A 115,343-nucleotide genomic window follows, 5' to 3' on the forward strand; every position below is an offset into this window, starting at 1 on the left:
GGTGCGGTTGTCGGGTTTGGCTAAGTTTTGTGTAAACGTGGCTAAGGTCAAAACACCTGAAGTAGAAGCTAGAAATGCTAATTCCGCGAGGTATTCTGCCGTTTGCTCGGCCGTTTGCTTTTGAGAAGTGACGGCTACTAAGACAGCGGTTTCTTGCTCCTCATCCGTGCTGTGAATTACGTTATTTTTCATTTTAGCTAAAAAAAGCCTTTCTGCAAAGAAAGGCTTTCTTGTTAGGTAAGCTGTTATACTTATGCGTTTAGCGCCTCTGCACCCCCTACGATCTCTAAGATTTCCTTCGTAATGGCTGCTTGACGTGAACGGTTGTACTCTAATTTCAATGCTTTAATTAATTCACCTGCGTTATCAGTCGCTTTATCCATCGCTGTCATACGCGCACCGTGTTCAGAAGAATTTGATTCTAATAGGGCACGGAAGATCGATAATTTGATTGACTTTGGAATTAATTCAGAGATGATTTCTTCCTCAGACGGTTCAAAAATGTAATCCACTGAACTTGCCTTTTCGCCTGATTCTGAGGCTACTAAAGGAAGTAATTGCTCTGTTTGGATGATTTGAGTTGCTACGTTTTTCGAATAGTTGAAAAGAACTTCTACTACATCGAATTGCTTCTCTATGAAGGAGTTTAAAACCACTTCACCGATTTCGCGTACATTCGTAAAATTCAACCGAGTGAAAATGTCAGCGTGAGCCTCATTCACTTTAAATCCACGACGAGAAAGGTATTCTCCTCCTTTTTTTCCTAGTGCCAAAACCTCTACGTTTCCAGCCGCGTTCAAGTCTGCATATTTCTCTTGTACTAAAGCCATCGTCGCTTTTCCTACGTTCGCATTGAATGCGCCGCAAAGTCCACGATCAGACGTTACTACAATGATTAATGCCCGCTTAATCTCACGCACTTCTGTGAAAGGATTCTCTGCGCCTGCCTCTGTTTGAGCAGAAACCGTTGCAATCATTTCCGCTAATTTCTGAGCGTAAGGGCGCATTTGGTGGATTGCATCCTGAGCACGACGCAACTTCGCAGCGGAAACCATTTTCATAGCTTTCGTGATTTGTTGCGTCGAGTTAACGGATACAATTCTATTTCTTACTTCTTTTAAGGAAGCCATAGTATTCTAATTTTATGCTTTGTACTTAGCTGCTACTTCATTACCCACACGCTTCAAGGTAGCGGTTAAGGCATCATCGTATTTCCCTTGACCTAATGCTACTAACGTATCATTTTCTGTCGCACGTAATACTTGAATGAAATCTTGTTCGAATTCACGAACTTTTTCTACTGGCACATTATCTAAGTTACCAGTTGTAGCTAAATAAATCATCGCAACTTGTTCCTCTACACGTTGTGGTGCGAATTGAGGTTGCTTTAACATTTCTAAGTTACGGCGACCACGATCGATCGTTAATTTAGTCGAAGCATCTAAGTCAGATCCGAATTTAGAGAAGGCCTCTAATTCACGGAATTGAGCTTGATCTAATTTTAATGTACCCGCTACTTTCTTCATTGACTTGATCTGAGCGTTACCACCCACACGAGATACCGAGATACCTACGTTAATCGCTGGACGAATACCTGCGTTGAACAAGTTTGTTTCTAAGAAGATTTGACCATCGGTGATCGAAATTACGTTCGTAGGAATGTAAGCCGAAACGTCACCTGCTTGTGTTTCGATGATCGGAAGAGCTGTTAAGCTACCGCCACCTTTCACTAAGTGTTTGATCGATTCTGGTAAGTCGTTCATATTACGAGCAATCTCATCCGAGTTGTTGATTTTCGCTGCACGCTCTAATAAACGAGAGTGTAGGTAGAAAACGTCACCTGGATACGCCTCACGTCCTGGTGGACGACGTAATAAAAGGGAAACTTCACGGTAAGCTACCGCTTGCTTCGATAAGTCATCATAAACGACTAAAGCTGGACGACCTGTATCACGGAAGAATTCACCGATCGCTGCACCTGTAAAGGGAGCGTAGAATTGCATCGGAGCTGGATCACCTGCTGAAGCAGAAACAACAACGGTGTAATCCATCGCACCTGCTTTACGCAAAGTTTGCTCAATTTGCTTCACAGTAGAAGCTTTTTGACCAATCGCTACGTAGATACAGAAAACGGGTTCTCCTTTATCGTAAAATTCTTTTTGATTAATGATTGTATCGATACAAACCGCTGTTTTACCTGTTTGACGGTCACCGATTACTAGCTCACGTTGTCCGCGACCTACTGGGATCATTGCATCAATCGCTTTGATACCTGATTGTAATGGTTCTGTAACGGGTTGACGGAAGATTACTCCGGGTGCTTTACGTTCTAAAGGCATCTCGTATAAATCACCTGTAATAGGACCGTTTCCGTCGATAGGCTCACCCAAGGTGTTTACCACACGACCTAAAATACCATCACCTACTTTAACTGAGGCGATTAGGTTTGTTCTTTTTACAGTATCACCCTCCTTAACTGAGCTAGAGTCGCCTAATAATACAGCACCTACGTTATCCTCTTCTAAGTTCAAGGCTAACGCTTTTAGACCGTTTTCAAAAACGATCAACTCACCTGCTTGCACGTTAGATAGGCCGTAAATACGTGCCACACCATCACCCACTTGGAGTACGGTACCTACTTCTTCTAGTTCTGCGACAGTTTTAGCTTGGGATAATTGTTCCCTTAAAATTGCTGAAACTTCATCTGGTCTTACTGATGCCATATAAAATGGAGGGGTTTAATAATTTTAAACTGATTTTTAAACTATTTATTTTGAATCAAATTTCGGGTGCAAAATTAGCTAGGAAATTTCAATATTCCCATAATTTTTACAAAAAAAGACGTTAATCATAAGACTTTTTAAAGATGAACTTTTTGATAACAAAATCCCAACAGTTAAATGCCGTTAAAATTCTTGAAAAAGAGGCATTTTTGCTTATCTTCGAACCTTTGTTTTTAAATCAATTCTCTATTTTATGAAAATTAAATTATTAGCCATTTTTGCTTGTCTTGTTTCGTTGAGTTCTGTAGCACAGACTAAAAAGAAGCCCACAACTAAACCTAAGTTGACTATTTCGGTAACGAAAGTACCCGTGAAAGAATTCGCAAATCAAGTGGATTCTGTTTCTTATGCCGTGGGCGTGCTTGTGGCTCAGAATTTTAAGTCTCAAAAAGTGACCTTAAATCCAGCGATGGTGGCCAAAGGCTTCGAGGCAGCTACCCAAGGTGGCGCTTTGAAAATGACAGAACAAGAATGTCAAAATGTGGTTTCGGCTTACATGATGAAAAATCAAGAGGCGCTTGCCTTAGAAAAATCGAAAGAGTTTTTACCTAACAAGGAGGCTGGAGAGAAGTTTTTGGCAGAAAATAAAAAGAAAGACTCCATCGTGGTGACTTCTTCTGGCTTACAATATAAAATCATCAAATTAGGATCAGGTCCTAAGCCGGTTTCAACTGATAAAGTGAAAACCCATTACCATGGTACTTTGATCGATGGAACGGTATTTGATTCCTCAGTTCAACGTGGCGAACCTATTTCATTTCCGGTGACAGGAGTTATTCCTGGCTGGGTTGAGGCTTTGCAATTAATGCCGGTAGGGTCTAAATTTAAATTATTTGTACCTGAATATCTCGCTTACGGCGTTCGTGGTGGTGGTCAAACCATCAAACCTTATTCTGCTTTAGTTTTTGAAGTGGAATTATTAGAGATTGAAAAATAAATCTATGAAGAAGATACTTCCTATTTTCATCCCGCTTTCCTTATTGGTTGTTTGGTTTATGCACGGTTCAGACCTGCAAAATCAGATCAATTACCAAGAAGGTGATTTGCAACCCTCTGCTTTGCAACGCAAGGTAGAGAGTAAGGTATTTGAGATTTTGAGCAATTACCATTACCGCAAAGTGCCGGTAAATGATTCCTTGTCCTCGAAGATTTTCGATTCGTATATCAAGCAATTGGATCCGAATAAGGTGTTCTTCTTGGCATCGGATATAGATGAATTAGAAAAGTATCGTTTTACGATTGATGAGGCCCTAAACTTAGGGGATTTAACTTCAGCCTTTCAGATTTATAATGTGTACCAAAGTCGCATGAAAGCACGTTACGCTTTCATTACGGCACAATTGGATAAGCCAACGGATTTTACCGTTGATGAAACCTACCAGCCAAACCGAGAGAAAGCGACATGGGCGAAATCGGAGTCGGAGTTGGATGATTTTTGGCGTAAGGATTTAAAACGTCAATTATTAGACTGGAAAATCGGTGGTAAAGCGGATACAACTTCTGTGCGCGAATTAAAAGAGCGTTACAAGCGGACGGAAAAGTACATGGCGAAAACGAAGTCAGAAGACGTTTTCCAAGTCTTTATGAACGCCTACACGGAAAGCATTGATCCGCACACAACCTACATGATTCCCAAGGCGGCGGAAGAATTCAATAAGGATATGTCCCAAAGTTTCGAAGGAATCGGTGCTACACTTCGTCTAGAAGGCGATTACGTAAGTATTGTAGACTTAGTTCCGGGTGGCCCCGCATATCGCAGCAAGCAAGTGAACCCGAAAGACCGAATCGTGGGAGTAGCACAGGGAGAGGATGGAAAATTCGTCGACATCATCGGTTGGTTTACGGATGATGCGGTGAAATTAATCCGTGGTCCTAAAGGAACCGTCGTTCGCTTAAAGATTTTACCTGCCTCGGGAGTGACGGGTTCGCCGACCACAGAGGTGCGTATCGTTCGCGAAAAGATTAAACTAGAAGAGCAGACGGCGAAGAAAGAGATTTTGTTCCAAAAGCAAGGAGACAAAACCATCAAAATTGGTTTAATCACGATACCCATGTTCTACCGTGACTTCGAAGGTGCTCGCAATAATGAGGCAGGCTTTAAATCTACCTCAGCAGATGTGCGCAAGTTTCTTTTGGAGTTCAAGAAAGAAGGAATCGATGCCTTGTTAATTGATTTGCGCAATAATGGTGGTGGATCCTTAATCGAGGCGGTTGATTTAACAGGCTTGTTTATTACCTCTGGACCGGTGGTGCAGCGTAAAGAATCAACTGGCCAAATCACACAGGAAAATGATGAGAATCCAGAATTAGTCTACGATGGTCCCATGGCTGTATTGATTAACCGTTTCTCTGCTTCCGCTTCGGAGATTTTTGCCGGTGCTATTCAAGATTACCAACGAGGAATTATCGTAGGGGAGCAATCCTACGGTAAAGGGACCGTTCAAAGCGTGTTAGATTTAAGTCGTTTCGTTCGTTCGGAGAAGGAAAATCCAGGTGTATTGAAGATTACTTTGGAAAAATTCTACCGCATCACAGGAAGTTCTACACAACATAAAGGGGTGAGTCCTGATTTCGCTTTACCATCGGCTTTCTCTGCGGAGGAATTTGGTGAAAGTTCTCAGCCAAGTGCGTTACCTTGGGATATGATTCGTTCGACTACGTTTACGAAGACAGGAAAAGTGAATCCTGCTACGGTGAAGCAATTACAGGTGGCTTTCCAAAATCGCTTGAAAACGAAGCCTGAGCTATTGAAATTGAAAGAGGATTTAGAGCGTTGGAAGAAATTAAAGGAAACGAATTCGATTGCATTGCAATATGATAAGCGCAAGAAAGAACTAGATGACCAAAAGAAAAAGCCAGATGAGGCTGCGGCTGTGATGGAAGTGTTGGCAGGTGCTGAAGCGGAAGACACGAAGTTGGTTTCTAAAGAAAAAGACAAGCATGCGAAAGATACGTATTTGAAAGAGACGCAACAGATTATTGCGGATTGGTTGAAAGGACCTTTGGCAAGCGTAAAACCTGTGGCTAAAAAATAATGAAAGCGTTAACCGATGTATTGAAAGAATCTTCGAAACTGGTTCGGGAGACCGGCCAATGGATTCTTGCGCAATCATCGCAGTTTACGAGTTCGGATATTATCTATAAAGGAACGAATGATTTAGTTTCCTTTGTGGATCAGCAGGCCGAAGCGAAATTAAAACAAGGACTTTCAGCTATTTTTCCAGAGGCGGCCTTTATCGCGGAGGAAACTTCGTCGAATTACGAGGAAGTAGGGGAGGGTTATTATTGGGTGATTGATCCTCTAGATGGAACCACGAATTTCCTGCACAAGCTGCCGGTATTCGCCGTTTCGGTGGGTTTGATCCTGAATAAACAGCCCATTCTAGGTTTGATTTATGAGCCTAATCGCGATGAATTATTTACCGCGGTGAAGGGACACGGAGCGCATTTGAATGGCAAACCCATTCAGGTTTCTCCTGAAAATTCCTTGTCTAAGTCTTTATTAGCCACCGGATTTCCCTATTACGATTTCTCCTACCAAGACCGGTATTTAGATTTATTGAAGGAACTAATGCGTTCTTCGCACGGTTTAAGACGCATGGGTGCGGCGGCCATTGATTTAGCTTATACGGCCTGCGGTCGTTTTGAAGGCTTTTTTGAGGCTAATCTGAAGCCCTGGGATGTCGCTGCAGGTAAAATCATTATTGAAGAAGCGGGAGGAATGGTGACCAATTTTTCGGGTGGCCAGGACGTTATTTTTACGGGTGAAATTATTGGTGCAGGTCCCATATTCTCGGAATTTTTAGGAACTTTGCAATCTAAGTGGTTTGATTAATATGGAAAACGGGATCATCTTTTTGGTATTTGCTGCGGCGCTCGTTTATTTAGTTCGCCTGGTATACAATCAGTTTTGGGGTAAGAATGCAGGGAGCTGTGCCAAAGGCTGTGGTACCTGCGCGGCTTCTTCCTCCATCGAAAAAATGAACAGTGAAAGAAGCTAATTCCGGTAAAACATTCGATTTTCAGATCATTAAACGGTTGTATGGCTTTATTCAGCCCTACCGTTTTCGCTTTTGGTTTCTGGTCTTTTTGATTCTTTGTATGGCAGGGATTTCCCCTGTTGTCCCCCTTTTAATTCGCTATACTTTAGATAATTACCTAGGCTTGACTTTTGCCTCCGATTTAGTTCGTATGCTGGGTTGGATGCTGGGGGCCCTCTTATTGCAAACAGGTTTGCAGTTTTCTACTTCGTATTTAGCCGGTTATTTAGGCCAAACCGTCATCCGCGACATTCGCATTCAATTGTATGAGAAGATTGTTCATCTGCGATTAGCTTTCTTTGACGCGACACCTATCGGGCGTTTAGTAACGCGGACGGTGTCGGATATCGAAACATTGAATGACGTTTTTTCAGAAGGACTAGCCTCTATCGCGGGCGATCTTTTGCAATTATTCCTGATTTTAGGGGTGATGTTTTATGCGGATTGGCGCTTGACCCTGATTATTATTGCGACAGTCCCTTTTATGATTTTTTCGACTTATGTGTTCAAAGAATACATCAAGAAATCATTCAATGAGGTTCGAACGGCGGTCGCAAATCTAAATTCCTTTGTGCAGGAACATATTTCTGGGATGTTGATTGTCCAAATGTTCCACGCCGAAAAGCAAGAATTAGCGAAATTCAACCGCATTAACGAGGAACATCGTGACGCTAATATTCGTGGTATTTTGGCCTATTCGGTCTTTTTTCCTGTGGCGGACGTCATTGCGGCGATTGGTACGGGGCTAGTTGTCTGGGCAGCATCCACCTACATTGTGAAGGAAGAGATGGGAGTGGGGACCTTGACCGCATTCATCATGTTTATTAACTTGTTTTATCGTCCCATTCGGATGTTAGCGGATCGTTTCAATACACTACAAATGGGGATAGTGTCGACGGAGCGCATTTTAACGCTCTTAGATTCGACGGATTATATCCAAAACAACGGAACCATTCAGGCGGATCACATCGAAGGAAAAATTGAATTTTCAGATGTCACTTTCGCTTACCAAGAGCCAGAGTGGGTCGTTAAAAACGTGAGTTTTACGGTAGAAGCGGGAAAAACCTGTGCGATTGTGGGAGCGACTGGAGCTGGAAAATCATCCATTATTGGTTTATTAGGTCGTTTATATGATTGCCAAAGTGGTGAGATCAACATCGATGGCGTTCCTTTGACCTCTTACGAAATAGGCTCTTTGCGCAAAAACATCGCGGTGGTATTACAAGATGTGTTCTTGTTTAGCTCCTCGATTGCCTATAATATTCATCTAGGTGATGAGTCGATCACTCAGGATAAAATGGTAGAAGCCGCGAAAGCAGTGGGTGTCCATGATTTTATTCTTTCACTTCCAGGTGGCTATGATTATGAGGTAAAAGAACGTGGAGCTACCTTGAGTGTTGGGCAAAGGCAGTTGATTTCGTTTGTGCGTGCTTTGGTCCATAATCCGAAGATTATTGTACTGGATGAAGCCACCTCTTCCGTGGATTCTGAGACAGAAGTGTTGATTCAGCAGGCGATTTCTACCTTGATGAAAGGGCGTACAGCAGTTGTGATTGCCCATCGCTTGTCTACCATTCGGAATTCAGATCAAATTTTAGTGATGGATAAAGGGGAAATTAAAGAGCGCGGGACGCAAGATGAATTATTGGCTTTAGATGGTTTATATGCGCAACTCTATCACCTACAATTCAGAAAATAAACGTATCTTTGCGGGCTTATGAATTTGAAAAATAAAATACTAGTTTGTTTAATCGCCTTAATCGGTTTAAGTGCGTGTGGGAAGTTCGAGAAGTTCAGAAAGAGCGCGAGCGTTACGACTAAGTACAAAGCCGCGGTTGATTATTATAAGAAGAAAGAGTTTGATAAGGCTGGGATTCTTTTTGATGAGGTTTTGCCGCTATTAACGGGTGATTCTACGCAGGAAATGGCCACTTTTTACCAGGCCAAATGTGATTTTGAATTAGCAAACTATACCGTTGCTAATACGCACTTTAAGCGTTTCTCTGAAGTGTTTTCTCGTTCAGAATATGCAGAAGAGTCGATTTACATGGCTGCCTTTTCGCTTTACAAGGATTCCCCTAATTTCAATTTAGATCAAACGGGTACTTTAGCGGCTATCAATGAATTGCAGAGCTATTTGAATAATTACCCAGATTCTAAATACCGGGAAGATTGCAGTTTGATGATCAAGGATTTGCGGAAGAAACTGGAGAAGAAAGCTTATGAAAAGGCTAAATTGTATTACAAAACCTCTCCCTTTAACATCGCTTCTTTGAAGTCTGCTGTGATTGAGATTACGAATTTCCAACGTGACTTCCCTGATTCTGATTACAATGAGGAGATGGCTTATTTCAAGGTAGTTTCCCAGTTTGATTTGGCAAAAAGTACAGTCGAATTCAAACAAAAGGAGCGCTACGAAGACGTATTGAAGTTCTATTTAGAATTCATCGATAAGTATCCACAGAGTTCGTTACTGAAAACAGCTGAAAAATGGTACACGGAGAGCCAAAATGAGGTCACCCGAATCGCCAAATTAGAAGCAGAATACAAGGTATTGCAGGAAAAAGAGAAGTCGAATACTTCGAAAATTGCTACGAGCCCTCAATAGTATTTCTTAAAAATTAACGTTAAATTTGCAATCTTAAATTATATAGAGATGTCTAAGACTCCAACAAATCCATCCATCATTACACGTGATGTAGATAAGATCGCTGCTAAAACTGGTAACGTATACGAATCGATTTCGATCGTAGGACAACGTGCACGTCAGATTTCAAGCAAGATGAAAGAAGAATTATCAGGTAAATTATCTGAGTTCGCTTCTTCTGTAGATAATTTAGAAGAGATTTTTGAGAACCGCGAGCAAATCGAAATCTCTAAATACTACGAGCGTATGCCTAAGCCTTCCGCTTTAGCTATCGATGATTTTTTAGCTGATAAAGTAGATTTCAGAAACCGCGAAGAAGGTACAACTGAAAACTAGTCACCTGTGATTTTAATAGATCGATCATGAAATCAATGCGATTTCTGTTGATATTCCTTTTAAGTTCTTGGGCTGTTCAAGCTCAAGAACTTTTAACTTCTATTAGTATCAGTACAGAGCAATTACAGCTCGACCAGCAGCGAGGCGGTTCTCAAGTCTATGCTGAATTACAACGAACAATGCAGGAATTTATGAATGGCCGAAGGTGGTCATCAGATAATTTTGCACCCGAAGAAAAAATCAAATTAACGATTAATTTACTGTTAACGAAGTCCTCCGCCCAGGGAGACATCGAGGCAACAGCGCGTGTACAAGTTTTGCGTCCCATTTACGGTACCTCCTATGAAACGGTTTTATTGAATTTAGTGGACAAGAATTTCAATTTCAAGTACCAATTAGGTACGCCTATTACCTACAATGACAATAGCTTTTCGGATAACTTGAGTTCGATGATGGCATTTTATGCTTATTTGGGACTAAGCTATTCATATGATTCTTTTGCCCCAAAAGGAGGAGAACCTTTCGTTCAGAAACTAAATAATCTAACGAATCTAGCCCAAAACGCTGGTTCTGGCTGGGGCGTCATCTCTGATGTTCGCAGCAGAATGGGTGTATCGGAGAACTTAATTAACCAAAATTTGCAGGGCATGCGAGAGGTGAACTACCAGTACCATCGCCTCTATTTGGATAAAATGTCAGAGAATCCGGATGCAGCCAGAAAGGGAATTCTTGATCTATTGAAGTCGATTAGGGAGATGAATACCTTGCGCCCAGGTGCGGCTAGTATTCGCGTCTTTTTTGATGCCAAATCAGAAGAAATCATTTCCCTTCTGGACGAAGCCCTTCCGGCTGAACGTCAGCAAGCTTTTACATACCTGAGTACGTTGGATCCGATTAGGACGGAGGCGTATCGCAGATTATTAAAATAATAAAGGGCTCACCTGAGCCCTTTATTATTTTAATAATCTGCTCTCAAAGTTCAAAGAGCAAAGTTCAAAGTTCAAATAGATTTTTTTTCCAATACTATCCCCGCAGGGGATTCCAACATTGATATTTGGTCTTTGCTCTTTAGTATTTGATTTGAACTAAAAAGCTGTGCTTTTTAGTTCAAACACCGCTACCAACTCCGTCTTATCCGTCACCTTATTCCGATTATCAATTCGCTGCCCTAGGATCCAGGCAACAGAACCTTTGCTTAAAAGGATTTGAGTATTCTTTTTGATAGCCAAGGGCACTTTCTTATCCGTTAGGAAGTCCGAGATAAGCTTCTTTTGGTTCATCCCTAAAGGACAAAACCAATCGCCCTCTTGTGCTTTACGTATTTCAAGAGGAAAATCAAGTGTGTCTGCATCAAGACAAGCCACATTCGGATCCGTGATTGCTTTCCAGTCAGCCGTTCTTTCTTCGATGAAAATATGTAATTCTTGATTTCCCAGTTGAATGACTTCATCTTCCTCCGAGATGACGATGGGTTTGTAATCCGCTTGACTTTTCTGTGATATGATCCATTGGCCGCGATCGATATTCAAACTATGGCTAGGAGATTCAAAAATGGCACCTACTTTATCCGACTGTAAGATGGCTTCGATGGAGGTCGAATTGAAGTGGTAGCTGAGTAATAGTTCAGTGAGTAAAACGGTGCTTTTTGGCGTTAATGAAGGTATTTTGACCGTTATATTCCCAGCTGCATCAATTGAGCTGTTTTCGCTGATAAAAGCTTGCAATTCTTCTTGCATCCAGGCTTCTATCCCTTTGATTTTTGAACTAGTGGCTGCGAGGGTTTGCTCGAAATGGGCGTTCAGTTCTTGGAACTTGGGCATTATTTCGTGGCGAATGAAATTGCGTTGGTATTTGGTCGATTCATTCGAAGAATCTTCACGCCAAGCCAATTTGTGAGCGACTACAAAGTCGAAAATAGCGTCTTGGCTGGCAAATGATAAGGGACGGATTAAATTTCCTGATTTAATGGGAATACCATGAAAACCGGCGATTCCAGTGCCTCGAACTAGATTAATGAGCATCGTTTCCGCGCTGTCTAATTGGTGGTGACCGGTCGCAATAAAATCATAACCTTCTTTTACACGGATTTCCTCAAACCATTGGTAGCGCAAAATGCGAGCGGCCATTTGGGTGGAGATCTTTTCCTGTGTGGCGTATGCGTTTGTGTCGAAGCAGATCGTGTGGTAGGGGACTTTGAGGGTTTTGGCGAATTTCTTCACGAAAACCTCGTCCGCAAGCGATTCTTCACCGCGAAGGCTGAAGTTGACGTGGGCGATTCCAAATTTATATTTGGCCAAAGAAAACAGTTTACTCAACACAACAGAATCAATTCCGCCACTCACGGCGACTAGAATTTTCTGGTCGGGTTGGAATAAATTCTCTTTTTGGACAAAATGGATAAAATCTTCCAGCATAAAAATGGTAAATTGCGTGTTCAATGGAGCTACGAAATTAGCGATTCAATTTCAAGATGCGTTACAAAGGTTGGATTTTCCTGGTATTTCTTCTGAGTTTGTCGTTTTTAACACAAGCGCAGGGGCAACTTTTGCAAGTCATTCGAGCGGACAGTTTGAATGGAATGCAACAGGATTTAATCATGCGCAAAACCCTGGTAGGTCGCGTATTATTGCAACAAGGAACGACGACACTTTACTGTGATCAGGCCGTTTTGAACTCTACCACGAATAACGTGGAAGCTTACGGCCACGTGCGCATCATTCAAGCCGATACGGTAACCATTACGGGTGATACGGCTTTATACAATGGCAATATGCGCCAGGCCTATATCAGCGGCCGGGTGAAATTAGATGATCATACGATTATCTTGAATACGCCCAAATTAGACTATGATTTAAACTCCAAAATGGCCATCTATCATTCAGGAGCTAAGATCATCGATAAAAAATCTACCCTGACGAGTCGCGAAGGTTTTTACAATACCACGACTAAGAATTTTTTATTTAAAGAGAAGGTTCGCGTCATCGATAAAGAAGGAGGCTCCGTAAAAGCAGATTCACTGAAATACAACACGCTCTCCAAGGAAGCCTTTTTCATTGCACCCACGGAAATTGTGACGAAAAAAGATACCGTCATTACCAGTCGCGGTTTCTACAATACGATCACGAAGGTGTCGAATTTTACAGGTCGTTCGACGGCAAAAACCGACGAATATATTCTGACAGCAGATACCTTATTTTACGATTCTCCTACCCAAATTGGGGTGGCAAAAGGGAAGGTTGAATTCGTTAGCCAAAAAGAAAAAGTAATCCTGAAAGGGGATAATGGCCGTTATGCGGGTAAAACGGGTATCACTCGGGTTTATGGCCACGCGTGGATGCAAAACATCATGGAGAAAGACACGCTGTATTTGACGGCGGATACTCTCGTTTCTGTTAACATTAAAAAGGATTCGATTCGAAAGTTATTTGCCTACAAAAATGTCCTCATTTACAAGTCAGATTTATCTGGTAGATGCGATTCGCTAGGGTATAATGTGCAGGATTCGATTATTCATTTCTACCAAAAACCGATTCTCTGGACCCAGGATTCGCAATCTCAAGCGGATTCCATTTCCTTATTTATGGGAAATCAGAAGCTAAAGGAAATGCGTTTGCGCGGCAAATCATTCGTTATTTCTATCGATTCTGCGAATCATTATAATCAAATCAAAGGCAGAAAAGTGTGGGTTCATTTCAAAGAGGATTCTAAGCTGAACCGGGTGAATGTAGAGGGGAATGGGGAGAGTATCTATTATGTCATCGATGATAAGAGAGTAACTACTGGTTTAAATCGAGTTGAATGTAGTCGAATGAACTTATTTTTTGAAGATAATAAGGTGAAGAAGATTGCTTTTATCACGAAGCCAGAGGCTAAGTTCGTGCCTCCCAAAGAATGGAAAGGTGATCTGCAAGAATTAGATGGATTCCGCTGGAGAATCTCCGAAAAGCCATCCCTCCAAACCATTCTGAAACGGGTGGAATACCAAGTCCTTGTTAAAAAACCTTAAAAAGGACAGAGCCATCAGAAAATGTACTAATTTCGTCTCAACGATTTGAGAATGAAAATAGTATTGCGACATATCACTTTAATTTTAGTCCTAGTAGCTCTGCTAGGATTCAAAAATGACCCCTATTTATTTCAGGCGGATCGTATTTTCGTTTCCCATTTATATCCTAATCCGGCTGCCGATTATGCTTTGGTCGATTACCAATTTTCGGGTAATAACCAAGAGGTCAAAATAGCGATTTATAATGTGTTAGGATTAGTGGTAAAGGAAGTCGAACTGGATAAAGAGGATCGCAGCGCTAAAATATCCTTGCGTGAATTGAATAGTGGACTGTATATGTACCAGCTGCTCGTAGATGGTAAACCTGTCGCCACAAAGAAGTTGATGGTGCGTAAGCAATAAAAAAAAGAGCCGCATAATTAGCGGCTCTTTTTATTTGTCTTAAGGAGATTTCTTAAAAACCTCCCACTGTTCTCTTAATGAAGGCTGTCAAATCAGCCCCCGTTAATAGATTTTGCGATAGTAAAGCTAGGTCTGAGATTTGTTTCGCTAGCGCTTTTTGTTCGCTCTCGTCTTTCAAATCAGCTAGTTTACTAATCAATGGGTGGTTCGCGTTGATGGTGATGTTATAGGTGTTTGGCATAGCTCCAAACATGCCCATACCGCCACCGCCGGTCTTCGACATGTCACTCATTCTGCGCATGAACTCGTTTTGAGTCACGATGGCAGGTAATTCATCCGGTGACATTGCCTCTACGGCCACTACTTTTTGTTTGTCATTTAGGGTTTCTTCGAAGACTTTCTTCACGCTCTCTTTTTGAGCATCCGATAAAATCGCTTCCAAAGTAATCCCCGTATCAATTAATTTGTCGACTGCATCAGCATCTACACGCTTCCATTGCGTCTTTTCTAATTTAGACTCCATCGTGTTAATGAAGTGGCTGTCGATCAGGGTATCCAATTTAATGACTGAGTAACCTTTGTTTTGGGCGGATTGAATAAAGGCATCTTGTTGCTCGACGTCGGTGGTATACAAGTACACCTTGTTTCCGTCCTTGTCTGTTTGGGCAGCTTGCACCTCTTCACTGTATTCGTCTAACGTGAAATACTTGTTATTTGTATCTTGAACTAGACAAAAATCTTTTGCTTTCTCTAAGAATTTCTCGTCCGAAATCATTCCGTACTTGATGAATAAGCCGATATTTGCGAATTTTTCTTCGAATCCAGGGCGATCCGATTTGAATAATTCAGCTAATTTATCCGCTACTTTCTTCGTGATATACGAATTGATTTTCTTCACGTTCGAATCTGCTTGTAAGAACGAGCGAGAGACGTTTAATGGAATATCGGGTGAGTCGATGACCCCGTGCAATAACATCAAGAATTCAGGAACGATGTCTTTTACCTCATCGGTGATGAATACCTGGCGGCTGTAAAGGGAGATTTTTTCGCGTTGCAATTGCATCTCGTTTTTCACTTTTGGGAAATATAAAATACCCGTTAGATTAAACGGATAGTCCACATTTAAGTGAATCCAGAACAAAGGTTTCTCTTGGAAAGGGTATAATTCCTCGTAGAACTTCAAGTAATCCTCGTCTGTTAAATCAGATGGAGATTTAGTCCAAATCGGGTTCGGATTATTGATTACCTTATCGCCAAACTCAATCTCAATCGGCAAGAATTTGCCGTATTTCTCCAAGATCGACTTTAATTTGAACTCCTCTAAAAACTCTTCTGAATCTTCTGCGATATGCAAGATGATATCTGTTCCGCGCGTTTTCTTTTTGGCTGATCCAATCGTGTATTCGGTAGAACCGTCGCACTTCCAAGTAGCGGCCTCGGAACCCTCTTGGTAGGATTTAGAGATGATCTCGACCTCTTTCGCCACCATAAAGGCCGAATAGAAACCCAGACCAAAATGTCCGATAATACCTTTGTCATCTCCTTGGTCCTTGTATTTTTCTACGAATTCCGTAGCTCCAGAGAAGGCGATTTGGTTGATGTATTTCTTGATTTCTTCTGCGGTCATACCGATACCGTTGTCAGAAATCGTGATGGTCTTTTTGTCTTTGTCAAAACTAACTTTCACCTTTAGTTCCCCTAATTCACCGTTAAATTCACCAATGGAACTTAAGCGCTTGATTTTTTGGGACGCATCTACGGCGTTTGAAACTAGCTCACGAAGGAAAATCTCGTGATCCGAATAGAGAAATTTCTTGATGATGGGAAAAATGTTCTCGGTGTGAATGGAGATGTTACCTGTTTCTTTCATATTTTTTAAAATTAATAATCCTACATTTGGGCATTCTTTTGCAATTTTAATTCCAAGACAGCGAGAGGTGTCACATTGTCAGTTTTTATGAGAAAACTTGCCTTGCTTTTATTCCTTTCATTCGCAGTTCACGCCCAGCAAGAATCTTTGCGGATGGCTTATCCATTTCTCCCATTAGCTATTAATCCAGCGGATGCAGGAGCGCAGAAGATTTTTTCTGCCAAAGGGATCTTTCGCAAAAAACCTCTCTTTCAGACGATAGGCGGTGCCTCGTCTTCTCAACAATTGATGAGCATCGATATGCCTTTGCAAAAGGGGAGCTGGGGCTTGGGGTTTTTGGGATACAATACGGATCAATCCTATGCAACTCCTTCAGGACTGATATCTTCTAACTTAGGATTAGCGGTAGTCGCTTCTAAGCATGAGCATTGGGGGAGAGGGAATCAATTGAGCTATGGAATTAATGTAGGGGTGAATCAATATCCCATTTTAGGCAAATCGGGTTCTAGTGAGCTTTTAGGAAGTATCGGGATAGGGGTGACCTATCGAAAAGAAGCCTTGATGGTGGGAATTTCGAAGCCTACTAATCGATTTGATGGCTTGGGTGATGCGCCTCTATATTTGCAAGCGTCCTATTATTTCCCCGTGGGTGATTTGCATACACTAAAAGTGGGAACCGTTTTACGAAAGGATCTGCAGACGAAAGTGGATTTAAATGCTGTTTTTTGGTACCAAGAAAAACTTGGTATTGGGTTGTGGTACCAGCAGACGGGCTCGGAGTTTGGTGATCCAGCTTTATTAGGTTCGTTGGAGGTGCCGCTAGGTATGAATTTTAGAGTAGGTTATTCGTATGATTTTCTGGGTAAAAATGTATCGACACTTGGTTCGACTACTTCGAGTGAAGCGTCTGGTTTTCATCAAATTTTCCTCCGTTATGACCTCGATTTTGGCTTGGGGAAATTAGGTCAATTTAGACCTTAAAAGAACAGGCTAATTATTGGTGATTTTAGAGGAAAAAATTGAAATTATTAAAGAAATTTTAGAGGGCTTTTACAATGGATAAAATTCCTCAGAAATTTGTGCACTTATAGCTAAAAAACCCAAGAATAAGTAGGGGTATTTTGCGGAGCAAATAGTAAATTGCGTAGATTTTAGCATTTATAGATTGTTAAGATTGTACTAAACCAAAACATTGAAACATTTCTTTGGCCTAAAGCCTAGAAAATTAACTTATGGATCCATTTTCCTACGTAGCCAATGCCGACACGCAAGTCATAGCTGACTTGTATGAGGCGTACAAACAAGATCCCAATTCAGTAGATAGCTCTTGGAGAGATTTCTTCAAAGGTTTCGACTTTTCTCAAACCTGGTTAGGCGAGGGAGCTCCTGCGGGCGCTGTTTCTGCTGATTCAAGCCACGTTCAGAAAGAAATGGCGGTTATCTCCTTGATTAAGGCATTCCGTTCAAGAGGCCACTTATTATCTAAAACTAACCCGGTGCGTGAGCGCAAGGATCGTAAGCCACGTTTAGATTTGGCGGATTATTCTTTGTCTGATGCGGATTTAGATACCGTTTTCCAAGCGGGATCTTTCATGGGTTTAGGTGCAGTGACTTTGCGCACGATTCAAGCAGCTTTACATAAAATCTATGCAGGTTCAGTGGGTTTCGAATATTCGTATATCCGCGACGTACAGCAAAAAGAGTGGTTACGTAATAAAATCGAGAAGGAAGCACTTTCATTCAAGCCTACGTTTGAGGAGAAAAAGCACATTCTTCAGAAGATGAACGAGGCCGTTGTTTTTGAGAACTTCTTAGGTACAAAATATTTAGGCCAAAAGCGTTTCGGCTTAGAAGGTGGAGAATCCACTATCGCCGGTTTAGATGCGATTATCAATGTAGCAGCTGATGCGGGTGTGAAGGAGGCGATGATCGGGATGGCGCACAGAGGGCGTTTGAACGTTTTGGCAAACATCATGCACAAATCATACGAAGCAATCTTTGATGGTTTCGAAGGAAATGTTCCTAATGAAATTCACGGAGATGGTGATGTAAAATACCACTTAGGTTATTCAAGCAAGCATATTTCACCTAAAGGAAGCGAGATTTCGTTGAAATTAGCTCCTAATCCATCACACTTAGAAGCGGTGAATCCCTTAGTAGAAGGTTTCTGCCGGGCTAGTGCAGATGCGCATTATGCAGGAGATTACGATAAAGTATTACCTATTTTAATTCACGGAGATGCGGCGGTAGCTGGTCAAGGTATCGTGTATGAGGTAACTCAGATGGCGAAATTAAAGGGTTACGGTACAGGTGGAACCATCCACTTTGTGATCAATAACCAAGTAGGTTTTACGACTGACTTTGAAGATGCTCGTTCGGCGATTTATTGCACGGATGTGGCTAAAATCATCGATGCACCGGTATTCCACGTGAATGGAGATGATCCAGAAGCAGTGGTATTTGTGTCTCGTATGGCGGCAGAATACCGTCAAGAATTTAACCGCGATGTATTTGTGGATATGGTTTGTTACCGTCGTAATGGCCACAACGAATCAGATGAGCCTCGTTTTACGCAGCCTACGTTGTATGCGAACATCACGAATCACCCAAACCCACGCGAGGTTTACACACAACAATTAATCAAGAACGGCGAGATCGAGGCTAAATTAGCCGAAGAAATGGATTCCGCTTTCAAAGCTGAATTACAGGCTCGTTTAGATATGGTGAAGCAAAAAGTAAGCCCACCGTATGTTCCTTTGAAATTAGATAACCGCTGGTCAGCGCTTCGTTTCTCCAACGAAACGGATTTTGATTCGTCTCCTAAAACGGCGATCTCGAAAGAGGTGATTGATTCAGTAGCGAAAGCGTTGACTTCTTTGCCAAAAGGTTTTACTGCCTTAAAGCAAATCGAAAAAGTAATCGCAGATCGCAAAGGATATTTCGAAAAAGGCCAATTAAACTGGGCTACGGCTGAATTATTAGCGTATGGTTCACTTCTTTTAGAAGGCAAACCTGTTCGTTTATCCGGCCAAGATGTCCAACGCGGTACGTTCTCTCACCGTCACGTCGTATTACACGATGCGAACACGAATGAGAACTACAATTCGTTAAACCACATTAAAGAGGGTCAAGAGCAAGCGCAGATTTATAACTCCTTACTTTCTGAGTACGGCGTATTAGGTTTCGAATTTGGTTATGCCTTAGCGAATCCAGATGCCTTAGTTATTTGGGAAGCACAGTTTGGTGACTTCGCCAATGGCGCTCAAACCATGATTGACCAATTCGTTTCATCTCATGAATCGAAGTGGGGTACTCAGAATGGTTTGGTGATGTTATTGCCGCACGGTTATGAGGGGCAAGGTCCAGAGCACTCGAATGCACGTCCAGAGCGTTTCTTGCAGTTAGCTGCCGAAAACAACATGATCGTGGCGAACTTAACGACGCCAGCGAATATTTTCCACGCTTTACGTCGTCAATTGACTTGGGATTTCCGCAAGCCATTAGTCGTGATGTCGCCTAAGTCCATCTTCCGTCACCCGAAAGTGGTTTCGCCTATCGAAGAGTTTACGAAGGGTAAATTCCAAGAGGTGATCGGTGATAGCTATGCAGATAAGGCCAAAGTGAAGAAGGTATTACTTTGCTCTGGTAAAGTATACTTCGATCTATTGGATCGCCAAGAAAAAGATAAGCGCAAGGATGTGGCGATTGTACGTTTGGAACAATTACACCCATTCCCTACGAAGCAAGTAGACGTAGAATTAGCGAAATACAAAGGCGCAGATGTATTCTTCGTGCAAGAAGAACCGGAAAACATGGGCTACTGGTCGTATGTGATCCGTGAATTTGGCTGGTCTAAATTCAAAGGTTTAGTCGCGCGTAAAAAATCCGCTTCTCCTGCGACTGGATTCTTGAAAGTTCACGGCGTAGAGCAAGTAAACCTAATTAACAAAGCATTCGAATAATAGAATTATTATGGCTATAGAAATGAAAGTGCCCGCTGTGGGCGAGTCGATTACGGAAGTGACCGTTGCTACTTGGAACAAGAAGGAAGGCGATCACGTGAAATTAGACGAGGTTTTGTGCGAATTAGAATCGGACAAAGCGACCTTTGAATTGCCTGCAGAGGCGGAAGGTGTGTTGCATATTGTGGCGAAAGAAGGCGATGTTCTTCCGATCGGCGCAATCATCTGTACGATTGAGGCAGGTGGAGCAACCGCATCAGTGAAAGTGGCAGATGCTCCTGTTGTAGCAGCTGTGGCTGCTCCGGCACCTGCACCTGTTGCAGCACCTGCGGCGGGTCCTACGTCTGTTTTAGAAGTAAAAGTTCCTGCAGTAGGGGAGTCGATCACGGAAGTGACGGTTTCTGTTTGGAATAAGAAAACGGGGGATAGCGTTTCTTTAGACGAAGTACTTTGCGAATTGGAATCAGATAAAGCGACGTTCGAATTGCCAGCTGAATCAGCGGGTGTATTAGAAATTGTGGCTGAATCAGGAACGATAGTTCCGATTGGAGGAATTTTGGCAAGAATCACTGTAGGTGGTTCTGTAGCTGTGGCAGCTCCTGCCCCAGCAGCAGCGCCATCTGCTCCAGCAGCTCCAGCTTCTTCTGTGGATGCGACATATGCAGCGGGTCACCCATCTCCAGCAGCAGCAAAAATATTAGATGAAAAAGGAATCTCCGCTGCTTCGGTAGCAGGTTCAGGCGTAGGTGGTCGCATCACTAAAGAGGATGCGGTTGCTGCAGTTAAACCAGCTTCGGCATCGGCTCCAGCCGCTTCTGCTCCGGCAGCAGCGACATCAGATCGTACACGTCGCGAAAAAATGAGCTCATTGCGTAAGACAGTGGCTCGTCGTTTAGTGGCAGTGAAGAATGAAACAGCGATGTTGACGACGTTTAACGAAGTCGATATGAAGCCAGTGATGGATCTTCGCGGTAAATACAAAGATAAATTCAAGGAGAAACACGGTGTAGGCTTAGGCTTCATGTCGTTCTTCACTAAAGCAGTTTGCGTGGCTCTAAAAGAGTTTCCATCTGTGAATGCAAAAATCGATGGAGACGAAATTGTATTCCACGACTATTGCGATATTTCTATTGCGGTATCTGCTCCAAAAGGCTTAGTGGTTCCCGTGATTCGTTCAGCGGAAAACTTATCTTTAGCAGGAATCGAATCAGAAGTGGTTCGTTTAGCAGGTAAGGCACGTGAGAACAAATTGAGCTTAGAGGAAATGAGTGGCGGTACGTTCACCATTACGAATGGGGGAGTATTTGGTTCGATGTTATCGACTCCGATTATCAACGCACCACAAGTGGCGATCCTAGGTATGCACAATATCGTAGAGCGTCCAGTGGTGGTAGATGGCCAAATCGTCATCCGTCCTATTATGTACTTAGCTTTATCCTACGATCACCGTATTATTGATGGTCGTGAGTCGGTTAGCTTCTTAGTTCGCTTAAAGCAACTTTTAGAGGATCCAGCTCGTTTATTATTAGATATTTAATCAATTGGATAGGCCTTTAGGGGCCTATTCGCTTTCAATCGCCTATATGCAAGATTTTGATGTAGTAGTTATTGGTTCTGGCCCTGGTGGATACGTTTCGGCGATCCGTTCGGCTCAATTAGGTTTCAAAGTAGCCATCATTGAGAAATACGCCGTGATGGGTGGAACTTGTTTAAATGTGGGATGTATTCCTTCCAAAGCGCTTTTGGACTCGTCTGAGCATTATTACAATGCCGTTCATAGCTTCGAAGAGCATGGAATCGATATCGCGAAGCCGAAGGTGAACATGGGCCAAATGATCAAGCGTAAAGCGGGGGTGGTTTCGAATTTGAATGCAGGTATCTCGTATTTGATGAAGAAAAATAAGATCACCACTTTCCATGGTTTGGGTTCATTTGATTCCGCTAAAACGGTGAAAGTGACCAAAGAAGATGGTTCTTCCGAAGTGATCTCTGCTAAAAATATCATCATCGCGACAGGTTCTAAGCCGACGATCTTGCCTTTTATTCCGGTGGATAAAGAGCGTATCATCACTTCGACGGAGGCCTTAAAGATGAAAGAAGTTCCGAAACACTTAATCGTGATCGGTGCGGGAGTAATTGGTGCTGAATTAGGATCAGTTTATGCCCGTTTAGGTTCCAAAGTTTCATTCATCGAATTTGCGGATAGCATGATTCCTACGATGGACAAGACGATGGGAAAAGAATTACAGAAGTCGATTGCCAAAATGGGCGCCGATTTCTACCTTTCACACAAAGTGACTTCTGCAGCCGTTAAAGGCAAAGAAGTAACGGTGAAAGCACAAGATTCCGCTGGAAAAGAAGTCGAAATCAAAGGTGACTATTGCCTAGTTTGTATCGGTCGTCGTCCTTATACAGATGGTTTAAACTTAGCTGCGGCTGGTTTAACAGCTGATGAGCGCGGTCGTGTTGCCGTAGATGAGCACACGCTTCAAACTTCGGTTCCAGGCATTTATGCGATTGGTGACGTAGTTCGTGGTGCGATGTTAGCGCACAAAGCGGAGGAAGAAGGAACCTTTGTAGCGGAAGTCATTGCGGGTCAAAAACCACACATTAACTACAATTTAATTCCAGGTGTTGTCTACACTTGGCCAGAAGTGGCTGCTGTAGGAAAGACAGAACAAGAATTAAAAGCGGCTGGTATCGCCTACAAAGAGGGTTCATTCCCATTCAAAGCCTTAGGTCGTGCGATTGCATCAGGAGATGTGGATGGCGTGTGTAAAGTGTTAGCAGATGCAACGACAGACGAGATCTTAGGTGTTCACATCATCGGAGCTCGTGCTGCTGATATGATTGCGGAAGCAGTCGTTGCGATGGAATACCGTGCTTCAGCTGAAGATGTAGCTCGCATGTCTCACGCGCACCCGACGTATACGGAGGCGATGAAAGAGGCTTGTTTAGCGGCTACGGCGAAGAGGTCGATTCATTCGTAAGCAAAGAGCAAAGAGCAAAGTTCAAAGAGCAAAGTTCAAAGTTCAAATAAGGTATCAAAAAAGGCGCAAATTGCGCCTTTTTTGATTTTTTAGATTTAATTGATTACTTAAAATCCTAATTGTTGCTATTTTTCTAATTTTAAATTTTTATAAATTAATAGAGTAATTTGAATTTTAGCGAATAATAAATTTTGTAATTATTCGCTAAAATAATATAATTATTTGTGTTTATTTTTTTAAATTGAAGGAATGTAATCATATTTTAAACGATTTAAGGTTGTATGAAAATAGTAAATTTTCTTCTTTTGATTTTATTTACTTGCCTTGGATGTAGAAAAGGGATATCCTCTTTTGATGAAAGTTTAAATGATTCGTTAAGTGTCTTTCAAAATTTAAAAATTGTAGGAGATTCCTTAAATCTTGAACTTAAAGTAGGGGAAAAAATAAATATACCTTTAAATGATGATTTTCTTGAAATTGAAGTAGTCAGAATTAGTCGTGGTTGCTATTTGGGTGAAACTTCATGTGATATGTCCTCTGATGTTTTACTTAGATTAAGTAGAAATGATATAAAGTATACATTACCTTTATTTGATTTAGGTTTAGGCTATGGATATAAAAAATTTCAATTCCCCTCAGTGAATTGTTTGGTCGAAGGCTATGGCCATTGGTATTATTCATTTAACAATTTAATTTTTGTAATACGAGAGATTACACCTTATCCAACTTCTAGACAGGAGGTATTAAACTTTTACAATCAGAAGCTTTATAATGTCAGGTTTTCAATTTTAAATAAATGTTCAAAATGAAAATAGTTAAGATTCTATTACTTTTTTCTACCTTATTAGGGAATTCAGTTTTTATTTTTGGCCAAAGTTTTTGTTACACCCCTTCACCTTTAAAGGCAATTAATTTAAAATCATTAATATTGTCTCCCACACCTCAACCTTGTAAAATCTATTTTGTGAATGTTTATATACACAGGATAGATGGAAATTCAGGAAATGGGTATTCTAATTCAATCGATAATACCATAATTTCAAATCTCAATAGTTCATTTAATTCGTATGGTATATTTTTTAGTCTTTCTGGTTCAAGAAGATGGGCAGATGATTATTTAAGTAATTCAAGCACGCCTAAAGAGGCAATCGCTTCTAATATAATTACAAATTCATTAAACTCATTTCAAAACAATTGTATTAATATTTATGTATTGCCATCTAATAGCCAAATGACTGCAGGATTTGTGCCTTCTGAAAATAAAAAAATGTTAATAATAGGAGGAATTCGGGCGATTACTCATTGTGATCCTAACTCGACAATAAATTATGAATTAGCGTCTGGTAAAGTTGTTGCTCATGAAATGGGTCATTGTTTTGGGTTAATTCATACATTTCAGAATAATGGAGATGATGGCCTTTCTGATACTTCAATTGATAATGTACAGAATCAATCATGTATAAATCCTATTTCCTGTATTTTTACTTCTTGTTCTTCATGCGGAATTAGTTCTAATCCCACATCACAAATGACAAATTTTATGTCTTATACTACTCCGAATTGTATGTCTATTTTTTCTCCAATGCAAGTTGATTTAATGAGATATAATTTAAATACTAGTCAAATTGATGTAGTTTACCAAACGCAAACAACTCCTAATTTGCAAAGTATGACAAGGGATGGAAGTGTAGTTGTTAATACTTTCAATAGTATTCCTTCGGGATATCATACCATTAATACAAATTTATTTCCAAATCTGTTGACAACTAACGTGAGCTGGGTGCCAAATACATCAAGTGTTTGGTGGGGAATTAGTGGTGTCAAAAATATTAATGCATGGATTCAACCAAGCTCTGGACAAAATATGATGTTTACAGTTTCGGCGTCAAATATTTGTGGTTCTTCTACCAGGAATATTACTTTTGCAACGCAATCTGGTTATATGATATATTCAACTGCAAGTATTCAAAATCAAATGATTATTGAATTTGACAATACAATAAATGTGGATGTTTTGCCCCAAACCATTTCAATTGTTGATGAAAAAGATTTTGATATTGAAAAGTCTATTGATGTTAAAACAAGTTTTAAAAATAAACAATTTATAAATGGTAATAAGTTATTTATAGACGTTAAAGGACTAAAGCGAGGTGTTAAAATTATTCGATTCGAATTTATGAAAGATGGTAAACTTTTAGATTTTAAAACAGAAAGAGTATTTTTTATTGACTAAAAAGCCTTAATTAAATGTTAAAGTATTTTCAGAATATTAGTATTGTTTGAAGAAATAATTCTGCGTATTTATTTTAAATACTAAATCCATCGCCGGAGGCGATACCATCTTTGAACTTTGAACTTTGCTCTTTGAATTTTATTCTACCTCCAACTCTTCAAAATTAACTTTCTTCGCCCTCGCATAAAAGCGCCATGATAGCAGGGCAGAGGAACAAACTAAACTAGCTGTTAATCCTACCCAGATGCCCACGGCACCTACTTTCTCGTAAATTCCAATGTAATAACAAAGTGGAATTCCGACTCCCCAATAGGAAATAACGGTAATGGCAGTGGGGATTTTATAATCTTGTAGTCCACGTAATAATCCAAGTGAAACGGCCTGAATGCCATCAAATAGTTGAAATATGGCGCCCCAAACGACCAACGTAACTGCAATCGCTATCACCGGTAATTCTTGTGTATAACCCCGGACCAGGTATTCGCGGCCAAAGAAAAACAAAAGTGCACAGGCACCCATAAATAAGAGGGAAAGGATTAAGGCAGCTTTGCCAGACTCGATGATTCCTGCGCGGTTTCGTTCGCCAATGGCAGTTCCCACATTAATTCCGCCTGCCACGGCAATTCCGGTGGCCATCATGTACGTTATCGAGGCCATATTAATAGCCACAATATGAGCTGCTTGAGCCGTAACTGAAATCCAACCCATCATAACAACGGCCATTCCAAAAGTCGCAATCTCAAAGAAACCTTGCATTCCCGATGGAATTCCGATGCGAAGAATGTTTTTCTCTAAGACATTCTTGACCACATGTACATGTCCTTTACGCAGGTAAGGTTTGAACTCTTCTCTTGTAAATACATAAATAGCTAATGTTCCGGCCATGAATAAACGGGAGAGCAAGGTAGAAATGCCAGATCCGAATAAACCTAAGGCTGGTAGTCCCCACAGACCATTGATCAATAAATGGTTGCCAAATACATTTAAAGCCAATGCGATGATGGTAATTGTCATACCAACGGTAGTCCGTTGCAATCCATCCATAAAGCTTTTCAAAGCGATGAACCAGAATATGGGTAAAACGGATACCGAAATTAAACTTAAGAAGGGTAGGGTCAATGCTTTGTTAGCCGATGTTTGACCAAATAGATCGTAGTTTAAACTTACGATGTAGGTGATTAGGATGGTGATTAAGCCTAAAAAAGTAGCTACCCGCAGGTTTGCCCGCAATAGATTCCCACATTCCGTTTTGTCACCCTCAGCTACGGCTTTCGAGATCATGGGTGATACAATTTGTATGCAAATGATCCCAATGATGGCAATAGTAAAAAATATGGACTGCGCCATGCCGGATGCACCGAGGCTTTCGGCGGCACCGGTGGACATTTGGCCTACCTGAATTGTATCTGCAAGGCCCATTAGCATCACGCCCAATTCGCCTACCACGATAGGTAAGGCCAATTGGACGGTCTGTTTGATTTTAGGAAAAAGGGACATTAGATACGGACGATTTCTGCGCCGATGGCATTTAGACGTGTATCAATGTTTTGGTAACCACGATCTATTTGTTCAATGTTATCGATGATCGAAGTCCCGTTCGCTGACATCGCTGCGATTAAAAGGGAAACACCCGCACGGATGTCTGGTGACGACATGCGGATTCCTTTTAATGTTTGCTTGCGGTCGAATCCGACCACCGTAGCACGGTGTGGATCGCAAAGGATGATTTGGGCACCCATTTCGATCAAACGGTCGACGAAGAATAGACGGGATTCGAACATTTTTTGGTGGATTAAGACCGTTCCTTTGGCTTGAATCGCAGTCACTAAAATGATCGATAATAAGTCAGGTGTGAATCCTGGCCACGGGTGGTCTGAGATCGTTAACATCGACCCATCGATGAAGTTTTCTAATTCGTAATGCTCTTGAGAGGGGATGAAAATGTCATCGCCACGGAATTCCATTTTGATTCCTAGTTTTTTGAAAACCTCAGGAATGATGCCTAATTCAGGAATTTGGCAGTTTTTGATCGTGATTTCTGATTGTGTCATCACCGCTAAACCGATGAATGAACCGATCTCGATCATATCTGGAAGCATCGTGTGCTCTGTTCCGTGTAATTCATCTACACCTTCGATGATCAACATGTTCGAACCGATACCAGAGATTTTCGCTCCCATGCGGTTCAACATCTTGCTCAATTGTTGCAAATAAGGTTCGCAAGCGGCGTTGTAGATGGTTGTTTTTCCTTTGGCTAAAACGGCAGCCATCAAAATATTCGCTGTACCCGTTACCGACGCTTCGTCTAATAACATGTACGCACCTTGCAATTGTGACGCATCCACCTCGTAGATTCCGCCATCTTCTGGGCTATAGTTAAACTTAGCACCTAATTTCATAAAGCCAAAGAAGTGGGTATCCAATCTTCTGCGGCCGATTTTGTCTCCACCTGGAGAAGGAATACGTCCTTTTTTGAAGCGGGCTAACGTAGGTCCTAAAAGCATCACTGAGCCACGAAGCGCAGCCGCTTTCTTCTTGTAGGTATCTGAATCTAAGTAATCAATGTTGACTTGTGAGGCATCGAATTCAATGCTGGATTCCGATAAACGACGCATGCTCACACCCATATCGCCTAATAAATCAATTAATTGATTGACGTCGCGAATGTTCGGGATATTGTGGATGGTTACAGGCTCTGCTGTTAAAACCACGGCACACAAGATCTGTAATGCTTCGTTTTTTGCTCCTTGAGGAGTAATTTCTCCTTTTAAACGGCGGCCACCGGTTACTTTAAATGATGCCATAAATGATTACTTATTTTTACGGAAATTGTTATTTCGGTTGTTGTTATTGTTGCTTCTGAAGTTATTCTTCCGGTAGTTATTGTTTCGGTTATTGTTATTGCTGTTCGGGTATTCTGGTGCGTTATAGGCGTTTCTAGCGTTATTTGCCACCTTAGCGTGGCCTAATCCCTCTTGCGAAAGCTCGTCCACGATAGTGCCTAACAGGTTTTCTGACATCTCTTTGATGTTTTGCCAAATCACCGCATCGTCCACCGATTCCTTGTTCCAGGTTACATAAAAACCTTTCATTAGGCGGGCGATGTACGCCACTAAAATCTTCTTGTCTTCTACTTTTTCTTCAGCGATGGCACGAAGAATTAATAATTCGACGTTGCGGCCATAATGCTTGAAGCGCAAGTTGTGCTGGTTATAAGCCACTTTACGCGGTGCTTTTCCTAGCGATTCTGGAGATGGAGAAGGGAAGGGGCCTTGAACATTCAATTCGAAATTCGACATGATGTACAAATCATCCCACAATTTCTTCGTGTAGTCTTGGGTATTGTCCTTCATATTCGGGTGAATTTGTTTCATCACCTCTACCATCAAAAATGCGTATTTTGTCCGTTGCTCTTCATCGGCAATGGTCAAAATATAATTCACTAATTTTTGAACACTTGATCCGTATTCTTTCATATTTCTGTGCTCTTAAAGCATTAAACTCAGTATAATACGTGGAACAGCGACGAGTAAAAAGACGATGACCGCCCAAATAGCCATCACAAGAACCGCTCCAGCGGCATAATCTTTGGCCTTCTTCGCTAATTCACTCTGCTGCGGTGAAACTAAATCGGTGATACGCTCTAATGAGGTATTCAACAATTCTGCCACCCAAACGCCCGCCACCGCTAAGGAAATCCATAGCCATTCCGACGCCTCAAAGCCTACCTTCCAGCCCACATAAATCACGACAGCTGTGCTCACCAAATGAAAACGCGCATTGCGTTCATTCTTGATGAGTTCCACTAGTCCATTGATCGCGTGCTTTAAACCAAACATCTTAGAATTCAGCCGTTTTAGGGGTACGTGGGAAAGGGATCACGTCACGGATATTGCTCATACCCGTCACAAACAGCACTAAACGTTCGAATCCAAGTCCAAAACCAGCGTGTGGTGCAGAACCGAATTGACGCGTTTCTAAATACCACCAGATGGATTCTTCTTCGATACCCACCTCTTTTGTGCGTTGCAATAATTTCGCATAATCATCTTCACGCTGCGATCCACCAATGATTTCACCAATGCCTGGGAACAAAACGTCCATCGCACGTACCGTTTTTCCATCCTCATCTAGCTTCATGTAGAAGGCTTTGATGTCTTTAGGATAGTTCGTTAAGATCACCGGTTTTTTGAAGTGTTTCTCCACTAAATAACGCTCGTGCTCTGATTGAAGGTCGATTCCCCATTCAACTGGATAAACGAATTTGCCATTCTTATGCGCTTTCGAATTCAATAAGATGTCGATCGCTTCTGTGTAGGTCAAGCGTTCGAATTCGTTTTCTGTCACGAATCGTAATTTCTCTGACAGGCTTAATTCTGATTGCTCTTCTTTCTTTTTGTTCTTTTCCTCTTCGATTAAGCGCTTTTCTAAGAACGCAATATCATCAGCGCAGTGATCTAAGGCATATTTGATACAGAATTTAGTGAAGTCTTCCGCTAAATCCATGTTGTCCACTAATTCATTAAAAGCAACCTCAGGCTCGATCATCCAGAACTCCGCTAAGTGGCGGGTTGTGTTTGAATTTTCCGCTCGGAAGGTAGGTCCGAAGGTATAGACTTTGGACAAAGCCATCGCTCCTAATTCTCCCTCTAATTGCCCTGAAACCGTTAAATTCGTCTCTTTCCCGAAGAAATCTTCTTTGTAATCCACTTTTCCTTCTTCCGTTAATGGAGGATTAATAGGGTCCAAAGTCGTCACGCGGAACATCTCGCCAGCGCCCTCTGCATCCGATCCCGTAATGATAGGCGTATGTAAATAGAAGAAACCGTTGTTATTGAAATACGTGTGAATCGCGTAGGCCAAAGCATGGCGAACACGCAATATCGCAGAGAAAGTGTTCGTCCGAGGACGCAAGTGCGCAATCTCGCGCAAGAACTCTAAGGAGTGTTTCTTAGGCTGTAAAGGGTATTTTTCTGGATCTGCCGTTCCATACACCTCGATGGAAACGACTTCCACCTCTACGTTTTGGCCTTGTCCTTGTGAGGCAATTAACTTACCCGTAACGGCGATACAAGATCCCGTAGTCACTAATTTCAACGTTTCTTCTGAAACAGTTCCCTCGGATACCACCGCTTGAATATTATGGATGGTCGACCCATCATTCATCGCAATAAACGCGACAGAAGAGGAAACTCTTTTCGTACGAACCCATCCTTTCACGACGATGCTTTGCTGCGTGGGTGTTAAACCTAGTATTTCTTTGATTTGCATAAATGACTTGGGCATTATTAATAAAAAGGCCTCAATAGAGGCAATAACCCTCAAAAATACGGATAAAAAACCGATTTATTTTATTTATTTGTAATTAAAAATCGGCTTATCTTTGGTGTAGATTATTTAGACAATGCAGGGATTATCTTTAAAACAGAATCAACAACAGAACCTCTCGCCGCAACAGATACAGTATATCAAGTTGTTGCAGATTCCTACCGCAGAATTAGCGGCTAGGATTGAGGAGGAATTAGAGGATAATCCGGCCTTAGAAGAGGGCTTAGATCATAATGAGGAGCAAGAACCACGTGAAACACTGGATGATCTGGAGCGCGAGGAGATGGAAGTGGGTGATTACCTGCAAGATGACTATGCTGGTTATAAGATGGCCGGGGATTCCTATGATCCCAATGAGGAGACGCGCGAACGCCCTTTGGCCACTGAATCTAGCACCCAGGAATATTTATTAAACCAAATCCGTTACGTCGTTCGTTCCGAGCGAGAAGAAATTCTTGCCCAGCAAATCATCGGTTCTCTAGAAGAGGACGGTTATTTGCGCCGAAACATTGAAAGCATTGTGAACGACCTTGCCTTCACCCAAGGCTTTGAAACGGATTACGACGAAGTGGAGCAGGTATTGTTCAAAGTGCAGTCCTTAGATCCGGCCGGAATCGCCGCTCGTTCCTTGCAAGAATGCCTTTCCTTGCAATTACACCGCAAAGAGTCAGACGCGCCGGCTCATCTAATCGCTATACGTTTAGTGGATGATTTTTTTGAAGAGTTTTCCAAAAAGCACTTCAGCATTTTATTGGCCAAACTAGCCATCACAGAAGAGGAGCTCAAAAAGGCGATGCAAGTCATCACTCATTTGAATCCCAAACCAGGTGGTGGCGATGACGCGTCCATCGCCCCTTACTTACAGCCGGATTTCATCATCACGAATCAAAACGGCAAGATTGAGATCAAAATCAACGGCAAAAACGCCCCCGAACTTCGGGTTTCCCGCGCTTTCCAAGAGATGTTGCAGACCTACGACAAAGGCGACAAACATCAAAAGGATATCAAAGAGGCTGTTACGTTTATCAAGCATAAATTAGACTCCGCTTCTTGGTTTATTTCTGCCATTCAGCAACGCCAAGGCACCTTGATGAAAACCATGGAGAGTATCGTAGCGAAGCAATATGATTTCTTTTTAACGGGAGATGAATCCGTTTTAAAGCCAATGAAAATGAAGGAAATCGCCGCGATGATCGAAATGGATATTTCCACGGTCTCTCGAGTGGTCTCGGCGAAGTCGGTGCAAGCAGATTTTGGCATCTATCCGCTAAAATACTTCTTCTCTGAAGGTATCACCCACGAATCTGGCGAGGATTTCTCTACCCGGGAAGTGAAGAACATCTTACGCGAGATCATCGAACAAGAACCTAGCTCAGAACCGCATTCAGATGAGGATTTAGAGCAATTATTACTCGAACGCGGTTTCGTCGTGAAGCGCAGAACCGTGGCTAAATACCGCGATCAGCTGGGGATACCGGTGGCGAGGTTGCGGAAACACCTTTAAAATGGTTAATGGTAAATGGTGAATGGTAAATGAATGGTAAGTGGTAAATGGTAAATGGTGAACGAATGCTAAGTGGTAAATGGTGAATGGTGAACGAATGCTAAGTGGTAAATGGTGAGTGAGGGGCGGTTTTTTTATCATTTTGTTGATATGAATTGGACCTTAATTTCTCTATTTTTCGTCCAAAAAAAATGGCCACTAATCTTATTCAAACAAAATCGTTTGCCTACTCTCTACAAATTATAAACGTTTATAAAATCCTACAACTAGAAAGGGAATACGTCTTATCTAAACAACTATTGAGGTGTTCAACCGCTGTGGGAGCCATGGTGATGGAGGCTAATCACGCAGAATCGAGAGCAGATTTTAAACACAAAATGAGTATCGCCCAAAAAGAAATTAATGAATCAATCTATTGGCTAAAGCTATTAGGAGCAGCGAAATATCTTTCGGCAGAACAAATATTTCTACCATTGAAAGAGGCAAACGATATTTTGCATATCATTACAAGAATTTTAATTACAGTAAAGCAAAACATGAAATTGAACACGTAATAGATTCTTTCATTTACCATTCACCATTTTAATGCCATTCATTCACCATTTACCATTCACCATTCACCATTTTAAGGCCATTCACCATGAAATTTTTAAAACTTCACCGCAACGGTCCCATCTGGACCTTGACTTTACACCGTCCTGAGGTTTATAATGCCTTAAATGCAGGTTTAATTCACGAAATTAGGGAAGTAGCCGAAGCCGCGCAAATTGATGACGAGGTGCGCGTTTTAGTGATCACGGGAGAGGGAAAAGCCTTTTGTTCTGGGGCAGACTTGAAGTCTGGTGTGAGTGATCCGAATCTGGGAAATGTGTTGCGATCCACCTACAACCCAATGATTACTTCCTTGCGTGGTTTAAACAAACCCGTTATTGGTGCTATTAATGGGGTCGCAGCGGGTGCTGGCTGTAGTTTAGCCTTAGCCTGTGATTATATCATTGCGCACGAGGATGCGTATTTTTCTGAATTATTTGTCCAGATAGGTTTAGCCATGGATGCAGGCTCTACGGCCTTTTTAATGCAGTCTGTGGGTTATCACCGGGCTTTTGATTTAGCGACTACAGGAAGAAAGGTAGGAGCAAATGAAGCGAAAGAAATAGGTTTAGTCGCTGAAGTCGTTTCAGGGGCAAAGTGGGAAGGGAAGGTGCATGAGGTGGCTTTGGCCTTTTCGAAAAAAGCGACCTTAGCGATTTCGTTGATGAAACGTAGTTTACAACGCGCTTATAATCAGGATTTAGCAGCGACACTTGCCTCAGAAGCCGAAGAGCAAACGATTCTAGGACAAAGCGAAGATTTCGCGGAGGGGGTGATGGCTTTTATGCAGAAAAGGGCTCCTCACTTTAAAGGGAAATAATTTTTAGAAAATTTTAGAGGATAGTTTTTCATTTTGCTAAAGAAATTCTACCTTTGCAATCCCGAATGGGCAATGGTTGCGTAGCTCAATTGGATAGAGCATCTCACTACGGATGAGAAGGTTTGGGGTTCGAATCCCTACGCGACCACGGAAATGAAAAGACCTACATAAATGTGTAGGTCTTTTTCGTTTTAAAAAGTAGCGCTAAATTTTGTTCGTGTGTAATACCACGTATTCCGTTACTGACATTCCCATGAACTTTTTGAAATTCTTTGAAAAGGTAAATCTTGACTTAAATAAACAGTGGTCTCCTAAATGTGCAATCGTATAATTGTTCAAAAATTCTGAATTAATTAAGGAGATAGCATATTTAACTTTTATCAGATTTATATAATCGTTTACGGAATAAAGGCAGTAATATTTGAACAAGATAGCGATATGACTTTTAGGGATTTTTAACTCTTTTGCTATCGTTTCGACTGTTAAATTTTTTGTTTTTAAAACGTCCGGCGTATCCTGCAGTTGTTGAATTTTTAGCAATGTCGCGTCTATTGAAGGTAGCATTTGAGCATGAAGTACCTTGTCTTTTTCCTGAATTTTGACCGTGGGTTTAACACTCCAAATCAAAAAGTCTTGTGTTTGACTTACCGAAATTTGTTTAATCAAGTTGTTTTCTCCAAAAACGATCACCGGATTTTGTAGCAGATACAAAAGGGCAACTAGCCAGAGAAAGGAAGAGTAGCCATAAAAATCCACTAAAGTTATTTTTACAGTAGTTGCACTAAACAAAAAATAATTCGACGATACAACTAACATGAAGGAGATAATCGTCATGATGGTAGCCCAATTTCTGACAGCTTTATTCGTTTTCATTTCCAGCATATTTCGGGTTCTTTTTCTGAATAATCCCCTCATAAGCCCTAGGATACCTAGAAAATAGGCACTTGAAAAAAATAAAAACACGATGTAGCTTACCGAATACTGTTTAAAAAACAAATCAAAAAATAAGAAGAGTGAAGGGGCAATAAAATGGATGACTTCTTTTTTTACTTCTACTTTATTTAAAATTAGCCTTCTGAAAAACAGGTAATAAACTGGAATAATAAATAGTCCAATGATGGGTCTGATTTTTAAAGGGCTGTAGGTTAAATAGGTTAGTTCTAATGCTTCGAAAGCATGAATAAAACGTTGTGCACCTACGATAAATAAGATAATGATTAGGTAAATGTTTTTCTGCTGATTAAATCGGACATTCGCTAGCATGAGGAGTACTAGCAAAAGACACAAGAACCCAACAAGTAAAGATGTTATGTGTAAAAACATGTGTCAAATATACACAATGTGACACGATAATTGATTCCCGGTTTGTAGGGTATTTCATCCTCTTTTAAAAGTTTTGAATTTGTAGTGGATCTCAATTTAAACTACAATTCATGAAAAAATCCCTTTCCCTCTTTTTGGTCTTATTGTGCTTTTTAAGCACCCATTTTCTGAATGCTCAAACGAGTGTCACATCCTCTGGAATGTCCATTCAAGGAATCGCTAGAGATGTCAATAATGAGGCTTTAGCGAATTTTGATCAGTTGAATTTAAAGTTTGAAGTATACTATTTACTGGGATCTTCTACGACACCTACCGTTTTTATAACGGCGATAGCTACGGTCAAAACGGATAATTTTGGCGTTTTCTCCTACGTTTTAGATATCGATCAAAATCAATATAACCTAATTAGCAACAACGCATCGTATTTGAAAGTGAGTGCTAGTAATGTTGTTTTCTCCGATGAAAAATTAAGAAGCGTTCCCTATGCCGTATTCGCGCAAAACGGCGTTCCCACGGGCTCAATCATGCCATTTATTGGCACAAATGCCCCGTCTGGTTGGTTGTTGTGTGATGGATCTGCGATTCCGAGCGGATCTTATTATGATAATTTAAAGGCCTTAGCTGGTGCCAATACGCCTAATTTGAAAGGCTTGTTTTTACGTGGAGCAGGTGGTCAAACTGCCTATCCAGGTAAAGAGGGGCCTGCTTTGAAAGTAGTTCAACAAGATGATGTGAAAGCGCATTCTCATGCTATTGCCTTGACATCGAGCAGTAATGGAGCTCACAATCATACAGTCGATTTTGGAAATGATGATTTTAATAGTAATGGTGGTAGTAATTCGAATGGATTGGTTAGAGATACGACGGGGCCTAACAATAGATCTTTAATTACAAACACGGCTGCTAGTCATGCCCACAGTGTGAATGGGGTATCTGCAACTAATGGAGATGCATTGGAAACTCGCCCTATCAACTTTGGGGTAAACTATATTATCAAAATATAATTTTTCTTTTTGATCCGCTTCCATTTATTCTACCTAATAATAACCTGATGAAGTTTTATCTTTCGCTCCTTCTTTTACTAGTCAGTATTCCTCTTCTGGTTGCCCAAGAGAGATCGACTATAAAAACGTTTATAGGTGCGACTGCGTCTAGAAAGGATAATATAACGGTCCCTATTTCGAAAGTAGTGAATGGGCGAGATTCCACTTATTACATTAAGAGTGTCGCTTTACTGTCTGGTATGCCTTATGTAGGCTTAACAAAAGGAGCTAATTCCGCTTTGCCATCCACCCAAAATTATGTGAAGGATTTAGGTTTTCCCTGGGGCGTGCGGTATCGGTATACTACGTTTTCTGAAGATGCATTTAGTGTGTCTAAGGGATATTTTAGTGATCGTATTGAAATCAATTGGGACATCAAGAAAAATCAAGAAAGAATTATCAATATTACGGTTTACCGGACAGAGGATGTAACGAATGAAAACCCAGATTGGGGTAGACCCTTAAAAACCTTAGCAGGTGATGTAGGGACATTTTCTGATATGAATGTGGAGGGGGGCAAGTTATACCGGTATAAGATTTTTGCCAAAGGGGTTGAGGTAGAAGGTTTGGAAATTATCTATTCTAATTTCATAACGGGTATTGGATACCGTAATCCTACGGGAGTTATTACCGGAAATATCGCTTATGCAGGTGGTAACCCTGTAAAAGATGTGCTAGTATCTGCTACGCCTACGGGTAGTAATACCTTGTATGGTAGTTCCTTAAAAGTGCCATCAAACAGTTATATTTCTATACCCAATTTATACCGTGGATTACAAGATTCTGTTACACTTCAAGCTTGGATAAAGCCCACCGCTTCCTTTGCTGGTGATGAGTTAAAGCTGTTTGAATTATACATGGATAATGGAGATGTCTATCCTACTAAATTGAGAATTGTTAACGATGTCCTCTATGTAGATGCCTTTCATACGAACCTAAGTATAAGTCATTATATTCCAAGTGGTGAAATTGACAATAAAGGGGATGATAGGTTAATCCCCATCAGTTCTCTACTTTCCTCTTTTACGCAGATCAGCTTTGTTATTCGGGATAATAAAATACCGGAAGTCTATATTAATGGACGTTTAATTAATGCGGCCTATGTGGCTAAAATGAATGCAATTTTAGATTTGAACTCGGCCACGGCTTCAGTTAATGTCGCTTATTCGAATAATAATTATGCAGACAAATTCACGTATGTCTTGGGTAGACCTACTTGGACCAGTGTTAAAATAGGGGGTGGTAAAGAGGCTTATTTTGATGAATTGCGAATCTGGGAAACGGCTTTAACACCCGCCCAAATTCAGCGCGATTTTCGTCGCTATTTGAAAGGAAATGAGGCTCATTTTAATACCTACATCCGAGCAAATGAAAGATCAGGGGATTATGCCTATGACTTAGCTCAAACCGGACTGATTTTTCATGGGAATAATGCTAAATTAAGTCATTCCCCGGTTGCTCCTTCTTGGGCGAATAGTGAGGATCAAATCACGAATATTCCATCCAGTACGCAACTGGGAGTTTTAGGGGTGACAGACGAATTTGGTAATTATGTGATTTCTTCAGTACCCTACAGTGGTCTGGGCGACACTTATACCATTGTTCCTACTTTAGGGAGGCATGAATTTAATCCTAAACAAGAGTTGTCATTTTTAGGTTCTGGGTCTACCGTAGTGAATAATGTCGATTTTATTGATCAATCTTCCTTTACCTTTAAAGGACAAGTGGTGTACGATAGTCGCGGGGTTTTTCCGTCTACTTTAGATGCCGCAATTACCGGAGATATTAAAGACGATGAAGCCTATAATGCCTATGTAAAAGGCAATTTGACCTATCAAAAAGGAGAATATTGGGCAGTGAAAAATTCGGGGGGTACTATTCAAGAACTTCATAGGTATGCAAAAATTCCTGTGCCTGGAGCCTATGTTAATATCGACAATACACCGGCAATCGATGCGAATAATGTTCCTATTCAAACGGATATTAATGGACAATTTACAATTGAAGTTCCCATCGGAAAGCATGCAATTAGTGTGGTAAAAAGTGGTCATACCTTTGACCTAGAAGGCCGGTATCCGGCCAGGACAAGATCAGTCGTGAATCAAGATACGACCTATATCAATACCTATCAGGATTTTTTCGAGGATAGGGATGAGCCTATCACTTTTATCGATACGACTAAAGTGACCGTTGTGGGTCGAGTAGTAGGTGGATTAAAGCAAGCGGGAATGCCGCTTGGTTTTGGGGAGAATGGAAGAAAAATACATGATTACACGGATGAAAATCAAGTTTCTCAATCTGAAGTGTACACTTCCTTCAATAATATTGGTAGAGCGAGTATTAAGTTAGGTCATCTCCCAGCTGGAGCCACAAGTGTTACGCGAGACTATCAAACTACTTTTTTTACCAATAGCGAAACGGGTGAATTTAGGGTTAAATTGTTACCCTTGAGTTACCAGCTCTCAAAAGATGATCTAACATTTTTAAGTGGTAGAAGTCCTAATAATGCCTTACTGCTTAGTCAAGATAGGACATTGAATTATACCACCATTAAACCACTACAATACCCTACCTATACCGCTAAAGACACCAGTATTACAGGCGAGCCCTACCATGAAGTGTTAAAATTTACTCATATAGCCACGCCTATACACAATGTCATTAGTCAGACTGCCGACTCTGAAATTAAAGTAGGTTCGACTACCTATACACTTCAGCCATTAGTCCCTTATTCGGCTTCAATAGTGCCCATTTACACACAATTCGCTGATTATTCCATTCGGATTCAAGGGCTTGAAAATTACTATAACTATGATCAGAGTGTAGCAAATCCTCAGGTAAGTTCTGTTCCTGTGGAGGGTGGAAGTATAGTCGCTACGAATAATTTGGCATTAGCTAATAGTGAACGATTTGAAGTTTTGGCTTCTGATCCGAGTATAACCATTTATCGTTTTAAAGGGGGGAATCCGAATACCAATTCCAGTACGTTGTATAAAAGAACGCTCCAGTTAAATTATTCGTTGAATGGGGTAGAGAAACCTATCGACAATGCGTATTACCAGCAAGGAATTGTGTTAGGCGGTGTGGCAGATGGCTCCCAAACATTTGTAACGGCTGGTCCAGAATTGCCAGATTTTGTGTTACGTGATCCACCAGGTTCGAATAGTTCGGCAACCATTGAAAAAGGATCCACTTTTAGTTTTACGAAAGAGAACTCGTCTAGCTCGAATAATGCCAATGAATTAAATGCCACCATCTCTTTAGGTTTTAAATTAAGCGTTGGAGGAGGTTTATTGGGTCCCGTTATGGAAACGCAAATAACGAACGATATTTCCTCAGGAGTTTCCATGGCTCAAACCTCGACGGATGGAAATAGCGTTACGAACACGTATTCCTTTAACCAATCCATTTCTACCAGTGATGATCCCGATTGGGTGGGTAGCGATGCCGATTTGTATATTGGCTCATCTGCCAATCAATTTTATGGCACTTATGATCAATTAACCTTAGCTACCACCTATAATGCGGCGCTAGCAATTCCCGTGAAAAATGGTAGCGTTTCGGCCGTCTTGTACCCTAACGTAAATAAGGCGATGTATTTTAATGAGGCGCCTGAAAAAACGATGTTTGTCTATTCTCAACGAACTATTTTAACGGATTTAATTCCTAAATACGAAAGTATTATCACCCAAATAGACAATGGGACGTTGACTGAAAATGCCGGCGGAGTATTGTCTAGAAATGCCTATAATTCCTCCATTAACCTGTGGCGAAAAATCATATTAAATAATGAGTTAGCTAAATACCAGGCATTTAAGTCCAAAGATTCGTTACGGTTGTCCTTAGATGCAATCATTGAAACTTTAAAAGATCCTGTTACCTCAAAATTGTCTGCCACAGGCAAAAAATTGAAAGATTTATTAAATAGTACTTTTTATGAAAATATCTCTTTGGATGCTGGCGTAGGAGGAATTACGAAGGGTACTCAAATTGAACAATTAACCTCCAATACGCTTTCGTATCAAGTGCAATTGGATGAATCTGTTGCATTAGCCTTTGGTGCCGCTTTTAATGAAACTGGATTTGAAATGAATACGGTGAATTCATCTGGCTCCGGAAATAGTAGTTCGTCTGAAGACGTAAATAATGAATCAACGACGATTAACTATACACTCCGAGATATCGATAGAGGAAACTTGTTAAGTGTGGATGTGATCAATGCGTTTGATGGGAATGGACCTTTATTTATTACAAAAGGAGGCGAAACTTCTTGTCCATTTGAAGGGGCAGAATTGTCTCATTTTTATAAGCCAAATCACCCTAATGTAACCAACTTGGCGACTAATATAGTTCCTCTTAGCGCCTCAGAAAGTGTCGCGCTTTCTGTTGCGACTATGCCCTTGGAACGGCCGGATATTACGGTGCTAAATCGCTCCGTTTCTGGAATGTATGAAGGTCGTAATGCGGAATTTGTACTTCAACTTAGTAATGCAAGTACGGTCAAAAAAGACGCTGTTTTTAAACTGATGGTGGATCAAAGTTCAAATCCTGATAACGCCCTCATCAATGTCGAACCGAATGGTACCTTAATTAACATTCCTGCGGGAAGAACCGTTACCTACACCTTGACCCTGAAAAAAGTAAAGCAAGATCAATTTAGGTACGATAACATTCGTGTTTTACTTGAATCCACCTGTGATGAGCAGGCAGTCGATACGGTACTCTTGTCAGCCAATTTCGTTCCAGCTTGTACCCCTGTTCGAATTTTAAGTCCTGATATGAATTGGTTACTCAATAAAAATAATTCGGTTGAGAATTTAGTGAGTAATCAAACGAAGCCTGTTTACATTAAGATTGGGGACTATAATCGCGATTTTTCTAATTTCAAGCAAATTAATGTGGATTATCGATTGAAAGGTACTTCTAATTGGCAAGGATTAAGGACCTATTATAAAAATCAGTCCGAAGCGAATGCCGCTATGGCTGGAGGGGAAGATGATGTGGAATGGCTTAATGGCCCTGAGATGACTTTTGGTTGGGATATTGTAAGTAAAGGTTTAGCCAATGGAACTTATGAAATAAGGGCTCACTCTAGTTGCACGAATCAAACGACTTTTGAGTCTGAGGTAATAGAGGGTAAAGTAGATTTAACTTCTCCCGTTTTATTTAGTACGCCTACCCCTAAGAATGGCATATTGAACATAGGGGATGATATCACGCTTCGTTTTAATGAGCCAGTAAAGAAAAATGGGACGGTTACTAATTTTGAATTTTTAGTCCAAACAAATCAATTGCCTGTCGCTCATGAAGTTTCTCTAGCATTTAACGGAGAGAGTAATGTGGCCACTATCCAGAAACCTGCCCTCACAACAGGTGATTTTAGTATCGAGTTTTGGTTAAATAATAGAAGTCCGATGGGTACTTCTACTTTATTAAGTCAAGAAGGAGGGATTAAAATTGAATTGATTAATAGTGATCTACATTATACGATTGGTGGTCAATCTTTGAGAACGCCCATCGCAAAGGATAGCACCTTTAATTTCTACGCACTTTCTTATGAGGCAGCTACTAAAAAGCTAAGTATTATTGAAAATAGCACACTTAAAACATGGAATGTTTTTGTTAATCCGTTGAATTTTACGAACCCTAACCCCATTTCCCTAGGGGGAAGTTCATTCAAAGGGAATTTGCACGATTTGCGGTTTTGGAAAAAAGCCATCTCCAGAGAGCAAGCAGCGATAAACATGAATGCTACCTTCAGTGGCAATGAGCCAGGATTAATTGGTTATTGGCCTCTAAATGAAGGCAATGGAACGCTTGCAAATGATTTAGCTAGGTATAAGCATCTGACTTTAGAAAACGTGAATTGGGATATTTTCCCTAAAGGCACTGCTTACAATTTTGATGGTTTGTCCTATTTAAAGTTAGATTCTGTCTCTAGAGTTGTGATCACAAAAGAAATGGATGCAACCCTTTCTTTATGGATGAAAACAAATCAAACGACTTTGGGTACTTTGTTATCGAATGGTTTTGAGGATACTTCTGATGCCATCGAGAGTAATGGATATCGAAATAAATGGTCATTAGTCCTCAATTCAACGGGTGGACTAGACTTGAAAGCAGAATCTAAAACGTATTCCTTCGGTTCTATCCCGGTGAATAATGACACCTGGCACCATATTGCCCTGAGTTTAACAAGAAATGGGACACTCAGGATGTATATAGATGGTAAAGAGACCGCCACCTATCCAAGTAACGAACTCGGTGGCTTTAATGGAAGTACAATACAGCTAGGTGCGCAAGCTATAAAAAGGATAGATGGATCTACGGATTATACGCGTTTTTTTAGTGGACAGTTAGATGAACTTTCCTTTTGGAAATCAGCTCGTACTGCGGAACAAATTAAAGCCGATCGTTACCATGAAGTAAATGTTTCTAGTACGGGTTTACTTCTATACGCTACCTTTAATAAACCTGCCACGTATCTAGATAAAGGCCCTAAATACTTTTATCCGTTCAATGCATTTAGCCAAACAAGTACCTATGCTAAATTGAACAGCGCACAGAGTTACACGGATGTGGCTCCTGGTATAAAGCAATATAGGCTAACCGAATCGGTGTTTGTGGACGCTGTGATTAATACGGATGAGATTATTCTTAAACCCAGTATCACTAATTGGGCCAGTGTGGAAGGCAAGGTCGCTACGATCACCGTTTCGAATGTAAATGATTTAGCGGATAATAGTCAAGCTTCCCCTATCACTTGGACTGCTTATATTGCGAAGAATCCCATTAAATGGTTCATCGAAGGACAAAGTGAAGTCGTCAACCTAATGAAAAGAACGAATGAACCGTTGACTTTTGATATTACGGTCATTAATCAAGGGGGAGTAGACCAAACCTACAGCCTAGATGTTCCCAGCTGGTTGACTGTTTTACCAAGGTCTGGAACTTTAGCGCCTAATACATCACAGACTTTTAAAGCAACGGTGGATCCTAATTTAGCTGTGGGAGACTACAATACGGTGTTAGAATTGATTTCAAATTCAGGTTATTACAATAAGATCCAACTAGATCTAAGAGTGTTAGCGAAAGAGCCTGTACTTAAATTAGACCCGAGCAAATACACCCAATCGATGAATGTCATCGGTCGTATAAAGCTGGATAGTGTATTTACGGACGATATTTACGATAAAATAGTCGCTATTGTCAATGGGGAAGTGCGTGGGATGGCTAATGTACAATTTGATCCTAGTTTTAATGAATACGTAGTCTACTTGACAGTCTATAGTAATGTGGTAATTCCTGAATCTGTGGTGTTTTATATTTGGGATGCCTCGGATGGTAAGTTAAAAGAAGCCACGATCAATAACCAAAACGTACTGGCTTTCACCCAAGACGGAATAGTAGGGACCTATTCATCCCCTGTTATTTTTAGAAATACAGCCGTTACGGGACAGCAAATAGCCTTTAATCAAGGTTGGACCTGGACATCATTTAATGTCAACGACCTACGATTTAGTAATTTAAACAGGCTAACCCAAACATTGAAATTAGCGACCTCCGATTTAATTCAGTCGAATTCGCCTGCCTTATTTGATGCGTATGAATTGAATACCCTCGATTCTACAGCCAGCGGCTGGACAGGTGGAATAAGCGCTAGTGGAGGCATTAAGCTGGACAAAATGTATAAAGTGAAATTAGCTAACTCTCAAAATTTAAATATCAAAGGTATCCCTGTGGATTTAGCTACTTGGAATTTTAATTTAACTCCGAATTGGAATTGGTTACCGTATGTTGTTTCCAAAAATGTCCCTGTAGGGGAAGCTTTAGCAAATTTTACACCTGTAGAAGGGGATTTGATAAAGTCTCAATCTGAGTTTGCCATCTACACGAATCCCATAGGTTGGAAAGGAACGTTAACCTATATGAAAGCGGGAGTGGGTTATATGTTTAAGTCTGCTGAGGCAAAATCAGTTAGCTATCCTAGTTATTTGAATGTAGATAATGCCAAAAATTCGAAGGGTGTCGCCTTTCAGGATAATCAGTCAATACGTAAAACGGTGGGCGGGCTTTCTCTACCGCAAGTCGATTTTACTCGCTTTGAAAACTCTATGAGCTTGATCGCAAAACTTCCCCCAGGATTCCAAACGGTATCCTTTCTGACTAAAAACGGTGAACTAAGGGGGAACGGCCTTGTCCAAAACATCAATGGAGAAGATGTAGCGTTTATTTCCATTTATGGAGATACCACTGAATTATTGACGGCTTTTATTGGAACTGGAATAGAGCAACAAGCCACTTCAAAAGAAATTCAATTTGTCCCTAATGCTATATTGGGTAGTTTGTCTAGACCTATTCTTATTGAATTAGCTGCTTCCCGTTTTAGTTTAAGCCCTAATCCGTTTACGGCTCAACTGAAATTGACTTACCTAGGAAACAAGAGCGAACGAGCTAAAATAACAATCTATGATTCCATGGGATTAACGGTATATGATAGGATTGTAGAGCTTAATGAAGGTTTTAATCAAATGGAAATACAACCTGTTGTTCCGAGTGGTGTCTATATTGTAGAATTTAAGGTAGGCACGGAAATTCAATACCAAAAGGTCATAAAACGTTAATGATGTATAAAAAGAAATTGCCTTTTCTGATTTTCTTTCTGAGCATCAACTCGCTATTTGTTAGTTCACCTGATTGGGTTGTGAACGAAAATGAGTTTCAGCATACGATGACTTTAGTAGCGAAATTGAATTTAGATGGAACTCAATTAATAGGCCCAGAAGATAAAGTAGGGGCTTTTGTGGGGGAGGAGTGCCGTGGAGTTAGCGGATTAACCTATGTTCAGAGTAAAAACAGCTACTATGCCTATTTAACGATTTTTTCAAATACACAAGGCGAAAAAATTACGTTCAAACTGTATGATAAAGCCAAAAACAAAATTACCGTTGTCTCTAAATCAATCCCATTTACGATTAATGAACACAAAGGTAATCTCACGCAATCGTACAGTATTGCTGAACCTGCCTTAAGTAAGGTAGCCGAACTAGTTTCATTCCATTTCTCACAAGTGCCTTCCATTTCAACGGTGACTTCAGGCGAAAAAATTCAAATCGCTATATCTGAAAATTTCACTAAATCTGCTTTAAAGCCCGTTTTTACGTTAAGTAAAGGAGCTAAAATTTTCGAAAAAGGAATCGAGCAAAAATCGGGCGAAATGACTAAGGATTTCTCTACTGTCGTTTCCTATGTTGTCCTTTCGGAAGATGAGTCTGAAATGAAAAACTATCAAATTCAAGTTAATTTGATTTCAAATGCCGCATTGTTTTATAAGAAAGATGCAGTTTGCTCTGCACCAGGAGCTATAAAAGTGGTTTCAAAACAAGAAGGAATGGCAGTCCAATTATGGGAGAACGGGAAAGAAGTCTCGAATAAAATTGTTTCTAACGGCATAGCGCTCTTTCCTGAGGTAGGAGTAGGTACTTATATCGCTTCTATTGGAAACGAACGCAAAGTCATCGAGATTAAACTGAAAGAAAAATAAGTTAGTGTATGGAAAAAATTAAAAGATATCTGAAGATTGCTATTTTCATTTCTCCTCTACTGTTGTTTCTGGGATGTGAGAAGGAAATCCCCTGTACCAGCGTAGAACAGGGTGATTTCGAATTAGTGCCTTGAAATGAAAACGATTTTTTGAAATAAATAAGTATATTTCGAGATGGTACGCTACAATACAAAAGACTGGATCACCTTTATTTTTAGATTTCATCAGTCCGATACATTTCGAAAACTATTGCCTCTCATGTTTTTTATTGGAGGATATTCTGGCCTGATCTGTTACTTAGAGATGGAATATTTTCACCTAGGGGAGGAGAGTAAGTTAAAGAATATATCCATAATGCATGGTATGCTTGGATTTGTTATCTCCTTACTATTAGCGTATCGAACGAATACCGCATACGATCGTTGGTGGGAAGGACGAAAATTGTGGGGAACCTTAGTGAATAATAGTCGGAATTTCTCGTTAAAACTGGCTGCTATTTTAGAGAACGAGATTGATCGCCATTTTTTCCAAAAAGTAATTCCGCTCTATGCCCACATACTTCAAAAGCATTTGACCTCCGAAGAATCCGGTTTAGTGCTGTATGATGATTTGGATTTAGCGATAGATCATGCGAAGCACAAGCCGAATCAAGTGGCTAAAATGATGACAAATAAGATCCATGAACTATATAAGGAGGGGAAAATTAGCGGACATCAATTATTGTTTTTAAATACAGAACTCCAGTCATTTACTGACGTCTGTGGAGCCTGTGAACGAATCAAAAACACCCCAATTCCTTATTCCTACAGTGCGTTCATTAAGAAATTTATCTTTATTTATGTGATGACATTACCTTTTAGTTATGTATTTACACTAGGGTTTTATGTCATTCCTGTTGTTGTATTTATCTTTTATGTCCTTGCGAGTTTAGAACTAATTGCGGAGGAGATAGAAGATCCTTTTGGGAATGATGCCAATGATTTGCCTACAGAGAAAATTGCTTCCAACATTAAGAAGCATGTGGAGGAGATTTTTGGGTAATAGAGCTTATTTCAAGGCTTTTTGAAGTACGGTGATCTTCCCATCAATCGCCTGGGGGTCATAGGTTAATCCTAAGATTTTGGCTATCAAAGGATAAACGTTTACATTCTCGAATCCATCTAATTGAAGACCAGATTTAAAAGAAGGGCCCCAGGCTTGGAAACTAGCGCGCATTTCGGGTAAAGCAGTGTCAAAACCGTGTTTCCCTTTCGAGGTTTTGCGGGTAGAGAGGTTGAATACTTGCGGCAGTTTGGGCACTAATAAAAGATCCCCTAAACGGTTATAGCGATCATCCGATTTACGGTAATGCCAATGTGCTGGTGTTTCATCAAGCCGAAATGTCGTAAAACGCGTATCCTTTTTCAATTCCTGGTAGGTAGAATCGATTTTCGATGGGTCTTTAGCATACACATGTAACAAAGCATCGCCCCAAGGCACCTGAAATGCCGCGGTTTTCAATGGCGCAGGTTTGCCTATCGTATTTACATTGTCCACCTCCTTCATGCCGTGATCGGAGACAAAAACGAAGTTGATGGGCAGGCCTAAGGGAGCAAGCGCAGCCTCTAAATCAGCGATGGCCTGATCGACAAATTGCACAGAATTCTTAACGCGTGGGTCTTCTGGGCCAAATTCGTGAGCGTCGTGATCCACTTCCGGAAAGTAGAAAGTGATTAAATGCGGACGCTTATCGGCTGGTAAGGAAAGCCAATTTTTGACCTGTGCAATACGTGTTTTGATGTCGATGACTTCATTGTATACGTAATAATAGGAGGGGTAGGTGTCTTGAATGTTTGCATCTGAGGCCACCCAGTAAAAGCTAGCAGCCATCATTTGCTGTTTTTCAGCCAATACCCAAAGCGGCGTTCCCCCATACCATTTTCCCTCGCCCACCATTTTCTTATTGGACATGCGGTACTCTTGGCCCGAATGAACGTCTAGATAGGTGTTATCCACTAAGCCGTGGTGCGCCGGGTATAAACCCGTGGCGATGCTGTAGTGATTTGGGAAGGTTAACGACGGATAAGAGGGCTGCATATAGCTCGCCTTTACGCCGGACGTTTCTTTCGATTGCAGAAATTTCGCCTCGTATTTATGCGAAAAATCGGATCGAAATCCATCCGCAGAAATGAGTATAACGTAGGGCTTTTCTTGTTGGATCTTCGCATTGGATCTACCCGCAATGATGTGTTGGGTGGTATCTTGCGCCCAGCCTGAAAGGCTAAAAAACAATAATAAAGCCAGTATTCTCATTTACTTCTTTTTCCAGAATTTACCACCAGATTTTCCTCCACCGGACTTTCCTCCGCCAGATTTGCCCCCGCCCTTATAGCCTCCGAAAGAACTTTTTTGCGCAGCTGGATTGTATTCAGGTGTCTCCCCAAACTCCTCCGGTACCGCCGCTTTCGTTACTTCTTTTTCTAACAGATCTTCGATCGTCTTAAACTTGCGTTGTTCAGATTCTGTAATGAACGTATACGCCGTTCCTTTCGTCTGTGCACGTGCGGTACGACCGATGCGGTGAATGTAATCCTCGCCGTCGTTTGGCACGTCGTAATTAATGACTAATTCGATTTCGTCGATGTCGATACCGCGGCTTAAGATGTCAGTAGCCACTAAAATCTTCGTCTTCTTGTTTCTGAAATCTTGCAATACTTGCTCGCGAACGTCTTGCTCTAAATCCGAGTGAATTTCCTCTACAGAGAAACGCGCGCGTTTTAGATCAGCCGTCAGGGATTTAACGTTTTGCTTTTTGGAACAGAAAACGATCACGCGGGTATAATCCTGTAACTTCAACAGGTGCTTCACGAGCGGACTCTTTTGCTTCTCGTAGACCACGAAAGCCTCCTGAACGATTTGCTCTGGGGGTTTCGAAACGGCGATGTTGATTTCGACCGGATTTTGCAATAGTTTTTGGGCCAAGGTCCGCATCTTCGGCGCAAAGGTCGCGGAGAATAAGAGGTTCTGGCGCTTTTCAGGCAAGAACGAAATGATCTTCATTAAATCATCAGAGAATCCCATGTCTAGCATGCGATCCGCCTCGTCGAGCACTAAATAACTACAGTGCTTTAGGTTTACATAGCCCATATTTAAGTGGGCAATCATGCGACCCGGGGTACATACCACGATATCAACGCCGCTTGTTAAAGCGGTTTTCTCCGTCGTAAAGGAATTTCCATCTCCCCCACCATAAATGGCGATCGAGCTCACATTCGTGAAATAACCTAAACCTTCCATGTTTCCGGCGATTTGAATGGCTAGTTCACGGGTAGGAACAATGATTAGGGCATTAATGTGGTCCTCGGGATGAGGTTCGGTAATTAATTTGTGGATGATGGGCAAAAGGAAAGCGGCGGTTTTGCCGGTTCCGGTTTGGGCTGAGGCTAAAATGTCGCGGCCCGCTAAAATGGGTTGTATAACTTGGGATTGAACCGGCGTTGCGGTCTTGTATCCCATGGAACTAATACCGTCTAAAATTTGTGGGCTGAGCCCTAGTTCTTCAAATGTCAAAGTATGTGTGTTTATTTTACCTTCTGATAGGTGGACAATCAATGCTTCGATCTAGATGGAAGATTAACTGAAATTGGGTAACAAAATAGTGATCGACTAAGTTCGTCGCGTATTCGGAGGGAATTAAAAGTTTCGTCGTCAACTCTGTCTGAGCCGGTTGGTTTTTAGGTGCTGAAAAAAGATTACCTAATTGCGTACGTAAGCTAGCTTCAAAGCCAAAATCCATAAAGTCATTCAACCGATAACGGAAACCTACCCCTACAGGAATAGAAAAACCGATGGATGGAATGGTCTCATCAAAATTGCGAATCGGATTCGTGGGGTAATCACTTGCGATCACGTCAGCATAATTCCGCCAAGACGCGTTTGGTAAACCAGCTCCCCCCAATGAATCTAATTGATAGAGTTCTGTGTTCGTAGAAACCAAGGCAATTCCTGCAGATAAATACGGAGAGAAACGGTTGCGCTTCAGATAATTTTGTTGATTCCCATTTAATTCCAAAAGCCCAGAAAGACCAAATTCCACGACGTCATTTCTGAAACGGAAACGCAAATCGGGTGTAGTCGGAAGCAGTGCGGAATTGTCAAAGGTATAATCATTACCCGCTAAGCGGATATAATTCAAATTTCCTTTAATCGAAAAATGTTTGCTGACATGGCGGGTCAAATGTGCACCTACATTGAAACGGCTTTGGTCATTTACCAGGCGATTAAACATGCCTAATTCATCCGTTAAGCTATAGTAATGGGAGCTACCCGCCCCAAAACCAAGAGAAGTATGCGGATTAAAAGTAGATCTTTTGAAGCCGGTTCCTCCTTTTTTACCAATTTTCCAAAATTGAGCTTGCGTAGTTGAACTGAAAGCCAACAGAAATAGCAGGAGTAAGGAATTTATTCGAAGCATAGGATGCAGCATTTTAAAAACAAATATAGGCATTATTCGATAAACGTTAGGGACCTAATTTGGAATATTTCTAACTTGCTTCTGTCGGGAAGCTTCGCTAATTTTAACTATAATTCTGTAACCATGAAAAAAATTGTACTCCTTTTGTCATTGGCCGTTCTGGCTTCTTGTGGATCTAACGCTGAAGTCAGCGTTCCCACAGAGAACTTAAATGAAGTGTTGGCTTGCCTAGATGCGAAAGGCCTAATCGTCAAGTACGGTGCCAAATCAGTTATTTTGGATACCGCCATTATTACAGGAGATGATACATTAAGAGGCGCCATTATTTTTCCTGGTACGGCTAAGCAAGCCAATGTATTCTTTCATGAGGGTAAAATTTCCGATGTAAGTATTCAGGGCGAAAGTTCTGCTTGGAAAACGGCTTCTGGCTTGTATTTAGGTTTACCTCTTCAAGAGGTGGAGAAGTTGAATTCGAAAAACTTTACGATCTCAGGCTTTGGCTGGGCACACGGTGGTTCAGTCGTTTCTTGGGAGGGAGGGAAATTAGCAGGAGACAGCACCCTGACTCATCTGGTTTCATTTCGAAACAAACGCCAAATTATCTCCGTAGAAGAATTCAATAAAGTGTCTGGCGAGGCTGAATTTGATGTGCGTCATCCAGCTATTCAGCAAATGAATCCAGTCCTAGAGCAAATCACGATTTTGAAGCCTTACATTCCGTCAAAAGAAGAGGGGAAAGGTATCGCAAAGAAGATCGAATCCAGTCAAATGCCGGTTCACTAAGCTAATTTAGGGTTATTCTTGTGGCGGTCCGCATCACGTTCCGTCTTCTTTAAGAGGTTCTGTTTCAGAGCCTCTTCTAGGTTAATACCGGTTTGGTTTGCCAGACAAATTAATACGAAAAGCACATCAGCCATCTCATCACCTAAGTCCTTATTTTTATCTGATTCTTTCTCCGATTGTTCCCCGTAGCGACGCGCGATAATCCGAGCGACTTCGCCCACTTCCTCCGTTAACATCGCCATATTGGTTAGCTCGCTGAAATAGCGAACTCCAATGGTCTTAATCCACTCGTCTACTTGTTGTTGCGCGTTTGAAATCGTCATAATTAGGGGTTTTTAGAGTCGATGATGATAGTTACAGGTCCGTCGTTTGTCAAGTTGATTTGCATATCGGCACCGAAGACGCCGGTTTGTATGTTTTGGCCTAGTTTGTCTGACAAGGTTTTAATCATCAGCTCATATAGCGGAATGGCTTGTTCAGGTTTGGCGGATTCCAAAAAGCTAGGGCGATTCCCCTTGCGAGTCGCCGCATAAAGCGTAAATTGACTCACTAATAAGAGCTCGCCTTGAATGGCCTGTAAATCCAAATTCATTTTTCCCTCTTCATCGGAGAATATACGTAATCCTGCGATTTTGCCCGCTAAATAAGCCACATCTTCCGGCGTGTCATCCACGTGGATGCCTAGTAAAACGACAAAACCCTGTTGAATAGAGGCCTGCAATGCATTATCGATTTGCAAAGTAGCTTGACTTACGCGTTGAATAACGGCAATCATAATTACAAGAGTAGGTAGACGATCATGAAATAGACCCCATAGCCTAGAATGTCGTTCGTCGTCGTGATAAAGGGACCACTCGCCACTGCTGGATTAATCTTTAATTGATTTAATACCAAGGGGGTTATGGTACCCATTAGACTAGCCAGCATTACCACCGCGAAAAGTGAGATGGAAACGGTCATGGATAACATGATTTGGCCTGAATCCACCAATAAAGAACAACCGAAAGCAAATATCGCCGCGATTAATGCATTAATGAGGGCGACTAATAACACTTTCTGAAGACGTTTCCATAACGTAGTATCTAAACCGCTTTTGTCTGCTAATGACTGAACGATTAAGGAAGAAGATTGAATTCCTACATTACCACCGGTCGAACCAATCAAGGGAATGAAGGCAGAAATGGCAGGTAAAACGGAGATGGTATCGTCGAAACGATCAATGATTTTGGCAGCCAAAAAACTACCCACCATACCACCAATCAACCAAGGCAGACGAGAACGCACTAATAACCACACGGAGTCATCTTCTTCCACGTCTTCCGAGATACCGGCCATGACCTGAATATCTTCTTGTGCGGATTCTGTGATGAAATCGACCACGTCATCGATGGTGATGCGACCTAATAATCGGCCTTGAATATTAACCACCGGAATGGCCTCTAAGTCGTATTTCTGCATTAAATCGGCTACTTCCTCGCCGGAGGCATAGGTCTGAACCGAAACAATTTCATCATCCTCATACACGTCCGCGATCTTAGAACCACGCTTCGCTAAAATGATTTTCTTTAAGGAAACGGTGCCTAATAACTTCCCATCGTCGTCGATCACGTATACCGAATAGACTTTCTCCACGTCTTCCGCCTGTTTGCGGATCTCTTCGACACATTCGGTCACGGTTTGAGAGATGTTGATCTTGATTAACTCTTTCTGCATTAGACCACCTGCGCAGTCTTCGTCGTAATGCATTAAATCGATGATGAAACGTGCCTGTTCGCGGTCTTTCAGGAGTGCGATCACTTCCTCACGTACTTTGACAGGTTGTTCATTCAGGATATCTACTGCGTCATCGGAATCGATTACGTTGATATAGGCGGCAATTTCCTTAGAGGTAAAGTGCTTTAAGAATTTTTTGCGGTCATCTGCGTCTAGGGTTGAGATGATTTCGGCGGCGATTTTCGTGTCAATTAATAGCACCAAATATTTTGCCTCTTCCGTCGTTAACTCGATTAAAATGCTGGTGATGTCCGCTGGGAAAAGCTCATCTAGTTTCAATAAAATCTCCTCATTCGCCTGATTTTCGATTAACAAGCGAATGTCCTCTATGAACTCTTTGGTTAGTTCAAACGGAAGGTGATTTGGGTTAACTTCTTCCATGATGTGAGGGATTTTAGATGAAACAGCGCAAATTAGTAAAAATAGATCGATTAAGCGCCTAGGTAGCCATTATCTTTCCATAAAATCGTTAACTCGGTGAACTCCGCTACGCCTAGTTGTTCTGCGCGTTTGCTGAGTAAGGGATGTTCAGGTAATTGCAAGGCTCTGAGGGCATTACGCAAAGTCTTGCGACGTTGGTTAAAGGCCATCTTTACTAAAGACTTGAATTTAGCTGGATCGCATTCTAGTTTTTTGTCCCAGTTCCGTACGAGTCGAATGACGCCGGAGTTAACTTTAGGGGGTGGAGTAAAAACCTCGGGTCCTAAACTGAACAAGTACTCAATATCGTAGAAGGCCTGTAATAAGACACTCAAAATCCCGTAATCCTTGTTGCCTGGTTTTGCCGCGAGGCGCACCGCCACTTCTTTTTGGAGCATGCCTACCACCTCGATGCATTGGTCTTTGTATTCCAAAATGCGGAAGAAGATCTGCGTCGAAATGAAATAGGGGAAGTTGCCTACGATGGCGAATTTTTCATCGCCGAAAATGTTCTCTAACGGATAACGCAAGAAATCGCCGTCGATTAAGCGCGGCCCGGTAAATTCTAAATAGTTCTTACGTAAGTAGTCCACAGACTCTTTGTCGATTTCGATGAGGGAGGTTTCGTATTCGGTTTTTTTGACCAAAAACTGTGTCAACACACCCATCCCCGGCCCAATCTCCAATACTTTCGTATAGGCTCCAGCAGGCTGCAAGCCATCTACGATGCGCTTTGCCGCGTCTAAATCATTTAAAAAATGTTGTCCTAAACTCTTTTTTGCTCTTACTTGCACCGGGTCTCTGGGGTTTAAGGAGTAAAATTAAGCCCTTTTTTGTACATTTAAACAAAATTTTCGATTTAAGGCATGGAGGACAAGCAGGCCCTGATTAAAACATTGGATTCCCTGAAGCTTTTTGGCATCGTTATGGCGCTCGATGGCACCATCTCGCATGCGAATGCCTACACGCATCAATTGCTAGGCTACAAGCCGGGGGAATTAAATGGAATGGACTTCTTTTCTACCCTTGTTCCAGATGGCGAAAGTGAAATACGAAGAACCTCTTTTGACAAAGCGATCCAGACCGGTGGTCTATTCGAAGAACGCGAACGGAATTACAAAACGAAATCAGGGGCCATCAAATGGGTAGAAGTGGCTTCTACCGTCGTGAGCGATAATTTCCTGAGTATCATAGGGGAGGACGTTAGCGAGAAGAAGAAAGTGTCCGAGGCCCTTTCTCGCTCGAATGCCCAATTACAAGACTTAATTAACAATACGACTGACCTGATCCAAATCACCGGGGTGACCGGTCGATTCCTGTTCGTAAACCGTGCCTGGTTAGAAACCATGGGGTATACCGAGGAGGAAGCTAAAGATTTAAAGATTCAGGATGTACTGCATCCCGAGTTTGCACACCAGACACAAGCGCAATTCGATGCGTTATCGAAAGGGGAGGACATTCCAGAATTTACGGCCGTTTTTAGACGAAAAGACGGGCGTCGTCTGTACGTTTCTGGTTCAGTGACTTGCCGTTTCGAAAGAGGCGTGCCTACTGCTTATCGCTGTATTTTGCACAATTCTACGGCAAAAGTACGTGCCGAGCGCGCGAATAAATTATTCTCTTCTATTTCTCAGGTAGCCATTAACTCCTCGAATCTGGATGATCTCTTTGTGAACATACACAAACAATTAGGCGAGGTGATCGACGTGAAGAACTTCTTCATCGCGCAATACGATCCGGGGAAGAGCTATATTTATTTCCCTTACTACATCGATGAGTACTTTAATTCCCGTGTGCACTTTACGAAGCGCCGACTTGGGAATGGCTTGACGGAATATGCCTTGATGGCGAATAAGCCTTTGATCTTGCACGATGATGAGATCCATCAGTTAGCGGCAGAGAAGAAGATTTACTTGTATGGGGTGGTTCCCAAAGTTATGCTCTGTGTTCCCCTCCGCATCGGTGATCGGGTGACGGGTATCATTGGAGTAAAGTCCTATGAGCGGGCGAACAAGTACGAGAACCGAGATTTAGAGTTATTGGACTTTATTTCGGGGCAAGTGGCGATTGCGATTTCGAGGAAGCAGGCGGAAGAGGCTTTGGCCAGAGAAACCGCACGTTTGAATTCCATCTTCGAAAGTTCGTCTCACCTCATGTGGTCTGTGAATAAACGCTTACTATTGATGAGCTTTAACCACGACTATGCGGACTTATTGCAACAAGAACTGGGGATTACGCCACAATTGAATTTCAGCTCGGAGACGATGGGATTCAAGATGATGGCGCCGGAGGAGCGCAAAGCGATGGAGGAGCATTATAAACAAGCGTTTAGAGGCACGAAACAGCACTTTGAGCTTTGTCTGAAGAAGAAAGACGGGACGGATCGCTGGTTAGAGATTTATTTGAATCCCATTTTAGATCAGGGCATTATTTCCGAAGTTTCGGGTATCGCTCGGGATATCACGGATATCAAGAAGTACCAAACCGAACTGGTGGAAGCCCGCGAACAAGCGGAGCACTCGCTTAAAGTGAAGGAACAGTTTTTAGCGAATATGTCGCACGAAATCCGGACACCTATGAATGGGGTGATTGGGATGGTGGATTTGTTGTGTGATACACCATTAGAGGAAGAACAACGGGATTATTTACAAACGATTCGTAAGTCATCGGAGACGCTGTTACATATTTTGAATGATATTTTGGATTTGGCCAAAATCGAAGCTGGTAAAATGGTCTTACATCCAACGGATATTCTGTTAGAGGATGTTTTTGATCGCTTGATGGCTTTATTTACGCCATTAGCACATCAGAAAGGGAATAAAGTCTCGTATAAACTAGATGATAAAGTGCCCGCTTATGTGAAGGCTGATGAGACGCGCCTATTACAGATTCTTTCGAATCTTACATCGAATGCCCTGAAGTTTACAGAGAATGGTTCCGTTTTCATTACGGTAAAGCCGCTTTCCGTGACTCCTGAATGGGCAGAATTAGAAGTCCGAGTTTCGGATACGGGGATTGGTATCAGTCCTACGAATTTAGAAAAACTCTTTAACGCTTTCCAGCAAGTCGATAATTCCACTTCCAAGAACTACGGCGGCACCGGATTAGGTTTAGCGATTTCGCGTGAATTCTGTAAGATGATGGACGGTGATATCGGGGTGGAGTCAGTGGAGGGAAAGGGAAGTACGTTCTGGTTTACGATTAAACTCGCGATAGGGGATTCTTCTCTAGCGGCCAAAACGAAGAAAGACGAGAATCTTTCCATTTCAGGGACTTTGCATTCTGTACATGCGCGGGTCTTGTTAGTGGACGATAATGCCACGAATCGCAAGGTGGCAAGTCAGATTTTGATGAAGGCGGGTTGTGAGGTTTTAATGGCCTCCAGCGGCCAGGAAGCCATTGATATTTTGCAAAAAGACGCGAATTTTGATTTGGTCTTGATGGATATCCAAATGCCAGAGATGGATGGGATGGAAACAACGCGTCGCCTGAAAGCATTGAATCTAGCCGCTTTACCACCTATCGTGGCGATGACGGCCTATGCGATGAAAGAAGATCGAGAGCGCTTCTTGGCAGCAGGCATGGATGATTATTTGGCCAAACCGATACGCGCGCAGCAAATCATTGCCATGGTGTCGCGCTGGGTGTCCGAGGGACATGGCGTCATTCAGGAGGCTTTATTGAACACCGATTTTGTGGTCGACGAAGAAGTTTTAGCCTCGCTTTCGGATGCAGTAGGTGGAGATCCGGCTTTCGTGCAAAGTATGTTAGAAGAGTTTATTGTGGAGGCCAAAGAGCAGATTACGGCTGCTATTTCTGCCCACGCTTCCGGTAGTTGCAAAGGAGTCCAATCCGAACTGCATACCTTGAAAGGAAATTCAGGAACTTTAGGTGCCGCACAAGTGCATTCGATCTGTGAAAAGATCGAGTTGAAGGCCAAAGTCTGTGATTTCACCCAATTCGCCACCGAGATCGTCGATCTGCAAATTGCTTTAAAGAATTTTGAAGACGCGATAAAAACCAAATTTGCCTAATATGCGCCATTTTGGCGTATTTTTCTTTTTCGTTTCGCGAAATGTTTGCCATTTTTTCCGATTTTATCGATTGGGTTTTGATTTGCTAGATAGGGGCAAAACCTAGCCGATATGAACCCCAATAATTACACCTCACAAGCTGGACTTATTATTCAAAACGCGATGGAAATCGCGAGCCAGAATGGTCAGCAAGCTATTGAAACGGGGCATCTTTTGCAAGCCATCTTGCAAGACGACACCCAAACATCCGCCTTTCTTTTAAAGAAGAATGGCGTGTCTGTTCCACAGATTCAAGATAAATTACAAAGCATCCTTTCTTCTTACCCGAAAGTATCAGGCGCTCAACCCTACGCGAGCAATGCCTTGCAGCAGGTTTTGACGAAAGCGGAGGCTTTGAAAACTGAATTTGGCGATTCGTATGTCAGCGTAGAGATTTTATTTCTCGCTCTAATTGAATCCAAAGATGCCGTTTCGGACCTATTAAAGTCCTTGGGCATCAACAAAGTAAATTTTAAGAAATCCATCACAGAATTAAGAGGAAATAGAAAAGTGAACGATCCACATGCAGAAGGTACTTACCAGTCTTTGGAAAAATACGGTAAGAATTTAAATGAATTAGCTAAGGCCGGAAAAATCGATCCGGTCATCGGACGTGACGAAGAAATTCGCCGAGTCTTGCAGATATTATCCCGCAGAACGAAAAACAATCCCATACTTTTAGGGGAACCGGGCGTAGGTAAAACCGCTATTGTAGAAGGTCTAGCCCAACGTATCGTCTCTGGAGACGTGCCTGAAAACTTGAAATCCAAGATCGTGATGTCGCTCGATATGGGACTTTTAGTCGCGGGGGCCAAGTACAAAGGGGAATTTGAGGAGCGTTTAAAGGCGGTCATCAAAGAAGTAACGGACTCCGACGGAGAAATCGTTTTATTCATCGATGAGATCCACACCTTGATCGGTGCAGGCGGCGGAGGCGAAGGAGCGATGGATGCGGCGAACTTATTAAAACCAGCCTTAGCGCGTGGGGAACTGCATGCGATCGGTGCTACGACATTGAAAGAGTACCAAAAGTACATCGAGAAAGACAAAGCCCTCGAGCGTCGTTTCCAATCCGTTTTAGTGGAAGAACCGGATGTGGCAGATGCGATCTCCATTCTTCGCGGGATCAAGGATAAATATGAATTGCACCACGGGGTTCGAATCCAAGATGACGCGGTGATCGCGGCAGTAGAATTATCTAACCGCTACATCTCAGATCGTTTCTTGCCGGATAAGGCGATCGATTTGATGGATGAAGCGGCTGCCAAAATGCGCCTCGAAATCGACTCCGTACCGGAGGAAATCGATGACATCCAGCGCAAGATTATGCAGCTGGAGATCGAGCGCGAAGCGATTCGCCGCGAGAATAACAAAGAGAAGGAAACGATTTTATCACGCGATTTAGCGGATTTATCAGAGAAAAGAGATGCCTTGAAGGCCAAATGGCAGTCAGAGAAATCGGTGCTCGATGCGGTTCGTGCCGAAAAAGAGACGATTGATCGTTTAAAACTAGAGGCAGAACAAGCAGAACGCCAAGGCGATTACGGCAAGGTTGCCGAGATTCGCTACGGTCGTTTAGTCGAGTCAGAGCAGAAGTTAAAAGATATGCAGGCGCAGCCAGCGGGGGAGAACTCGATGTTGCAAGAGGAGGTGACGGCCGAAAACGTTGCCGAGGTGGTGGCGAAATGGACTGGAATTCCAGTGAGCCGCATGTTGCAAACGGAAGTGGAGAAATTATTGCATTTGGAAGATGAGCTGCACAAACGTGTGGCAGGTCAAGACCAAGCCATCGAAATGGTTTCTGATGCGGTGCGTCGTTCTCGTGCGGGATTACAAGATCCTAAGCGTCCAATCGGTTCGTTCATCTTCTTAGGTACGACGGGGGTGGGGAAGACGGAATTAGCCAAGACTTTGGCCTCCTACCTATTCAATGACGAGAACGCGATGATCCGCATCGACATGTCAGAATACCAAGAACGCCACGCGGTAAGCCGCTTAGTGGGAGCGCCTCCGGGATACGTGGGCTACGATGAGGGCGGACAGTTAACGGAAGCCGTACGTCGCAAACCTTACTCGGTTGTGTTGTTGGATGAGATCGAAAAGGCGCATCCAGACGTTTGGAACATCTTATTACAAGTATTAGACGAGGGTCGATTAACAGATAACAAGGGTCGCACCGCGAACTTTAAGAACACGATCATCATTATGACGTCTAACATCGGTAGCCACTTAATTCAAGAGAAAATGGCTCAGATGGAAGGCTGGAATAATGCCTTGATTTTAGAGGAGACCAAAGAAGAAGTAATGACATTACTGAAACAAGTAGTCCGTCCTGAATTCTTAAACCGTGTGGATGAGGTGGTGTTGTTCGAACCATTAACCTTAGAACATGCACGTAAAATTTTAGCGATCCAGTTTAAAGAGGTTCAAAAGCGTTTAGCAGAACAAAACATAACCTTGGAAGCATCAGAAGAAGCCTTGAATAAACTCGCAACTGATGGATATGATCCAAATTACGGTGGTCGTCCGATGAAACGTGTGCTTCAAAAAGCGGTGCTGAATGAATTGTCGAAGGCTATATTATCTGGCAAGATTCAGAAAGATTCAGCGGTGATGATGGAGTTGGATGCGAAGGGGGAGCTGAGTTTTGAAAACGTGGAGGTGGAAATTTAAGAGTAGAGAGAGGAGAGTAGAGAGTATAGATTTGGAATCAAAAAAGCGGCAATTGCCGCTTTTTTGATGTTTAGGATGTTGGCTGCTTCGCAGCTGAAACTGATAAATATTTCTGAATTTATCCCCGCAGGGGATTCCAACTTTATTCTTTGTGCTCTATGCTTTATAATCTGTTTTGCAAGCAAACCGTCCTCATAAACCGATAAATCGCCTGCGTTCCCACGCTCGTACTCCTCGAGTCTGTAGTAGCAGGATAAGGTCCTCCATGGACCATTGCGCCAGAAACTTCCACGCCTGTAGGGAAACCGTTGAATAATAGGCGGCCTACTTTTTGTAGTAAGGCATCGACTAATTCTTCTGAAATTTCAGCTTTGGTTCCGTGAATGGTGCCTGTTAACTGTCCGTCTATTGATTCAATAAACGTCAACATTTCTGCTTCATCTTCTACTAAAATTGCGACCGTGCATGGTCCAAAAACTTCTTCCAAAATAGCGTGATTGGCAGTAGCAGCCTCAGCCACAAATAAGGCAGGAGAAGGTAGCTCGCGCGAGGTTAATTGCTTAGCATGTTTTGCAAGGTTAGCAACGCCGGAAGCGTAGGCAGATGCAATTCCAGGCGTTAAGAAAGTGCCCAATGGTAATTTATCTAATTCAGTTGCTAGCAAATCAAGGAAAGATGCATCCTGCTTTTGAAGGATGATGAGGCCCGGATTTGTGCAGAATTGTCCCACGCCTAAGCAAACTGAACCAGCCAGTCCTGCTGCTAGGGCTGCTGGATTTTCGGCGATTTTGTTCGATAATAAAATCACAGGATTCACGCTACCCATTTCCGCATAAACAGGAATGGGATGAGGTCTGCGAACGGCTAAATCATATAATGCTTTCCCCCCTCGATAAGACCCTGTGAAACCTATTGCTTGTATTTCTGGGTGCTGCACTAAATGAGATCCTACCTCGTTCGAAGAGCCGTGAATCAAGGCGAAAACGCCAGCAGGTAAACCACAAGATGCGACTGCTTTAGAAATCGCTGAGCCTACTAATTCCCCTGTTTTGGGATGAGCTGGGTGTGCTTTGAAAACGACTGGGCATCCCGCAGCTAGGGCGGAAATCGTATCTCCACCTGCTACTGAAAAGGCTAATGGGAAGTTGCTTGCCCCGAAAACGGCCACAGGACCTAGCGGGATTTGGGTTTGAAATAGGTCCGGTTTAGGTAGCGGTGCACGATCTGGCTGAGCGGGATCATGGATTTCTTTTTTCCAAGCAGGATTAGAGATGAAGTCAGCGAAGGCTTGAATTTGGCCTGTGGTGCGACCTCTTTCTCCCGTAATGCGCGCTTCTGGGAGGTTAGATTCTGCGCAGGCGCTTTGGATTAATTCATCACCTAAGGCCATGATTTCGCGGGATATGGTTTCTAAGAAGGCAGCACGATTAACATCTGAAATCCGGCGATAAATAGGAAATGCGGCTTTTGCAGCGGCAATGGCTGAGTCGATTTCTGCAATCGAAGCGTCTGTATAATTCATTAGGCAACAGTTTGTATAAGGGTTCCAATAGGTTCAATGGTGATGTGGATGCTATCTCCGGATTGCAAGGTAAACGGCGGATCTGGGACGATGCAAGTACCTGTCATCAAATAGACGCCTGATGGAAAGGACATTTCGCGGGTTAAATAATCGACTAATTCAGCGTGTGAACGCTTCATTTGGGAGATTTCGGTGTCGCCCTGGAAAACGCTTTCGCCGTTTCGGATGATTTCCATCGCGATGATGGTTGTGGGTTCCAAAGGCTTTTCAGTCACTAACAAGCAAGGTCCTAGACCGGCGGCGGCGTCATAGACTTTGGCCTGTGGCAAATACAAAGGATTTTCCCCCTCGATATCCCTAGAACTCATGTCATTTCCGATACTGTAGCCGGCTAATTCTCCATGTTTATTGACAAAAAGTGTCAATTCCGGTTCTGGCACATTCCAAAAAGAATCCTTTCGAATCCGCACCTTTCCACCCGGCCCTACGGAACGCAAGCGATTACCTTTGTAGAATATTTCAGGCCTTTCGGCGTCATACACCTTGTCGTAAAAGGTATCTCCACCGGATTCTTTAGACTCTTCCATTCGTGCGACTTTGCTGCGCAAATAAGTCACGCCAGCCGCCCAAATTTCTTGCGAATCGATAGGGCAAAGTGGCGTTTCGGTTTTGGCCTCCTGAAAATCCAGAGAAGCGCAAAGTTGAAATAGCTGGGACTGGTTAATAAAGTCATCCCAATTTCCCGGAACCGAGCAAACCAGCCCTTGCTGATCCTGCACCTGAATTCCAGCCGAGGTTAAATAAATTTTATACGATTTCATAGGTTATCATAGGTTATCAAGCGAGGCATCAATCTCTGCCGCGTGGCGAGATGCATACGTCAATTCATAGGTACAAAGATTATCAATTTCCTGATTTACTATCGTAATCGGGTGTTTTTTACAAATTTTCATCACTTCATTCATCTGCGCATAGGTGAACTGAATGCTACGTATTTTCATCGGCTCTTTCTCATAAATCTCCGCCTGATCTAGCGCATCGACTGCCCCTTCTTTATAGGCTTGAATGAGTCCAGGTACGCCTAGAAGAGTACCACCAAAATAACGAACCACAGCCACCAGTACATAATGCAGATTTTGAGAAAGAATAGTATTCAAAATGGGCTTCCCCGCACTTCCGGAGGGTTCTCCGTCGTCATAAGATCGCGCTTCCTCTGGGGTAAATCCGAGGCGATAGGCATAACAAATGTGGCGAGCTTTCGGATGTGCTTCTCTCAAGGAAGCTAGATGGCTTTTGATTTCTTCCAAATCTTTCACCGGATATGCCCAACTGATGAATTTACTTCCTTTATCTTTGTAAAGTCCTTCAGCTGGTTTTGCGATCGTGAGATAGGAGTCGGGTATCAATGACATAAGTATAAATTTAGGCTAAGCGATGCACAATAACTATTATTTTCTGCGGATTTTATCAGGGCAATTACGTCAGATATTGATGTATGCGCGCTTAAAACAGTGTTTTTCGCAGGAGAAGGATGAATTAGTTTTGGGTTTTGAACGCCAAAACGGCGATGATTTCTACATCAAATGCTCCCTCGGTCCCCAGTTTTCTAGTCTTCAATTCCCCGATTCTTTCCACCGAGCCGGCCGAAATTCCATCGACCTGTTCTCTGATTTACTATTAGCCGAAGTCCAAGAAGTGGAGATGTATGAAAATGAACGCGCCTTCGGGATTCATTTTCTAGGTAACTATGTACTTGTATTTAAGCTTTTTGGGAATCGAGCAAACCTGATTTTATATCGGGACGGTGAATACGATTCGCAGTTCCAAAAACGACTAAAGAAAGACGATGAGCTGGCTTTACATTCCATCTCGCGTTCCATCGATCAAAGTTTTGAGGACTTGCAGACGGCTGATGGGGAATATTTCCCTCTCTTTCCCACGCTAGGCAAAGAAGGGCAAGCTTGGCTTGCAGCGCAAGGATATGAAAACCTATACCTGAAAGACCGTTGGGCTCTATTGCAAAAGATGCTTCAAATCCTAGATGAAGGGACTTTTTACGTGGTTTCAACACCTAAAGGCATTGGTTTTACCTTATTTTCGCCCACTTCTGAGCCGCTTTTTCAAACAACGGATCCCATTGCTGCCTTGAATCAATTCTATGTGCTGCATTATTCGGTAGGGGAATTCACTCGGGAGAAAAGACAAATACAGGAGGGCTTGGAACGTAATTTGGCGAAATCTCAACTCTATCTGCAAGAGTTAGAAAAACAAAAGGTGATACGCGAAACCAATGTTCCCTTTGAAGAAATAGGTAATATTTTGATGGCTTTTTTACATCTGATTCCGGAGGGTGAAAGCAAAGTAGTCTTAGACGATTTTTACCGAAATCAACCCATCACGATTAAGTTAAACTCTACTTTAAGTCCAGCAGCTAACGCAGAGAATTATTACCGAAAGGGAAAGAATTTCTCCAAAGAACTAGCTCATTGGGAAGAAAATATTGCGCGAAAGCAGCAGGAAATCGCTGAAATACAGCAAAGAATTGCCTCATTGGAATCCGTAGAAACTAGAAAGGGATTGAAACCATTTTTAGCCTTAGCTACCGATAAAAAATCTACCGAAGAATTACCTTTTAAGCAGTTTGAGATCGAAGGATGGGTGATTTGGGTAGGGAAGAATGCGAAGAATAATGATCTCTTAACGCTGAAATATGCGAAGAAACAGGATATTTGGTTGCACGCAAGAGACGTTTCGGGGTCTCATGTGATTGTACGCAATCCTCAAAATAAAACCGTTCCCGCCTTTGTCATCGAAAAGGCAGCAAGTCTAGCGGCTTATTTCTCCAAAAGACAAACCGAATCCCTTTGTCCTGTCATCGTCACCTCTAAAAAATACGTTCGCAAAACCAAGGATTTACTACCCGGAATGGTCATTGTGGACCGAGAGGAAGAAGTGGTTTTAGTGAAACCGGAGCTTTGGAATTAGTACAATTCCGATAAAAAGGTTAATTTAGGCAATTCAAGACCTTAATTAACATTAAAACTCTATGCAATCAAACGGTTTACAAACACTCGACTACCTCGTATTTCTCTTTTATTTCGTGGTAGTAGCTGGTTACGGCTATTGGATTTACAACAAGAAAAAATCCGAATTATCTGATTCAAATGACTTCTTCTTAGCGGAAGGTTCATTAACTTGGTGGGCGATTGGTGCGTCATTAATCGCTTCTAACATCTCAGCAGAGCAATTTATCGGAATGTCCGGCAATGGTTTTAGACTCGGTCTAGCCATCGCTACCTACGAATGGATGGCGGCAGCTACACTCTTAATTGTGGCGATCTTCTTTATGCCTATCTATTTGAAGAATAAAATCTTCACGATGCCTCAATTCTTATCGCAACGTTACTCTCCTACGGTGAGTTTAATCATGGCCGTTTTCTGGTTAATGTTATACGTAGCGGTGAATTTGACATCTATTTTGTATTTAGGAGCCCTAGCGGTAACAACTATTTCTGGTATTGATTTCACCGTTTGTATGATCGGTATGTCCGTATTTGCGGTTATTATCACCTTAGGTGGTATGAAAGTAATTGGATTTACAGACGTTATTCAGGTATTCTTCTTGATTTTAGGGGGATTAGCAACGACGTATTTGGCCCTACAAATGGTGTCAGATCACTTCGGTGGAGAAGGTGTAATGAGCGGTTTAAATCATTTGATGACCAAAGCACCAGAGCATTTCCACATGATTTTAAACAAGGATAATGCGAATTATCCCTCTCTTCCAGGCCTTACCGTGTTAATCGGGGGTATGTGGATTATCAATTTGAACTACTGGGGATGTAACCAATACATCACGCAACGTGCCTTGGGAGCAGATCTTCCTACAGCGCGTAACGGGATTTTGTTCGCGGCATTCTTAAAGATGTTAATGCCTATCATCGTGGTTTTACCAGGTATCGCTGCGTATTTATTGCACAAGGATGGCATGTTCCAACAAGAGATGATGAAGGACGGTGTCTTGAATCAAGATAGTGCTTACCCTGTTTTATTGAACCTATTGCCAGCAGGCTTGAAAGGCCTATCTTTTGCCGCTCTAACGGCAGCAGTTGTAGCTTCTATGGCGGGTAAAGCGAATTCTATTTCTACCATTTTCACCTTAGATATCTACAAGAAATACATCAACACGAACGCGACAGAGAAACAATTAGTTTCGATCGGTCGTATTGCGGTGGTAGCTGCCATGGTGTTAGCGATTGCGATTGCTCCATTTATGGGTATCGACAAAAAAGGTGGTTTTGAATTCATTCAAGAGTACACAGGATATGTTTCTCCAGGTATTTTCGCCTTGTTTATCCTAGGTTTCTTCTGGAAAAGAACAACTTCAAATGCCGCTTTATTTGCGCTAATTGGAGGGGTAACGTTCTCGATTTTATCCAAATATATTCCTACTTGGACAGGCGTTAATGACTGTATGTTCTACACAGCCTTCTTAGATGGCGACGTGTACATGATTCCATTTATGGACCGGATGGGATGGGTATTCATCTTCTGTGTGGTTTCAATGGTGCTTATCTCATTAGCCGATCCAGAAAGTAAGAACAATCCTAAGGGATTAGAGATTGATGCCAAAATGTTCAAACTCGAGCCTTCCTTCATTTTAGGAACGGTCGTGGTTGTGATGGGGATTATAGCTCTTTACACGTATTTTTGGTAAAATTTTCAGGTAAGGATTTTAAAATTGTGCTGCGCAATAATTTTGTAAATCCTTACCTGAAAATTTTTCTGAAGACTTTTTGACTTGATCGCGAAGCGATGACTAAGCCGTAGGCGACTAAGTTGCATAGCAACGACTACAAAAAAAGGGATCGAATTTCGATCCCTTTTTTTATAGTCGTCAGTGGACAGTAGCCAGTCAAAACACTGCAGAATTCATCGCCGAAGGCGATTCCAACTTTGAACTTTGCTCTTTAAACTTTGAGATTTGATTTCTGAAGCCTTTACAAGGCTCCAGAAATAATCGAATCCACCACACCCGGATCTAACAACGTAGACGTATCTCCCAAGTTAGAAGTATCGCCTTCCGCCACTTTGCGAAGAATACGGCGCATGATTTTGCCGGAACGCGTTTTAGGTAGGCCTGTTACGAATTGAATCTTGTCAGGTTTGGCAATAGGCCCAATCACACGGGTGACGGTCGCTAAGATATCTTTGCGGGTCAAATCATCATTGATGGTCGGGTGTTCGCAGATAACATAGGCATAGATTCCTTGCCCTTTGATATCGTGCGGATAGCCTACGACAGCGGATTCAATGACACCCGTGTGCATATTGATGGCATTTTCAACTTCGGCTGTTCCGATTCGGTGGCCAGAGATGTTCATGACATCATCTACACGTCCTGTAATGCGGTAGTATCCATCTTCGTCGCGCATACATCCATCTCCAGTGAAGTATAAACCTGGGTAGGTGGAGAAGTAAGTCGATTTGCAACGCTCGTGATCGCCATACGTGGTGCGAATAATCGATGGCCAGGGGTATTTGATACATAAATTACCATTTACGCCATTTCCGGTAATTTCTTTGCCATTCTCATCCACTAGGATAGGTTGAACACCTGGTAAAGGTAACGTCGCAAAAGCTGGTTTTAAAGGAGTAATACCGGCGATAGGGGAGATCATCAGTCCACCCGTTTCGGTTTGCCACCAGGTATCGACGATAGGACAGTTGCCGTGACCTACTTTGTCATTATACCAATGCCATGCTTCTTCGTTTAACGGTTCTCCCACGGATCCTAAAACACGTAAAGAGCTTAAGTCTTTGCCTTCGATGTGTTCATCGCCAAAACCCATTAACGAACGAATCGCTGTAGGGGCTGTGTAGAAGATGTTAACGGAATGTCTTTTGATGATATCCCAAAAGCGTCCAGCATCTGGGTAGGTAGGAATTCCTTCGAAAAGAACGGATTTCGCTCCATTTAATAAGGGTCCATAAACTAAATAGGAGTGACCCGTAATCCAGCCAATGTCTGCGGTACAGAAGAAGACTTCTCCTGGCTTATATTGGAATACATTCGCGAAGGTATAGGCGGTGTAGACCATATAGCCACCACAGGTATGGACAACGCCTTTAGGTTTACCAGTGGATCCAGAGGTGTATAAAATAAACAAAGGATCTTCTGCATTCATCGCTTCAGCAGGACAATCTGCAGAAGCTTCGTTTTCTTCTTGCTCCCACCAAAGGTCACGTCCGCCTATCATCGAAACAGGCGTTTTGGTGCGTGTTTTCACGATTACCTTTTCTACCGATGGACACGTTACTAAGGCATCGTCCACCGTTTCTTTCATCGGAATGGTCTTGTTACCCCGAACGGCTCCGTCCGTAGTGACCACGACTTTACATTCTGAATCATTGATGCGATCCGCAATGGATTGAGCTGAAAATCCGCCAAAAACAACCGAGTGGATAGCTCCGATTCGAGCACAAGCTAAAACGGCGATAGCTAGTTCTGGAATCATGGGCATGTAAATGCAAACACGATCCCCTTTCACCACGCCTTGGTTTTTCAGCACATTACTGAACTTACACACTCTCGCGTGTAATTCGCGGTAGGTTAAGGTGATGGCCTCATCGCCGGGTTCGTTAGGTTCGTAGATGATGGCTGCTTGATCTGGGATCGTTTTTAAATGACGATCTAGTGCATTGGCGGTGATGTTCATTTGGCCATCCTCAAACCATTTGACCGAATAATCATCAAAATTCCAGTCTAACACTTTCGTGAATGGTTTGATCCAATCAAATTGATTTGCGATGCCTGCCCAGAACTTCTCTGGTTGCTGTACGCTTTCCTCGTAGGCTTCGTGGTATTGTTGAAGGGAAGTAATTCTCATCATATGATTAGTTTTTGCTTTGTAGGTTTAATTCGTTTACTTTTTTCAAAAGATCCCGGTTAGAAAATGGTTTCGGGACATATAAATCAGCTCCTGCTTGGTAACCGCGCTCGATGTCGGAATCGGCGATTTTGGCAGAAATAAAGACAATTTTAGGCTGGTAAGTAGGGGACAAGGCTTTTGCTTGCTGGCAGACACCATATCCATCAATTTTAGGCATCATAATGTCCAAAATAATGACTTCTGGAAGCTCCTTCTCAATTAATTGAATCGCTTCCTCCCCGTCTCGTGCGACATACACTTGGTGTCCTTCTTTTCTCATTAAAAAATCGAGGGACATTAAGATCGCGGGTTCATCATCAGCAATTAGTATTCTCATAGTAGGCGGTTTATTCTATCGGTAATTTAATCAAAAATAGGGCTCCTTGTCCTAAAGCACTCTGAACTTGTATAATCCCGTGTAGATGTTCGATGATTTTCTTCGATATGGACAAGCCTAGACCTGAACTTTCTATTTTTCGATTCGGATTATCTACTTGTTTAAATTTTTCAAATATCTGATCATGGAATTTAGGATCGATTCCGATACCGTTGTCCTCGATTTCTAAACAGATGTGTGTCGCATTTTCTTTTAATCGAATATCAATTTTACCGCTTCCAGGTTCCACATTTTTAATCGCATTAGAGACGATATTAATGACTACCTGAACTAATTTTTCAAAGTCACCTAACACTTTGCGTTGGGTTCTTTTTTGGCTCAAATCTACGGTCAGGCTCACTTGGTTTTGTTGCGCAATGGCGACAAAGTTTTGGGTGGCTTTTTCGATGATGGCTTCAAGTAAAACGGGTTCGATGCGGAATTTCTCCTTACCGGCATCTAATTTTTCTAAGTCCAACACCTGGTTCACTAATCGACTCAATCGATCCGCTTCTTGAATGATTGTATCTAAAAACTTCTTCCGTTCCTCCGGGCTAATATCTTCATGGTCTACCATAATCTCCGATAATGAGCGAATAGAGGTAATAGGGGAGCGTATTTCGTGCGTCACCGTCGTCAAAAACTCATTTTTCTGAGCGTCCAGTTTACGTAAATCGTAATTACTTTGTTGTAGGTCTCGCGATTTTTGGAGTAAATCTACCACTTCAGACACCCCAATGTTTTCCTCTTTTGAAATTGCCGAAATGATTAATCTAGCCGAAGTGGATCCCACAAAACCGGCGAGCATCTTTTCGGTATTATTGACAATGCGTGGATCTGCATACGTTTCTTGCAATGAAATTTGATGTAAGGAAGCAAACTGTTTCAAGTTCGCCTCTGCTTTCATTTTGCCCATAAAGCCGGCTAAGGCGTTTTTTAAATCCTTTAATTTGGCTTTTCCTCTCCACAGAGTGGTGTTCTCCACACTTTGGGTGTACGCAAACACATCGACGAAGAGGTAGGCTTGATTAGCTTCTTTGGCAGACTGCTTTGTTAAAATGGACACACTTAAAAAGGCAAAAATATTAAAGCTGAGAGACCAGTAGCCCGCGTTTGTAATGGGATTAAATCCTGCGATTCGAAAGGCATCTACCGAGATACCTACACCTGGCAATAGGAGTAAAGCGCAACAAATCGAGAATCCGATTAAGATGCCCGCTAAGGCGCCCGCCCGAGTCGCATTTTTCCAATACAAGCCGATGATCGTGGCTGGAGCAAATTGAGCAACGATTAAAAAGGAGGTCATTCCGATCGAAACCAGATTAACGAAATCTTCATTGATCCGGTAATGGGCATAGGCCATGACCATAATGGCCACGATAAAGAGGCGTCTTAAATTGTGAATGATGGATCCTAGATTTTCTTGATTCTGCTCTACAAAGGCTTTCCTGTGTAATAATAGCGGCATAAATAAGTTATTGCTGATCATAGAACTGATGGCAATCGTTTCCATAATCACCATTCCCGTGGCGGCAGAGAAGCCCCCGATGTACACGATGGCGGCTAGGGCTTTGGAAGAGAAATACAAGGGTAAGCCTAGGACATACAAATCTGGATTCAGGCCTGAGGGTTGTAAATACGCATAACCAGCAAAACCCAATGGAATCACAAATAGGTTAATCAAAAGCATATATAGAGGGAAAATCCAAGAAGCCTGTTTTAGGTTTTCCTCCTCGTTAATTTCCACAACAGCCACGTGGAAAACCCGCGGCAAAAACAGGAATGATACTCCGCAAATAACTAATTGGATAAACCAGTTTCCATAGCCTCCTTGGACTTGAATGGATGGGATAGCTAGGTGTGCCTTTTGGATAATTTCATCCCATCCTGAATGGATCGTATAGGTAATATAGATTCCGACGGCTAGGAAGGCCAAAATCTTAATAATGGATTCAATGCCAATCGCAAAAATCATTCCCTCATGTTTCTCGGAGGAATTGAATTTCCGTGGTCCAAGAGTTAAAATAAAAAGCGTTATCGCGATGAAAAGGAGGAAGGAGGGATCTTGGTAGAATTGATCACCTGGGTTGTTTTGTGTAATTAAGTCAAAGCTTTGGCTGATCGCTTTCAGCTGCAATCCAATGTAGGGAATCCCGGCAATCACCGAGATAAGGGTGATGATTTGTCCTAAGCGGTTGTCTTTTCCAAAGCGGGTGGAGATAAAATCGGCAATGTTTGTGATGTGGTGAATTTTTGAAATGCGAATCATTTTGCGCACAAATCCCCAAGCTAAAATCATCACTAAGGTTGGCCCTAAATAGACGGTCAAAAAGCTGATGCCATTTGTGCTTACTTGGCCTACCGAACCATAAAAAGTCCAGGCGGAACAATAAATAGCTAAAGACAGAGCATAAATAAATGGATTATTAATCAAGCTTTTTTTATGATTTTTTTTCTTCTCCGCCCATGAGGCTAAGAAGAAAAGAATCCCTAAATAGGCTATTGATAACAGGGCAATAATCCAAGTGCTCATTTCTTGTTCTTATCATTTAAGATGAGGCCCGTTAAGGCAATCACCACGAACCAAACCCCTAAACAATACGCATAGATGACAGGCACTCCTCCCACAGTCTTCGACGTATCGAATAGGCTGATCAGGGGGAAATTAATTAATCCCAGGAATAATAAGGCCACTAAGATTAAGCGATTGTTGCGCATAAGGGATAAAAACGGCTGCCCTCTATTGCTAGAAGGCAGGCCGTTTGTATGGTTTGTTGATTAAACGTTATCGAATTCTCCTGTCACAGAATAATATCCGAAGACAGACATTCCGATGGAGATCAGCGGCGCTAACACAAAGGTGTAGATGATCGCTGGGACTAAATCATTTCCTCCTTTTTCAAAAAGCGGTACCGCCTGGAAATAGATAAGGTAAATTCCTGCGGATACGCCTAGCGCAATCCATATCAGGCCTAATATTTTTTTGAGAGCATTCATAATTGTTCTTTTAATAGGTTATTAAGCGTGTTTTTTGTCACCCTTGATGTAAATGAAACCGATGATCACACAGACCGTTACTAAGGCAATGGGGTAATTTAAACCCTCTAAGTATGGCTTAGCATAGGTGGCAGCTTGACCTGCTTCTTCTGCTGTTTTGTTCGCATCTTTTGCGGTTGTTACTAAGAACGTGGCAATCGCTGGCATTAATCCACCGAAGATACCATTTCCAATGTGGTAAGGCAATGACATCGACGTGTAGCGGATTTTCGTAGGGAATAATTCTACTAAGAAGGCTGCAATAGGGCCGTAAGCCATCGTTACAAAAGAGATTAATAAGAACACCATACCGATTAATGTCCATTTATCTGTATCATTAATAGTGATCGTTTCTTTTACATCTGCTTTAGGAGCTTCAGCCGTTTTATCTGCTAAGATCACTAATTTGCTCACTTTTTTATACGTCGCACCGTCCGTATAAGAACGCGTTGTGGTCGTTGTGACTAAGGAATCGACCGTTGATTTCGCATTTAATGCACGCGTCTCTTCGATTTTTTCCGATCCAGCAACTAGCTCTTTGTTGTTAACACTTACCGTTTGGTACATCTTATCAAAGATAGGACGGTACGCAAAAACTGCGATGGCCATACCGGCTAACATAATTCCTTTGCGACCAATTTTGTCAGAAAGAGCGCCAAAGAAGATGAATAACGGCGTTCCTAACAATAATCCAATCACTAGGATAGTATTTGTTTGAATATCATCCAAATTACAGATTTTCAATAAGAAAGTCTGCGCGTAGAATTGACCCGTATACCAAACCAAACCTTGACCCATCGTCGCTCCGAATAAAGCCAATAAAACGAATTTCAAGTTTAATTTATTTCCAAAAGATTCTTTCAACGGGTTAGTTGAGGTTGTTCCCTCCTTTTTCGCTTTTTCGAACATTGGAGATTCTTCCATGTTACGGCGAATTAAGAAAGATAAGGCCACCATAACGATCGAAAGCAAGAATGGAATTCTCCAACCATAGTCATCGAATGCCTCTTTGCTCATAGAGGAGCGAGTTAGCATAATCACCCCTAAGGAGATCACTAAACCTACCGTGGCTGTCGTTTGAATCCAAGAAGTAAAGAATCCACGACGTTCAGCTGGGCTATGTTCAGCTACATAGGTGGCTGCACCCCCATACTCACCACCTAAGGCTAAACCTTGTAATAAACGAAGTGTCAGAACTAAGAAAGGAGCCCATCCGCCAATGGTGGCATAAGAGGGCACTAAACCAATGGCGAACGTAGCGCCACCCATTAACATTAAGGTAACCATGAACGTGTATTTACGTCCAATTAAGTCGCCCAAACGGCCGAAAACCAAGGCGCCAAAAGGGCGAACCACGAAGCCTGCAGCAAAAGTGGCCAGTGTATTTAAAAAGGCAGCTGTCGGATTATCGGTTGGGAAAAACTTCGTAGATAAAACCGTAGCTAAGCTACCAAAGATGTAAAAATCGTACCACTCAATGAGTGTCCCGACGGACGAGGCACTAATGATGTAGGCCAGGCTTTGTTTTTTTTGTGACATAGTTTTTTAAGTTAAGAATGAATAGAGTTTATAGGTAGTTGGCAAATTGAATAACGAATTCCCCTTTGTAATCGCTAATGTTATCCTTTGTGGAATAAACCGGTCTAGATGAATACTGTAGGGTGATTTTAGAGTTGTGTCCATCAATGTAAAAATTAGAACCGATATCGAAATAGCTACCCGCAGCAGGTAAGGCATCCAATTTTTTCATCGTATAAGCAACAAATGGTTGAACACGGAGTTTAGGTGCATCGGAGTTTTTTGGTAATAATAAACCCGCTTGCGTATACCAGATAGAACCAGTTCCCATCAAAGGACGCGCATTTCCAGCCCCAGCAAGCGCTTTAGTTCCCGTGAATGCAGGATCTGCTACTCCTGGATTCATGATACCTGTGTTACGTAGGTAATTAGGGCCAAAGTCATTCGAGTACAGAACCGTGTAAGCCGTAATCGCCATGTTTTTCTTTTTGTCTCCTATAGGCATATCGACAAAAGCATCGATGGCCATAGAAGTGATATCGTGTTTCGATTTCACACCATTCAATGAACTCATCGTGCCATCTGGCTGATTGTAAAATCCAGCCCCGATATTAAATACACGCTTCGTACCCACATAAGTACCTACGGTGTAAGGTAATAAATTCGATTCTTGATCAAGGAATTGGTACATCGCATAGCCCCCTTTCGATAAGCGGCTATCTCCATTATTGTCTACAGCTACCGCATCTGTCGTGCTATTCACAGGAGCTAAAGACGTAGCAAAGGGCTTATTGATGTTAAATCGGTAATCTAATTTACCCCATTTGCCTTTTACATACATACCAAACAAACGAGCAAATTGATCTGAATTCTCAATTAATGGCCAGTTAAACACGGGAGCATCCACTGCTAAGAAGTTCAAAGTACTAGCAGAGGTCATGCGAGAAATACCATTGAAGTAATGCAAACCTGCTCCGAACGACATACTGAACTTCTTATCTTTTGCAGGTTGAATCAATGCGTATTCACTGTATGCGTCATGGAAGAACATTTGAGGCTTCTTTCCTGCGCCATATCCACCAGTTCCTGATGTTCCAGATCCACCGCCTTGTACGAAAGATTGATTGTTTACGCCAAAGTGTAATACGACCATATAACGTGGTGAAATTTGAGAATAAGCAAGCACCCGAATTCGACGTGCACCGATATCAAAGGTGTTATCGGAAGGTGTTCCATTGACCATAGTCCCTGGATTGTTGTCGATCGATCTCGCCCAGATTTGATTCCAAAGGACGAAACGCATATACTTCGAGCCTTTCTCATTAAAATTAATTTTCATACCTGAACCATAATCGGGTGAGCCTTGTCCTCGCAAGCCAAAAGCCCCTAGCAATAGTGCAAAAAGGATAACAGAAGGATTTTTCATCTAATATAAGTTTTTAAGGTTTTATTTGCATTTTTTGGTTGAGCAAATATTCGCTTAAATTCCTCTGTTGTCTAATTTAGCTATAGGCTTGCTAATTTTATATAGATTTAATTCTTGTCCATTGAATAACCATGAATTTATCCCCTAATTCAGTGATAATCATCCCTTTGTTCGAGAGGTTTCCAGGTACGATAACGAACTCGGATAGCTCTTTGTGATTGAGTATGCGGTAGGTAGGGGTATAGAACTCTTGTTTGGGGATTTTGATCCGGTATTTCTTTACCCAATTCATGACCGAAACGTGGCTAATGCCCAATAATCGCTCGATTTCCCGGTAACTAACTCCCTCTATATAAAGCTGTAATGCCTTAATAACATAATAACTGTCGATACTTTTTCCCATTTTCGCTACCGTAAAGTTGTAGCCGCAGGATTTACATTTAAAACGTTGTTTTTCGTTGATGATGCCGTTTTTTGCGACATCATAAGACGAACATTGGGGACAAGGAGTGGTGTTTGCCATGGGTAGCTATATTATTTTAGCAAAGCTATAGAAATTTACCAAAAATGGTAATTTTGATGGAATATTTTTAATTTTGTTTATCTAAAACTCGACCTTATGCCAGAATTCAACGAAACACAACGCTTCACTCAATGGTGGTTATGGTTAATTCTGGTGGGCGTTTGGTCTTCGATGGTTTATTCCATTATGACGGCACCACCACAAACGGATAGCGCGGTTTATGTTTCATTTGGGATAGGAATTTTGTTGCCTTTGCTTTTTTGGCAAATGAAATTAACGACTCGGATTACTGCTGAGGGCATCTATGTGCGCTTTTTTCCCTTCCACTTTAAGGAGAAATTTTTCGCTTGGGATACGCTTTCTGCTTCCTATGTAAGAACGTACAGCCCTTTGATGGAATATGGTGGCTGGGGAATCAAATACAGCTTCAAGGGAAATGGTTTAGTCTACAATACGGCGGGAAACGTGGGTTTGCAACTCTATTTTAAAGAGGGGGATCCTATCTTAATTGGTACCCAAAAAGGGGAGGAGATCAAGCAGGTTTTAGCGGCATTAGGTCATTTAAACGAATCTGTGAAATAAAAGGCGTACCTTTGCGCCACATTATGAGGATGTTTGTTATTATTTCATTGCTCATAACACATCTTTATACAGTTATATGTCATTCGAATCATTGCACCTCATTGAGCCTATTTTAAAGGCGCTCAAAGAAGAGGGTTATACCAATCCTACCCCTATTCAAGCCCAATCAATCCCTATTGTCCTTCGTGGCACGGATTTATTAGGTTGCGCCCAAACGGGTACGGGTAAAACAGCAGCGTTTACGTTGCCCATTATACAACTTTTGGAAGAGAACAAATCGTTCCAAAAAAATAAGAAAATCCGCGCCTTAATCGTAACGCCCACACGGGAGTTAGCGATTCAAATCGGTGAAAGTTTCAGAGCTTATGCGCGTCATACGGACTTGAAATATGCGGTTATTTTTGGAGGAGTGGGCCAAAGTCCCCAAGTCTCAGCCATCCGCAGCGGTGCTGATGTGGTGATTGCGACGCCTGGACGTCTTTTGGACCTCATGAACCAACGCCTTTTATCGATCGCAGATGTGGAATATTTCGTCTTAGATGAGGCGGATCGCATGCTCGACATGGGTTTCATTCACGATGTGAAGAAATTATTAGCGGCCTTGCCACACAAACGCCAGTCGTTATTCTTCTCAGCAACGATGCCACCAGAAATCGTGAAACTAGCGGGAAGTATTTTGAAAAACCCGGCTTCTGTTTCGGTAACACCGGTTTCCTCTACCGTAGAAATTATTAATCAATCGGTCTATTTCGTAGACAAAGGCAATAAGAACGATCTTTTGCTTGATATCTTACAAGATACGTCGATCAAAACAGCCCTAGTCTTCACCCGTACTAAACACGGCGCGGACAAAGTGGTTAAAATGCTTTTGAAGGCTAGCATCAAGGCAGAAGCGATTCACGGGAATAAGTCCCAAAACGCCCGTCAAACAGCGCTGAAAAACTTCAAAGCTCAAACCACGCGTGTTCTTGTCGCTACCGACATTGCGGCACGTGGTATTGATATCGACGAATTAGAATTTGTCATTAATTACGAATTATCTAACATCGCTGAAACCTACGTTCACCGTATCGGTCGTACCGGTCGTGCAGGTGCAAAAGGGGCTGCGATTTCGTTTTGCGATATCGAGGAGAAAGCCTATTTGAAAGACATTGAGAAATTAATTGGGAAGAAGATTCCAGTAGTGGAAGCGCATAAATACCCAATGAAAGTCTTGCACGTGGAGAAAGCTGCCAAAAAACCGCAAGGTCAATCACGTAATGGCGGTGGTTCTCGTCCGGGTGCTCCAGCGGCGGCGGCTAAAGATGCCAAGCCAGCACGTTCTTTCGATAAAGCAAGTTCTGGCCGTAAATGGTACGGAAAGAAAAACACCTATTAATCATTGAAAAAATCACCTAAAATACTGCTCGTCATCGTAGGTCCCACGGCAGTGGGTAAAACCGCCCTTTGTGTGGATTTAGCGAAGCACCTACAGACGGACATTATTTCGGCGGATTCCCGTCAATTTTACCGCGAACTTTCGATTGGAACTGCGAAGCCATCTGCAGGGGAGCAGGGTGGGGTAACCCACCATTTTGTTGATTCCCATTCGGTGGAGGATTATTTCTCTCCAGGTGATTTTGAGCGGGAATCGATGAAGTTATTGACAAAACTCTTCAAAAAGCACAATGTTGTAGTCGCTACTGGCGGCTCCGGATTATACTTGAAAGCTTTGATGGAGGGTTTGGATGTGATGCCAGAAGCTGATTTAGCCTTGCGCGAGACGTTGAATGGCCGTTTGGAAAAAGAAGGTCTTTGGGCCTTGTTTACCGAATTGAAGCAATTAGATCCCGTTTATGCCGCTCAGGTGGATGCCAAAAACCCGCAGCGCGTCGTTCGGGCCCTTGAAGTCTGTCTTTCTACGGGAAAACCTTATTCGGAGTTTCGTTTAGCTCAAAAACCAGCCAGACCTTTCCAAGTCATCAAGATTTGTCTAGAACGTCCTAGGGAAGAATTATATACACGAATTGATCAACGGATGGACCAAATGCTAGCTGCTGGTTTAGTAGCAGAAGCACGTGCATTCGAGGATAAGCAACATTTGTATGCTTTGAAGACCTTAGGCTATAAAGAAGTCTATGCGTTTTTACGGGGTGAATACGATGAAGAGGAAATGGTTCGCTTGTTAAAACGCAATAATCGTCATTATGCAAAGAAACAGATGACTTGGTTCAGAAACCAAGACGAGTTTACCTATTTGCATCCTTCGAAAGCCTTAGTCGAAATTTTGAAGCAATTAGAGGCTTAAATAGGCTTCGAGACCGCCTTCGAGGTGGTCGATGTGCGTGAAGCCTTTGGCCTTCAGTAGACGCATCGCAATCAAACTCTGCGTCCCATTATAGCAGATAATCACCCAGTTTTTCTCTTTAGAAATTTCATCGATGCGCTCCAAAAGCGTATCCAATGAAACGTGAAAACCTCCTAAATTAAAGTCATCCCATTCTCTGGGAGTCCGTATATCTAGGAGGTTTACATGGGTTAATGCTTGCTTGAATTGCGTCGCATTCATATTAGTAGCCAGCTGCTTGCCAGGCCATCATTCCGCCTAATACGTTGCGCACATTCGAATAGCCTTCTGCTGTCAAATAGTCTTTTGCACGTCCAGAACGAGCTCCAGAGCGGCAATGGATTAAAATTTCTTCGTTTTTCAGATGAGCAATTTCCTCTAAGCGATCAGGCAATTCACCTAATGGGATCAAAGTCGCCCCAATGTTGAACTCATCAAATTCATACTCTTCGCGCACATCGAACAAGTTCAGTTTTTCACCTTTGTCCATTCGCTCTTTTAATTCTTCAATTGTAATATCCATCTTATTCGTTATTTCCGTCACCTACTACCCAAACATCAATCGTATCTCCTGGATGAATACTCGTTCCATCACAAGTCGCACAAGTTTGTTTAAATATGGTTCCTGCTGTTAAATCACTATTTGCCTCGTAGGTCACGTGACCTAATTTTAAATTCATCCCTGCTAAAATAATCGACACCTCATCTAAAGGCTTCCCAATCAAATCGGGTAATTCAATCTCCGCATCTGCCGTCCCATTTCCAATATACAAATCCACTTCAGTGCCTTTAGGAATACTACTCCCTGCTGTCATTTTGCGTCCCAAAGCTTGCATGTCAATCACCTCTTTCAACCGGGGATCGTTTACCTGGTGCACAATCCCTTTTTTCAATCCAGCGATAATTAATTGTTGTTCCGCACTTCGAACCGATAAGCCAATTAAATTAGGCATTCTGATGGTAGGAGGTGTTTCAGAATTGATCGTAATGTAGATTTTACGTCCTGATTTTACCAAGGCATTCGGTAAGGGATATTGTGATAAGATGGTCAAAGGGGGCTTGTCTGCCACAAAAGTGCAATCCGATATTTCAAATTCTAGATTATTCGCATCGACTGATTCCTCCATCTTATCCATCGACAGACCCTTCAAATTAGGGACTTTAATGGTCTCTCCATGGTGCGTGCTCCAAGGTAAATACACAAAAAAGAAACCAAAAAACAGCACTAAGAATAACGTCACTAAGATCGCGACGTGCAGATAGAAGTCCTTTTTTGATTTAGTTGAAATGATTGCCATAGAGCGATTAATCTAATATGGTGCAAGATAATAAAATCATTATAGAATTGGATTCAAAATGCAGAAATTGTGCTGCGCAATAATTTCTTGCATTTTAATCCAATTCCATTCTTCTTTTTCTTCCTTCTCTCTACTCTATTATCTATTCTCTTTAATCTACATTTTGCGTAACAAAAAAGGGGCTTATGCCCCCATTTTGAAAATCTCTCTACTCTTTACTCTATAATCTCTACTCTTATAAGTCTATCGACTAGTGACTATCGACTAGTGACTAGTGACTATCGACTATCGACTAGTGACTATCGACTAATACTTAAACACCTTATCACCCGCCATTACCTCTTGCGTTTTCTCATCGAAAGTAACGCGTTGTCCCGTGCGGTAAGCCGCATTAGACATGATGGTTGCGATTGAATGTTGGTAACCCGCTTCGATAGGAGCGTTAGGTGTTTTGCGAGAACGAACACATTCCATCCAGTTTTTCACGTGGTTGAATGTTAAAACGTCTCCACCAGTGTCTGCATCCGTCGCTACTTTTGCCCCTTCGATTTTCATCGTTGGTAGTAAGTTAGCTTGTAAGCCCATCGCTTTAGCTTCACGTTCGCGAAGACCGCCGTTAGGAGAAATGGTGTTCGTGTCTAGGTTTAATTCACCACCGTTAGAGTAGTAAATTTCCTTTGTGCCGCCTGCTGAATTAGAGAAGCGAGAGGTGAATTGAACTTGGAAACCTTTATCAGCTTTTCCGTAGTCGAAAACAACCGTCATCGTGTCCGCGTTTACGCGGCCATCATTCCATTGGTAGATTCCACCGTTAGCCACCACTGAATTAGGGTGTGATAAGCCGGAGAACCAGTGTACGGTGTCGATTTGGTGCGACATCCATTGGCCAGGAATTCCTGATGAATAAGGCCAGAAAAGGCGGTATTCTAAGTATTTACGGGGGTCAAATTTGTCTGCTGGGCGGTTCATTAAGAAACGTTTCCAGTCGATATCTGACTCTTTTAAGATGCTCGTTAATTCTGGGCGTCTCCAGCGACCTGGTTGATTGACGTTCCACATCAATTCTACCATTTTGATATCGCCAAACTTTCCTGACTTGATGAATTCATCCGCTGCCCAGTAGTTCTCGCCTGAACGACGTTGTGAACCGATTTGGACGATTTTATTAGAATTTTTTACCGCCTTTAAAACCGCACGGTTATCCTCCATCGTTTCAGCTAAGGGCTTTTCTGTGTAGGCATCGCAACCTGCTTTTACAGCCTCGATGGTATGTAAAGCGTGTTGGAAGTCCGCTGTGGAGATGAAAACGGCATCGATTCCTTTGGCAGAATACAATTCCTCATTGTTTCTGTAGGTTTGGATAGTTCCACCTAATTCTTTCTCTAAAAAAGCCTTTCCCTCATCTCTACGGCGATTCCAAAGATCAGATAAAGCGACCATTTCGAAGTTCATTCCTTTGGCCAAAGCCTTAAAAGGAGGCACATGAGACGCCCGGTGACGGTCAGAGAAACCCACGCAAGCCACGCGAACGCGGTCATTTGCTCCTAGGATCTTGCTGTACGATTTTGGGCTAAAAGCTAAAGTGCCTAGAGAAGCTAGGGCACCTTTGTGTAAAAATTCTCTTCTTTCCATTAGATAGGTTATTTAATTTCTCTGATTTTGATGTTTTTATAGAATACGGAATCTCCGTGTTCTTGGAAAAGGATTGGACCTGAATCTTGTGCTCCAAAACCATCCCACACTTTATGCTTGCTATGTGCCACTAACACTTTAAAGATATTACTCTTGCGCTCGTATTCAATCACTTTAAAGCCATTCAACCAGTGTTGAACGATGTTATTCGGATATACAATGATGCGTCCTTGATTCCATTCGCCTATTTTCTTTTGGAAACGACCATCAATTTTGTTCGCTGGAATGATGTCGTATAAACTCGCTAACGTGCGATTTCCTACGGTTCCTAGTTTCGCATCTGGGTGTTTTGCGTCGTCTAACACTTGGTATTCTAAGCCGATCGCTGACATACCAGAATTATACGATTCATTCACGAAATACTTCACACCTGAATTAGCGCCCTCTGTTAATTTGAAATCAAATGTTAATTCGAAAGCGGAGAACTTGTCATTCGTTAAGATATCACCGCCATTGCCTGATTCCTTGCCACCAGAGCTATTCACGTGAAGCGTACCGTCTTCCACTGTCCAAACCGATGGAGGAGCCGTCGTCTTAAACGCTGAGCGGAAGCCTGTTAAGTCTTTTCCGTTGAATAATAGGCGGAAACCTTGTGCTTGCTCTTGTGGAGACAGATTGTTTAACATATAATTGTCTACGACTACGTTTTTGTCCAAAGGACGTGGTTGCATCTCTTTTCCCGTTTGAATACGGATGTTTTTCCACATCACTTGCATGCCCGGTTTCATCTCTCCGTAAATAGCGTGGACTTGAAAGGCAATAAATCCTTTAGCGGTCATATCATCCACTAAATAAGTCACAGGATAATCGTTAATCCACGTGCGGATCGTGCTTCCGATTGCCTCGATGCGGTAATGGTTCCAAACATTCCCTAATTTAAAGGCCTTCTTCGCCTCTGGTTTTAGTTCGTTTTGGGCTAACCAGCCACGGCGTGATTCGTCATAAATACCACCTGACCAACCTCTTGTCGAAGGGTCGATTTCAGCTTGGTATCCGTGAACGCGGCCATTTTGGTATTCTGGGATGGATAAACTTCTGAATTGAACCCCTGAATTCATTTTGTTGTCTACTTTGACATCGAACTCCAAGATAAAATCACCGTATTCCTGCTCCGTGGCCATGAAGGAATTAGGCGTGTTCGCCACGGTGGTTCCCACCATTACGCCATCTTTCACTTCATATTTTGCTTGACCATTGAGTTGCTTGAAACCTTTAAAGGTTTTACCGTCGAATAGGTTGGTCCATTTTTGAGCTTGCACTTGAAACGATCCGATCGCTAAAAACAAGCTTAAAAAGGGTATAATCAATTTTTTCATAGTTGTTTTTTGTTTTCTTTACAAGGCTTAGTTCTACGAAATTTACTCAATTATCTTAAAATAATTTAGTTTCTGTAGGGGGTGAAATCAGGTCAGGAAAATAGTCAGGAAGGGAAAGCATTTTTACTAAGTATTCTATTATTTTTGTAGATTAATAATTGATGACTATGCAAAAACAGACCAAAGCCATTCGTATTCAAGCGGAAAGATCTCAAAACAGAGAACATTCAGTGCCTTTATACTTGACCTCTAGTTTCACTTTCGATGATGCGGAGCAGGGTAGATCGATATTCGCGGACGAAATGGCGGGTAATATCTACTCTCGCTACATGAATCCGAATGTGGATGAGTTCGTAGAAAAGATGAATATGCTAGAGAATGCGGAGGATGGTATTGCCTTTTCAACTGGGATGGCGGCGATTTTTGCTTCGATGGCTGGTCTATTGAAAGCGGGAGATCACGTGGTCGCTTCTAATGCTTTGTTTGGTTCTTGTATTCAGATTTTGACGAAGATTACGGCCAAATGGGGTATCGAATGTACGTTCGTTCCAGGTGCAGATATCAATGCGTGGAAAGCAGCCATTAAGCCTAATACGAAATTTTTATTCTGTGAATCTCCTTCTAACCCGGGTTTAGAGCTGATAGATTTGAAAGAATTAGCGGCTTTGAAAGAGGGTAGAGACTTGATTTTAGCAGTAGATAACTGTTTTGCAACACCTATTCTACAAACGCCGTTGGACTTGGGCGCTGATTTAGTCATTCACTCAGCGACTAAATACATTGATGGTCAAGGACGCGTTTTAGGTGGTGTCATCTGTGGAAAGAAAGTGTATATTGACGAGATTCGATTCTTTGCACGTCACACAGGCCCCTCTTTGTCTCCCTTTAATGCTTGGATTTTATCGAAGAGTTTGGAATTGTTGGATTTAAGAATGCAAAAGCATTCAGAGAATGCAATGGCATTGGCGGAAGCTTTGGAAGGACATCAAGCGTTGAACAACGTAAAATACCCTTATTTAAAATCGCATCCTCAATATGAATTAGCGAAACGCCAAATGAAGTACGGTGGGGGGATTTTAACCCTAGATATTAAAGGGGGATTTGAAAAAGTAGTAGCCTTCAGTAAGTTGTTAAAAATTGCCTCTATTTCGCCTAATTTAGGGGATTCGCGCACGATTATAACGCATCCAGCGTCCACTACCCATTCAAAATTGCCCGCAGAAGAAAAAGCGGCCCTGGGAATTACGGATGGTTTAGTTCGCGTAGCCGTGGGTTTAGAGTCGATTGAGGATTTAAAAGCGGATTTCTTACAAGCCTTAAATCAGATAAACTAATGTGGATTGCTCTGATCGTTTGTTTGCTTTTGTTAACCGTAAATGTCGTGATAGGCGTTTATGTGGAGCGGAAGCTATCTGCATTTATGCAGGATCGATTAGGGCCCATGGAGGTGGGTAAATGGGGTTTGTTGCAGGTTTTTGCGGACTTGTTGAAGTTATTCCAAAAGGAAGATATCGTCCCCGAAAACGCCCAAAAACGTTTGTTTCTTTTCGCCCCTTGGATCATTTTTTTGTCAGTTTTTGGTGCCTTTGCGGTCATTCCGTTGAGTTCGGGTACTTTCTTACAAGGAAGCCAAACAGAGATGGGCTTAATGCTCTTGATGGGTATTGTTTCCTTAGATAGTTTGGGAATTTTATTAGCGGGATGGACTTCGAATAATAAATATTCCTTATTAGGCGCAATTCGCTCTGCGGCTCAATTAGTCTCCTATGAGATCCCTTTGGGATTATCACTTTTATGTATCGTATTAATTTCAGGCTCCTTGAATTTGCAGGAGATTTCTCTACAACAGGGGATATTCTCTGCTGAACCACAATACTTATTCGGTTTAAAAGGTTTAGGGATTGATGTAACACAGGCAGGTGGTTTCTTGAGCTGGAATGTGGTGCGGATGCCATTGTTTTTCTTCTTGTTCATTATTTATTTCATCGCCTCTTTGGCAGAAGCGAATCGGGCACCATTTGATATTCCAGAGGCTGAATCAGAATTAGTAGGTGGTTTTCATACCGAATATGCTGGAATGCGCTGGGCACTTTTATTCTTGTCAGAGTATGGAATGATGCTTTTGGTTAGCGTATTGGGCGTTATTTTATTCTGGGGATCATGGTATTCTCCTTTGCCTAATATCGGATCTGTTCGCTTAGCAGATTGGACGAATGGTGAGCCTGGAACAATTTATGCAACCCTGATTGGCTTTGTTTGGCTGATGTTGAAGTCCTATGTCTTAATTGCCCTCCAAATGTGGATTCGCTGGACCTTACCTCGACTTCGAGTAGATCAGTTGATGTATTTATGCTGGAAAGTGTTAACCCCCTTTGCCCTGATTTTCGTCGCAATATCTTCCCTTTGGTCGCTACTCATGTAAGGAATCTCCTTTATATTTTGTTTATTTACAAAATTGCTTCTGTTAACCTATCTTATATGATCAAACTCTTACCCAGAGTCTTTTGCTTAGGACTTCTATTTGTCCTTTCGTATCAAAGCATTGCACAAACCACCTCGCTTCCGGCCATTTTTGGTAAAGTAATCGACGCCTCTACAGGCGAGCCACTAAAAGGGGCTGATATTTCCGTTGATTTTAAAAAATCAGGCGTTACAACGGATACGTCTGGAAACTACAAAGTCCACGTACCCTACGGTGAGTGGGTAATAAAAGTGAGTTATGTAGGTTATAATCCGTATCGCACGAAAATCTATATTAAGGCGAATACGGAATTAAATGTGCAGCTAAATAACGTAACCAAACAATTAGAAGAGGTTATTGTCTCTAGCGCAGCCACTAAGCGAGATATTCAAACACCCTCCTTAGGTGTAACAGTACTTAGTTTAAAAGGGATTAAGAAATTGCCTACGATGATGGGCGAGGTCGACGTGATTCGTAGTTTACAATCCCTTCCTGGCGTTTCTTCCGTAGGTGAGGGTGCTAATGGTTTGAATATTCGGGGTTCTAATGTGGACCAAAACTTAATCTACATCGATGATACCCCCATCTTTAACCCAACGCACATGTTTGGTTTGTTCTCGGTTTTTGCTTCTGATGCCATTCGTGATTTAGAATTATACAAAGGAGGGGTTCCCTCTCGTTTTGGTGGACGTGCCGCTTCTGTTTTAGATATCAAGATGATCGAACCTAATACGGACAAATTTAAGATGCAAGGTGGAATTGGATTGATTTCGAACCGGGTTATGGCAGAAATTCCAATTATAAAAGAGAAATTATCTGTGTTAGTTGCTGGTCGATTATCTGTCAATGATTTTATGTTCAAATGGTTTGCACCGGATTATTTAAAGAATTTACGTGCGAATTTCTCTGATGTAGCGACGAAGATTTATTACCGTCCTAATACAAAGAATACGATTTCGTTATCCTCTTATTTGAGCCATGATTACTACCGGGTCGATTCCTTATTCAGTATCGAAAATGTGGTGGCTAAACAGACCTCCTTTAATTATGGACACACGAATTTTGCAGCGCATTGGAATCATTATTTCTCCCCTAAGTTGAATATGATGGTGAGCGGCTCGTTAACCGATTATTCCACTAAAACCTTTGCACCTGATTCCGTTAATACGATCGATTTAAAAAGTTCGATCTTATACCGAAACCTAACGACTAGCTTTGATTACCAGCCGAAGGAAAATCATAAAATGAACTTTGGCATTACGGCGACTCGATATGATATTAATCCGGGTACTTTAAATGAAGGCGTCATTTCACGCGTTTCCACTGTCAAGATACCTGACGAGCAATCTTATGAATTAGCTTTATTTGCGGATGATGAATGGACGCTAAGTCCTAAATTCACCTTGCAGGCTGGTTTACGTTATTCTCACTACTACCGAATGGGGGCAGGATCTGAAAATGTCTATGCTCCTGGGCAGATGCCCTCTTTAAATACTGTGTTACGGAAAAATACATACGCGGACGGAGAAGTAATGGCCTCCTATGGTGGTTTTGAGCCTCGTGTCACGATGAAATATTCTTTGGCAGAAAATACTACGATGAAATTTGGGTATAATCGTCAGCAACAGTTTTTCCAATTATTATCGAATAACACGACGCCTTTGCCTACCTCCCGCTGGAAAACGGCGGATAATTTTATCAAGCCTCAACAGAGTGATTTCTTTTCTTTAGGTTTGTTTAAAACCTTTAATGAAAACGTATTTGAAGCTTCATTAGAAACCTATTACCGAGATGTGGCGAATACCTTAGACTTCGTGTCAGGGGCTAATTTGCAATTAAACCCGAACATAGAAACGCAGTTGATTTCTGGTAAAAGTAAAGCCTACGGAATGGAATTAATGGTGCAAAAGAAGAAAGGAGAGGTTTCAGGTTGGGTTTCTTATACGTATGCAAGAGCATTCAATCAAATGATAGGTGAATTTCCGGAGGTACAGGCAATCAATGGGGGAGAGTGGTTTGCGACGAATTACGATAAGCCTCACACCCTTAATATGATGTTAAATATTCAACCTACGACGCACCATAGTTTCTCTTTCACTTTTGCCTATAATACAGGACGTCCTTTTTCGTCTCCTTCAGGATCATATGAGATTGGAGGGAAAAAGTTTCCCGTGTTTGCCGAGCGTAATAATGACCGAGTGCGTGATTACCACCGTTTAGATTTCTCCTGGACCATCAATAATCCATCGATGAAAAAGCAACGTTGGGAAGGAAGCTGGGTATTTACTATTTACAACTTGTATGGACGTCAAAACCCTTACTCTGTCTTTTTTAAATCAACAAAAGCGGGTTTGAGAGCGTATGAACTCAGTGTATTTGCCTCTCCGTTTATCTCGTTAACTTATAATTTTAAATTCTTATAATCATGCCTCAATTATATAAAAGCAGTCTTTTTTATACCATTTTAGTGGGCTTAATCGCATGGGCATGTGTGAATCCGATTACGGATTTCGTTCAAGTAGATTCGACCTCTTTCACCACAATAGAAGCAGATATTTCAGATGACGCAGCCTTAAGTAAAGTGCGTTTAACGAGCTCATCTAATCGACTTACTTCCCAATTTTCTCTTCCTATTTCGAAGGCGACCGTTTCTGTGACAGACCAAAACGGAGTCAAAACGACCTTTACAGAGGGTATTCCTACAGGCACTTACTATCCTAGTGCAGGTTTTAAAGGTGCAGTAGGATCATCCTATAAATTGGCTGTTAAATTACTCACGGGTCAAACGTATGAAAGTGCAGTAGAAACGATGAAGGCCGTGCCAGAAATTGAAAATCTAATCACTCGTTTTGAGACCTTAGAACAATATCCTAAAGTCGATGTCAGACGTGCGGGATTCTCCGTTTACTTGGATTTTAAAGATTTCCAAAGTGAGGGAGACTTTTACCTTTGGAACTGGAAACACTTTGAAAAAATTAGACTATGCGCTACCTGCACCGATGGTGGCCGTTATGATTTCAAGAAGTTAGATTGCGTGCAACCTCGTTTTCCTACGGATGCCATTTTGAATTATATGTGTGATGGTAATTGCTGGGACATCTCTACAAACAATGATTTGAATGTTTTCTCAGATGTTCTAACGAATGGCCAAAGAGTCGTAGGTCGTCAAGTAGCCAGAATTCCATTCGATAACTGGACCCCTTATTATTTCCGTTTGGAACAACGCTCTATTACCCGAAGTGCCTTTGATTTTTATCAATCACTTATTTCTCAAATTCAGTCTTCCGGTTCTTTATTTGATGTACCTGCTGAAACGCGTTTTAGTTTAAATATCAAATCCCTAACGAATCCAGCAGAGAAAGTGATAGGTATATTCAATGTATTCTCCGTGCGTAAAAAAATATTTATTGTCGATCGCTCTAAGAATATTCCGATAGGGGAGTTGCCTATCATTCCTATAATTCCAGGAGAAACCTATGCTTGTCCTCCAGGATCGGTGGGTTGTCAAGATAAGGTTCCTTGCATCGAATCGAATACACGGACAAAAATTACCCCAGAAGGTTGGGTATTCTAGTTTTTTAGGCACAAATTTGTGCTTTAATTCAAACTATGATAGGTGTTTTATTAGTTAATCTGGGAACTCCAGATGATCCGGGTACCCCAAGTGTACGCAAGTATTTACGGGAGTTTTTAATGGATGGTCGTGTCATTGACATTCCTTATCCATTCCGATACTTATTAGTGAATGGGATAATTGCCCCTTTCAGAGCACCCCAATCTGCGAAAATCTACAAAGAGCTGTGGGAAGAGCGCGGTTCTCCCTTGAAGTTTTACGGGGAAGACGTTTGCGCGTCTTTGACCGAAAAACTAGGTGATGGATACATGGTTCGCTTAGCTATGCGTTACCAAAGTCCAGATTTAAAGTCAGTTATGTCAGAAATGCAAACCGCAAATCTGAAGAAATTAATTGTCATCCCTTTCTTTCCGCAATACGCCTCAGCTACCACCGGTTCCGTTTATGAGCGCGTGATGGAAATTATGTCTGATTGGCAAATTATGCCATCTCTTTCGATGGTGAGCTATTTTTACCAGCATCCTATTTTTGCCAAATACTTCGCTGATAAAGCTGCGAACTACCAAAAAGACGTAAACTTCGATTATTATTTATTCTCTTATCACGGAGTTCCAGAACGCCATATTCGCAAGGGAGATATCACGAAGAATACGTGTGTGTTTGGTACTTGTTGTGAAACGATTACAGAAAAAAACCACAGTTGCTACCGGGCCCAATGCCACGAGACTACTCGTCTAATCGCTGCAGAAATGGGATTAAAACCAGGAACCTTTGGTACTGCTTTTCAAAGCCGCTTAGGTCGTGACCCTTGGTTACAACCTTATACGGATGAGACGATTAAAAAGTTAGTTAAAGAAGGTAAGAAGAAGATTTTAGCCTTCTCTCCAGCTTTCGTGGCGGATTGTCTAGAAACCACGATTGAAGTGGGTGAGGAGTACAAAGAATTATTTGAAGAAGCAGGTGGCGAGCACTGGCAATTGGTAGAGAGCTTGAATAATTCGCCGGAATATGTGGCACTTTTAGAGGACCTTGTAAAGAACTCATAAAATGGTAGCTCTTATTTTAACGATCGTATTCTCTGTATTGTTGTTGGTCAATTTTCGTGCCCACGCAAAATTCAATATCGATACGCGTATTGCCATTCTATTAAACTACCCCGTTTGTTTTTTAACGGGGTATTTCCATCAAATGGATGCAATTCCCTTCCATTGGCCTTCCACGGGTTATTCCTTGGGGATTTTGGGTATTGGAGTTGGTTTCGTGATAACATTTTTATTGTCGGGTTATTCGACCGTAAAAAACGGAATGGCGCCCACGTCTTTAGCCAATAACATCTCTTTAGTGATTCCCGTCCTGGTGAATCTTTTTATTTGGAAGACGGGAGGGGATCTCACTTTACCCGTCATTGCGGGGCTTATCTTATCATTTGCTGCTATCTATTTCTGTAGTCCATCCGGGACAGGATCAGTCCAAAAACCTGTTATTGGGGCTTTAGTCGCTGTTTTTGTGGCGTATGGGATTACGAATACGGCTTTTAATTATTTAAACGCTGCGATTGTGCAGCAAGTGGGAGGAAGTATTTCGTTTACGTTGATGCTCCTGCTAGGTTCGATGGTAACTTCCGCTGTTGTTTTAGCTTATTGGACGATTACAGGTGGTGTGACTTGGTCGCTTCGCTCCGTTTTAGCGGCAATCCCATTAGGATTACCTAATTTCTTCTCTTTCTACTTCTTGTTAAAAGCCTTGGATGCCTACCAACAAAATGGCGCGGTGGTTTTAACTATCTATAACCTAGGAGTGATACTGCTGAGTGCGGTAACGGCTTTGTTATTCTTCCGGGAAAAGTTGACGAAGAAGCAGTGGTTGGGGATTGGGTTAGGGTGCCTTGGAATCGCTTTAATCATTCTGTAAATTTCAAAGTTCAAAGAGTAAAGTTCAAAGTTGGAATAAAAAAAGGGAGCATCGCTCCCTTTTTTTATAGTATTTAAAATGTTTCATGTGCTGTTGCGAAGCAATATCCAACTTTGTTCTTTTTGCTTTGTTCTTTGTGCTTTGAATGTTTTATAATTGCTCCGCAACTACAAAACATTTGCAGTCTGCTCCTTAATCTTCTCTAACTCATCCTTCATATTCACGACTAGTCGCTGAATAGTGGAATCATTCGCTTTAGAGCCTATTGTGTTGATTTCTCGACCAATTTCTTGCGCCATAAAATTAAGTTTCTTGCCGTTTCCTTCAGCTAAGATTTCGATGAAATAGTCCAAGTGTGTAGCTAAGCGTACTTTCTCTTCGGAGATATCAAATTTCTCGATGTAGTAAACGACCTCTTGTTCGAAGCGGTTTTTATCGAAATCTTCTTTCAAACCAAGTTCTAACAGAGCATTGCGCATCCGTTCACGGATACCAGGCATTCTAATTTTGTCTTGCTCTAATACTTGGGCTAATCCAGATTTGATGGCAGCGATATATTCACGGAATTTATCTTCTACCACTTTTCCCTCTCGGGCACGGAACTCCTTACATTCTTTTACCGCTTCTTGGACGGCTTCAAAAACTACTTTCCAAAGTGCCTCAATTTCTTCTTCGTTGTCTTGTGAATGATCCGAAGCGTTCAAACTAGGCATGGACATGGCCTGTAGATACAAGGCGTTTTCGTCGATATTCGTGATCCCTAGTTCGGTCGCTACACGTTTTAATTCGGTAAAATAGGTAGCAATTTGACCTTGTGGAAGGATGCTTTGCTCTACGTTCTCATTGTTTTTTTGGAGGTGCAGATTCAGCTCCATTTTACCTCGCTCTAATTGTTGGGTGAGGTAATTTCGGATATCTATTTCTTTAGCTGAAAGCGATTTCGGAACACGGCAAAATATATCCGTAAACTTCGAGTTTAGACTTTTGACTTCGACACGGATTTGCAGGTCTTGGAGTTCTTTTTGGGATTTTCCAAAGCCCGTCATGGAGTAGATCATATGGTTTCTTTTTTGGCCTTAGCCGCTTGATAAAAGGCAAATACAAGGAATAAAAGCATCGCGATGGAAGCTGCCAAATCAATTTTATTCCCCGTAATCACGGAAACGGGGGCAAACTTAAATTCAATGGTATGTTTCCCCGCAGGAATCGCTAAGCCACGTAAGACATAATCCGCCTGAACGTGATTCGTTTCTTTTCCATCGATATAAGCCTTCCAGTCTTTGTTTCCGCGGTAGTAAATCTCGGAAAATACGGCGAAGGCAGCTGCTTTCGTGTCAGAGGTATAAGTCAAATGATTCGGTTTGTATTCCGTCAATTGAATGTTGCCATCCGTCTTGAATGTGGCGGTAGGTACGAAAGCGGCATCTTTTTGTTCTACTAAAGCCACAGAGCGTGGATCGAATTTACCGATTCCATTTAAGGCGTCATCCGCAGTAGGAACGACATTTACGCTAGATACAAACCAAGCATTACCTAAAGCACCTGGATTCGTTTGTGGTGCTAATTGACCAGTAGAATCAGGGCTCAAAATGTATTTCGTATTCAACATATTCAGGATGTTCATTTGTCCTGGATTGCCTGTAAATTGTTTCTCGATTAATTCTTGGTAACGACGCAATTTAGCTGCGTGGTAACCACCTAAAGATTGGTGGTAGAAAGACGTAGTGGCATCGCTCATAAAGTTCGTCGCCACATTCACCACACGGTAATGCGTAGAATCTTGTAGGATCTTTTGATCAGCTGGAGTAGGTAGGATTTGTTCATCTAGCGTAGCCTTGGAAACAAAGAAATCTTTGCCAAAATAGCGTTTTGCCACCGGCGTTAAATCAAAAATACCTAAAAGCACTAATGCGATTAACCAGATGGATTTTTTCACTTTCCCTGTACTTGCCACCCATAAAATACCTGCGCCGATCAATACAATAAAGAAACTGCGGAAGGCATCGGATTGAAATAATTCAATGCGATCTAGTTGGATGGAGCGCCAGATTTGGTTATTCAGGGCGGTGTCTTGGATCAAGGATCCTCCAAAATTGGGTCCTTTAAAATCAAAGAATAAATCCGGTGCCATACCGAAAAACAAGGCAAGACCACCACTTAATCCGGCTGCATAAAACAGCGGTTTTTTGATTTCTGACCAGCTCGATTTTTGTTGAATGAATCGAATCAACCCTAAAATACCTAAGCTAACAAATCCTAATTGCACAAAGGAAAGTACCATCGTGATGGCCCTAAACTTGTTGAATAGGGGGAAGTATTGGAATAAAATCCCATTGAAGAAGAAATATTTACCCCAAGCGAAGGTGATGAATAAAGCTGTGAATCCGATGATCCACCATTTTTCGGCAGATTTGATGTAGAAGGCTCCAAACAAAAACAGGAAGATCACCAAGGCTCCAGCATAAGCAGGGCCGGCTGTATAGCTTTGATCCCCCCAATAGGCGGGTCCTTTTTCGACGAATCCTAAAGCTTGTTCGTCGGGAATACCTGCGTTAGACATCGTTTGGTAAGTATTCGAAGCCGTTCCACCTAAATCTCCCGCAGAAGCTCCCCCCATGAAATTAGGGATTAATAAAGTTCCTGTTTCAGCAATACCGTAGGACCAATCGAAGGCATAGGTTTGGTCTAAACCATCTCCACGCGATTTATTCGCACTTAGTTCGGAGGCACCACGCGTTGTTTCTTTCGAATATTCATAGTTATTCCAAAGACGCATCGAGTGCGTTCCTAAGGCTAAAACTAAACCCAAACCCAGCAATAATCCACGTTTGAACCAGTCGGCAACGGTCTTTTGGCTGATGGCTTGTGAAAGGGTATAAATAAGGTAAAAACCAATAATGAAGAAAAGGTAATACGTAATTTGGACGTGGTTAGCGTATAATTCTAAAGCCATTCCCAATGTGAATAGGGCAGCGCCTAGCCATTTTCGATTACCCCAGCCTAATTTTACACCTGCTAAAACGATAGGAGCGTAGGCTAAAGCAATTACTTTAGAGGTATGACCTGCTGGAATAATCACCATATTGTAAGTAGCAAATGCGTAGAAAACAGATCCAGCAAAGCCTAAAATAGGGGAGGCTCCCATCGCCCAAAGTAAAATATACATCCCTAACATTTGTAGGACAAGCAAATTCACGGGGCTGGGAAGTAGATTGGTAATGAAAGAACCTATTTTGGCAGAAATCGAATACGGATACGATCCTGAAATCTGGTAGGTGGGCATCCCGCCAAACATCGAGTTCGACCACCAGGCATCCTCACCGGTTTTTTCTTTGTATTGAATGCTCTCCTGTGCCGCCGCTTGGGCTTGCTGAATATCATGTTGAATCAAAACTTTCCCTTGCAGAACCGGTCCACAATAGATAAAAGCGATCAATAGGAAACCCAAAAGGACAATCCCATGGGGGGCAAAGAAGCGCAAATTCATTTTCATAGCTTATGAAATCGATACTAATTCTAGTTCAAATGTTAAATCACGGCCAGCAAGCGGGTGATTGGCATCTAAAGTGACGTGAGAATCTGTTAAATCAGTGATCACTACTTCTACCACGTGACCACCATCTTGGTGCATGGAAAGAGAGGCACCTAATTCTAATTCGATGTGTGTGGGGATTTGAGCGCGCTCAAGCGTTACCGTATTTTCTGGAGAATGCTCGCCATAAGCCTCAGCTGCCGGAATAACAACGGTTTTTTTCTCGCCAATGGTCATGCCAGTTACGCCATCATCAAAACCTTTGATGACCATGCCTGAACCTAATTGAAATTCAAGGGGTGTTCTTCCTACAGAAGAGTCAAAAATAGCACCGTCGGTGTGTTTACCAGTGTAGTGTACGGCAACCTTGTCGCCGGTTTTTGCAATAGACATAATGAATCGTTATAAATTGGAAAATAAGCTACAAATAACACGAAAATTTGTAGCCTTTCCAAGCCTTTGGCCTACGATTCAATGGTCTGAAGCGTGTATTTTTGTTGAATAAAATGCAATTCGTTTTCCATGCTTTCTAAGGTATTCAGGAATGACTTTTTCGCTAAGGCTGGTACGGTTTTATAGTATTCGATTCCTGATTGCAGATTTGCGGTGAAAGTTTGGAAATATTTCGTCCGTTTAGCCCAAGTCTCCGTATTGATTTCTTCTTCGATTGATTCTACCAGGAAGTTCACATAGAGTTCTAGTTCTGCCAAAAATAGGTGTGGACGACTCTCTTTCGTCAAATCTTGGATGCGACCATAGATATGATCAAGCATGGTTTTAAGGGAAACAATTTGGGAGAAATTGGCGATGTTCGGACCTGGACACATGGTCACGGCGGTTAGTTTTTTGACAAATGATTCTTTATTGACGATAGCTGCAGAATTGCTTAACCCTACGCAGAGGCATTCTTTGGCTAAAATCTCTTCTTTTTTTGCTTGTCCTTCCGGTGTCGCTAATTTTAGTTGAATGTATTTTTTCGATGCGGTACAAATGGGTTCCGTCGTAAATTCGGTATTAAAAGCTAAATGTTTTTCCGTACAAGGGCTTCCTGCCTTGTTTTGTTTTATCCGATTTAAGCGCTCTTTGTGGCCAGAAGTGCCTTTTAGATAATTAAATCGAACGCCGAGGGGAGAACTTTTGCTTAAAACAATATCCTCTTTTTTCGATGCAGCAAGCAATTGCATCGTTTCCTCATCCACCGTGGTCGCTTCAGGAACTAATAAGAATGGTGAGCCCCATCCGGTGCTGTCTACCGCATAATAATCGTGTAATAATTGGTCCTCCTCGTGCGTTCCGATGCCCCCTTGTACAGAAATTTTAATGGCGGGAGCTTTCTCTCCTTTTTGAAAAAGGGAGAACATCGTGTCGATTAGCTCTTGTTTTTTTGTTTTGAATTCTTCTAAAATGGGGCCAAGCAAATACCCATCTGTCGCAAATGCATGTCCACCACAATTCAATCCTGATTCGATGCGAAATTCACTTACCCAAATGCCTTTTTTGGCCAAATATTTCCCTTGAATCAAGGCCGATCTAAAATCGGTCACTTTGACGATAACCTTCTTTTTACCGGTTTGGAAATCCTCGAATTGTTCTAAATAATTGAACAACCGTGGGTTCATTCCCGCTGAAAAAACCATGGATGAATTGCTTAAATCACTGAGTGCATAGCCTCTTAATGCCGCCACCGCATCGGAATTTTCTTCTTTTATATCCCCATTCGGGCTTGGATTACTTTTATCCAATTTGGTCATAATATTTACATCGATGCTTCCTGGCTGCATTTTTGACCTTAATTCATTCGCTAACATCCCCTTTTTAGTGGGGCAATCCGTTTTCAATAGTTGCGTGTAAGAGGCCCGTAGAACTGAATCGGTGGGCAACATCTCAAAGTACTGGTCGATTTCATTTCCTTCTCCAAAAGCTTCTTGCTGTAAAGTTTTGAACTGCTTCTGCACGATACGATGGACTAGATTTAGGTAACTCGTAATCCTTTTCGCCCGGTAATCCTCCACATTAGGTCCTATGGGTTGGTAGTCATCTCCGGCTACTTCGCTATACTTTTTTCGCATCATTTCGATCAGGCGATCTTCTGCTAAGGAGAGGACGGAGGAAATGCCAAAACGGGCCACTTTAATAGGGGAGTCCACGGTAAATGCTAATCCCATAACGGGGATATGGAAGGTATGATTTGATTTTGAGTTCATCTGGAAAATTTTGGAGGCTATATAAAAGCCTTGCAAAATTACCCTAGCGATGGAGGGGGATAACTGATGGAAATCATACGCTAGAATGAGATAAGTCAAGTATCTCTACTCTCTTATCTATAATCTCCTTTATTCTTTGTGCTTTATGCTTTATTCTTTACACAAAGAAGCTTGGTACTTCAACGAAAGCGTATCCCCTAACTCGATCGCCGTCTTAAAATCAAGGCAAGCATCATCGATCAAACCCAAATGCATCAGATTTATTCCCCGATTATAATAGGTCTCCGCATAATAAGGGTAGCGAATGATGGATTTAGAAAAGTCCTTGATGGCACCTTTATCGTTCCCTAATTTAGATTTGAAGTAACCTCTGTAGAAGAAATAATCCGCATTCGTGGAATCAAGGCGAATGGCTTTAGTTAAGTCAGAAATGGCACCCGAGTATTCTTCCATGGAACCTCGTGAAAAAGCTCTGGCGAAGTAGATTTCGGGGTTTTTAGGATCTTTTGTCAGAGCCACCGAAAAGTTATATGTCGCCTCTTTGTATTTTTCTTGTTGAATTTGGGTGAGGCCAGCGGCATATTGTAGCATGCAGCTAGATAAGAAAAAGAGGGCAAAAAGGGAGGCAAATAATCGGATCATTTAAAGGTAACGATGGTGATTCCCGCACCGCCACGATCTGCATGTTCGTCAGTGATGTTTTTGATTTCTCGGTATCGACGCAATTGCTCGCGAATCAGGGTGCGAAGAATTCCGTCGCCTTTTCCGTGCAAAATTTGAACTTCTGGAACGCCTAATAGGAGGCAATCGTTGATGTATTGGTCTAAAATGACATAAACCTCTTCGCCGCGCTTCCCTCTGATATCTAATTTTAGCTGAAATTGCGCCATGCGATCGTTGATGTCGATGCCAAGAAGTGGCGCTGTACTTTTCTTTTGCTGTTTGGGCGCGACGATTTTTTGGAGGCGATTCAGTTTAATCGTACTGCGAATGGCTCCCAGAGAAATGACTGCGTCTTTTCCTTTTAGTTCCAGAATTTGTCCCAAAGTAGGTTCGTCACCACTCCCTTTAATCACCACCCAATCGCCCACTGCAATAGGGGAGTTGGCATAAACGATTCCAGGAGTTTCGGAAACGACCTTTAATGGCGCCACGATTTTCAATTCTTTTTGAACGAATTGTTCTAAATCCGCACGCAATTCCTTCGTCTTTTCTTTATCAGCCTCTTTCTCGCGGATCTGTCTGATGGTCTGCTCGATACGTTGATTCGCCTCTAGGATGATTTTTTTTGCTTCCGCTTTCGCCGCATTCAACATCGCCTTTTGCTCTTCTTGCACGTGATTTTTCAGGCGCTCGTAGTTTTCCTTGATGGAAATTGCCTGCTCATTAGCTAAGGCTAAACTGGCGTTTTTACTCTCCCAAATCTGCTTCTCCGTCTCTGTTTCCAGTAATAACTTGTCAAAATCCACCTGCTTCTTGCCCAATTTCTTACGTGCATTTTCGATGATGGCTTTAGGTAAACCAATTTTCTGGGCAATTTCAAAGGCAAACGAACTTCCCGGTTTTCCCATATCCAAAATGAATTGGGGTTCCAAATGTTCGGTATCGTAACGCATGGCGGCGTTGAAAAGTCCTTTTTGGCGATCTGCTAGGCTTTTTAAGTTGCCAAAGTGCGTATTGATTGCGCCGTAACATCCTTTATCAGCCAGTTTCTCTAAGATGGATTCCGCAATCGCACCCCCTAAAGAGGGTTCCGTTCCCGTACCAAACTCATCAACTAAAATCAGCGTTTTCTCGTTCACATGCTGCAAGAAATAACGCATATTACTTAAGTGAGACGAATAGGTGCTTAATTCATTTTCCAGATTTTGCTCGTCCCCCATATCCAGGAAGAGTTGAGAGAAGAAGCCCATCGTACTACCTTCAGCTAAAGGCACTAGACAGCCGGATTGGAATAAGAATTGCAATAAACCTACCGTACTTAAGGTAACTGATTTACCTCCCGCATTGGGTCCAGAAACGACCATAATGCGGCGGTCCTCTTCTAAACGAATGGTCAGTGGTTTAATCTTCTTGCCAATTTTTTCGAGCGATTTTTCTAGGAGCGGATGTCGCGCATCGGTCCAGTTAACGATCGGTTTATCTTGGATAAACGTCGGTTTGATAGCTTTATGTTCGCTTCCCCACAAGGCTTTGGCCCGGATAAAATCAATCAGCCCTAACCAGGAGAAGGCGTGAGCTAAAAAGGGTGTCAATGGACGAATGCGATCCGATAGTTTCGATAAAATCTGAATGATCTCGCGACGCTCCGCTGATTCCAAAGACTTAATCTCATTGTTCATTGCCAGCGCATCCGCAGGCTCTAAAAAAACGGTTTTCCCCGTATCCGATTCATCTTGAACGAAACCTTTGATCTTGCGCTTGTGCTCAGCTGCTAATGGAATTACCATCCGGCCGTTTCGCAAGGTCAAAGAGAAATCCTTGCTCACCCATCCCTCTTTATAGGCCTGGCTTAAATAGGAATCGAGTTTTTTACGTAGACTTTGTTCCTCCTTTATCCTCTGGCGACGTAAATCGCCTAAAGAAGGGGAGGCTGTTTCCTTGATTTGACCATTCACATCGAATACGCGGTCTAAATCCTGAATAATCGGAATGATTTGCCTGAAATCTCCATCGCTTTCTGCGCCTTTGGCGAGAAAATGCTGGGTGATTTTATGTATTTCGGGGTATTCGCTTGAATCAATTGCCGCAAAGAACCGAATGGTTTCATACAAAACGGTTAACGCGCGTTGCCAATCCCTCCATTCATCCGCCGATAAATAATGGCCTTCCAGCTGCAATGGACTTAGATAAGAACGTAAATCGTAGTAATCAGTCTGCGGAAATTCGCCACCGTGCTCGCCCAAAATGCGGCCCATCTCATCGACCTGTTCTACCCATTGCTTGACTAAAGGGAACCGGTCCGAAAAGCGCATTTTATCCGCGTATTCTAGCCCCATCGGACTTAAGCAAAGCTGCTTAATTTCCTCTTTTACCTGGTTGAAACCCAGTTTTTCGGCAAGATTTAGAGGGTAATTCATAGCTGGAAATGCGACTTTATTTTTTCGAGTAATACCTCGTTGATTTTATAATAACTTTCAGTGGTCCAACCTGCCACGTGCGGACTGAAAATGGTGGCTGGATAAGCGGCGATTTCGGCGAAAAGTTCTTTTTCTACTGGCGACCAAGTGGATAACTTTTCGTTTGGAAGCACATCCAGCGCCAATCCCTTGATTCTGCTTGTACGTAATCCGTGTAACAAGGGTTCCAGTGGAGCAATAGGTCCTCGAGAACTATTGATCAGTATGATGGGCTTTTTGAAAGATGCTAAAAACTCAATTGAAACTAATCCGCGCGTCTCAGAAGTCAAGGGGATATGCAAACTTACTATATCAGCCTGTTCAAATAGCTGCTCCATCGTAGCTGGATAATCAGCTGATGGGGTGTATTTGTCATAGGCTAAAATGGTCATTCCGAAACAAGCAAGTCGCGAAGCGACCGCTTTACCCATGTTTCCATATCCGATGATACCGATGGTCTTTCCTTTGAGTTCAAATCCCCGATTACCTTCTCTTTCCCACAATCCGTGACGTACTTCGGTATCCGACGTATGTAGTTTGTGCGCAAGCGATAATAACTGTCCAATAACGTGTTCCGCCACCGCGTCTGAATTTCCCTCATTGGCAGAGAAAACCGCGATTCCCCTGGATAGGCAGGCATCGACATCTAATAAGTCTAGCCCTGCGCCTGCACGGGCGATGAAAGTCAATGTGGTATCTGTCAGAATATCTGCCGTGATTTTGAATTTACTTCGAACGACTAATCCTTCGTATCCAGGCAAAATCGATGTGAATTCTGCTAGAGATAGATCAGTACGTGTTTCCACCTCGAATCCTAGATTCGTTAGCCCTTCTGCCATCGAAGGATGAACCTCGTCGACGATCAACACTTTACGCATTCATTCTATTTTTTACGAGATCTAATGCTAAAAATAAGGCCTGAAGGAAAGAACCTGGATCGGCTACGTTTTGGCCAGCAATATCATAAGCTGTTCCATGGTCTGGAGAGGTTCGAATAACAGGTAAACCAGCTGTAAAATTCACACCAGAGTCAAAAGCGATGTATTTGAACGGAATCAAACCTTGATCGTGGTACATACCCAGAACGCCGTCAAACTCTTTGAATTGCGCTTTTCCGAAGAAACCATCCGCTGGATAAGGCCCAAAAACCAAGTTGCCTTTTGTTCTAAATTCATCCACTACCGGTTGAATAATCTCTAATTCTTCTTGTCCTAAAAGTCCTGATTCACCCGCGTGTGGATTTAAACCCAACACAGCTAAACGAGGTTTGTCAATCGAGAAATCTTCCTTTAAACTCTTCAAGAATAAGGTGATTTTTGTGCGCAATAAATCAGCGCTTAAGGCCTTAGAAACCTCTAATAGAGGAATGTGGCCAGTAGCTACGCCCATTCTAAAGCCATCTGAAACCATCATCATAAGAGATGATTTTGCTTCGAAACGATCGGTTAAATATTCCGTATGTCCTGGGAATTTGAAGTCTTCGGATTGAATGTTGTGTTTATTGATTGGAGCAGTAACGAGTGCGGAAATTAGTCCGCGATCTAAGTCGTTCGCGGCTCTTTCTAGGCAATCAAAGGCGGCTTTCCCCGCTTCTTTGGTCTCTTTTCCGGGTTCTACCAGGGTAGACGCATCGTCCCAGCAGTTAATAACAAAGCTTTCGCCTGATATAGCTTCGGAGGCTTCTTGAATCACGGCGATGGACCACTCTTTTAATTCGAATTTTTGGCGGTAAAAATCCAATACGTTGGCAGAACCATAAATCACAGGCGTACACCACTTTAGCAAGCGAGGACTGGCTAAGGATTTCAAGATTACTTCCGGTCCGATTCCGTTGTAATCTCCTAACGTGATACCGATGATAGGTTTCATAAAAAGCAATTTTTTGTTCGACCTGCAAGTTAAGAAAAATCGCTCGAAGGCGGTAGAATTATTTTTCTTGGTAACGAACCTAATAAATATGGTATTTTTTTAAGTTTCACCAAATAAAATGCGGTATTTGATGCGAGTTTCACAATATATTTAGCATTTTTGTTAGAATCTCCTATTTTATTGATTATGCCAAAATCATACGTTAAAAAAATCTCCAGTTTATTGATCGCTAACCGCGGTGAGATTGCTATCCGAATCATGCGTGCCGCGTCCGAATTAGGAATTCGTACCGTTGCCGTTTATACCTTCGAAGATCGCTATTCGTTGCACCGCTATAAAGCCGATGAAGCTTACCAAATCGGGAAAGACGACGAGCCTTTAAAACCTTACTTGGACATCGAGGGCTTGATTTCTTTGTGTAAATCGAAGAAAATCGACGCTATTCACCCGGGTTATGGTTTCTTATCGGAAAACGTAGTGTTGGCAACTCGCTGTAGAGAAGAGGGAATCGTTTTTGTGGGCCCATCTCCAGAAGCGATGAACGCATTGGGAGATAAAGTGGCGGCGAAAGTGGCTGCCCTGAAGGCCAATGTGCCCATGATCGAGGATTCGAAAGGGGATTTGGCTGATTATTCTTTGGCCCTATCCGAAGCGAAACGTATTCAATTCCCCGTGATGGTGAAAGCGGCTGCCGGTGGTGGTGGTCGTGGAATGCGCGTAGTGAGAACGGAAGAGGAATTAGAAAAAGCGTATCAGGAGGCAAAAAATGAGGCGAAAAATGCGTTTGGAGATGACACCTTGTTCATCGAGAAGTTTATCGATGATCCCAAACACATCGAGGTACAATTATTAGGGGATCAGCATGGGAATTTAGTGCATTTGTATGAACGCGATTGTTCGGTACAAAGACGTTTCCAAAAAGTAGTGGAAATCGCCCCTTCTTTTGGTCTAAAAGAAGAAACTAAACAAAAATTATACGCTTATGCGCTTTCCATCGGTAAAGCCGTAAATTATTATAACGCTGGAACGGTGGAGTTTTTGGTCGATAAAGACGAAAATATCTATTTTATCGAAGTAAATCCGCGTATTCAAGTAGAACATACGATTACGGAAGAGGTGACGGGCATCGATATCGTCCGTACCCAAATTCTAATCGCCCAAAATTACAGATTATCCGATCCCGGTATTTTTATTCAAAACCAAGCGGACATCCCGCTAAAGGGTTTCGCGATCCAATGCCGTATCACGACGGAAGATCCAGCGAATGGATTTAAGCCGGATTTTGGAACAATTATCGCCTATCGAAACGCAGCTGGTTTCGGTATTCGTTTAGACGAAGGATCTTCGTATCCCGGTGTAAAGATTTCCCCGTATTTCGATTCGATGTTAGTGAAGGTGTCTGCCAAAGGCCGCACGCTTCGCGGTGCGTCCGAACGCTTAAACCGCGCGCTGACCGAATTCAGAATCCGTGGGGTAAAAACGAACATCCCATTCTTACGCAATGTAATTACACACCCCGTCTTCCAAGAGGGCCACTGCACGGTGCCATTCATCGCGAACCACCCGGAATTATTCAACTTCAAACCCACACGTGACCGGTCGACAAAGGCGATTCGCTACCTGGGAGAGGTAATCGTTAACGGAAATCCGGATGTGAAAGTGAAGCCTACGGCTCCTTTCCGCACCCCGATTATCCCGTATGTGGATCCAATGTCGGAATACCCGAAAGGAAACAAACAATTATTAACGGAAATGGGTCCGGAGAAATTTGCGAAACACATCCGTGATGCGAAGCAAATCTATTTTACGGACACGACCTTCCGCGACGGGCACCAATCGCTTTTAGCGACTCGTGTCCGCACCCAAGATATGTTAGCCGTGGCTGACGGTTTTGCGAAATCCTTCCCTCAATTGTTCTCGATGGAGGTTTGGGGTGGTGCTACCTTCGACGTGGCGATGCGTTTCTTGCAAGAATCTCCTTGGAAACGCCTGCAAGAGTTCCGCGAGGCGATGCCGAATATGCTATTGCAAATGCTTTTCCGCGGTTCTAACGCCGTGGGATATTCGGCTTACCCTGACAATTTGATTGAAAAATTCGTGGAGAAATCCTCTGAAGCCGGAGTCGATGTCTTCCGTATTTTCGATTCCTTGAACTGGATCGATGCGATGAAAGTCTCGATCAAAGCGGTTCGGGAACGCACGCCTGGCATCGCTGAAGCAGCGATTTGCTATACGGGTGACGTCTTTACAAACGAGAAATACAATCTACAATACTACGTAGATATGGCGCGTCAGCTCGAAGATGCCGGTGCTCACATGTTAGCGATTAAGGATATGGCCGGTCTTTTGCGTCCATTCCAAGCAGAAAAATTAGTCACCGAATTGAAGAAAGCGGTCGACTTACCCATTCACTTGCATACGCACGACACGGCCTCCGTTCAATCAGCGACCTATTTAAAGGCCATTGAAGCCGGTGTGGATATCGTAGATGGGGCTTTAGGAGCGATGTCCGGTTTGACGTCACAGCCTAATTTGAACTCGTTAGTTGCGATGATGCAAGGTCACGCGAAAGCATCTGACCTGGATTTAGACCTGTTAAACGAATATTCGAATTATTGGGAAGCAGTGCGTACGATGTATACGCCGTTCGAATCAGAACTGAAAGCGGGAACCGCTGAGGTATACAATAATGAGATTCCGGGCGGTCAATATACGAACTTACGTGGCCAAGCGATTGCGCTAGGTGTGGGCGACAAGTTTGAACAATTGAAACGTAATTACACAGAGGCGAATACGCTTTTCGGCGATATCGTTAAGGTAACTCCATCCTCGAAAGTAGTGGGGGATATGGCGATTTTTATGACCGCGAATTCGTTAACGGCGGAGGATGTATATGCCAAAGGAGCTACTTTATCCTTCCCTGAATCCGTCAAAGACTTCTTCAAAGGCGGCTTAGGTCAACCCTACCAAGGATTCCCTAAACAACTGCAGGAGATCATTCTAAAAGGCGAGCACGCGATCGAAGGTCGTCCAAATGACCATTTGGCACCCATCGACTTCGACGCAGATTTCAAGACCTTTACGAAGAAATTTCCAGAGGCAGAAGATGGATTCTTCGATTACTTATCCTACAAAATGTACCCGAAAGTCTACGAAGACTATTACAAGAATTCAGCTTTATTCGGAGAATTGTCAGCCCTTCCTACGCCAGCCTTTTTCTATGGCTTGAAGCAGGATGAGGAGATTATGATCACGATTGAGCCAGGCAAGACGATTATCGTGAAGTTCTTGTACATGTCTGAACCTGACGAATCAGGTCTGCGCAATGTAACATTTGAATTGAATGGCCAGGCACGCCGCATTAAGATTTTGGACAAAAACGTCAAAGTCGAACGCGCGCAACACGCAAAAGCGAAAGTAAAAGGCGACATCGGTGCTCCATTGCAGGGTCGTTTATCCCGTATCTTGGTAAAGCCAGGCGACGAAGTGAAATTAAATGCTCCACTGTACGTGATCGAGGCGATGAAGATGGAATCAATTGTTTCGGCACCATTTGAAGGAATTATCGGTAATGTGTTATTGACTGAAGGAACGGTGGTAGAGCAAGAGGACTTAGTATTGACTTTGGAAGAAGCGAAACTACCAGAACCAGACGTAGAAGAATATTTATTCGTCTATGGAACTTTGCGCCGCGACTGTGGAAACGATTTACACCGCTTGATCGCACGAAATTCGGATTACATCGGCATGGCGACCTACCAAGGTCAGATGTACCAAGTGGCTGATTATCCGGGTATTATCCCATCGGGTGACGCGAAAGACCAGGTAGTAGGCGAATTGTATTTATTGTCCAATACGATCAAATTATTGAACGTTTTAGATGAATACGAAGAATTCAATACAGACAAACCAGCCGAAAGTCTATTCGTTCGCGAGCAGGTGAAAGTAAATTTGAAAGGCAAGGAAATCGAAACCTACGCGTATTTATACAACAAGAAAATCGACCCGAAAACGCGCATTGCGTCCGGGGATTATGTGAAAGGCTAATGAAAAAAATCGCCCTTTTTTGTCTGTTGTCATTCGCTTTACAAGCTCAGAGTCCTTTGTCAAAAGCGCACGCTCACAATGATTACGAACACGAAAGACCATTTTTTGAGGCATTTCAATTAGGTTTTGGTTCCATTGAGGCGGATGTATATGCCGTGAATGGACAATTATTGGTGGGTCACGAACGGAATCAACTGAGTCTGAATCGCAATTTGAAGGATCTGTATATTGACCCCATTATCCGCGTCCTAAAAGCCAATAAAGAGGGGGATTTTCATCAATTATTGATTGATTCGAAGACCTCATCGGATTCCACCTTGCCGCTGATTATTGCTGCTTTGAAGCCTCATGCAGAACTTATTCAACAAAAAGGATTCCGAATAGTGATTTCCGGTAACCGCCCAAAACCCTCCCAATACATTGAATCCCCAGCTTGGATCACCTTTGATGGTCGTTCGAATGAGCGTTTTCCCACTTCTAAAGTGTTGTTAGAGAGTGAATCGATGTTGAAGTTTGGCTTTTGGGCTGGACAAGGACCTATACCAGCAGCCTTGAAAGAAAAACTCAAAAACTACGTGGATCAAGTCCATGCAAACGGCCGAAAAGTACGTCTTTGGGCTACCCCAGATTCCCTTTTAGGGTATCAAGCACTGTTAGATATCGGTGTGGATTACATCGGTACGGATATGCTGAGTCTATTAGCGGATTATTTGAAATTCAGCGAGAGTAAATAAGCTTTGGGAGAGGCTTTTATAATAAAACCTTCTCCTATGACAACTAGACGCGAATTTTTGGCCATTACCTTGGCTACAACACTTCCAGTTTCTTCTCTTTATGCTGCGAAAAAATCCTATTCTTTGGGTTATTCTGCCATCACTTGGAATGGGCAAGATGAGCAGGCGATTCAAGAAATTTCAGCCCTAGGTTTCAAGGGAATACAGTTACGCGCGAATTCATTTGCAAAATACAAGGATAATCCTGCCGCTTTAAAAGCCTTATTAGATTCATCAGGCTTGCAATTATGTATGTTTTCGAGCGGCAATGTGGAGATTGATCCAGCCAAAGTAGAGGCATCCATCGCTCAGCACGTCAAGCACGCTACTTTCGTAAAAGCTTTAGGAGGAACATCGATTCAATTAACGAATTCCTTACGTAAGAAAGGGGTGAAGCCGGAAGAGAAAGACCTTATTCGTTTAGCAGAAGTCATGAACGAAATCGGTGCCAAAACGAAAGAATTAGGCATTCAAGCTACCTACCACAACCACATGGACCAGTTTGGAGAAACACCTGAGGAGGTTGATTTGCTCGTAAACCACATGGATCCGGCTAAAATCAAATTGCTATTAGACGTAGCTCATTATTTCCAAGGCGGCGGTAATCCGGCAGATGCGGTGTTGAAATACCGTAAAGTTTTACATGCATTACACGTAAAAGATGTGCGCCAAACCGAGCCTCGCTACCGTTTCGTCGAATTAGGGCAAGGTAAAGTGAACCTAGAGGAGGTATTCGCTAACTTGGACAAAATCAAGTTCAAAGGCTTCGCCATTGTTGAATTAGATGCCGTTCCAGACGCGGGTAAAACACCCTTATCTTGTGCAGAAACGAGTAAGGAATTTTTAAAAACGAATATTCAGTATCCTTTTTCTTAAATTGCAGCCTAATCTAGAATCAAATGGCGAGCAAAAAGGATCCTGCAATTGGATTTATCTTTATCACTTTATTAATTGACGTTCTCGGAATCGGCCTAATTATCCCCGTTTTACCTAACCTTATCAAAGGTTTTGTGGGTGGAGATATTTCCGTTGCCTCTCAATATGCAGGCTGGTTAATGGCGTCCTATGCCATTATGCAGTTCTTGTTTTCTCCTGTTTTAGGTGGATTATCGGATCAGGTGGGTCGCCGTCCGGTGATTTTGGCCTCTTTATTCGGCTTCACGATTGATTACCTTGTTTTAGCCTTCGCGCCCAATATTCTTTGGTTATTCATCGGTCGCATCATGTCAGGAATCACTGGTGCCAGTTTTACGACGGCTCAAGCCTACATTGCGGATGTGTCAAAGCCGGAAGATCGGGCAAAGAATTTTGGTGTCGTAGGAGCCGCTTTTGGTGTAGGATTTATTATTGGACCTGCGATAGGTGGGATGCTAGCGTCTTATGGTGATCGAATTCCCTTCTTTGCCGCGGCGGGTTTAACTTTAATTAATGGGATTTACGGCTATTTTGTCTTACCAGAATCCTTAGCAAAATCGAACCGCCGTCCCTTTGACATCACGCGTGCGAATCCCTTAGGATCTTTAAAGAATTTGACAAAATATCCAGTGATCGCGGGTTTGGTAGGAGGTTTCTTCTGCCTGCAATTAGCCGGTCAGGTGCACCCTAGTACGTGGTCCTATTTTACGATGAAGGTTTTTGGCTGGACACCGGATCAAGTAGGCTATTCTTTAGCCTTTGTCGGTTTAATTGTAGCCATTGTGCAAGGAGGTTTGGCCCGTATTATTATGCCCAAACTAGGTGAAATACGTGCGATCTCTTACGGTTTACTCCTGTATGGCATCGGATTTTTTATGTTCGCCTATGCGACTAAATCTTGGATGATGTATGCCTTTATGATTCCTTTTGGGTTGGGGGGAATTGCAGGACCAGCTCTCCAAAGCCTGATCACTCAACAAGTAGGTCCGAATGAACAAGGTGAATTACAGGGAGGGTTGACTAGTTTACAATCTATTACGACTATTTTTGGCCCTCTTTTGGCCTCCAATTTATTCGCCTATTTCGCCTCTGAACAAGCGCCCATTTTATTCCCAGGCGCAGCCTTCTTTATGGCCGCCATTTTAGTATTGATTGGCTGGTTTATCGTGATGCGTTCCATTCCGAAAAAAGCTCAATAATTTTACTATCTTTCGAAAAATAAACCCCTATATCATGAAAACAATGATCAAATCAATCTGCCTTGTAGCAGGAATGTTAGTCGCTTCAGTGGCGTCTGCTCAATCGACTGAGGAAATTTTAGCTAAGCACGAAGCTGCCATGGGTGGCGCTGATAAATGGGCTGCCGTGAAAACAGCCGTTGTAAAAAATAAATTCTCTGTTCAGGGAATGGATATTGAAAGTAATACGTCTTTAGTGATCGGAAAATCTTTTCGGACAGAAGTAGCTGTCATGGGAAATAAAATCATTACGGTCATTGATGGAAATAAAGGTTGGATGAATCGTCCTGCCATGATGGGCGGAACGGGTGAGCCAGAAGATATGCCGGCTGATCAAGTTAAAATGGCAGGTTCTCAATTGATGTTGGGTTCTATTTTGACGAACGCAAAGAAGGACGGATATAAGATTGATTTAGTCTCTAAAGAGAAATTGGATGGAGCTGATGTATATCTATTGACAGTAACTAAACCATCAGGTGATGACAGCAAGGTCTATGTTTCCACAGCTACTAATTTTGTGGTAAAAACTCTAACGAAAGTACAAGCGAATGGTCAAGAAATAGATTCAGAAGTTAGCTTTTCAAACTATAAAATGGTGAACGGTTTAGCATTTCCTTATACTGTTGAAACAGCTAATCCAATGGGTGGGATGATGACAGTAGAAACGGTATCGGTGGAAATTAATCCAACAATCGATGCGGCTATCTTCGCAAAACCTAGTAAATAATTGAGCGATTTTCGCTGCATTAAAAAAGGGCTTCATATCTGAAGCCCTTTTTTTTAGGGTAAAAATTGTTGGATGTGATTCCTCGCACTTCGAATCGCTTTGTCGATATCCTCTTCTGAGCCTTCATAGGCCTTATCTTCTACTTCAATCACGATTGGACCTCGGTACCGTACGTCGTTTAATGCAGAAATGAACTTCCCCCACTGTATATCGCCAAGTCCTGGAATTTTAGGGGAATGGTATTCTAATGGATTCGCTAAAATCCCTACGCGATTCAATTTTTCAGGATATACTTTAACATCCTTTAAATGTACGTGGTGAATCCGTTCGGCATAGTGATAGATAGGGTAGGTATAATCCATCATCTGAAAGACCATATGAGATGGATCATAATTCAGGCCAAAATTCGCCGACGGAATGATCGTAAATAATTCATCCCAAATCTTGGGCGTCGTCATCAAATTCTTTCCTCCGGGCCATTCATCATCGCTAAAGAACATGGGACAGTTTTCAATGCCTATTTTAATCTGTAGCGTGTCTGCTAACGCAATAATTTCCGGCCAAACCTCCGAAAACCGACCGATATTATAAGCCACATTCTTCGTATAATCACGGCCTACAAAGGTATTCACACGCGAAATGCCTAAAACGGCAGCTGCTTTAATGATTTTCTGGATGTGCTCTCGGTAAAAAGCAGCTTGCGTTTCATCCGGATCCAATGGATTCGGGTAATAACCTAAAGCGGATATTTTGACCGGATGTAGATCTAATTTCGCCTTCAAGGCTACAAGATCCTCTGTGGATAGTTGGTCTACTGAAATATGCGAAACCCCCGCATACCTGCGCGCATCCGAAGAGGAAGAGGGCCAACACATGACCTCTACACAGGCGAAATGTTGCTGTTGCGCATAATCTAAAACCTCAAAAAGACTTTTGTGAGGGAGAATGGCAGAGACAAAACCAAGATCTAACATCTTATTTCTTTTTTTCTAAAACGTAAAACAAAGCAAACGATCCGGATGCAATCCAAAGACCCACCGCTTCTCGTGCTAACTCTTGGTTATGTGTCTTCATGCTCAAGCCATCTGTTAAGAATCCTTCCCAAGCCGTCATTTCAACCCATAATTGCAATCCTGCGAATACAGAGAGAAAAAATAAGACGATCAAAAGCTCTGGATTCGTTTTGCCACGCATCGCCTGCAAAGCGGTATAAACAGCTGTAGCATAAACGGGTACCCACAAAATAGGGTCCGGGTCATTCAACTGCCAGTACGTAAACATTAAAAAGACGAGGCCGAAAATACCTCCCAAGATGAATTGTACGTTTCTCATATTAATTACATAGGTTTTTTACGGCTTCAGCCGCACCTGGATAATTCAATTTTTGCGCTTGTTGAAAGGCAAGGCATGCTTTGTCGTTTTGTTTCGATTTGATATAGCTTAGGCCTAGTGCGTAATAAGCTTTGCCAAAATTCGGATTAATCTCAGCGGCCTTCGCAAAATCAGCTACAGCTCCGGCGTAATCCTCTTCTTGAAAAAGGATGTTTCCGCGGTTGTAAAAGGCATTAATATCTTTTGGCGCCAGTTTAATGGCCTGTGTAAAATCAAATTTAGCTTTTGCTGGTTGTGCAAGGGCCGCTTGAATAATCCCTCTTTGGAGATATCCTGCGCTTGAATCCGGCTGCGAAGCGATGGCTTTATCCGTAGGCGCTAGGGCTTTATCCCAAACCCCTTGTTCCATCAAAACCGCACCTAAATTCAATTGAGCGGTATAGAGGGAAGGTTTTAAATCGATCGCCTTTCGGTAAGCGGCTTCTGCCTCTGGGTAATTTTTTTCTTGAAATAGAATGACCCCTTGAAGGTTATATGCTTCCGCCAAACCGGGATTTTTCTCAATCGCTTTCTGCAGTGCTTCTTTCGCAGAAACCGTTTCCCCTTTCTGTAAACGTGCTTTCGCCTCGTCTAACCAAGCCTCACCCGAAGTAGAACAAGCCCAAGCAACACTAAGGCTAACCAATAGAATCCATTTTTTCATATTTTAAAGTTAAGGGGCTAATCCAAAAAAACGATATTTATTTTGAAAAAAGCTGCTTTTTTGTCATCTTTGTGGTGGCAAATTACCAGCTCCCGCTGAATCCCCCAGGTCTTGATCGAAGCAAGGGTAGGTCGGTTGTAGCGGTGAATTTGCCATTTTTTTGTTATAAAAATCTGACCTATGAAATTTTTTATCGATACAGCGAATTTAGCGCAAATTAAAGAAGCACAAGATTTAGGTGTTTTGGACGGAGTTACGACTAACCCTTCCTTAATGGCTAAAGAAGGAATCACCGGAAAAGACAACGTCTTACGTCATTACAAAGCGATTTGTGATATTGTGGATGGAGATGTTTCTGCCGAAGTAATCGCCACTGATTACGATGGAATGATTCGCGAAGGTGAAGAATTAGCGGAGCTGGACGATAAAATCGTAGTAAAGATTCCTATGATCAAGGACGGTATCAAGGCCTTGAAATATTTTTCTGAAAGAGGGATTAAAACGAATTGTACGCTTGTATTCTCTGCGGGACAGGCTTTATTAGCTGCTAAAGCAGGGGCAACCTACGTTTCTCCCTTCATCGGACGCTTAGATGATATCTCTTTCGACGGTATCGAATTGATCGAGCAAATTCGATTGATCTACGATAACTACGAATTTGATACGCAAATCTTAGCAGCCTCTGTTCGTCACCCAATGCACATCATTAAATGTGCAGAAGCTGCAGCAGATGTGATGACTGGACCTTTATCTGCCATGTTAGCTTTATTAAAGCACCCCTTGACGGATAGTGGTTTAGCGCAATTCTTAGCGGATCACGCAAAAGCAAATTCTTAATTAACCTAGGCGATTTTTATGTCTGTATTATCTTTTGAACAAGTAAGTATTTCTCAAGACGGTGTTAATACACTAGAAGACATTAATTTAACGATTAATGAGGGAGATTTTTATTATTTGATTGGTAAAACGGGTAGCGGAAAGAGCACCTTCTTTCGCAGTATTATTGCGGAAATTGGTCTTGAGTCTGGAACAGCTTCGGTGGCGGGTTATTCATTGAATACCATTAAGCGTTCAGAGGTGCCATTCTTAAGACGTAAATTAGGCTTCGTTTTTCAAGATTTTCAATTGCTGACAGATCGCAATGTCGAGAAGAATTTATCCTTCGTTTTAGAGGCGACAGGTCACACGAATAAGGATGAAATACGATTCAAAATCGAGGAGGTTTTAGCGCGCGTAGGAATGAGTTCTGCCATTTCTAAACGTATTCACCGTCTTTCAGGCGGAGAACAACAACGCATCTGTATTGCGCGTGCCATTTTGAATAACCCGGTTTTATTGCTTGCTGATGAGCCCACAGGTCATTTAGATCCGGAGGTTTCTTTGGAAATTATGCAATTATTCAAGGAGCTGAATCAAAGTGGGATGGCCATCATCATGGCGAGTCACGACTACAATACGATGGCTAAAGTTCCAGGCCAAATCCTGAAGTGCGAAGGCGGTAAAATCTTCCCCGTAGCCAGTCTATAACCCTATTTTCCCGTATAGTATATCACCGGAATGATACATTCTTCCAGTGAAATTCCGCCGTGTTGAAAGGTATTTCTATAGTGATTTACGTATTGGTTATAATTATTAGGGTAGGCAAATAAGTTATCTTCTTTTGCAAACACATAGGTGGTTGAAACGTTTGGTTTGGGTAAAAAAATGTTCTCAGGCTTTCGGCAAACCATCATCTTATTCGCGTTATCCCAATTCAAATTTTTCCCCTGTTTATAACGTAAATTGGTATTCGTATTCCGATCTCCCACGATTTTAATCGGATTTTGTACGCGTATCATACCGTGGTCGGTCGTTATGATGACGCGCCCCTTTTTCTCTGCAATCTTCTTTAATAAATCAAAAAGAGGAGAATGCTGGAACCAGCTGGCCGTTAAGCTGCGGTAAGCTGACTCATCTGGAGCTAATTCTTTGATCATAGCCATGTCCGTCCTAGCATGGGAGAGCATATCGACGAAATTGTAGACGATGACATTTAAATCATTAGTCGCTAATTTATTGAAATTGTCGACTAATTGTTTTCCTTGGTACTGGTGAATAATCTTGTGATAAGAGCTTTTAGCGTTGATTTTTAGGCGCTTTAATTGCTCCTGTAAGTAAAATTCTTCCTGTTTATTGAATCCTTCTTCGTCTTCAGAATCGCCTACATCGTAGACCCATTTGTCGGGGTAATTTTTAGCGATTTCAGATGGCATCATTCCGGCAAATATGGCGTTTCGGGCGTAGGCCGTTGTCGTAGGCAGGATGGAATAATAGTTATTTTCGGATTCTAATCGGAAGTATTCTTGGATGTATTTGTCTAAGGTTTTCCATTGGTCAAAACGCAAGTTATCAATCAAAATAAAATAAAGAGGACTCTTGTCGTTGATCTTCGGAAAAACATGTTTACGCAGCATTAAATGCGATAATACGGGTGTTTCTGTATCGGGTTTTTGCAACCAATCCTCGTAATTTTTCTCGATGAATTTACTAAAGTGGGCATTTGCCTCATTTTTTTGGTTGTTCAAAACCTCGGCCATCGATTTGTTTTCGGTTGTGTCGATTTCGAGTTCCCAATAGATTAGTTTTTTGTAGATGTCAGACCATTCTTTGGCATTCAAATGATCCTGGTATTGCATCGATAAGGCCAAAAACTCTTGTTGGTAACTAATATTCGTTTTTCCTTCTTCGAGTCTTTTCTTATCAAAAATACGCTTGACAGAAAGCAATAGTTGATTCGGATTAAGTGGTTTGATGAGGTAATCAGCAATTTTCGAACCGATGGCGTCTTCCATCAATTCTTCTTCCTCTGATTTAGTGATCATAATAACGGGAAGATTCGGTCTGAATTTTTTGATCTGTAATAAGACCTCTAGGCCAGACATTCCCGGCATATTTTCATCCAAGAACAAGATGTCAAACTTCTGAGTTTCTACTAATTCTAAAGCGTCTGCACCTGAATTAACCGTAAATACTTCATATCCTTTACTCTCTAAAAACAAGATATAGGGTTTCAATAAATCAATTTCATCGTCCGCCCAAAGTATTTTATACGTCATCGCTCTTTTGTTTACCTTTCAAGCCTAAAATTAGCTAATTTTACATCGACATCCTCGTTAATACATGTTAATAGATCCTCCCGTTCGTTTGACCGAATCAGCCCTCGAAAACCTACGTTTAATTACGTTTCCGGAGCCTTTTCTCCGGGTGGGAATGCGTGGAGGAACCTGTGGAGGAACTTTTGTCCTTGGTTTTGATACTAAAACAGAAAATGATGAGGAGTATTTGATTGAAAATATCCCTGTCGTTATTGATCGAAGAGAATTATTATTTGTCCTAGGTACAGAAATCTCGTACGAAGTGCAAGGCAATGGTTTTTACCTTCATAAACCCCCTAAAGTATGAAATTTGCAGCCATTGATATCGGATCTAACGCCGCTCGCCTTCAAATATCTAGTGTATTAGAAAATGAGGGAGTCATCAGTTTTAAGCGGATTGAATATGTGCGTTTTGCCCTTCGTTTAGGACATGATGTCTTTAGTGATGGCATGATTTCGCCTGAGTCTGAGGTGCGTATTTTCAAATTAATGCACGCCTATAAATTATTGATGGACTTGCACGAAGTGAAGGACTATGCGATTTGTGCTACATCGGCTATGCGGGAAGCGTCTAACTCATCAGAGATTATCACTCGAATTCATAAGATATTGGATATGAAAATCCAGTTGATTGATGGTAGCCGTGAAGCGGAATTAATCAATGATGTGGTCGTTCAATCTTTACATCCGAAGAAAAATTACTTGCACATCGATGTGGGTGGGGGTAGTACGGAATTGAATATCTATCGTCACCGGGAAAAATTAGCTTCGAAGTCTTTTAAAATAGGGTCGGTGCGATTACTAGAAGGAACGGAAAAAGAGGGAGATTGGGAGAAGATGAAGAATTGGATTTCTCAGCAAAAAGAGTTGATTTCAGGAGATATTGAGGCAATTGGGACAGGAGGAAACATAGCTAAATTATTTAATTTGTCTAAACCTGCTGCCGAGGAAAAGTCGATGACTTTCGATGCCTTATTTGAAATGGCGGCCTACGTGGGTTCGTTCTCTTTTGAGGATCGCGTGAATAAATTACGTTTAAATACAGACCGCGCGGATGTGATTGTTCCGGCAGCTTCCATTTATTTAACGGCGATGGAATTAGGCGGTTGTCAGACGATATTTGTGCCTGATTTAGGCTTAAAAGACGGTATTATCCAAATGTTGTATGATCGGTACTTAAACCGAAAGAAATAGTTATTTTTCGATGCGGTAAACAAGGCCCATGGATAGGACTTGAGAGAATTGCCAATTAGGATCTTGGTCATAATCTCGAAAAAGCACCATTTGCAGATTAGTGCTCACATATTTATTCACTTTCATCGTTACATTCGCATCTAATCGATGTACAATACTGTTCGATAAAGTAAGTCTGAAATAATCGATTAAGGCTGAATAACGTGCTTTTACATTAATATTCTCCCATACATCTTTGTCCACGTTGACTAAATATTGAAATACGAACTGATTTCTGATATTGTCTCCTGGTTTCTCTAGACCATATAATCCTGCTCTGGAGATGGCTTGGTCGAAGACAAAGGTTTGGCGTAAAGAACCAATACCGATTCGTGTATAAAATGATTTGTCTGGATGGTATTCTAGACCCATGGAGGAAGTCAAATAGGCCGGAGCAAATAAACTCGAAATTAAGGAGTCTACCGGA

At 42.1% G+C, this 115,343-nt stretch carries 93 protein-coding genes and 1 tRNA gene (2 of these 94 cut by a window edge); 47 read left to right on the forward strand and 47 right to left on the reverse strand.

From position 1 onward, the window contains the following. The 3 genes in view from hflX to atpA are tightly spaced (at most 59 nt apart) and all read right to left on the reverse strand, a layout consistent with a single transcriptional unit that may run on beyond the window. Positions 1-192, reverse strand: partial view of a GTPase HflX gene (hflX, locus tag EWU21_RS07525; protein ID WP_130896202.1) — the 5' portion only. 1,086 nt of this gene lie to the left of the window's left edge; the window shows 192 of its 1,278 coding nt (coding positions 1-192); its start codon is at positions 190-192; the stop codon falls past the left edge of the window. Between the two features lie 59 nt (positions 193-251). Beyond that, complete coding sequence (atpG, locus tag EWU21_RS07530; protein WP_130896203.1) at positions 252-1,130, reverse strand: ATP synthase F1 subunit gamma; 879 nt, start codon at positions 1,128-1,130, stop codon at positions 252-254. A gap of 12 nt (positions 1,131-1,142) precedes the next feature. Further along, positions 1,143-2,723: a F0F1 ATP synthase subunit alpha gene (gene atpA, locus EWU21_RS07535; protein ID WP_130896204.1), complete on the reverse strand. Its 1,581-nt coding sequence runs from the start codon at positions 2,721-2,723 to the stop codon at positions 1,143-1,145. Between the two features lie 253 nt (positions 2,724-2,976). Between atpA and EWU21_RS11415 the strand changes: the two genes are divergently transcribed. The 8 genes from EWU21_RS11415 to porD are packed head-to-tail and all read left to right on the forward strand — an operon-like array spanning position 2,977 to position 10,735. Further along, complete coding sequence (locus EWU21_RS11415) at positions 2,977-3,720, forward strand: FKBP-type peptidyl-prolyl cis-trans isomerase (RefSeq protein WP_130896205.1); 744 nt, start codon at positions 2,977-2,979, stop codon at positions 3,718-3,720. Between the two features lie 4 nt (positions 3,721-3,724). Next, positions 3,725-5,818 carry a carboxy terminal-processing peptidase gene (locus tag EWU21_RS07545; protein WP_130896206.1) on the forward strand — a complete coding sequence of 698 codons (2,094 nt, stop codon included), beginning with the start codon at positions 3,725-3,727 and terminating at the stop codon, positions 5,816-5,818. Next, positions 5,818-6,618, forward strand: coding sequence for an inositol monophosphatase family protein (locus EWU21_RS07550; protein WP_130896207.1), 801 nt, complete (start codon positions 5,818-5,820; stop codon positions 6,616-6,618). Before EWU21_RS07545 ends, EWU21_RS07550 begins: the two co-directional genes overlap by 1 nt. A 1-nt stretch (position 6,619) precedes the next feature. Beyond that, entirely contained in the window at positions 6,620-6,784 is a 165-nt protein-coding gene (locus tag EWU21_RS07555; RefSeq protein WP_130896208.1) for a FeoB-associated Cys-rich membrane protein, read from the forward strand. Then, positions 6,771-8,522, forward strand: coding sequence for an ABC transporter ATP-binding protein (locus EWU21_RS07560; RefSeq protein WP_130896209.1), 1,752 nt, complete (start codon positions 6,771-6,773; stop codon positions 8,520-8,522). Before EWU21_RS07555 ends, EWU21_RS07560 begins: the two co-directional genes overlap by 14 nt. Before the next feature lie 18 nt (positions 8,523-8,540). Further along, positions 8,541-9,431, forward strand: coding sequence for an outer membrane protein assembly factor BamD (locus tag EWU21_RS07565; RefSeq protein WP_130896210.1), 891 nt, complete (start codon positions 8,541-8,543; stop codon positions 9,429-9,431). Between the two features lie 48 nt (positions 9,432-9,479). Next, on the forward strand, positions 9,480-9,806 hold the full coding sequence (locus EWU21_RS07570) for a DNA-directed RNA polymerase subunit omega (protein ID WP_130896211.1): 327 nt from the start codon (positions 9,480-9,482) through the stop codon (positions 9,804-9,806). A 26-nt stretch (positions 9,807-9,832) separates the two neighbouring features. Further along, positions 9,833-10,735 carry a type IX secretion system protein PorD gene (gene porD / locus EWU21_RS07575; protein ID WP_130896212.1) on the forward strand — a complete coding sequence of 301 codons (903 nt, stop codon included), beginning with the start codon at positions 9,833-9,835 and terminating at the stop codon, positions 10,733-10,735. A gap of 156 nt (positions 10,736-10,891) precedes the next feature. Here the strand turns inward: porD and tilS are convergent, their stop codons facing one another. Further along, positions 10,892-12,220: a tRNA lysidine(34) synthetase TilS gene (tilS, locus tag EWU21_RS07580; protein WP_130896213.1), complete on the reverse strand. Its 1,329-nt coding sequence runs from the start codon at positions 12,218-12,220 to the stop codon at positions 10,892-10,894. 56 nt (positions 12,221-12,276) lie between these two features. On the opposite strand from tilS, the gene EWU21_RS07585 reads away from it, so the two are divergent. Both EWU21_RS07585 and EWU21_RS07590 read left to right on the forward strand, forming a co-directional pair. Beyond that, positions 12,277-13,812, forward strand: a complete 1,536-nt coding sequence (locus EWU21_RS07585) for an OstA-like protein (protein ID WP_130896214.1) — start codon at positions 12,277-12,279, stop codon at positions 13,810-13,812. 51 nt (positions 13,813-13,863) lie between these two features. Further along, complete coding sequence (locus tag EWU21_RS07590) at positions 13,864-14,214, forward strand: T9SS type A sorting domain-containing protein (RefSeq protein ID WP_130896215.1); 351 nt, start codon at positions 13,864-13,866, stop codon at positions 14,212-14,214. Between the two features lie 52 nt (positions 14,215-14,266). Here the strand turns inward: EWU21_RS07590 and htpG are convergent, their stop codons facing one another. Continuing rightward, positions 14,267-16,084 carry a molecular chaperone HtpG gene (htpG, locus tag EWU21_RS07595; protein ID WP_130896216.1) on the reverse strand — a complete coding sequence of 606 codons (1,818 nt, stop codon included), beginning with the start codon at positions 16,082-16,084 and terminating at the stop codon, positions 14,267-14,269. Between the two features lie 87 nt (positions 16,085-16,171). Here htpG and EWU21_RS07600 point away from each other — a divergent pair, with 87 nt between their 5' ends. From EWU21_RS07600 to EWU21_RS07625, 6 genes are all read left to right on the forward strand, one after another. After that, positions 16,172-17,065, forward strand: a complete 894-nt coding sequence (locus EWU21_RS07600; protein WP_130896217.1) for a type IX secretion system membrane protein PorP/SprF — start codon at positions 16,172-16,174, stop codon at positions 17,063-17,065. 251 nt (positions 17,066-17,316) lie between these two features. Beyond that, on the forward strand, positions 17,317-20,046 hold the full coding sequence (locus EWU21_RS07605) for a 2-oxoglutarate dehydrogenase E1 component (RefSeq protein ID WP_130896218.1): 2,730 nt from the start codon (positions 17,317-17,319) through the stop codon (positions 20,044-20,046). Positions 20,047-20,056: 10 nt separating this feature from the next. Further along, on the forward strand, positions 20,057-21,583 hold the full coding sequence (gene odhB, locus EWU21_RS07610) for a 2-oxoglutarate dehydrogenase complex dihydrolipoyllysine-residue succinyltransferase (protein WP_130896219.1): 1,527 nt from the start codon (positions 20,057-20,059) through the stop codon (positions 21,581-21,583). A gap of 46 nt (positions 21,584-21,629) precedes the next feature. After that, positions 21,630-23,036 carry a dihydrolipoyl dehydrogenase gene (lpdA, locus tag EWU21_RS07615; RefSeq protein WP_130896220.1) on the forward strand — a complete coding sequence of 469 codons (1,407 nt, stop codon included), beginning with the start codon at positions 21,630-21,632 and terminating at the stop codon, positions 23,034-23,036. Between the two features lie 281 nt (positions 23,037-23,317). After that, positions 23,318-23,845, forward strand: coding sequence for a hypothetical protein (locus tag EWU21_RS07620; protein WP_130896221.1), 528 nt, complete (start codon positions 23,318-23,320; stop codon positions 23,843-23,845). After that, the gene (locus EWU21_RS07625; protein WP_161566492.1) at positions 23,842-25,269 is read left to right on the forward strand and encodes a M43 family zinc metalloprotease; all 1,428 of its coding nucleotides are present in this window, start codon (positions 23,842-23,844) and stop codon (positions 25,267-25,269) included. The genes EWU21_RS07620 and EWU21_RS07625 overlap by 4 nt, the downstream gene beginning before the upstream one ends. 138 nt (positions 25,270-25,407) lie before the next feature. On the opposite strand, the gene EWU21_RS07630 is transcribed toward EWU21_RS07625, so the two are convergent. The 5 genes from EWU21_RS07630 to asnS are packed head-to-tail and all read right to left on the reverse strand — an operon-like array spanning position 25,408 to position 30,540. Continuing rightward, a complete protein-coding gene (locus EWU21_RS07630) occupies positions 25,408-26,766 on the reverse strand; it encodes an MATE family efflux transporter (protein ID WP_130896223.1) in 1,359 nt (452 codons plus the stop codon). Beyond that, positions 26,766-28,073 (reverse strand): UDP-N-acetylglucosamine 1-carboxyvinyltransferase, encoded by a 1,308-nt coding sequence (gene murA / locus EWU21_RS07635; protein ID WP_130896224.1) that lies wholly within the window; start codon positions 28,071-28,073, stop codon positions 26,766-26,768. The genes EWU21_RS07630 and murA overlap by 1 nt, the downstream gene beginning before the upstream one ends. Before the next feature lie 6 nt (positions 28,074-28,079). Continuing rightward, positions 28,080-28,745 (reverse strand): DUF4290 domain-containing protein, encoded by a 666-nt coding sequence (locus tag EWU21_RS07640; protein ID WP_130896225.1) that lies wholly within the window; start codon positions 28,743-28,745, stop codon positions 28,080-28,082. A 12-nt stretch (positions 28,746-28,757) separates the two neighbouring features. After that, complete coding sequence (locus EWU21_RS07645) at positions 28,758-29,108, reverse strand: diacylglycerol kinase family protein (protein WP_130896226.1); 351 nt, start codon at positions 29,106-29,108, stop codon at positions 28,758-28,760. A gap of 1 nt (position 29,109) precedes the next feature. Then, positions 29,110-30,540 carry an asparagine--tRNA ligase gene (asnS, locus tag EWU21_RS07650; protein ID WP_130896511.1) on the reverse strand — a complete coding sequence of 477 codons (1,431 nt, stop codon included), beginning with the start codon at positions 30,538-30,540 and terminating at the stop codon, positions 29,110-29,112. Between the two features lie 133 nt (positions 30,541-30,673). Here asnS and rpoN point away from each other — a divergent pair, with 133 nt between their 5' ends. The 4 genes from rpoN to EWU21_RS07670 all read left to right on the forward strand — a co-directional run bounded on the left by rpoN (position 30,674) and on the right by EWU21_RS07670 (position 33,660). Continuing rightward, positions 30,674-32,101: an RNA polymerase factor sigma-54 gene (rpoN, locus tag EWU21_RS07655; protein WP_130896227.1), complete on the forward strand. Its 1,428-nt coding sequence runs from the start codon at positions 30,674-30,676 to the stop codon at positions 32,099-32,101. Between the two features lie 191 nt (positions 32,102-32,292). Continuing rightward, positions 32,293-32,655, forward strand: a complete 363-nt coding sequence (locus EWU21_RS07660; protein WP_130896228.1) for a four helix bundle protein — start codon at positions 32,293-32,295, stop codon at positions 32,653-32,655. 86 nt (positions 32,656-32,741) lie between these two features. After that, on the forward strand, positions 32,742-33,512 hold the full coding sequence (locus tag EWU21_RS07665; RefSeq protein ID WP_130896229.1) for an enoyl-CoA hydratase/isomerase family protein: 771 nt from the start codon (positions 32,742-32,744) through the stop codon (positions 33,510-33,512). 74 nt (positions 33,513-33,586) lie between these two features. After that, positions 33,587-33,660 (forward strand) — tRNA-Arg (locus EWU21_RS07670). Positions 33,661-33,716: 56 nt separating this feature from the next. Here EWU21_RS07670 and EWU21_RS11285 read toward each other — a convergent pair. Then, positions 33,717-34,385, reverse strand: a complete 669-nt coding sequence (locus EWU21_RS11285) for a helix-turn-helix domain-containing protein (protein ID WP_161566493.1) — start codon at positions 34,383-34,385, stop codon at positions 33,717-33,719. 560 nt (positions 34,386-34,945) lie between these two features. Here EWU21_RS11285 and EWU21_RS07680 point away from each other — a divergent pair. From EWU21_RS07680 to EWU21_RS07695, 4 genes are all read left to right on the forward strand, one after another. Further along, positions 34,946-35,839: a tail fiber protein gene (locus EWU21_RS07680; protein ID WP_130896231.1), complete on the forward strand. Its 894-nt coding sequence runs from the start codon at positions 34,946-34,948 to the stop codon at positions 35,837-35,839. A gap of 47 nt (positions 35,840-35,886) precedes the next feature. Next, positions 35,887-44,502, forward strand: coding sequence for a LamG-like jellyroll fold domain-containing protein (locus EWU21_RS07685; RefSeq protein ID WP_130896232.1), 8,616 nt, complete (start codon positions 35,887-35,889; stop codon positions 44,500-44,502). A gap of 2 nt (positions 44,503-44,504) precedes the next feature. Continuing rightward, entirely contained in the window at positions 44,505-45,422 is a 918-nt protein-coding gene (locus tag EWU21_RS07690; RefSeq protein WP_130896233.1) for a hypothetical protein, read from the forward strand. Positions 45,423-45,596: 174 nt separating this feature from the next. Further along, complete coding sequence (locus EWU21_RS07695; RefSeq protein WP_130896234.1) at positions 45,597-46,463, forward strand: bestrophin family protein; 867 nt, start codon at positions 45,597-45,599, stop codon at positions 46,461-46,463. Between the two features lie 6 nt (positions 46,464-46,469). Here EWU21_RS07695 and EWU21_RS07700 read toward each other — a convergent pair whose 3' ends face one another. Genes EWU21_RS07700 through EWU21_RS07710 form a run of 3 tightly spaced genes read right to left on the reverse strand, consistent with a single transcriptional unit; the run spans position 46,470 to position 49,875 of the window. Then, on the reverse strand, positions 46,470-47,714 hold the full coding sequence (locus EWU21_RS07700) for an alkaline phosphatase family protein (protein WP_130896235.1): 1,245 nt from the start codon (positions 47,712-47,714) through the stop codon (positions 46,470-46,472). Further along, complete coding sequence (locus EWU21_RS07705; protein ID WP_130896236.1) at positions 47,715-48,971, reverse strand: DEAD/DEAH box helicase; 1,257 nt, start codon at positions 48,969-48,971, stop codon at positions 47,715-47,717. It abuts the gene before it with no gap. 16 nt (positions 48,972-48,987) lie between these two features. Further along, positions 48,988-49,875, reverse strand: a complete 888-nt coding sequence (locus EWU21_RS07710; protein ID WP_161566494.1) for an outer membrane beta-barrel protein — start codon at positions 49,873-49,875, stop codon at positions 48,988-48,990. Positions 49,876-49,998: 123 nt separating this feature from the next. Here EWU21_RS07710 and EWU21_RS07715 point away from each other — a divergent pair, with 123 nt between their 5' ends. Then, the gene (locus tag EWU21_RS07715) at positions 49,999-50,658 is read left to right on the forward strand and encodes a hypothetical protein (protein WP_130896238.1); all 660 of its coding nucleotides are present in this window, start codon (positions 49,999-50,001) and stop codon (positions 50,656-50,658) included. Here EWU21_RS07715 and EWU21_RS07720 read toward each other — a convergent pair. The 4 genes from EWU21_RS07720 to rsmA are packed head-to-tail and all read right to left on the reverse strand — an operon-like array spanning position 50,655 to position 53,645. Then, the gene (locus EWU21_RS07720; RefSeq protein ID WP_130896239.1) at positions 50,655-50,981 is read right to left on the reverse strand and encodes a nucleotide pyrophosphohydrolase; all 327 of its coding nucleotides are present in this window, start codon (positions 50,979-50,981) and stop codon (positions 50,655-50,657) included. The two genes, EWU21_RS07715 and EWU21_RS07720, sit on opposite strands and share 4 nt — an antisense overlap. A gap of 2 nt (positions 50,982-50,983) precedes the next feature. Beyond that, positions 50,984-51,433: a D-aminoacyl-tRNA deacylase gene (gene dtd / locus EWU21_RS07725; protein WP_130896240.1), complete on the reverse strand. Its 450-nt coding sequence runs from the start codon at positions 51,431-51,433 to the stop codon at positions 50,984-50,986. A 2-nt stretch (positions 51,434-51,435) separates the two neighbouring features. Further along, complete coding sequence (gene mgtE / locus EWU21_RS07730) at positions 51,436-52,812, reverse strand: magnesium transporter (RefSeq protein WP_130896241.1); 1,377 nt, start codon at positions 52,810-52,812, stop codon at positions 51,436-51,438. Positions 52,813-52,862: 50 nt separating this feature from the next. Further along, complete coding sequence (gene rsmA, locus EWU21_RS07735) at positions 52,863-53,645, reverse strand: 16S rRNA (adenine(1518)-N(6)/adenine(1519)-N(6))-dimethyltransferase RsmA (RefSeq protein ID WP_130896242.1); 783 nt, start codon at positions 53,643-53,645, stop codon at positions 52,863-52,865. Positions 53,646-53,717: 72 nt separating this feature from the next. Between rsmA and EWU21_RS07740 the strand changes: the two genes are divergently transcribed. Then, entirely contained in the window at positions 53,718-56,885 is a 3,168-nt protein-coding gene (locus EWU21_RS07740) for a PAS domain S-box protein (protein ID WP_130896243.1), read from the forward strand. Positions 56,886-56,996: 111 nt separating this feature from the next. Continuing rightward, a complete protein-coding gene (clpB, locus tag EWU21_RS07745) occupies positions 56,997-59,597 on the forward strand; it encodes an ATP-dependent chaperone ClpB (RefSeq protein ID WP_130896244.1) in 2,601 nt (866 codons plus the stop codon). Positions 59,598-59,760: 163 nt separating this feature from the next. On the opposite strand, the gene EWU21_RS07750 is transcribed toward clpB, so the two are convergent. From EWU21_RS07750 to EWU21_RS07760, 3 genes are read right to left on the reverse strand one after another with little or no spacing between them, the layout of a single operon-like run. After that, positions 59,761-61,119 carry an aldehyde dehydrogenase (NADP(+)) gene (locus tag EWU21_RS07750; protein ID WP_130896245.1) on the reverse strand — a complete coding sequence of 453 codons (1,359 nt, stop codon included), beginning with the start codon at positions 61,117-61,119 and terminating at the stop codon, positions 59,761-59,763. Beyond that, entirely contained in the window at positions 61,119-61,940 is an 822-nt protein-coding gene (locus EWU21_RS07755) for a fumarylacetoacetate hydrolase family protein (RefSeq protein WP_130896246.1), read from the reverse strand. Before EWU21_RS07755 ends, EWU21_RS07750 begins: the two co-directional genes overlap by 1 nt. Before the next feature lie 6 nt (positions 61,941-61,946). Beyond that, positions 61,947-62,531: an IMPACT family protein gene (locus EWU21_RS07760; RefSeq protein ID WP_130896247.1), complete on the reverse strand. Its 585-nt coding sequence runs from the start codon at positions 62,529-62,531 to the stop codon at positions 61,947-61,949. A 22-nt stretch (positions 62,532-62,553) separates the two neighbouring features. Here EWU21_RS07760 and EWU21_RS07765 point away from each other — a divergent pair, with 22 nt between their 5' ends. After that, a complete protein-coding gene (locus EWU21_RS07765) occupies positions 62,554-64,104 on the forward strand; it encodes an NFACT RNA binding domain-containing protein (RefSeq protein WP_130896248.1) in 1,551 nt (516 codons plus the stop codon). A gap of 61 nt (positions 64,105-64,165) precedes the next feature. Beyond that, positions 64,166-65,836: a sodium/sugar symporter gene (locus EWU21_RS07770; RefSeq protein ID WP_130896249.1), complete on the forward strand. Its 1,671-nt coding sequence runs from the start codon at positions 64,166-64,168 to the stop codon at positions 65,834-65,836. A gap of 283 nt (positions 65,837-66,119) precedes the next feature. Here the strand turns inward: EWU21_RS07770 and acs are convergent, their stop codons facing one another. From acs to EWU21_RS07810, 8 genes are all read right to left on the reverse strand, one after another. After that, positions 66,120-68,009 carry an acetate--CoA ligase gene (gene acs / locus EWU21_RS07775; RefSeq protein WP_130896513.1) on the reverse strand — a complete coding sequence of 630 codons (1,890 nt, stop codon included), beginning with the start codon at positions 68,007-68,009 and terminating at the stop codon, positions 66,120-66,122. A gap of 7 nt (positions 68,010-68,016) precedes the next feature. Then, a complete protein-coding gene (locus EWU21_RS07780) occupies positions 68,017-68,388 on the reverse strand; it encodes a response regulator transcription factor (protein ID WP_130896250.1) in 372 nt (123 codons plus the stop codon). A 10-nt stretch (positions 68,389-68,398) separates the two neighbouring features. After that, entirely contained in the window at positions 68,399-70,960 is a 2,562-nt protein-coding gene (locus tag EWU21_RS07785; RefSeq protein ID WP_130896251.1) for a sensor histidine kinase, read from the reverse strand. Next, complete coding sequence (locus EWU21_RS07790; protein WP_130896252.1) at positions 70,957-71,145, reverse strand: hypothetical protein; 189 nt, start codon at positions 71,143-71,145, stop codon at positions 70,957-70,959. The genes EWU21_RS07785 and EWU21_RS07790 overlap by 4 nt, the downstream gene beginning before the upstream one ends. 60 nt (positions 71,146-71,205) lie before the next feature. Beyond that, positions 71,206-71,424: a DUF6814 family protein gene (locus EWU21_RS07795; protein WP_130896253.1), complete on the reverse strand. Its 219-nt coding sequence runs from the start codon at positions 71,422-71,424 to the stop codon at positions 71,206-71,208. Between the two features lie 21 nt (positions 71,425-71,445). Next, positions 71,446-73,002: an MFS transporter gene (locus EWU21_RS07800; protein ID WP_130896254.1), complete on the reverse strand. Its 1,557-nt coding sequence runs from the start codon at positions 73,000-73,002 to the stop codon at positions 71,446-71,448. Between the two features lie 28 nt (positions 73,003-73,030). Then, a complete protein-coding gene (locus tag EWU21_RS07805) occupies positions 73,031-74,407 on the reverse strand; it encodes a porin (protein ID WP_130896255.1) in 1,377 nt (458 codons plus the stop codon). 97 nt (positions 74,408-74,504) lie between these two features. Next, positions 74,505-74,930, reverse strand: a complete 426-nt coding sequence (locus EWU21_RS07810) for an IS1/IS1595 family N-terminal zinc-binding domain-containing protein (protein WP_130896256.1) — start codon at positions 74,928-74,930, stop codon at positions 74,505-74,507. A gap of 96 nt (positions 74,931-75,026) precedes the next feature. Between EWU21_RS07810 and EWU21_RS07815 the strand changes: the two genes are divergently transcribed. From EWU21_RS07815 to miaA, 3 genes are all read left to right on the forward strand, one after another. Continuing rightward, positions 75,027-75,512 carry a hypothetical protein gene (locus EWU21_RS07815; RefSeq protein ID WP_130896257.1) on the forward strand — a complete coding sequence of 162 codons (486 nt, stop codon included), beginning with the start codon at positions 75,027-75,029 and terminating at the stop codon, positions 75,510-75,512. A 76-nt stretch (positions 75,513-75,588) separates the two neighbouring features. Then, positions 75,589-76,890 carry a DEAD/DEAH box helicase gene (locus tag EWU21_RS07820; protein ID WP_130896258.1) on the forward strand — a complete coding sequence of 434 codons (1,302 nt, stop codon included), beginning with the start codon at positions 75,589-75,591 and terminating at the stop codon, positions 76,888-76,890. A 3-nt stretch (positions 76,891-76,893) separates the two neighbouring features. Next, positions 76,894-77,799: a tRNA (adenosine(37)-N6)-dimethylallyltransferase MiaA gene (gene miaA, locus EWU21_RS07825; RefSeq protein ID WP_130896259.1), complete on the forward strand. Its 906-nt coding sequence runs from the start codon at positions 76,894-76,896 to the stop codon at positions 77,797-77,799. Here the strand turns inward: miaA and EWU21_RS07830 are convergent. From EWU21_RS07830 to EWU21_RS07850, 5 genes are all read right to left on the reverse strand, one after another. After that, complete coding sequence (locus EWU21_RS07830; protein ID WP_130896260.1) at positions 77,788-78,060, reverse strand: rhodanese-like domain-containing protein; 273 nt, start codon at positions 78,058-78,060, stop codon at positions 77,788-77,790. The two genes, miaA and EWU21_RS07830, sit on opposite strands and share 12 nt — an antisense overlap. A 1-nt stretch (position 78,061) precedes the next feature. Further along, positions 78,062-78,361, reverse strand: a complete 300-nt coding sequence (locus tag EWU21_RS07835) for a rhodanese-like domain-containing protein (RefSeq protein ID WP_130896261.1) — start codon at positions 78,359-78,361, stop codon at positions 78,062-78,064. A gap of 1 nt (position 78,362) precedes the next feature. After that, on the reverse strand, positions 78,363-79,136 hold the full coding sequence (locus tag EWU21_RS07840; protein ID WP_130896262.1) for a PASTA domain-containing protein: 774 nt from the start codon (positions 79,134-79,136) through the stop codon (positions 78,363-78,365). Positions 79,137-79,442: 306 nt separating this feature from the next. Further along, a complete protein-coding gene (locus tag EWU21_RS07845; RefSeq protein ID WP_130896263.1) occupies positions 79,443-80,768 on the reverse strand; it encodes a Gfo/Idh/MocA family protein in 1,326 nt (441 codons plus the stop codon). An 8-nt stretch (positions 80,769-80,776) separates the two neighbouring features. Continuing rightward, positions 80,777-82,144, reverse strand: a complete 1,368-nt coding sequence (locus EWU21_RS07850; RefSeq protein ID WP_130896264.1) for a 3-keto-disaccharide hydrolase — start codon at positions 82,142-82,144, stop codon at positions 80,777-80,779. Positions 82,145-82,311: 167 nt separating this feature from the next. Here EWU21_RS07850 and EWU21_RS07855 point away from each other — a divergent pair, with 167 nt between their 5' ends. From EWU21_RS07855 to EWU21_RS07880, 6 genes are read left to right on the forward strand one after another with little or no spacing between them, the layout of a single operon-like run. Next, positions 82,312-83,478 (forward strand): trans-sulfuration enzyme family protein, encoded by a 1,167-nt coding sequence (locus tag EWU21_RS07855; RefSeq protein WP_130896265.1) that lies wholly within the window; start codon positions 82,312-82,314, stop codon positions 83,476-83,478. Continuing rightward, positions 83,478-84,566: a complex I subunit 1/NuoH family protein gene (locus EWU21_RS07860; RefSeq protein ID WP_130896266.1), complete on the forward strand. Its 1,089-nt coding sequence runs from the start codon at positions 83,478-83,480 to the stop codon at positions 84,564-84,566. The genes EWU21_RS07855 and EWU21_RS07860 overlap by 1 nt, the downstream gene beginning before the upstream one ends. Before the next feature lie 56 nt (positions 84,567-84,622). Next, complete coding sequence (locus EWU21_RS07865; RefSeq protein ID WP_161566495.1) at positions 84,623-87,028, forward strand: TonB-dependent receptor; 2,406 nt, start codon at positions 84,623-84,625, stop codon at positions 87,026-87,028. A gap of 2 nt (positions 87,029-87,030) precedes the next feature. After that, positions 87,031-88,179 carry a DUF4249 domain-containing protein gene (locus EWU21_RS07870; protein ID WP_130896268.1) on the forward strand — a complete coding sequence of 383 codons (1,149 nt, stop codon included), beginning with the start codon at positions 87,031-87,033 and terminating at the stop codon, positions 88,177-88,179. Positions 88,180-88,214: 35 nt separating this feature from the next. Next, positions 88,215-89,225: a ferrochelatase gene (gene hemH / locus EWU21_RS07875; protein ID WP_130896269.1), complete on the forward strand. Its 1,011-nt coding sequence runs from the start codon at positions 88,215-88,217 to the stop codon at positions 89,223-89,225. A 1-nt stretch (position 89,226) separates the two neighbouring features. Beyond that, positions 89,227-90,090 (forward strand): DMT family transporter, encoded by an 864-nt coding sequence (locus EWU21_RS07880; RefSeq protein ID WP_130896270.1) that lies wholly within the window; start codon positions 89,227-89,229, stop codon positions 90,088-90,090. A gap of 167 nt (positions 90,091-90,257) precedes the next feature. Here EWU21_RS07880 and EWU21_RS07885 read toward each other — a convergent pair whose 3' ends face one another. The 8 genes from EWU21_RS07885 to pdxA all read right to left on the reverse strand — a co-directional run bounded on the left by EWU21_RS07885 (position 90,258) and on the right by pdxA (position 100,814). After that, on the reverse strand, positions 90,258-91,148 hold the full coding sequence (locus EWU21_RS07885; protein WP_130896271.1) for a YicC/YloC family endoribonuclease: 891 nt from the start codon (positions 91,146-91,148) through the stop codon (positions 90,258-90,260). Then, entirely contained in the window at positions 91,145-93,583 is a 2,439-nt protein-coding gene (locus tag EWU21_RS07890) for a YfhO family protein (RefSeq protein WP_130896272.1), read from the reverse strand. Before EWU21_RS07890 ends, EWU21_RS07885 begins: the two co-directional genes overlap by 4 nt. Before the next feature lie 3 nt (positions 93,584-93,586). Continuing rightward, a complete protein-coding gene (locus EWU21_RS07895; protein WP_130896273.1) occupies positions 93,587-94,015 on the reverse strand; it encodes an FKBP-type peptidyl-prolyl cis-trans isomerase in 429 nt (142 codons plus the stop codon). A 71-nt stretch (positions 94,016-94,086) separates the two neighbouring features. Further along, a complete protein-coding gene (locus tag EWU21_RS07900; protein WP_130896274.1) occupies positions 94,087-95,826 on the reverse strand; it encodes a hypothetical protein in 1,740 nt (579 codons plus the stop codon). Between the two features lie 150 nt (positions 95,827-95,976). Further along, complete coding sequence (locus EWU21_RS07905) at positions 95,977-96,417, reverse strand: tetratricopeptide repeat protein (protein WP_130896275.1); 441 nt, start codon at positions 96,415-96,417, stop codon at positions 95,977-95,979. Between the two features lie 47 nt (positions 96,418-96,464). Continuing rightward, entirely contained in the window at positions 96,465-98,906 is a 2,442-nt protein-coding gene (locus EWU21_RS07910) for an endonuclease MutS2 (protein WP_130896276.1), read from the reverse strand. Next, on the reverse strand, positions 98,903-99,823 hold the full coding sequence (locus EWU21_RS07915) for an NAD(P)-dependent oxidoreductase (protein ID WP_130896277.1): 921 nt from the start codon (positions 99,821-99,823) through the stop codon (positions 98,903-98,905). Before EWU21_RS07915 ends, EWU21_RS07910 begins: the two co-directional genes overlap by 4 nt. After that, on the reverse strand, positions 99,816-100,814 hold the full coding sequence (pdxA, locus tag EWU21_RS07920; protein WP_130896278.1) for a 4-hydroxythreonine-4-phosphate dehydrogenase PdxA: 999 nt from the start codon (positions 100,812-100,814) through the stop codon (positions 99,816-99,818). Before pdxA ends, EWU21_RS07915 begins: the two co-directional genes overlap by 8 nt. 186 nt (positions 100,815-101,000) lie before the next feature. On the opposite strand from pdxA, the gene EWU21_RS07925 reads away from it, so the two are divergent. The 5 genes from EWU21_RS07925 to EWU21_RS07945 are packed head-to-tail and all read left to right on the forward strand — an operon-like array spanning position 101,001 to position 108,514. Continuing rightward, positions 101,001-104,861 (forward strand): pyruvate carboxylase, encoded by a 3,861-nt coding sequence (locus EWU21_RS07925; RefSeq protein ID WP_161566496.1) that lies wholly within the window; start codon positions 101,001-101,003, stop codon positions 104,859-104,861. Beyond that, positions 104,861-105,595, forward strand: a complete 735-nt coding sequence (locus tag EWU21_RS07930) for a PI-PLC domain-containing protein (RefSeq protein ID WP_130896279.1) — start codon at positions 104,861-104,863, stop codon at positions 105,593-105,595. Before EWU21_RS07925 ends, EWU21_RS07930 begins: the two co-directional genes overlap by 1 nt. A gap of 36 nt (positions 105,596-105,631) precedes the next feature. Then, positions 105,632-106,510: a sugar phosphate isomerase/epimerase family protein gene (locus EWU21_RS07935; protein WP_130896280.1), complete on the forward strand. Its 879-nt coding sequence runs from the start codon at positions 105,632-105,634 to the stop codon at positions 106,508-106,510. A gap of 23 nt (positions 106,511-106,533) precedes the next feature. Further along, complete coding sequence (locus tag EWU21_RS07940) at positions 106,534-107,748, forward strand: TCR/Tet family MFS transporter (protein WP_130896281.1); 1,215 nt, start codon at positions 106,534-106,536, stop codon at positions 107,746-107,748. Positions 107,749-107,782: 34 nt separating this feature from the next. Further along, positions 107,783-108,514, forward strand: coding sequence for a LolA-like protein (locus EWU21_RS07945; protein ID WP_130896282.1), 732 nt, complete (start codon positions 107,783-107,785; stop codon positions 108,512-108,514). Positions 108,515-108,567: 53 nt separating this feature from the next. Here the strand turns inward: EWU21_RS07945 and EWU21_RS07950 are convergent, their stop codons facing one another. The 3 genes from EWU21_RS07950 to EWU21_RS07960 are packed head-to-tail and all read right to left on the reverse strand — an operon-like array spanning position 108,568 to position 110,549. Beyond that, positions 108,568-109,488: a sugar phosphate isomerase/epimerase family protein gene (locus EWU21_RS07950; protein WP_130896283.1), complete on the reverse strand. Its 921-nt coding sequence runs from the start codon at positions 109,486-109,488 to the stop codon at positions 108,568-108,570. Between the two features lies 1 nt (position 109,489). Continuing rightward, the gene (locus EWU21_RS07955) at positions 109,490-109,846 is read right to left on the reverse strand and encodes a transmembrane 220 family protein (RefSeq protein ID WP_130896284.1); all 357 of its coding nucleotides are present in this window, start codon (positions 109,844-109,846) and stop codon (positions 109,490-109,492) included. Between the two features lies 1 nt (position 109,847). Further along, on the reverse strand, positions 109,848-110,549 hold the full coding sequence (locus tag EWU21_RS07960) for a tetratricopeptide repeat protein (RefSeq protein ID WP_130896285.1): 702 nt from the start codon (positions 110,547-110,549) through the stop codon (positions 109,848-109,850). A gap of 180 nt (positions 110,550-110,729) precedes the next feature. Here EWU21_RS07960 and fsa point away from each other — a divergent pair, with 180 nt between their 5' ends. Both fsa and EWU21_RS07970 read left to right on the forward strand, forming a co-directional pair. After that, positions 110,730-111,386, forward strand: coding sequence for a fructose-6-phosphate aldolase (gene fsa, locus EWU21_RS07965; RefSeq protein ID WP_130896286.1), 657 nt, complete (start codon positions 110,730-110,732; stop codon positions 111,384-111,386). 18 nt (positions 111,387-111,404) lie between these two features. Next, complete coding sequence (locus EWU21_RS07970; RefSeq protein ID WP_201737857.1) at positions 111,405-112,076, forward strand: cell division ATP-binding protein FtsE; 672 nt, start codon at positions 111,405-111,407, stop codon at positions 112,074-112,076. Positions 112,077-112,078: 2 nt separating this feature from the next. On the opposite strand, the gene porX is transcribed toward EWU21_RS07970, so the two are convergent. Continuing rightward, entirely contained in the window at positions 112,079-113,644 is a 1,566-nt protein-coding gene (gene porX / locus EWU21_RS07975) for a T9SS response regulator signal transducer PorX (protein ID WP_130896288.1), read from the reverse strand. A gap of 64 nt (positions 113,645-113,708) precedes the next feature. Here porX and EWU21_RS07980 point away from each other — a divergent pair, with 64 nt between their 5' ends. Beyond that, the gene (locus tag EWU21_RS07980; protein WP_130896289.1) at positions 113,709-113,990 is read left to right on the forward strand and encodes an iron-sulfur cluster assembly accessory protein; all 282 of its coding nucleotides are present in this window, start codon (positions 113,709-113,711) and stop codon (positions 113,988-113,990) included. After that, complete coding sequence (locus EWU21_RS07985) at positions 113,987-114,877, forward strand: Ppx/GppA phosphatase family protein (RefSeq protein ID WP_130896290.1); 891 nt, start codon at positions 113,987-113,989, stop codon at positions 114,875-114,877. The genes EWU21_RS07980 and EWU21_RS07985 overlap by 4 nt, the downstream gene beginning before the upstream one ends. Here EWU21_RS07985 and EWU21_RS07990 read toward each other — a convergent pair whose 3' ends face one another. Further along, positions 114,878-115,343, reverse strand: the 3' portion of a protein-coding gene (locus tag EWU21_RS07990) for a DUF3078 domain-containing protein (RefSeq protein WP_130896291.1). 425 nt of this gene lie beyond the right edge of the window; 466 of the gene's 891 nt are visible here — the last part of the coding sequence; the start codon falls outside the window, past its right edge; it ends in the stop codon at positions 114,878-114,880.

Origin of the sequence: Aquirufa antheringensis, from assembly GCF_004307425.1 — a bacterium.
Taxonomy (GTDB): domain Bacteria; phylum Bacteroidota; class Bacteroidia; order Cytophagales; family Spirosomataceae; genus Aquirufa; species Aquirufa antheringensis.

Bases quoted from the DNA above. Each gene is read 5' to 3' on its own strand.
- atpG (WP_130896203.1), bottom strand. From the start codon at position 1,130: ATGGCTTCCTTAAAAGAAGTAAGAAATAGAATTGTATCCGTTAACTCG.
- atpA (WP_130896204.1), bottom strand. From the start codon at position 2,723: ATGGCATCAGTAAGACCAGATGAAGTTTCAGCAATTTTAAGGGAACAA.
- EWU21_RS11415 (WP_130896205.1), top strand. From the start codon at position 2,977: ATGAAAATTAAATTATTAGCCATTTTTGCTTGTCTTGTTTCGTTGAGT.
- EWU21_RS07545 (WP_130896206.1), top strand. From the start codon at position 3,725: ATGAAGAAGATACTTCCTATTTTCATCCCGCTTTCCTTATTGGTTGTT.
- EWU21_RS07550 (WP_130896207.1), top strand. From the start codon at position 5,818: ATGAAAGCGTTAACCGATGTATTGAAAGAATCTTCGAAACTGGTTCGG.
- EWU21_RS07555 (WP_130896208.1), top strand. From the start codon at position 6,620: ATGGAAAACGGGATCATCTTTTTGGTATTTGCTGCGGCGCTCGTTTAT.
- EWU21_RS07565 (WP_130896210.1), top strand. From the start codon at position 8,541: ATGAATTTGAAAAATAAAATACTAGTTTGTTTAATCGCCTTAATCGGT.
- EWU21_RS07570 (WP_130896211.1), top strand. From the start codon at position 9,480: ATGTCTAAGACTCCAACAAATCCATCCATCATTACACGTGATGTAGAT.
- porD (WP_130896212.1), top strand. From the start codon at position 9,833: ATGAAATCAATGCGATTTCTGTTGATATTCCTTTTAAGTTCTTGGGCT.
- tilS (WP_130896213.1), bottom strand. From the start codon at position 12,220: ATGCTGGAAGATTTTATCCATTTTGTCCAAAAAGAGAATTTATTCCAA.
- EWU21_RS07585 (WP_130896214.1), top strand. From the start codon at position 12,277: ATGCGTTACAAAGGTTGGATTTTCCTGGTATTTCTTCTGAGTTTGTCG.
- EWU21_RS07590 (WP_130896215.1), top strand. From the start codon at position 13,864: ATGAAAATAGTATTGCGACATATCACTTTAATTTTAGTCCTAGTAGCT.
- htpG (WP_130896216.1), bottom strand. From the start codon at position 16,084: ATGAAAGAAACAGGTAACATCTCCATTCACACCGAGAACATTTTTCCC.
- EWU21_RS07600 (WP_130896217.1), top strand. From the start codon at position 16,172: ATGAGAAAACTTGCCTTGCTTTTATTCCTTTCATTCGCAGTTCACGCC.
- EWU21_RS07605 (WP_130896218.1), top strand. From the start codon at position 17,317: ATGGATCCATTTTCCTACGTAGCCAATGCCGACACGCAAGTCATAGCT.
- odhB (WP_130896219.1), top strand. From the start codon at position 20,057: ATGGCTATAGAAATGAAAGTGCCCGCTGTGGGCGAGTCGATTACGGAA.
- lpdA (WP_130896220.1), top strand. From the start codon at position 21,630: ATGCAAGATTTTGATGTAGTAGTTATTGGTTCTGGCCCTGGTGGATAC.
- EWU21_RS07620 (WP_130896221.1), top strand. From the start codon at position 23,318: ATGAAAATAGTAAATTTTCTTCTTTTGATTTTATTTACTTGCCTTGGA.
- EWU21_RS07625 (WP_161566492.1), top strand. From the start codon at position 23,842: ATGAAAATAGTTAAGATTCTATTACTTTTTTCTACCTTATTAGGGAAT.
- EWU21_RS07630 (WP_130896223.1), bottom strand. From the start codon at position 26,766: ATGTCCCTTTTTCCTAAAATCAAACAGACCGTCCAATTGGCCTTACCT.
- murA (WP_130896224.1), bottom strand. From the start codon at position 28,073: ATGGCATCATTTAAAGTAACCGGTGGCCGCCGTTTAAAAGGAGAAATT.
- EWU21_RS07640 (WP_130896225.1), bottom strand. From the start codon at position 28,745: ATGAAAGAATACGGATCAAGTGTTCAAAAATTAGTGAATTATATTTTG.
- EWU21_RS07645 (WP_130896226.1), bottom strand. From the start codon at position 29,108: ATGTTTGGTTTAAAGCACGCGATCAATGGACTAGTGGAACTCATCAAG.
- asnS (WP_130896511.1), bottom strand. From the start codon at position 30,540: ATGCAAATCAAAGAAATACTAGGTTTAACACCCACGCAGCAAAGCATC.
- rpoN (WP_130896227.1), top strand. From the start codon at position 30,674: ATGCAGGGATTATCTTTAAAACAGAATCAACAACAGAACCTCTCGCCG.
- EWU21_RS07660 (WP_130896228.1), top strand. From the start codon at position 32,293: ATGGCCACTAATCTTATTCAAACAAAATCGTTTGCCTACTCTCTACAA.
- EWU21_RS07665 (WP_130896229.1), top strand. From the start codon at position 32,742: ATGAAATTTTTAAAACTTCACCGCAACGGTCCCATCTGGACCTTGACT.
- EWU21_RS11285 (WP_161566493.1), bottom strand. From the start codon at position 34,385: ATGAAAACGAATAAAGCTGTCAGAAATTGGGCTACCATCATGACGATT.
- EWU21_RS07680 (WP_130896231.1), top strand. From the start codon at position 34,946: ATGAAAAAATCCCTTTCCCTCTTTTTGGTCTTATTGTGCTTTTTAAGC.
- EWU21_RS07685 (WP_130896232.1), top strand. From the start codon at position 35,887: ATGAAGTTTTATCTTTCGCTCCTTCTTTTACTAGTCAGTATTCCTCTT.
- EWU21_RS07690 (WP_130896233.1), top strand. From the start codon at position 44,505: ATGTATAAAAAGAAATTGCCTTTTCTGATTTTCTTTCTGAGCATCAAC.
- EWU21_RS07695 (WP_130896234.1), top strand. From the start codon at position 45,597: ATGGTACGCTACAATACAAAAGACTGGATCACCTTTATTTTTAGATTT.
- EWU21_RS07700 (WP_130896235.1), bottom strand. From the start codon at position 47,714: ATGAGAATACTGGCTTTATTATTGTTTTTTAGCCTTTCAGGCTGGGCG.
- EWU21_RS07710 (WP_161566494.1), bottom strand. From the start codon at position 49,875: ATGCTTCGAATAAATTCCTTACTCCTGCTATTTCTGTTGGCTTTCAGT.
- EWU21_RS07715 (WP_130896238.1), top strand. From the start codon at position 49,999: ATGAAAAAAATTGTACTCCTTTTGTCATTGGCCGTTCTGGCTTCTTGT.
- EWU21_RS07720 (WP_130896239.1), bottom strand. From the start codon at position 50,981: ATGACGATTTCAAACGCGCAACAACAAGTAGACGAGTGGATTAAGACC.
- dtd (WP_130896240.1), bottom strand. From the start codon at position 51,433: ATGATTGCCGTTATTCAACGCGTAAGTCAAGCTACTTTGCAAATCGAT.
- mgtE (WP_130896241.1), bottom strand. From the start codon at position 52,812: ATGGAAGAAGTTAACCCAAATCACCTTCCGTTTGAACTAACCAAAGAG.
- EWU21_RS07740 (WP_130896243.1), top strand. From the start codon at position 53,718: ATGGAGGACAAGCAGGCCCTGATTAAAACATTGGATTCCCTGAAGCTT.
- clpB (WP_130896244.1), top strand. From the start codon at position 56,997: ATGAACCCCAATAATTACACCTCACAAGCTGGACTTATTATTCAAAAC.
- EWU21_RS07750 (WP_130896245.1), bottom strand. From the start codon at position 61,119: ATGAATTATACAGACGCTTCGATTGCAGAAATCGACTCAGCCATTGCC.
- EWU21_RS07755 (WP_130896246.1), bottom strand. From the start codon at position 61,940: ATGAAATCGTATAAAATTTATTTAACCTCGGCTGGAATTCAGGTGCAG.
- EWU21_RS07760 (WP_130896247.1), bottom strand. From the start codon at position 62,531: ATGTCATTGATACCCGACTCCTATCTCACGATCGCAAAACCAGCTGAA.
- EWU21_RS07765 (WP_130896248.1), top strand. From the start codon at position 62,554: ATGCACAATAACTATTATTTTCTGCGGATTTTATCAGGGCAATTACGT.
- EWU21_RS07770 (WP_130896249.1), top strand. From the start codon at position 64,166: ATGCAATCAAACGGTTTACAAACACTCGACTACCTCGTATTTCTCTTT.
- acs (WP_130896513.1), bottom strand. From the start codon at position 68,009: ATGAGAATTACTTCCCTTCAACAATACCACGAAGCCTACGAGGAAAGC.
- EWU21_RS07780 (WP_130896250.1), bottom strand. From the start codon at position 68,388: ATGAGAATACTAATTGCTGATGATGAACCCGCGATCTTAATGTCCCTC.
- EWU21_RS07785 (WP_130896251.1), bottom strand. From the start codon at position 70,960: ATGAGCACTTGGATTATTGCCCTGTTATCAATAGCCTATTTAGGGATT.
- EWU21_RS07790 (WP_130896252.1), bottom strand. From the start codon at position 71,145: ATGCGCAACAATCGCTTAATCTTAGTGGCCTTATTATTCCTGGGATTA.
- EWU21_RS07795 (WP_130896253.1), bottom strand. From the start codon at position 71,424: ATGAATGCTCTCAAAAAAATATTAGGCCTGATATGGATTGCGCTAGGC.
- EWU21_RS07800 (WP_130896254.1), bottom strand. From the start codon at position 73,002: ATGTCACAAAAAAAACAAAGCCTGGCCTACATCATTAGTGCCTCGTCC.
- EWU21_RS07805 (WP_130896255.1), bottom strand. From the start codon at position 74,407: ATGAAAAATCCTTCTGTTATCCTTTTTGCACTATTGCTAGGGGCTTTT.
- EWU21_RS07810 (WP_130896256.1), bottom strand. From the start codon at position 74,930: ATGGCAAACACCACTCCTTGTCCCCAATGTTCGTCTTATGATGTCGCA.
- EWU21_RS07815 (WP_130896257.1), top strand. From the start codon at position 75,027: ATGCCAGAATTCAACGAAACACAACGCTTCACTCAATGGTGGTTATGG.
- EWU21_RS07820 (WP_130896258.1), top strand. From the start codon at position 75,589: ATGTCATTCGAATCATTGCACCTCATTGAGCCTATTTTAAAGGCGCTC.
- EWU21_RS07830 (WP_130896260.1), bottom strand. From the start codon at position 78,060: ATGAATGCGACGCAATTCAAGCAAGCATTAACCCATGTAAACCTCCTA.
- EWU21_RS07835 (WP_130896261.1), bottom strand. From the start codon at position 78,361: ATGGATATTACAATTGAAGAATTAAAAGAGCGAATGGACAAAGGTGAA.
- EWU21_RS07840 (WP_130896262.1), bottom strand. From the start codon at position 79,136: ATGGCAATCATTTCAACTAAATCAAAAAAGGACTTCTATCTGCACGTC.
- EWU21_RS07845 (WP_130896263.1), bottom strand. From the start codon at position 80,768: ATGGAAAGAAGAGAATTTTTACACAAAGGTGCCCTAGCTTCTCTAGGC.
- EWU21_RS07850 (WP_130896264.1), bottom strand. From the start codon at position 82,144: ATGAAAAAATTGATTATACCCTTTTTAAGCTTGTTTTTAGCGATCGGA.
- EWU21_RS07855 (WP_130896265.1), top strand. From the start codon at position 82,312: ATGCAAAAACAGACCAAAGCCATTCGTATTCAAGCGGAAAGATCTCAA.
- EWU21_RS07860 (WP_130896266.1), top strand. From the start codon at position 83,478: ATGTGGATTGCTCTGATCGTTTGTTTGCTTTTGTTAACCGTAAATGTC.
- EWU21_RS07865 (WP_161566495.1), top strand. From the start codon at position 84,623: ATGATCAAACTCTTACCCAGAGTCTTTTGCTTAGGACTTCTATTTGTC.
- EWU21_RS07870 (WP_130896268.1), top strand. From the start codon at position 87,031: ATGCCTCAATTATATAAAAGCAGTCTTTTTTATACCATTTTAGTGGGC.
- hemH (WP_130896269.1), top strand. From the start codon at position 88,215: ATGATAGGTGTTTTATTAGTTAATCTGGGAACTCCAGATGATCCGGGT.
- EWU21_RS07880 (WP_130896270.1), top strand. From the start codon at position 89,227: ATGGTAGCTCTTATTTTAACGATCGTATTCTCTGTATTGTTGTTGGTC.
- EWU21_RS07885 (WP_130896271.1), bottom strand. From the start codon at position 91,148: ATGATCTACTCCATGACGGGCTTTGGAAAATCCCAAAAAGAACTCCAA.
- EWU21_RS07890 (WP_130896272.1), bottom strand. From the start codon at position 93,583: ATGAAAATGAATTTGCGCTTCTTTGCCCCCCATGGGATTGTCCTTTTG.
- EWU21_RS07895 (WP_130896273.1), bottom strand. From the start codon at position 94,015: ATGTCTATTGCAAAAACCGGCGACAAGGTTGCCGTACACTACACTGGT.
- EWU21_RS07900 (WP_130896274.1), bottom strand. From the start codon at position 95,826: ATGAACTCAAAATCAAATCATACCTTCCATATCCCCGTTATGGGATTA.
- EWU21_RS07905 (WP_130896275.1), bottom strand. From the start codon at position 96,417: ATGCTACAATATGCCGCTGGCCTCACCCAAATTCAACAAGAAAAATAC.
- EWU21_RS07910 (WP_130896276.1), bottom strand. From the start codon at position 98,906: ATGAATTACCCTCTAAATCTTGCCGAAAAACTGGGTTTCAACCAGGTA.
- EWU21_RS07915 (WP_130896277.1), bottom strand. From the start codon at position 99,823: ATGCGTAAAGTGTTGATCGTCGACGAGGTTCATCCTTCGATGGCAGAA.
- pdxA (WP_130896278.1), bottom strand. From the start codon at position 100,814: ATGAAACCTATCATCGGTATCACGTTAGGAGATTACAACGGAATCGGA.
- EWU21_RS07925 (WP_161566496.1), top strand. From the start codon at position 101,001: ATGCCAAAATCATACGTTAAAAAAATCTCCAGTTTATTGATCGCTAAC.
- EWU21_RS07930 (WP_130896279.1), top strand. From the start codon at position 104,861: ATGAAAAAAATCGCCCTTTTTTGTCTGTTGTCATTCGCTTTACAAGCT.
- EWU21_RS07935 (WP_130896280.1), top strand. From the start codon at position 105,632: ATGACAACTAGACGCGAATTTTTGGCCATTACCTTGGCTACAACACTT.
- EWU21_RS07940 (WP_130896281.1), top strand. From the start codon at position 106,534: ATGGCGAGCAAAAAGGATCCTGCAATTGGATTTATCTTTATCACTTTA.
- EWU21_RS07945 (WP_130896282.1), top strand. From the start codon at position 107,783: ATGAAAACAATGATCAAATCAATCTGCCTTGTAGCAGGAATGTTAGTC.
- EWU21_RS07950 (WP_130896283.1), bottom strand. From the start codon at position 109,488: ATGTTAGATCTTGGTTTTGTCTCTGCCATTCTCCCTCACAAAAGTCTT.
- EWU21_RS07955 (WP_130896284.1), bottom strand. From the start codon at position 109,846: ATGAGAAACGTACAATTCATCTTGGGAGGTATTTTCGGCCTCGTCTTT.
- EWU21_RS07960 (WP_130896285.1), bottom strand. From the start codon at position 110,549: ATGAAAAAATGGATTCTATTGGTTAGCCTTAGTGTTGCTTGGGCTTGT.
- fsa (WP_130896286.1), top strand. From the start codon at position 110,730: ATGAAATTTTTTATCGATACAGCGAATTTAGCGCAAATTAAAGAAGCA.
- EWU21_RS07970 (WP_201737857.1), top strand. From the start codon at position 111,405: ATGTCTGTATTATCTTTTGAACAAGTAAGTATTTCTCAAGACGGTGTT.
- porX (WP_130896288.1), bottom strand. From the start codon at position 113,644: ATGACGTATAAAATACTTTGGGCGGACGATGAAATTGATTTATTGAAA.
- EWU21_RS07980 (WP_130896289.1), top strand. From the start codon at position 113,709: ATGTTAATAGATCCTCCCGTTCGTTTGACCGAATCAGCCCTCGAAAAC.
- EWU21_RS07985 (WP_130896290.1), top strand. From the start codon at position 113,987: ATGAAATTTGCAGCCATTGATATCGGATCTAACGCCGCTCGCCTTCAA.